Annotated in this window: 89 protein-coding genes, 1 pseudogene and 2 riboswitches (2 of these 92 cut by a window edge); of the genes and pseudogenes, 53 read left to right on the top strand and 37 right to left on the bottom strand. The window is 68.3% G+C overall.

The window, feature by feature from the left end:
- Positions 1-146, bottom strand: partial view of a DUF3455 domain-containing protein gene (locus tag QM470_RS01875; RefSeq protein WP_272972108.1) — the 5' end (the start) only. The gene continues 409 nt to the left of window position 1, outside the view; 146 of the gene's 555 nt are visible here — the first part of the coding sequence; its start codon is at positions 144-146; its stop codon lies beyond the left edge, outside the window.
- A gap of 641 nt (positions 147-787) precedes the next feature.
- On the opposite strand from QM470_RS01875, the gene QM470_RS01870 reads away from it, so the two are divergent.
- From QM470_RS01870 to QM470_RS01860, 3 genes are all read left to right on the top strand, one after another.
- Entirely contained in the window at positions 788-1,372 is a 585-nt protein-coding gene (locus QM470_RS01870; protein WP_283337938.1) for a sigma-70 family RNA polymerase sigma factor, read from the top strand.
- Positions 1,373-1,390: 18 nt separating this feature from the next.
- Positions 1,391-2,206 carry an anti-sigma factor gene (locus QM470_RS01865; RefSeq protein WP_283337937.1) on the top strand — a complete coding sequence of 272 codons (816 nt, stop codon included), beginning with the start codon at positions 1,391-1,393 and terminating at the stop codon, positions 2,204-2,206.
- A 372-nt stretch (positions 2,207-2,578) separates the two neighbouring features.
- Complete coding sequence (locus tag QM470_RS01860) at positions 2,579-3,988, top strand: GGDEF domain-containing protein (RefSeq protein ID WP_283337936.1); 1,410 nt, start codon at positions 2,579-2,581, stop codon at positions 3,986-3,988.
- Positions 3,989-4,085: 97 nt separating this feature from the next.
- Here QM470_RS01860 and QM470_RS01855 read toward each other — a convergent pair whose 3' ends face one another.
- On the bottom strand, positions 4,086-4,949 hold the full coding sequence (locus tag QM470_RS01855; RefSeq protein ID WP_283337935.1) for a LysR family transcriptional regulator: 864 nt from the start codon (positions 4,947-4,949) through the stop codon (positions 4,086-4,088).
- Between the two features lie 108 nt (positions 4,950-5,057).
- Between QM470_RS01855 and bla the strand changes: the two genes are divergently transcribed.
- Positions 5,058-5,957, top strand: a complete 900-nt coding sequence (gene bla, locus QM470_RS01850; protein WP_283337934.1) for a class A beta-lactamase — start codon at positions 5,058-5,060, stop codon at positions 5,955-5,957.
- Between the two features lie 176 nt (positions 5,958-6,133).
- Here the strand turns inward: bla and argA are convergent, their stop codons facing one another.
- Positions 6,134-7,480, bottom strand: coding sequence for an amino-acid N-acetyltransferase (gene argA, locus QM470_RS01845; RefSeq protein WP_066532843.1), 1,347 nt, complete (start codon positions 7,478-7,480; stop codon positions 6,134-6,136).
- 260 nt (positions 7,481-7,740) lie between these two features.
- Positions 7,741-9,411 (bottom strand): nitric oxide reductase transcriptional regulator NorR, encoded by a 1,671-nt coding sequence (gene norR / locus QM470_RS01840; protein WP_283337933.1) that lies wholly within the window; start codon positions 9,409-9,411, stop codon positions 7,741-7,743.
- Positions 9,412-9,584: 173 nt separating this feature from the next.
- Between norR and hmpA the strand changes: the two genes are divergently transcribed.
- Positions 9,585-10,775: an NO-inducible flavohemoprotein gene (gene hmpA, locus QM470_RS01835; RefSeq protein WP_283337932.1), complete on the top strand. Its 1,191-nt coding sequence runs from the start codon at positions 9,585-9,587 to the stop codon at positions 10,773-10,775.
- A 119-nt stretch (positions 10,776-10,894) separates the two neighbouring features.
- The gene (locus tag QM470_RS01830) at positions 10,895-12,037 is read left to right on the top strand and encodes an HPP family protein (protein WP_283337931.1); all 1,143 of its coding nucleotides are present in this window, start codon (positions 10,895-10,897) and stop codon (positions 12,035-12,037) included.
- Between the two features lie 37 nt (positions 12,038-12,074).
- Here QM470_RS01830 and QM470_RS01825 read toward each other — a convergent pair whose 3' ends face one another.
- Positions 12,075-13,334 carry an MFS transporter gene (locus tag QM470_RS01825; RefSeq protein ID WP_283337930.1) on the bottom strand — a complete coding sequence of 420 codons (1,260 nt, stop codon included), beginning with the start codon at positions 13,332-13,334 and terminating at the stop codon, positions 12,075-12,077.
- Positions 13,335-13,750: 416 nt separating this feature from the next.
- Here QM470_RS01825 and QM470_RS01820 point away from each other — a divergent pair, with 416 nt between their 5' ends.
- Entirely contained in the window at positions 13,751-14,002 is a 252-nt protein-coding gene (locus QM470_RS01820; protein WP_280014385.1) for a hypothetical protein, read from the top strand.
- Positions 14,003-14,075: 73 nt separating this feature from the next.
- On the opposite strand, the gene QM470_RS01815 is transcribed toward QM470_RS01820, so the two are convergent.
- The 3 genes from QM470_RS01815 to QM470_RS01805 form a co-directional block, all read right to left on the bottom strand.
- Positions 14,076-14,756: a hypothetical protein gene (locus QM470_RS01815; protein ID WP_283337929.1), complete on the bottom strand. Its 681-nt coding sequence runs from the start codon at positions 14,754-14,756 to the stop codon at positions 14,076-14,078.
- A 49-nt stretch (positions 14,757-14,805) separates the two neighbouring features.
- Positions 14,806-15,429 (bottom strand): hypothetical protein, encoded by a 624-nt coding sequence (locus QM470_RS01810; protein ID WP_283337928.1) that lies wholly within the window; start codon positions 15,427-15,429, stop codon positions 14,806-14,808.
- 351 nt (positions 15,430-15,780) lie between these two features.
- Positions 15,781-16,959 (bottom strand): metallophosphoesterase, encoded by a 1,179-nt coding sequence (locus QM470_RS01805; protein ID WP_272970947.1) that lies wholly within the window; start codon positions 16,957-16,959, stop codon positions 15,781-15,783.
- A 266-nt stretch (positions 16,960-17,225) separates the two neighbouring features.
- Between QM470_RS01805 and hrpA the strand changes: the two genes are divergently transcribed.
- From hrpA to QM470_RS01790, 3 genes are all read left to right on the top strand, one after another.
- Positions 17,226-21,293 (top strand): ATP-dependent RNA helicase HrpA, encoded by a 4,068-nt coding sequence (gene hrpA / locus QM470_RS01800; protein ID WP_283337927.1) that lies wholly within the window; start codon positions 17,226-17,228, stop codon positions 21,291-21,293.
- Between the two features lie 46 nt (positions 21,294-21,339).
- Positions 21,340-21,867 (top strand): hypothetical protein, encoded by a 528-nt coding sequence (locus QM470_RS01795; RefSeq protein ID WP_283337926.1) that lies wholly within the window; start codon positions 21,340-21,342, stop codon positions 21,865-21,867.
- 172 nt (positions 21,868-22,039) lie between these two features.
- A complete protein-coding gene (locus QM470_RS01790) occupies positions 22,040-23,473 on the top strand; it encodes an MBL fold metallo-hydrolase RNA specificity domain-containing protein (protein ID WP_283337925.1) in 1,434 nt (477 codons plus the stop codon).
- A gap of 47 nt (positions 23,474-23,520) precedes the next feature.
- On the opposite strand, the gene QM470_RS01785 is transcribed toward QM470_RS01790, so the two are convergent.
- Complete coding sequence (locus QM470_RS01785; protein WP_283337924.1) at positions 23,521-24,021, bottom strand: hypothetical protein; 501 nt, start codon at positions 24,019-24,021, stop codon at positions 23,521-23,523.
- A gap of 339 nt (positions 24,022-24,360) precedes the next feature.
- On the opposite strand from QM470_RS01785, the gene QM470_RS01780 reads away from it, so the two are divergent.
- On the top strand, positions 24,361-26,070 hold the full coding sequence (locus tag QM470_RS01780; RefSeq protein ID WP_283337923.1) for a long-chain fatty acid--CoA ligase: 1,710 nt from the start codon (positions 24,361-24,363) through the stop codon (positions 26,068-26,070).
- 145 nt (positions 26,071-26,215) lie between these two features.
- On the opposite strand, the gene QM470_RS01775 is transcribed toward QM470_RS01780, so the two are convergent.
- Entirely contained in the window at positions 26,216-26,731 is a 516-nt protein-coding gene (locus QM470_RS01775) for a HugZ family pyridoxamine 5'-phosphate oxidase (protein WP_283337922.1), read from the bottom strand.
- 379 nt (positions 26,732-27,110) lie between these two features.
- Here QM470_RS01775 and QM470_RS01770 point away from each other — a divergent pair, with 379 nt between their 5' ends.
- Both QM470_RS01770 and QM470_RS01765 read left to right on the top strand, forming a co-directional pair.
- Complete coding sequence (locus QM470_RS01770) at positions 27,111-27,884, top strand: 2OG-Fe dioxygenase family protein (protein WP_283337921.1); 774 nt, start codon at positions 27,111-27,113, stop codon at positions 27,882-27,884.
- Positions 27,885-27,987: 103 nt separating this feature from the next.
- Positions 27,988-28,425 carry a universal stress protein gene (locus tag QM470_RS01765; RefSeq protein ID WP_280013188.1) on the top strand — a complete coding sequence of 146 codons (438 nt, stop codon included), beginning with the start codon at positions 27,988-27,990 and terminating at the stop codon, positions 28,423-28,425.
- 378 nt (positions 28,426-28,803) lie between these two features.
- Here QM470_RS01765 and QM470_RS01760 read toward each other — a convergent pair whose 3' ends face one another.
- The 12 genes from QM470_RS01760 to gcvT all read right to left on the bottom strand — a co-directional run bounded on the left by QM470_RS01760 (position 28,804) and on the right by gcvT (position 44,367).
- Positions 28,804-29,790, bottom strand: coding sequence for a Bug family tripartite tricarboxylate transporter substrate binding protein (locus QM470_RS01760; protein ID WP_283337920.1), 987 nt, complete (start codon positions 29,788-29,790; stop codon positions 28,804-28,806).
- A gap of 613 nt (positions 29,791-30,403) precedes the next feature.
- The gene (locus tag QM470_RS01755; RefSeq protein ID WP_283337919.1) at positions 30,404-31,165 is read right to left on the bottom strand and encodes an SDR family NAD(P)-dependent oxidoreductase; all 762 of its coding nucleotides are present in this window, start codon (positions 31,163-31,165) and stop codon (positions 30,404-30,406) included.
- Positions 31,166-31,340: 175 nt separating this feature from the next.
- On the bottom strand, positions 31,341-32,054 hold the full coding sequence (locus tag QM470_RS01750) for an ABC transporter ATP-binding protein (RefSeq protein ID WP_283337918.1): 714 nt from the start codon (positions 32,052-32,054) through the stop codon (positions 31,341-31,343).
- On the bottom strand, positions 32,054-32,818 hold the full coding sequence (livG, locus tag QM470_RS01745) for a high-affinity branched-chain amino acid ABC transporter ATP-binding protein LivG (protein WP_280013181.1): 765 nt from the start codon (positions 32,816-32,818) through the stop codon (positions 32,054-32,056). Before livG ends, QM470_RS01750 begins: the two co-directional genes overlap by 1 nt.
- Positions 32,815-34,077 (bottom strand): high-affinity branched-chain amino acid ABC transporter permease LivM, encoded by a 1,263-nt coding sequence (locus tag QM470_RS01740; protein ID WP_218332016.1) that lies wholly within the window; start codon positions 34,075-34,077, stop codon positions 32,815-32,817. Before QM470_RS01740 ends, livG begins: the two co-directional genes overlap by 4 nt.
- Positions 34,077-35,003: a high-affinity branched-chain amino acid ABC transporter permease LivH gene (gene livH / locus QM470_RS01735; protein ID WP_066532790.1), complete on the bottom strand. Its 927-nt coding sequence runs from the start codon at positions 35,001-35,003 to the stop codon at positions 34,077-34,079. Before livH ends, QM470_RS01740 begins: the two co-directional genes overlap by 1 nt.
- A gap of 121 nt (positions 35,004-35,124) precedes the next feature.
- Positions 35,125-36,246: a branched-chain amino acid ABC transporter substrate-binding protein gene (locus QM470_RS01730; protein WP_192333920.1), complete on the bottom strand. Its 1,122-nt coding sequence runs from the start codon at positions 36,244-36,246 to the stop codon at positions 35,125-35,127.
- A gap of 481 nt (positions 36,247-36,727) precedes the next feature.
- Positions 36,728-37,411 (bottom strand): RluA family pseudouridine synthase, encoded by a 684-nt coding sequence (locus QM470_RS01725; RefSeq protein WP_283337917.1) that lies wholly within the window; start codon positions 37,409-37,411, stop codon positions 36,728-36,730.
- A 16-nt stretch (positions 37,412-37,427) separates the two neighbouring features.
- Positions 37,428-39,629, bottom strand: a complete 2,202-nt coding sequence (locus tag QM470_RS01720; RefSeq protein ID WP_283337916.1) for a PAS domain-containing hybrid sensor histidine kinase/response regulator — start codon at positions 39,627-39,629, stop codon at positions 37,428-37,430.
- Positions 39,630-39,743: 114 nt separating this feature from the next.
- Positions 39,744-42,647: an aminomethyl-transferring glycine dehydrogenase gene (gcvP, locus tag QM470_RS01715; RefSeq protein WP_283337915.1), complete on the bottom strand. Its 2,904-nt coding sequence runs from the start codon at positions 42,645-42,647 to the stop codon at positions 39,744-39,746.
- Between the two features lie 49 nt (positions 42,648-42,696).
- Entirely contained in the window at positions 42,697-43,071 is a 375-nt protein-coding gene (gcvH, locus tag QM470_RS01710; RefSeq protein ID WP_066532777.1) for a glycine cleavage system protein GcvH, read from the bottom strand.
- A 165-nt stretch (positions 43,072-43,236) separates the two neighbouring features.
- Complete coding sequence (gene gcvT / locus QM470_RS01705) at positions 43,237-44,367, bottom strand: glycine cleavage system aminomethyltransferase GcvT (RefSeq protein ID WP_283337914.1); 1,131 nt, start codon at positions 44,365-44,367, stop codon at positions 43,237-43,239.
- 50 nt (positions 44,368-44,417) lie between these two features.
- Positions 44,418-44,531, bottom strand: a riboswitch (glycine riboswitch).
- 25 nt (positions 44,532-44,556) lie between these two features.
- A riboswitch (glycine riboswitch) is annotated at positions 44,557-44,645 on the bottom strand.
- Positions 44,646-44,824: 179 nt separating this feature from the next.
- On the opposite strand from gcvT, the gene QM470_RS01700 reads away from it, so the two are divergent.
- Positions 44,825-46,396, top strand: a complete 1,572-nt coding sequence (locus QM470_RS01700) for a fatty acid--CoA ligase (protein WP_283338199.1) — start codon at positions 44,825-44,827, stop codon at positions 46,394-46,396.
- A 231-nt stretch (positions 46,397-46,627) separates the two neighbouring features.
- On the opposite strand, the gene QM470_RS01695 is transcribed toward QM470_RS01700, so the two are convergent.
- Complete coding sequence (locus QM470_RS01695; RefSeq protein WP_283337913.1) at positions 46,628-47,245, bottom strand: TetR/AcrR family transcriptional regulator; 618 nt, start codon at positions 47,243-47,245, stop codon at positions 46,628-46,630.
- A 228-nt stretch (positions 47,246-47,473) separates the two neighbouring features.
- Between QM470_RS01695 and QM470_RS01690 the strand changes: the two genes are divergently transcribed.
- Positions 47,474-48,628: an NADH:flavin oxidoreductase/NADH oxidase gene (locus QM470_RS01690; RefSeq protein WP_283337912.1), complete on the top strand. Its 1,155-nt coding sequence runs from the start codon at positions 47,474-47,476 to the stop codon at positions 48,626-48,628.
- A gap of 298 nt (positions 48,629-48,926) precedes the next feature.
- Here QM470_RS01690 and QM470_RS01685 read toward each other — a convergent pair whose 3' ends face one another.
- The 5 genes and pseudogenes from QM470_RS01685 to QM470_RS01665 all read right to left on the bottom strand — a co-directional run bounded on the left by QM470_RS01685 (position 48,927) and on the right by QM470_RS01665 (position 53,015).
- Positions 48,927-49,712, bottom strand: a complete 786-nt coding sequence (locus tag QM470_RS01685) for a peptidylprolyl isomerase (protein ID WP_283337911.1) — start codon at positions 49,710-49,712, stop codon at positions 48,927-48,929.
- Between the two features lie 76 nt (positions 49,713-49,788).
- Positions 49,789-50,058, bottom strand: a complete 270-nt coding sequence (locus QM470_RS01680) for a BolA family protein (protein WP_066532773.1) — start codon at positions 50,056-50,058, stop codon at positions 49,789-49,791.
- On the bottom strand, positions 50,055-50,645 hold the full coding sequence (locus tag QM470_RS01675; RefSeq protein WP_283337910.1) for a septation protein A: 591 nt from the start codon (positions 50,643-50,645) through the stop codon (positions 50,055-50,057). The genes QM470_RS01680 and QM470_RS01675 overlap by 4 nt, the downstream gene beginning before the upstream one ends.
- A gap of 346 nt (positions 50,646-50,991) precedes the next feature.
- Positions 50,992-51,396: pseudogene (gene msrB, locus QM470_RS01670) on the bottom strand (peptide-methionine (R)-S-oxide reductase MsrB); the annotation flags it as partial.
- Positions 51,393-53,015 (bottom strand): protein adenylyltransferase SelO, encoded by a 1,623-nt coding sequence (locus QM470_RS01665; protein WP_283337909.1) that lies wholly within the window; start codon positions 53,013-53,015, stop codon positions 51,393-51,395. The pseudogene msrB and the gene QM470_RS01665, both read right to left, overlap by 4 nt.
- Before the next feature lie 214 nt (positions 53,016-53,229).
- Between QM470_RS01665 and QM470_RS01660 the strand changes: the two genes are divergently transcribed.
- The 8 genes from QM470_RS01660 (at position 53,230) to QM470_RS01625 (ending at position 62,674) form a co-directional block, all read left to right on the top strand.
- Positions 53,230-54,867: a 3-(methylthio)propionyl-CoA ligase gene (locus QM470_RS01660; RefSeq protein ID WP_283337908.1), complete on the top strand. Its 1,638-nt coding sequence runs from the start codon at positions 53,230-53,232 to the stop codon at positions 54,865-54,867.
- Positions 54,868-55,163: 296 nt separating this feature from the next.
- The gene (locus QM470_RS01655; RefSeq protein ID WP_283337907.1) at positions 55,164-56,414 is read left to right on the top strand and encodes a branched-chain amino acid ABC transporter substrate-binding protein; all 1,251 of its coding nucleotides are present in this window, start codon (positions 55,164-55,166) and stop codon (positions 56,412-56,414) included.
- A gap of 197 nt (positions 56,415-56,611) precedes the next feature.
- On the top strand, positions 56,612-57,565 hold the full coding sequence (locus QM470_RS01650) for a branched-chain amino acid ABC transporter permease (protein WP_280013158.1): 954 nt from the start codon (positions 56,612-56,614) through the stop codon (positions 57,563-57,565).
- Between the two features lie 4 nt (positions 57,566-57,569).
- A complete protein-coding gene (locus QM470_RS01645) occupies positions 57,570-58,979 on the top strand; it encodes a branched-chain amino acid ABC transporter permease (protein ID WP_283337906.1) in 1,410 nt (469 codons plus the stop codon).
- Positions 58,976-59,761 carry an ABC transporter ATP-binding protein gene (locus QM470_RS01640; RefSeq protein ID WP_280013156.1) on the top strand — a complete coding sequence of 262 codons (786 nt, stop codon included), beginning with the start codon at positions 58,976-58,978 and terminating at the stop codon, positions 59,759-59,761. The genes QM470_RS01645 and QM470_RS01640 overlap by 4 nt, the downstream gene beginning before the upstream one ends.
- An 11-nt stretch (positions 59,762-59,772) precedes the next feature.
- On the top strand, positions 59,773-60,468 hold the full coding sequence (locus QM470_RS01635) for an ABC transporter ATP-binding protein (protein ID WP_280013154.1): 696 nt from the start codon (positions 59,773-59,775) through the stop codon (positions 60,466-60,468).
- 179 nt (positions 60,469-60,647) lie between these two features.
- Positions 60,648-61,214, top strand: coding sequence for a MarR family winged helix-turn-helix transcriptional regulator (locus QM470_RS01630; protein ID WP_283337905.1), 567 nt, complete (start codon positions 60,648-60,650; stop codon positions 61,212-61,214).
- Positions 61,211-62,674 (top strand): MATE family efflux transporter, encoded by a 1,464-nt coding sequence (locus tag QM470_RS01625; RefSeq protein WP_283337904.1) that lies wholly within the window; start codon positions 61,211-61,213, stop codon positions 62,672-62,674. The genes QM470_RS01630 and QM470_RS01625 overlap by 4 nt, the downstream gene beginning before the upstream one ends.
- Before the next feature lie 58 nt (positions 62,675-62,732).
- On the opposite strand, the gene QM470_RS01620 is transcribed toward QM470_RS01625, so the two are convergent.
- Positions 62,733-63,368, bottom strand: a complete 636-nt coding sequence (locus QM470_RS01620) for a LysE family translocator (protein ID WP_280013994.1) — start codon at positions 63,366-63,368, stop codon at positions 62,733-62,735.
- Between the two features lie 109 nt (positions 63,369-63,477).
- On the opposite strand from QM470_RS01620, the gene QM470_RS01615 reads away from it, so the two are divergent.
- The 16 genes from QM470_RS01615 (at position 63,478) to QM470_RS01540 (ending at position 83,206) form a co-directional block, all read left to right on the top strand.
- On the top strand, positions 63,478-64,983 hold the full coding sequence (locus QM470_RS01615; protein ID WP_283337903.1) for an aminotransferase-like domain-containing protein: 1,506 nt from the start codon (positions 63,478-63,480) through the stop codon (positions 64,981-64,983).
- A gap of 212 nt (positions 64,984-65,195) precedes the next feature.
- Positions 65,196-67,310 (top strand): 3-hydroxyacyl-CoA dehydrogenase NAD-binding domain-containing protein, encoded by a 2,115-nt coding sequence (locus tag QM470_RS01610; protein ID WP_283337902.1) that lies wholly within the window; start codon positions 65,196-65,198, stop codon positions 67,308-67,310.
- A 102-nt stretch (positions 67,311-67,412) separates the two neighbouring features.
- A complete protein-coding gene (locus QM470_RS01605) occupies positions 67,413-68,588 on the top strand; it encodes an acetyl-CoA C-acyltransferase (protein ID WP_192333942.1) in 1,176 nt (391 codons plus the stop codon).
- Positions 68,589-68,985: 397 nt separating this feature from the next.
- Positions 68,986-70,848, top strand: coding sequence for an acyl-CoA dehydrogenase family protein (locus QM470_RS01600; protein WP_192333944.1), 1,863 nt, complete (start codon positions 68,986-68,988; stop codon positions 70,846-70,848).
- 170 nt (positions 70,849-71,018) lie between these two features.
- Entirely contained in the window at positions 71,019-71,795 is a 777-nt protein-coding gene (locus QM470_RS01595; protein WP_283337901.1) for a sterol desaturase family protein, read from the top strand.
- Positions 71,796-72,731 carry a fatty acid desaturase family protein gene (locus QM470_RS01590; RefSeq protein WP_283337900.1) on the top strand — a complete coding sequence of 312 codons (936 nt, stop codon included), beginning with the start codon at positions 71,796-71,798 and terminating at the stop codon, positions 72,729-72,731. It abuts the gene before it with no gap.
- 18 nt (positions 72,732-72,749) lie between these two features.
- Positions 72,750-74,687, top strand: coding sequence for an iron-containing redox enzyme family protein (locus QM470_RS01585; RefSeq protein ID WP_283337899.1), 1,938 nt, complete (start codon positions 72,750-72,752; stop codon positions 74,685-74,687).
- Positions 74,688-74,704: 17 nt separating this feature from the next.
- Positions 74,705-75,640, top strand: coding sequence for a DUF6999 family protein (locus QM470_RS01580; protein ID WP_192333952.1), 936 nt, complete (start codon positions 74,705-74,707; stop codon positions 75,638-75,640).
- Between the two features lie 100 nt (positions 75,641-75,740).
- A complete protein-coding gene (locus QM470_RS01575) occupies positions 75,741-76,325 on the top strand; it encodes a peroxidase-related enzyme (RefSeq protein WP_218332049.1) in 585 nt (194 codons plus the stop codon).
- Between the two features lie 242 nt (positions 76,326-76,567).
- Positions 76,568-77,044 (top strand): nucleoside deaminase, encoded by a 477-nt coding sequence (locus QM470_RS01570; RefSeq protein ID WP_283337898.1) that lies wholly within the window; start codon positions 76,568-76,570, stop codon positions 77,042-77,044.
- A 213-nt stretch (positions 77,045-77,257) separates the two neighbouring features.
- Positions 77,258-78,199, top strand: a complete 942-nt coding sequence (locus tag QM470_RS01565; RefSeq protein ID WP_283337897.1) for a LysR family transcriptional regulator — start codon at positions 77,258-77,260, stop codon at positions 78,197-78,199.
- A gap of 328 nt (positions 78,200-78,527) precedes the next feature.
- Complete coding sequence (locus QM470_RS01560) at positions 78,528-79,550, top strand: ABC transporter substrate-binding protein (protein WP_283337896.1); 1,023 nt, start codon at positions 78,528-78,530, stop codon at positions 79,548-79,550.
- Between the two features lie 104 nt (positions 79,551-79,654).
- Complete coding sequence (locus QM470_RS01555; protein WP_283337895.1) at positions 79,655-80,662, top strand: isopenicillin N synthase family dioxygenase; 1,008 nt, start codon at positions 79,655-79,657, stop codon at positions 80,660-80,662.
- Positions 80,659-81,078 carry a VOC family protein gene (locus QM470_RS01550; protein ID WP_283337893.1) on the top strand — a complete coding sequence of 140 codons (420 nt, stop codon included), beginning with the start codon at positions 80,659-80,661 and terminating at the stop codon, positions 81,076-81,078. Before QM470_RS01555 ends, QM470_RS01550 begins: the two co-directional genes overlap by 4 nt.
- Positions 81,079-81,153: 75 nt before the next feature.
- Positions 81,154-81,681, top strand: coding sequence for a MarR family winged helix-turn-helix transcriptional regulator (locus QM470_RS01545; protein ID WP_283337892.1), 528 nt, complete (start codon positions 81,154-81,156; stop codon positions 81,679-81,681).
- Between the two features lie 334 nt (positions 81,682-82,015).
- Positions 82,016-83,206 (top strand): multidrug effflux MFS transporter, encoded by a 1,191-nt coding sequence (locus QM470_RS01540; RefSeq protein WP_283337891.1) that lies wholly within the window; start codon positions 82,016-82,018, stop codon positions 83,204-83,206.
- 621 nt (positions 83,207-83,827) lie between these two features.
- On the opposite strand, the gene QM470_RS01535 is transcribed toward QM470_RS01540, so the two are convergent.
- From QM470_RS01535 to QM470_RS01525, 3 genes are all read right to left on the bottom strand, one after another.
- Positions 83,828-85,102 (bottom strand): MFS transporter, encoded by a 1,275-nt coding sequence (locus QM470_RS01535; RefSeq protein ID WP_283337890.1) that lies wholly within the window; start codon positions 85,100-85,102, stop codon positions 83,828-83,830.
- A gap of 230 nt (positions 85,103-85,332) precedes the next feature.
- Positions 85,333-86,367: a patatin-like phospholipase family protein gene (locus tag QM470_RS01530; RefSeq protein WP_283338198.1), complete on the bottom strand. Its 1,035-nt coding sequence runs from the start codon at positions 86,365-86,367 to the stop codon at positions 85,333-85,335.
- Between the two features lie 87 nt (positions 86,368-86,454).
- On the bottom strand, positions 86,455-87,708 hold the full coding sequence (locus tag QM470_RS01525; RefSeq protein WP_283337889.1) for a cyanate transporter: 1,254 nt from the start codon (positions 87,706-87,708) through the stop codon (positions 86,455-86,457).
- Positions 87,709-88,113: 405 nt separating this feature from the next.
- Between QM470_RS01525 and QM470_RS01520 the strand changes: the two genes are divergently transcribed.
- From QM470_RS01520 to QM470_RS01505, 4 genes are all read left to right on the top strand, one after another.
- A complete protein-coding gene (locus QM470_RS01520; protein WP_283337888.1) occupies positions 88,114-89,109 on the top strand; it encodes a tripartite tricarboxylate transporter substrate binding protein in 996 nt (331 codons plus the stop codon).
- A gap of 59 nt (positions 89,110-89,168) precedes the next feature.
- On the top strand, positions 89,169-92,486 hold the full coding sequence (locus QM470_RS01515) for a carboxyl transferase domain-containing protein (protein WP_283337887.1): 3,318 nt from the start codon (positions 89,169-89,171) through the stop codon (positions 92,484-92,486).
- Positions 92,487-92,562: 76 nt separating this feature from the next.
- Positions 92,563-95,082, top strand: a complete 2,520-nt coding sequence (locus QM470_RS01510) for a CaiB/BaiF CoA-transferase family protein (protein WP_283337886.1) — start codon at positions 92,563-92,565, stop codon at positions 95,080-95,082.
- Between the two features lie 197 nt (positions 95,083-95,279).
- Complete coding sequence (locus QM470_RS01505) at positions 95,280-96,284, top strand: Bug family tripartite tricarboxylate transporter substrate binding protein (protein ID WP_283337884.1); 1,005 nt, start codon at positions 95,280-95,282, stop codon at positions 96,282-96,284.
- A gap of 138 nt (positions 96,285-96,422) precedes the next feature.
- Here QM470_RS01505 and QM470_RS01500 read toward each other — a convergent pair whose 3' ends face one another.
- Entirely contained in the window at positions 96,423-97,343 is a 921-nt protein-coding gene (locus QM470_RS01500; RefSeq protein ID WP_283337883.1) for a transporter substrate-binding domain-containing protein, read from the bottom strand.
- Positions 97,344-97,754: 411 nt separating this feature from the next.
- On the opposite strand from QM470_RS01500, the gene QM470_RS01495 reads away from it, so the two are divergent.
- Positions 97,755-99,365, top strand: coding sequence for a methyl-accepting chemotaxis protein (locus QM470_RS01495; RefSeq protein WP_283337882.1), 1,611 nt, complete (start codon positions 97,755-97,757; stop codon positions 99,363-99,365).
- A gap of 119 nt (positions 99,366-99,484) precedes the next feature.
- Here QM470_RS01495 and QM470_RS01490 read toward each other — a convergent pair whose 3' ends face one another.
- The 3 genes from QM470_RS01490 to QM470_RS01480 all read right to left on the bottom strand — a co-directional run bounded on the left by QM470_RS01490 (position 99,485) and on the right by QM470_RS01480 (position 101,994).
- Positions 99,485-100,504, bottom strand: a complete 1,020-nt coding sequence (locus QM470_RS01490; RefSeq protein ID WP_283337881.1) for an alpha/beta hydrolase — start codon at positions 100,502-100,504, stop codon at positions 99,485-99,487.
- A 53-nt stretch (positions 100,505-100,557) separates the two neighbouring features.
- A complete protein-coding gene (locus QM470_RS01485) occupies positions 100,558-101,580 on the bottom strand; it encodes a class I SAM-dependent methyltransferase (protein ID WP_283337880.1) in 1,023 nt (340 codons plus the stop codon).
- A gap of 108 nt (positions 101,581-101,688) precedes the next feature.
- Complete coding sequence (locus QM470_RS01480) at positions 101,689-101,994, bottom strand: hypothetical protein (protein WP_066532642.1); 306 nt, start codon at positions 101,992-101,994, stop codon at positions 101,689-101,691.
- A 129-nt stretch (positions 101,995-102,123) separates the two neighbouring features.
- Here QM470_RS01480 and QM470_RS01475 point away from each other — a divergent pair, with 129 nt between their 5' ends.
- The 8 genes from QM470_RS01475 to QM470_RS01440 all read left to right on the top strand — a co-directional run bounded on the left by QM470_RS01475 (position 102,124) and on the right by QM470_RS01440 (position 112,865).
- Positions 102,124-102,912 carry a methylated-DNA--[protein]-cysteine S-methyltransferase gene (locus QM470_RS01475; protein WP_283337879.1) on the top strand — a complete coding sequence of 263 codons (789 nt, stop codon included), beginning with the start codon at positions 102,124-102,126 and terminating at the stop codon, positions 102,910-102,912.
- Positions 102,913-103,188: 276 nt separating this feature from the next.
- Complete coding sequence (locus QM470_RS01470; protein ID WP_283337878.1) at positions 103,189-103,980, top strand: SDR family oxidoreductase; 792 nt, start codon at positions 103,189-103,191, stop codon at positions 103,978-103,980.
- Between the two features lie 117 nt (positions 103,981-104,097).
- Positions 104,098-104,535 (top strand): PaaI family thioesterase, encoded by a 438-nt coding sequence (locus QM470_RS01465; protein WP_283337877.1) that lies wholly within the window; start codon positions 104,098-104,100, stop codon positions 104,533-104,535.
- Between the two features lie 124 nt (positions 104,536-104,659).
- Positions 104,660-105,676, top strand: coding sequence for an NADP-dependent oxidoreductase (locus tag QM470_RS01460; RefSeq protein WP_283337876.1), 1,017 nt, complete (start codon positions 104,660-104,662; stop codon positions 105,674-105,676).
- Positions 105,677-105,770: 94 nt separating this feature from the next.
- Positions 105,771-106,691 (top strand): SDR family oxidoreductase, encoded by a 921-nt coding sequence (locus QM470_RS01455; protein WP_283337875.1) that lies wholly within the window; start codon positions 105,771-105,773, stop codon positions 106,689-106,691.
- Positions 106,692-106,884: 193 nt separating this feature from the next.
- Positions 106,885-108,210: an efflux RND transporter periplasmic adaptor subunit gene (locus QM470_RS01450; RefSeq protein ID WP_502846790.1), complete on the top strand. Its 1,326-nt coding sequence runs from the start codon at positions 106,885-106,887 to the stop codon at positions 108,208-108,210.
- Positions 108,211-108,228: 18 nt separating this feature from the next.
- Positions 108,229-111,396: an efflux RND transporter permease subunit gene (locus QM470_RS01445; protein ID WP_283337874.1), complete on the top strand. Its 3,168-nt coding sequence runs from the start codon at positions 108,229-108,231 to the stop codon at positions 111,394-111,396.
- Positions 111,393-112,865 carry an efflux transporter outer membrane subunit gene (locus QM470_RS01440; RefSeq protein ID WP_283337873.1) on the top strand — a complete coding sequence of 491 codons (1,473 nt, stop codon included), beginning with the start codon at positions 111,393-111,395 and terminating at the stop codon, positions 112,863-112,865. Before QM470_RS01445 ends, QM470_RS01440 begins: the two co-directional genes overlap by 4 nt.
- Before the next feature lie 167 nt (positions 112,866-113,032).
- Here the strand turns inward: QM470_RS01440 and QM470_RS01435 are convergent, their stop codons facing one another.
- A complete protein-coding gene (locus QM470_RS01435; RefSeq protein ID WP_283337872.1) occupies positions 113,033-113,764 on the bottom strand; it encodes a TetR/AcrR family transcriptional regulator in 732 nt (243 codons plus the stop codon).
- Between the two features lie 245 nt (positions 113,765-114,009).
- Between QM470_RS01435 and QM470_RS01430 the strand changes: the two genes are divergently transcribed.
- Positions 114,010-115,343, top strand: the 5' portion of a protein-coding gene (locus QM470_RS01430) for a membrane-bound PQQ-dependent dehydrogenase, glucose/quinate/shikimate family (RefSeq protein WP_283337871.1). 1,108 nt of this gene lie beyond the right edge of the window; only the first 1,334 of its 2,442 coding nucleotides appear in the window; the start codon lies at positions 114,010-114,012; the stop codon falls past the right edge of the window.

Genomic DNA, 115,343 nt, shown 5'->3' with positions numbered 1-115,343 from the left:
GCCACTTTGTGGCCCGCCGGAACCTGCACGGGGGCAGGCAGTGCGGCCTGTGAATACATGGGATGGGGACCCATGGACGAACAGGCGGTCAGGCCCAGCACCGAGGCACACACGGCGGCCAGTGGGAATGCATGTAGCGGTTTCATGAGAGTTTCCTCGAACAAGGGGGACAAGAAACGCACCGGGCAAATGGGCTGGCTGCCCCGGTACTGCTGCGCGCCAGCCCCCGAACGGCGGTGCGTTCACGGGCACGGTGCGTTCCAACGTTGAAACCCGTGCGCCTGGAGGGCAGGGTGTCAGCGGCGGCCGGATGGCGCGCGACCGGGGCGAGGTCGCGGCGCTCATAAGCGGGAAGGAGGTCCCGGCAGGCAGGGGGGCGGCAGGTGCCGGCTCCCGGGACTGTTGGCGGAAAGAGGTGTCCAGGGCCTGGGCCGCAGCACTGCCCTTTGCCGGCCGCAGGACGGGCGCCGTGGCGGGCCGCACGCTGCAGCGTGGGACCGGGGGGGAAGGACAGCCTGCAAGCCAGTGGAGGGGCACGGTGACTCCTTGTGGACGGTGGGCGGTGCCGCACGGTAGCGCGTGGTGGCAGTGCCCGACACTGGCTATACGCAGCTGGGGAGGCCGTGGATTCAGGTTTTTGAAAAAATATTTTGTGTGCGCATTCCCCTTGGGGCCGCATCCAGTGGTCGCGATGCTGCGTACAGGAGGTGAGGCAAGGCCGGTAATCCGCCTTGGCGGCAATCCAACAGCGCCGCATGCCGCCAGTGCTTGTGCGCACAATGGCTGCATGAGCGCATCTACACCGGACCAGGAACTGATGGACTTACTCGACCGCATCGCCCGCCGGGAGGAACCGGCGCTCAAGCTGCTGTACGACCAGACGGCTGCGCGGCTGTATGGGCTGGCGCTGCGCATCGTGGGCAACCGGGAGTGGGCCGAGGATGTGCTGCAGGAGAGTTTTCTGGGCATCTGGCGCAACGCCGGGGCCTACCGCGCCTCGCTGAGCCCGCCGCTGGCCTGGATGGGCCTGCTGGTGCGCAGCCGGGCCCTGGATTTTCTGCGCCGGCGCCGGGCCGAGCGCCTGCATCTGCAGGTGGCGATCGAGGATCTGGCCGAGATCGATGCGCTCACCCAGGAGCAGATGGCCCCGGGCCCGCAGCAAGGGGCCGAGGCCAGCGAGCAGGCGGCCGCACTTTACCAGTGCCTGCAGCGGCTGGAGCAGGGCCAGCGCCAGGTGGTGAGCCTGGCCTATCTGCGGGATCTGAGCCACAGCGAGCTGGCCAGCACCTTGAAGCTGCCGCTGGGCACCGTGAAGACCTGGATGCGGCGCAGCCTGGAGCAATTGCGCAAGTGCATGGCCCGCCATGTCTGAGTGTGAGGAGTGTTCACCATGCATCTGACCCGCAACCCTGAACTGCTGGACCGCCTGGCGGCGGACTATGCGCTGGGCACGCTGCGCGGCGGCGCGCGCCGGCGCTTTGAGCAGCTGGCGCGCGACCATGCCCAGGTGCGGGCGGCCGCGCTGCTGTGGCAGGGCCGCTGGTCCGCGTTTTCCGAGGTGCAGAGGCCGGTGCAGCCGGACGCGGCGGTCTGGACCCGCATTGCCAACCTGCTGCAGGCCGACAGGCAGCAGAGCCAGTGGGGTGCGCAGCGCCAGGCCGGTGCCGCCGCGCCCCGGGCGGGGCGGCAGGTGCAGGCGCTGTCCTGGTGGCGGGGGCTGGCGCTGGCGGGCAGCCTGGCCACGGTGGTGGCGGTGTCGGTGGGGCTGTGGGCGCACCAGGGGCTCCAGCAGAGCACGCAGCAGCAGCTGTCGGCGCTGCGCACCGAGCTGCAGACCGCGCAGGCCGCCTTGCAGGCAGCCCCCCAGATCCAGTATGTGGCCGTGCTGGCGGACGGCAAGGCCGATGCCTCCATGCTGGTGACCTTCGACCCCCGGCACAACCAGCTGGTGCTGCAGCGGGTGAGCGGCTTCCGGGAGGCGGAGAGCAAGTCGCTGCAGCTGTGGGCCCTGCCGCCGCAGGGGGCGCCGCGCTCCCTGGGCGTGGTGGGCGAGGGCCGGGTGGCGCAGCTGGCGGTGCAGGAGACCGATGTCAGGGCGGTTCCGGCCCTGGCGATCAGCCTGGAGCCCAAGGGCGGCGTGCCCAGCGCCACCGGGCCGACGGGGCCGGTGCTGTTCACGGGGGCGCTGATTCGCCGGGACCTGTGAGGCCGGGGGCTGCGAGGCATGCGTCAGCCGTGACCCCGGCCGGTGCAGGCCGGTTAGGGCAGGTAATCAGCAGGTAATCAGCAGGAATAGGCCGTCGCGCCGTCCATCGGCAGGGCGCACAGCGACGCAGGCCCTGTGCGACATTGGCTGCACTTTGCCGCCATGCACCAGGTGGGTGCAGGGTCCCTGCGGGCGATATTTTTGGGAGAAACAGGCGATTTGTCGGTTTTATCTGATTACACGTAGATACAGATTGTGGTTCTATCGGGGTGGGTGACAGCCGGTTCTCAGTGCTACGTGTGGCTTGTGTATCGATGCGGGACACCACGACATGGAATGGCGGCCGGTGCAGTTGCCGGCGAGGGGGTGTTGATGCCTGCATTCGAGATTCGTGCCAATCGGGTGGCGGCCGGCTTCAGGCTGGAGCATGCCGTCCTGGGGGCCACGGTGCTGGTGGCGTGTGCGGTGGCCACCACCAGCAAGTCGCCCAGTCTGCTGTCTTTTTTCTGGCTGTCCAATGCGCTGATGCTGGGACTGATCGTGCGCTTCCCGGTCATGGCGCAGCCCCAGGGCTGGGTGCTGGCCACGCTGGGCTTTCTGCTGGGCAGCTATGCCGGCGAAGGCTGGTTTCTGAAAGTGCTGCTGCTGACGCTGGCCAACCTGGGCGGGATCGCCTGCGGCTGGCTGTACCTGCGCCAGCATGCTGCGAGCGTGGTCCAGATGCGCTCGCCGGTGGGAGTGTTCCATGTGGTGGTGGGGGTGTGCATCGCCAGTGCCGTGGGCGCGCTGCTGGGGGGCGCGGCCATCCAGTACCTGCTGCAGCGCAGCTGGCAGCGCACGGCCATGATGTGGTTTGGTGCGGAGATGATGCACATGTGCCTGATCATCCCGCTGCTGCTGAATGTGCCGGCGCTGGGTGCGGCCCGGCGCCTGTGGCGCAGCGGCGAGCGGGCATGGGGGCGGTCCATGGCGCCGCTGGCCGTGCTGGTGGTGCTGATGGGCGTGGGCCTGTTCATCGGCGGGCCCGGGGTGCCGCTGCTGCTGCTGCCCGGCCTGGTGCTGTGCGCACTGAGCTATCGGGTGTTTGCGGTGTCGCTGCTGTGCTTTCTGGCCGGCAGCTGGCATGTGTTCCTGCTGGTGCTCAATGACTTCGATTTCAGCTCCCAGAATGCCGAAGCCGCCATGTCCATGCGCCTGGGCCTGTCCATGCTGAGCGTGACCTTGCTGACCGTGGCCTGTGCGCGTAACCACTGGGGGGATGCCATGGCGCGGCTGGAGCATTCGTCCACCCACGACCACCTGACCGGCATGCTGACCCGGGCGGCGTTCAGCGAGCAGGCCCACCGCATCCTGGCGCGGCTGGCCCATGACCGCCAGCCGGTGGCGCTGCTGATGCTGGATCTGGACTGGTTCAAGCGCGTCAACGACACCTATGGGCATGCGGCCGGGGATGTGGTGCTGCAGGCGGTGAGCCGCACGGTGGTGCAGTCGCTGCGGCCGCACGAGCTGCTGGGGCGCATGGGCGGGGAGGAGTTTGCGCTGCTGCTGCCCGGTGCCGACGGCCAGGAAGCCAGCGCCACGGCCGAGCGGCTGTGCGCCGCCATTCGGGCGCTGAGCATCGAGGTGGAGGAGGGCAAGACGCTGCGCCCCACGATCAGCATCGGCGTGGTGGCGCTGGATGCCACGGACGCGCTGACGCTGAGCATGCTGCTGAAGAAGGCCGATCTGGCGCTGTACAGCGCCAAGGAAAATGGCCGGGATGGCTTCTGCCTGAGCGCCTGAGTACCTGACCGACTGCCCGAACGCCTGAGTGCTGGTGCTATTTCGCGCTGGAGCGTTGAAGTGCCTGAAGAGGCGGTGTTGCGCCGGGCGGCGGGGTTTACGCCGTCTGGGCCTGGGTCAGCAGCCACTGGCGCACGTCCTCCAGCGCCGGCGACGCCGCGCGCGTGCGCGGTTGGGTGAACCAGTAGGCGCCGGCAGGCACCGTGAGCGCAAACGGCTGCACCAGCCGGCCGGCACGCAGCAGGTGGGTGAACATGGCCGGGGGCAGCAGGGCCACGCCGGCGCCCTGGGCGGCGGCTTCGGCCAAGGCGATGGAGCTGTCGAACTGCGGGCCGGCGGCGCGCAGGGTGGCCACCTCGGCGGCCTGGCACCACTGCTCCCATTCCGCGGTGCGAAAAGAGCGCAGCAAGGTCTGGCCGCGCAGATCGCCCGGCTGGCGCAGGTGCTCGGCAATGGCCGGGGCGCACAGCGGGGTCAGCGGCGCGTGCACCAGCAGATCGGCCTGCAGGCCGTGCCAGGCACCGTCGCCAAAGCGGATGGCCGCGTCCAGCCCTTCGGCATTCAGGTCCACGCGGTTGTTGTGGGTCTGCATGCGCAGGTCGATATGGGGGTGGCGGGCCTCGAAGTCGGCCAGCCGGGGCAGCAGCCAGCCCACGGCGAACGTGCCCACCACGCCCAGGGTCAGCACCTCGCGCGGGCGGTCGTTGCGCAACTGGCCCAGGGCACGTTCCAGCCGGCCAAAGCAGTCGGCCACCACGGGCCACAGGGCCTGGCCTTCGTCGGTCAGGGCCAGACCGCGCGGCAGGCGCCGGAACAGCGGCGTGCCCAGCTGTTCTTCGAGCTTGCGGATATGCTGGCTGACAGCGGTCTGGGTGACGTGCAGCTCGTGGGCGGCGCGCGTCAGATTCAGGTGGCGGGCCGCACTGTCGAACGCGCGCAGGGCATTCAATGGCAGGTGCATGGGGGTAGAGATATAAGTTTTTCTAGGGTTTGCTCTGCCATCTTAACGTTGGTCAGCGTTGGCGCACTCCGGTAAGGTAGCAGGTGTTATCAAGAAGAGGAGCACGCTATGCACAGAAGAATTTGGCTGCAAAGCAGTCTGGCCCTGAGCGCCACCTGGTTGGCCGGGTGTGCAGGTATGCAGAAAAACTCGGGTCTGGAGGCGGACGATGCCTCCCACCCGCTGGCGCAGATCGAGGCCCGCACCGGCGGGCGCCTGGGCGTGGCGGTGATCGACACCGCCAACGGCCGCCAGTGGCAGTACCGGGGCGGCGAGCGTTTTCCCATGTGCAGCACCTTCAAGCTGCTGCTGGCTGCCCAGATGCTGCAGCGCGACCAGCAGGGCCTGGACAGCCTGCAGCAGCGCGTGACCTACCCGCGCAGCGCGCTGGTGCCGTATTCGCCCACCACCGAGGCCCAGGCCGGTGGCGCCGGGCTGACGGTGGCCGAGCTGTGCGAAGCCACCGTGGTGCTGAGCGACAACACCGCCGCCAACCTGCTGCTGGCCCGCCAGGGCGGCCCGCAGGGCCTGACCCAGTGGCTGCGCGACATGGGCACCATGCACACCCGCCTGGACCGGCTGGAGCCGGCGCTCAACAGCGCTACCCCGGGCGACGAGCGCGACACGACCACGCCGCTGTCCATGGCGCGTGCCGTGGTGGCGCTGGCCAAGGGCCCGCACCTGGATGCCGGCCACCAGGCGCAGCTGCTGCAGTGGCTCAAGGCCAGCCCCACGGGCGCCAAGCGCCTGCGCGCCGGCATGCCGCCGGGCTGGCTGGTGGGCGGCAAGACGGGAACGGGCGACAACGGCACGGCCAATGATGTGGTGCTGGTCTGGCCTCACCACCGTCCGCAGCCGCTGGTGGTCAGCGCCTACCTGACGCAGACACCGCAGCTGGCCCCGGCCGCACGCGATGCGGCGCTGGCCGAAGTGGGCCAGGCGGTGGCGCACTGGTTCCGGCGTTTCTGAGCCTTCAAGGTTGGGGGGGCGCGGCGGCTGCCGGCTGCGTGCAGGGGCCGCCCCCCAAAGACAGCAGGGCGGCAGCGGAGTAGATCCACTGCCGCCCTGGTGTTTGGAGGCGGGTAAGGCGCCCTGGGGGGCGGGTGGCCGGGGGCCGGGGGGGGGGGGCAGTTGAGCGCGGCGCTTTAGAGCTGCTTGACCAGCACCTGGCTCTTGCGGCTCCAGTTGTACTTGGCCTTGCGGGCCTCGGGCAGCCATTCCGGGTCCACCGGCTGGAAGCCGCGCTTGATGAACCAGTGCATGGTGCGGGTGGTCAGCACGAACATGCTGGTGCAGCCCAGGGCGCGGGCGCGCTGCTCGATGCGCTTGAGCAGCTTCTCGCCGTCGCCCGTGCCCTGGCTCTGGGGCGAGACGGTGACGGCAGCCATTTCCGCGGTCTTGGCTTCCAGATAGGGGTGCAGGGCGGCGCAGCCGAAGATCACGCCATCGTGCTCGATCACGGTGTAGCTGGTGATGTCGCGCTCGATCTCGGTGCGGTCGCGCTTGACCAGGGTGCCGTCTTTCTCGAACGGCTCGATCAGCTGGATGATGCCGCCCACATCGTCGATGGTGGCTTCGCGCAGCTCTTCGAGCTTTTCGTCGATCACCATGGTGCCGATGCCGTCGTGCACATAGATTTCCAGCAGCAGCGCGCCGTCCACCGCAAACGGCAGGATGTGGCTGCGTTCCACGCCATGTTCGCAGGCGCGCACGCAATGCTGCAGGTAAAAGCCGGTGTCGGTGGGCACCTGCGGCGGCGGCAGCTGGGCCAGCAGCTGGCGGGCGGCGGCCAGCGGCAGCTCGGTGTCGATGGGGTTGTCTTCGCTGTCGGGCTCGGACGGGTTCATGCGGATGCCGGGCACCTCGCTCAGGAAGATCAGCTTGTCGGCCTTCATTTCGCAGGCCACGCGGGTGGCGACCTCTTCCATGCTCAGGTTGAAGGCCTCGCCGGTGGGCGAGAAGCCAAACGGCGACATCAGCACCATGGCTTCGGATTCCAGCGCGCGGCGGATGCCTTCCACATCGACCTTGCGCACCAGGCCGGAGTGCATGAAGTCCACGCCGTCGACGATACCCACCGGGCGGGCGGTCAGGAAGTTGCCCGACATCACGCGCACGCGGGCGCCGGCCATGGGGGTGTTGGGCAGGCCCTGGCTGAAGGCGGCTTCGATCTCGTAGCGCAGCTGGCCGGCGGCCTCTTGCGCGCAGTCCAGCGCGATGGAGTCGGTGACGCGCACGCCGTTGTAGTAGCGCGGCTCCTGGCCCTTGAGGCGCAGCTGTTCATTCACCTGCGGGCGAAAGCCGTGCACCAGCACGATCTTCACGCCCATGGCCTGGATCAGCGCCAGATCCTGCACGATGCCCTGCAGCTTGCCAGCGGCGATGGCTTCACCCGTGATGCCCACCACGAAAGTCTGGTGGCGGAATTTGTGGATGTACGGGGCCACAGACCGGAACCAGGGAACGAAGGTGAAATTGAAAACCGTGGACATGGTGGGTGCAGACAGAGGGAGCGAGAGAGAGTACTGTCCGCCGGCAATGCGCAGCGCGCTGCCGGCCTCAGAGGGTCAAAAGGCCCGCATCCCGGGGAGTGCGAGCCAATCCAGCCGCGAGTGTAGCGGCGCTGCGCCGCGGTCGCGGCAAATTTTCACGGCAGGGCCGCAGTCTGTTGCGGCGATGGCGCAGCGGGGCGGCCTTGGGGGCTATGGCTCGGGTCGGTAAGCGGGCCGTGGAGGGGCGGCATCGGCGGCGGCTAGCGCAGCGGGGGCGGGCTGCCGGGGGCGTGCAGGCCCAGGCGCTTGGCCAGGCGCTGCAGATTGGCACGGTCCAGCTGCAGGGCGCGGGCGGCGGGTGCCCAGCGGTAGCCATGGGCTTCCAGCGCCTGCTGCACCAGCTGCCGTTCGTAGCGGGCCACGGCCTGGCGCAGACCGGTGTCCGTGGGGTCGGCTGCGGCGCTGATGGAAAGGTCGGCAGGCGGCAGGCTGCCCGGGTCCTCGGCGGGATCGCCGGGGGGCAGGGGCGTCATGGACGCCATGGAACCGGGTACCAGCGCCAGATCCTGCGCGTGGATGCCGAGCGGGGCGGCAGGCGCCTGCGGTGCGGCGGGCGGGCGCGGGTGGCGCAGGGCGTGCAGCACGGCGCGGCGGATGCAGTGCTCCAGCTCGCGCACATTGCCCGGCCAGCGGTGGGCCAGCAGCGCAGCCTGGGCGGGGGCTTCCAGCCGAACCCCGTCCAGCCCGAATTGCGAGCGCGTGCGCTCCAGAAAGTAGCCGGCCAGCACCAGCACATCGCCTTCGCGGGCGCGCAGCGGCGGCACCTGCAGCGGGTAGACGCTGAGGCGGTGGTAGAAGTCGGCGCGCATGCGGCCGTCGCGCACGGCGGCGGCCAGGTCCTGGTTGGTGGCGGCAATGATGCGCACGTCCACCGTGCGTTCCCGGTCCAGCCCCAGGCGCTGGATCTGGCCGCTTTGCAGCACGCGCAGCAGCTTGGCCTGGGTGGCCAGCGGCAGCTCGCCCACCTCGTCCAGAAACAGGGTGCCCTGGTGGGCCTGTTCGAACTTGCCCTGCCGGTCGCTCACCGCGCCGGTGAAGGCGCCGCGCACATGGCCGAACAGCTCGCTCTCCACCAGCTGGTCGGGAAGGGCGGCGCAGTTGATGCTGACAAAGGCCTGGTCGGCCCGGGTGGACTGGGCGTGCAGGGCCTGGGCCACCAGCTCCTTGCCCACGCCGGTTTCGCCGGTGATGAGTACCGCCAGATCGCTGGCGGCCACGGTGGCAATGTCGCGCTGCAGCGCCCGCATGGCGCTGCTGTGGCCCAGCAGCCGGGGTGCGGCCAGCGGGGCGTGGCGGCGGAAATGCTCGGCCCGCTGGCGTTCGTTGTGCACGGACTGCTCCAGCTGGCGCAGGCGGGCGGCGGTGGCCACGGTGGCGGCGGCCAGGTTGCTGAAGGCCTGGAGCGCGGCCAGCGGCGCGTCGCCGGCAAAGCTGCCGGGTTGCAGCGCATCCAGGGTCAGCAGCCCCCAGGGCTGGCCGTCCACCTGCAGCACGCAGCCCATGCAGTCGTGCACCGGCAGCGGCGCGCCGGAGTGGTGGGCCACCAGGCCGTCGTAGGGGTCGGGCAGGGGGCTGTCGCTGGGAAAGCGCAGGGCCTGGCCGGCGGCCAGCAGCGCGGCAAAGCGCGGGTGTTCGCGCAGGCGAAAGCGCCGGCCCAGGGTGTCGGGGCTGAGGCCGTCGATGGCCAGCGGGCGCAGCCAGTCGCTGCCGTCGGCGCCGCGCTCGCAGCGCAACAGGGCGGCGGCATCGGCCGGCAGCACGGTGCGCAGCGCGGCCAGCAGGCGGCGGTAGCGTTCGGTTTCGGGCAGCTGGCTGGACAGTTCGGCCACCAGGGGCAGCAAGGCGTTCAGCAGCAAGGCATTGGCAGTCATGCCGACATCGTATGCGGTCAAACTGACTGCAATTGACGCGTGTCAAAAAGACATGGTCGGCGGTAAGTGCTTGACGCAGCAGGGCCTGCGTGCTGGCATGCCGTTTGCCCTTATCGATGCAGGGCGGCCCGCCGAGGGTGCTGCCCATGGATCCCTTTGGAGAGTGATTTTTCATGCTGACCGACCGCCAACGCGCCATTGTCAAATCCACCGTGCCCCTGCTGGAAACCGGGGGCGAAGCCCTGACCACCCATTTCTACCGGCTGATGCTGGCCGAAAGTGCCGAGGTGCAGCCGCTGTTCAACAGCGTGCACCAGCAGACGGGGGCCCAGCCGCGTGCGCTGGCGCGCAGCGTGCTGATGTATGCCAAACACATCGACGATCTGTCCGGCCTGGGCGATCTGCCGGCGCAGATCATCCACAAGCATGTGTCGCTGCAGGTGCAGCCAGAGCACTACCCCATTGTGGGCGGCTTTCTGCTGCGCGCCATCCGCGAAGTGCTGGGGGCGGAGATTGCCACCGACGAGGTGATCGACGCCTGGGCCGCCGCCTACGGGCAGCTGGCGGACATTTTGATCGGTGCCGAAAAGGCCAGCTATGACGCCAATGCCCAGGCGCCGGGCGGCTGGAAGGGCGTGCGCCGCTTTGTGGTGGCGGCCAAGCAGGCCGAGACCCCGGAGATCACCAGCTTCACCTTGCAGCCCGAGGACGGCGCTGCCGTGCTGGCCTACCAGCCGGGCCAGTTCATCGGCCTGCGCGTGGTGGTGGAGGGCAAGGAGCAGCGCCGCAACTATTCGCTGTCCCAGGCAGCGGACGGGCGCAGCCTGCGCATCAGCGTCAAGCGCGAGGCGCAGGGCGTGGTCTCCGGCCACCTGCACGATCAGGTGCAGACCGGCGATGTGCTGGAGGTCTTCCCGCCGGCCGGCCACTTCACCCTGGACGACAGCACCAAGCCGCTGGTGCTGATGGCCGCCGGCGTGGGCATCACGCCGCTGATGGCCATGCTGCAGCAGGCCCTGCCCACGGGCCGGCCCATCACCTTCATCCACTGCGCCCGCAGCCCGCAGCAGCAGGCCTTCCGCAGCGAGCTGCTGGCCCTGGCGGCACAGCACCCCCAGCTGTGGCTGCGCTTTGGCTACGAGCAGGATGCCGGTCCGTCGCCGGCGGCCGACGTGGAAGTGGCCCAGGGCCTGCCGGATGCCGCGCTGCTGACCCGCTGGCTGCCCGCGGTGCGCGATGTGCAGGCTTACTACCTGGGTCCCGTGGGCTTTATGCGCCTGGCCAAGCAGGTGCTGCAGCGCGCCGGCGTGCCGGATGCGCAGGCGCGCTGCGAGTTCTTCGGCCCGGCCGAGTCCTTGGCCTGAACGTCGGCCAGAACACCGGCGCAGACCCCGGCCGGCCACGCGGCTACCCGCTGCGTGGCATGCTGGGGCCTTGGTGAAATGCACCCGCTCTTGCAGCGGGTTTCTTCGTCTGGAACACGATGCAATTGGGAAATGGATGGAAGCCTGCCGTGGCCCCGGCCGCGCGGCTGGATGTGCTGCGGGTGGGACTGGGGGCGGGACTGGGCCTGGTGCTGGCGGCGGCCCTGGTGCAGCTGGCACTGTGGGCGGGCTGGCAGGGTAGCTGGGCACTGTTTGCGCCGCTGGGCGCGACGGCGGTGCTGGTGTTTGCGGTGCACACCGGCCCGCTGTCCCAGCCCTGGTCCTGCGTGGTGGGCAACACGGTGGCGGCGCTGTGGGCCTTGCTGGTGGTGCGCTGGTGGCCGCAGCAGGCCCTGGGCTGGCTGCTGCCGGCAGTCGCCGTGGGCGGGGCCATTGCCTGGATGCAGATCACGCGTGCGCTGCACCCGCCGGGCGGCGCCGTGGCCCTGCTGCTGGCCCTGGGAGCCCAGCACGGCGTGCACCACGGCTGGAGCTATGCCTTCGCCCCCATCGGCCTGCTGACCCTGGTGCTGGTGCTGCTGGGCGTGGCCTACCACCGCGCCTGGGGCAAGCACTATCCGCTGCAAGTGGCGGCACCCACGCCGACGGCCAAGGCCCAGCACCTGCCGTCGGACGATCTGTCCAACGCCGACCTGCAGGCGCTGCTGGCGCGCTTTGACCAGGACTACAACCTGACCGCCCAGGAACTGGGCCAGCTGGTGCGCGCGGCCGAAGAGCAGGCCATTGCCCGGCGCTTTGGCAGCGTGCGCTGCGGCCAGGTGATGAGCGCCAGGCTGTGGACCTGCGGCCCGCAGGACGGCCTGGGGCAGCTGGCGGCGCAGTTCCAGCAGCACCCCATCAAGAGCCTGCCGGTGGTGGACGCACAAGGCCGCTTGCTGGGCGTGGTGGCGCGCGGGGCCTTGTTCGACTGGCTGTGGCAGCAGCAGCGCCAGCCCGATGCCGAGGCCCGGCGCCAGCGCCGCACCTGGCGGCTGTGGGGCAAGAAGCCCCCGGCCGCGGCACCGGCCTGCGCGGCCGATCTGATGCAGGCCGCACCGCTGACGGTGCAGGACGACACGCCGGTGGCCGAGCTGCTGGAGACCCTGGCCGTGCACACCGTGCCGTTTGTGGCCGTGCTGCGCCAGGGCCAGTTGGCGGGGCTGATCACCCGCACCGACATCATGCGCATTCTGCTGCGCTGAAGCGGCGGTGTCCGAGGGGTGGTGTCCGAAGGGCGGTTTAAGCCGACGCGGACCCGCCGCTGCGGGCGGCACGCCCCGACGCGACCAGCAGCACCAGCACCAGCGCGATCAGCGGCAGCATGCCGGCGTTGATGGCGCCCCAGCCCGCGCTGTGCAGCAGCTGGCCGGAACCGAACGAGGCCACCGCCACCGTGCCGAACACCAGAAAATCGTTCAGCGCCTGGACCTTGGCGCGTTCGCTGGGGCGGTAGCACTCGGTCAGCAAGGCGGTGGCGCCGATGAAGCCCAGGTTCCAGCCCAGGCCCAGCAGCACCAGCGAGCCCCAGAAATGGGTCAGCTCCAGGCCCGCCAGGGCCATCAGGCCCGAAGCCCCGATCAGCACCAGGCCCAGGGCCGTGATGCGGCGCTTGCCGTAGCGGGCAATCAGCTTGCCGGTGACAAAGCTGGGGGCGAACATGGCCAGCACATGCCACTGGATGCCCAGCGCCGCCTCGCCCACGCTGTGGCCGCAGCCGACCATGGCCATGGGGGCGGCCGTCATCAGAAAGGCCATCAGGCCATAGCTCACCACGCCGGCTGCGGCGGCCACCACAAACTGCGGCGTGCGGGCGATCTGGGCCAGCGGCCGGGCGCCGGTGGCCACGGCCTTGGGCGGCGGGGGCGGCAGGCGCAGACCCAGCAGCAGCGGCAGGGCCAGCAGTGCCAGCAGGGCCTGGCTGTAGAAACTGCCGGCAAACGGGGTCATCGGCAGGGCGTCGCGCGTCCAGATCACCACTTGCGGGCCGATGATGGCGGCGATCAGTCCGCCCACCATCACCCGCGAAATGGCCTGTGCCTGGCGGCTGGGTTCGCTCACCGAGTCGGTGGCGGCAAAGCGGTAGCTCTGCACGCAGGCGCCGTAAAAGCCGGCCAGCGCCGTGCCCAGGCAGAACATCAGGAAGTTGGAATGGACGATGCCCTGGGCTGCGACCAGGCCGGACAGCACGCCCATCACGGCGCCCAGCAGATAGGCCGTGCGCCGCCCGCAGCGGTGCATCAGCCACGCGGCCGGCAAGGTGGACAGGGCCAGGCCCAGTTGATAGAGGCTGACCGGCAGCGTGGCGGCGGCCGGGTCGCTGGACAGCTGCTGGCCCACCAGCCCTCCCAGCGAAATGATGATGGGCGGTGAGGCGCCTCCCAGCGACTGGGCGGCGACCAGCAGGCCCAGGTTGCGGGAGGGCGCGGCAGGTGCCGCAGGTGGTGTGGGTGTGGCAGCAGGTGCGGCAGGAGGCGAGACAGCGGGCGGCAGGGCAGACATGGCAAAAACAGCAAAGGGAGCAGACCGGCGCGCAGCACGGCCCCGACAGTGCGGGGGGGCTGCGACGGCGGCTGCGGGGCACGGCACTGCCCAAGGCAATGGGCACGGCGTGCGGCGGCTTTCATCATGGGCCACGGTCCGGCGCGGGCAGCGCAGGCGGCCGGCCCGGCAGGAGGGCGGTGCGAAATACCGTCTGTCGCCCTGCGTGGGCCTCCATCCTAGGGTTTGTATCAGGGTGTGTCCAGAGCGTGTACCGGGTTTGCGCCAGATCAGAGCGGCGCGCAGCGGACTTCCTAGGATGGCGCCGGTAGTGATTGTGGGAGATCACATCTTCAACCCTGCCTCCGCCTGCGGCGGGCGGCAGCATGCAGGGCCGCACACCGAGGTGCCAGGGCCCTTGTCGGGAGGCCAGGCCCATGGACGGAGCCATCATTTATCTGTTTGTCGCCGTGCTGGCGGCGTTTTCACTGTCGTTCCTGTTCGTGTTCCACATGCCCGAGGGGCGGTGGATGGACAGCATCGGCCTGGTGTTCGGCGGCCTGGGCAGCATGGGCCTGTTCTACCTGTTCGTGCTGATCAACGAAGGCCCGCGCACCCAGGATGTGGAGCGGGCGGCCCGGCCACCGCAGATCAGCCTGGGGGTGGAGAGCAGCCAGGTGCTGCGCTAGGCCTGGGCCGTATGCGTTGCACGCGCTGCGCCGCCTGTACGGGCGGTACTGGCTGTGCGGGCGCCAGTGCGGCTCACAGCCCGCCGCGGATCGGCCCGGCCTGGATGGTGTAGCGCTCGGTGCCGGCGGCCAGCGCGGTATCCTCGATCTTTTCCACCTTCACCGGGCTGCCCTTGGCCGTCTTGCTGACGCCGGTGGCGGTGTTCACGCGTTGGGCCTGCACATCGGCCGCGGCCTGGTGCACGACGATGGAGGCCTGGCCCCGGTTGTCGGCCAGGCGGTTGGCCAGGTTCTTCAGCGCGGCCATGGACTGGGTGTATTCCGGGCGGCCCTTGGCCGCCAGCGGCATCTGCACCGTCATGGACTCCAGGGTGCGCATGCTGCGTGCCTGGCCCGACTGGCTGTCGGTGATGGGCGTGTCCAGCAGCTTGACCGGCCCGGCGCTGGAGCGCAGCTTGATCGGCAGGTGCTGCATGGACGACACCACATCCGTCTGGACCGAGCGGGCCAGCTCGATTTCCTGGTCCAGCACGGACTGCAGCTTGGTGAAGCGCTCGCCGGCCTGCGCCGCCGTCGCGCCGGAAGCGCCTGTGCCCGGCGCCGTGGCGGTGGCGGGTGCGCCGCAACCGGCAGGCGGGTTCTGGGTGAGGCGGCCGAACATGCAGCCCAGGGAGGTGGTGGAGGATTCCACCGCCGCGCAGCCCGCCAGCACCAGGGCGGCGGCGGTGACAAGACTCAGTTTCAGATACGGCATGGCAGGGCTCCTGTGTCCAAGATCGGCTGTGTGACGGGAAAGCGCCAGCTCAGTCCAGCAGGTCATTCAGTGTGGGCGTGTCTTTGGGCGCCGGGCGTGGCGCGGCCGGAGAAGGGGGTGGTGAGGGGGATGGAGGCAGTGCCACCGGGCCCGACACGGCGGGGGCCGGCACGGCCTTGACCGCGGCAGCGGGCGCCGGGGTGGCTGCGACCACGGGGGCTGTGGGGGGCGTGGTGGCTGGGCGGGCGGCGGGCGGCGGGTTGGCGGCCACGGCCGGTGCCGGGGTGGCGGGGGCCACGCTGGCGGGCGCGGTCGGCACTGCCGCGCCTGGCGCTGCCGTGGGGGTGGCGGCCACCGGCTGGTCGGGGGTGGTCACCGTCCCGGCCGTGCCTGCAGCACCCGCCGCGCCTTGTGGGCCGACCAGGGTGGCGGCCTTGCTGGCATCCGTGGGCGCGTCGGCCGCCGGGCTGTCCGCGTTGCCGCCGGTGGGCAGCATGCCGGGCTTGAAGGCCAGCCAGCCCGCAGCGGCCACCACCAGGGCGGCGCCGACCAGCAGCCAGCGGGTGGCGGCATTGGGTGCATGCGGCGAGCGGGGTGGGCGCAACGGCACCGAGCCCAGCGGCGCTGCGCGCGGCGAGCCGCATTGGCTGCAGAACTTGGCTTGGGCAGGCATGGAGGTGCCGCAGACAGGGCAATTCATAGGATCAGCGAGCGATGGGGCCATTGCACGAAATCTTACCCTTGGCTTTTCGGCATGGAGGCGGCCATTCGTGTCAGAAAATGGCGCCATCGCATGCCTAACTGCAACCAAATGCGACAAACACAGGGTTTCCGTGGAGTTGGGGCGCGTGCGGCGCGTGGGGCTTGGCAGTGCCCGCAGCGCGTGCAGCTTGCGCTGGCGTCCACGGCGCGGCGGGGCCGGGGCCGCCACCATGGCTGTCGTGCCCGCCCGGTGGCGGGGCGGGCCGCACCGGCCCGGGCGTGGAGGGCCGCTGCCCTGGCAGCCGCCGCCCCCGGTCGGGGCTCAGGGCTTGGCGGTGGCGGCCGGGCTGCGCAGCACCAGCAGGTCGATGCTGGAGGGCACGCCCAGGCGCACGGCAAAACCGGCCCACAGCCCGGCGCCGCTGCTGACAAACAGTTGCATCGGGCCGACCTGGTACAGGCCGCGCACATAGCCGTTGTTGGCCGGTGCAATCAGCAGCTGGTCCAGCCCCCGGATGTGGCCGCCATGGGTGTGGCCGGCGATCTGCAGGTCCACGCCGTGCTGGGCATAGTCACGGGCGGGCTTGGGCTGGTGGGCCAGCAGCAGGTGGACGTCGGCGCCCTGGGCCTGCTGCTGCACGGCGGCGATATCGGGGGGCAGGCCTTCGGCCACGGCGGGGTTGTCGTTCTGGTTGGACAGGCGGCCATAGGCCGGGTCGCCCAGGCCGGAGATGGCCAGCGTGCGGCCGCGGATCTGCAGGCGTTCGGTCTGGTTTTCCAGATAGTGCAGTCCCAGACGGCGGAATTCCTTGGCCCAGGCGTTGTAGCCGCTGTAGTACTCGTGATTGCCGGGCGCAAACCAGACGCCGTACGGGGCCTGCAGCTGGGCCAGCGGGGCGATGTTGGCGGCCTGGGTGGCGACGTCGCCGTCCACCATGTCACCGGGCAGCACGATCAGGTCGGGCCGTGCCGCCTGGGTGCGGTCCACCAGGGCCTGCACATAGCGGGCGTTGTTGACCGGGCTGGCGTGGATGTCGGCAATCACGGCCATGCGCAGGCCGTCCAGTTCGGCGGGCAGGCGCGGCAGCGTGATCTCCTGGGTGCGCACCTCGGGCACCTTCAGCGCCTGCAGCACGCCGTAGGCGGACACCAGCAGGGCCAGGGCCGCACCGGCCACGGTCCACAGCGGCTGGCGCAGGCCCTGGGCCAGGCGGCGCCAGCCGGCTTTCCAGGACAGCAGCCAGGCCAGATCGCGCAGGAGGGCCAGCAGGATGGACAGCACGATGGCGGAGAGCACCAGGCCGCTGCCCACCTGCAGATGGGCGATCACCTGGTAGCTGAGCGTGGTCTGGCGCATGGCCAGGATCAGCAGCGCGGGCAGGGCGCCCAGCACCATGGTGGCTGTCAGCGCCCACCAGAAGGCGCGGCGGGCCGGCCGGTGCAGCGGCCACCACAGCCACAGCGCGATGATGGGCACCAGAATCAGGGAGTAGAAAATCATGGAATGCGGGAGGGGCTGTTGCCCGCCGCCGGGGCAGCGGGGCAGTCATGGCAGCCCGCCGCAGGGTGCTGCAGCGGGACGGAAAGCGCCAGGCCGCGAGGGTGTGCGGCGGCTGCGCGCATGGTAGCGACTGTGTGTGAGGACGGCGTGACGCATTTAGTTCCGGCGCGCAGGGCCTTGGCTGCGGGGCGGGTGCAGAGCCTGCTGTGGGTCCATCTGCAGCGGCAGCGCCGGCGGGCCGCGCGCGCGGGGATAATCACGCCCCTATGTCTTTGAAGATCACCTTCCCCGAGCAACTCCCCGTATCCAGCCGCCGTGACGAGATCATGGAGGCCATGGACCGCCACCAGGTCATCATCGTCTGTGGCGAGACGGGCTCGGGCAAGACCACGCAGCTGCCCAAGATCGCGCTGGCGCTGGGCCGCGGCAAGATCAATGCGGTGCCGGACGACAAGGGCGTGGTGCGCGGCCACCTGATCGGCCACACCCAGCCGCGCCGGATTGCGGCCAGCTCGGTTGCCAAGCGCATTGCAGAGGAGCTGAACACGCCGCTGGGCGAGGTGGTGGGCTACAAGGTGCGTTTCCAGGACACGCTGCAGAAGAACGCGTCGGTCAAGCTGATGACGGACGGCATTCTGCTGGCCGAAACGCAGACCGATCCGCTGCTCAAGGCCTATGACACGCTGATCATCGACGAGGCGCACGAGCGCAGCCTGAACATCGACTTTCTGCTGGGCTATCTGCGGCAGATCCTGCCGCAGCGCCCCGACCTGAAGGTGGTGGTGACCTCGGCCACCATCGATGCCGACCGCTTTGCCAAGCACTTTGAAGGCAAGGACGGGCCTGCGCCGGTGATCATGGTCTCGGGCCGGACCTACCCGGTGGAGATGCGCTACCGCCCGTTCGAGGGCGAGAAGGACAAGGACCTGAACGACGCCATTGCCGAGGGCGTTGACGAGCTGTGGGCCGGCGGCAAGGGCGGTGACATCCTGATCTTTTTGCCCGGCGAGCGTGAGATCCGCGAAGCGGCGGACCATGTGCGCAAGCACCTGCAGCATTCGCCCACCTTGCGCAGCGCCGAGGTGCTGCCGCTGTTCTCGCGCCTGTCGCAGGCCGAGCAGGACCGGATCTTCGACGGCCACACCGGCCGGCGCATTGTGCTGGCCACGAACGTGGCGGAAACCTCGCTGACGGTGCCGGGCATACGCTACGTCATCGACGCGGGCACGGCGCGCGTGAAGCGCTATTCCTTCCGCAGCAAGGTGGAGCAGCTGCTGGTGGAGCCGATTTCGCAGGCCGCCGCCAACCAGCGCGCCGGCCGCTGCGGCCGGGTGGCCAACGGCATCTGCATCCGCCTGTATGACGAGGTGGACTTCAACGGCCGCGACAAATTCACCGATCCGGAAATCCTGCGCAGCTCGCTGGCCGGGGTGATTCTGCGCATGAAGGCGCTGGGCCTGGGCGATGTGGTGCATTTCCCATTCCTGGAAGCGCCTTCGGGCCGCGCCATTGCCGACGGCTACCAGCTGCTGGCCGAACTGGGCGCGGTGGACGAGCGCGGCAATCTGCTGGCCATGGGCAAGGAGCTGTCGCGCCTGCCGCTGGACCCGCGCGTGGGCCGCATGATTCTGGAGGCGCGTGCGCGCGGAGCGCTGTCGGAGGTGCTGGTCATTGCCTCGGCGCTGTCGGTGCAGGACGTGCGCGACCGGCCCATGGAAGCGCAGCAGCAGGCCGACCAGGCGCATGCCAAGTTCGACGACGAAAAAAGCGAATTCACCGGCTATCTGCGGCTGTGGAAATGGCTGCAGGATGCGCGCGGCGGCAAGGTGGTGGCCAAGACCCGCGCCGAAATGGCGGCGCAGCACCAGCCCGCTGCCAAGCCCAGCGCCCGCAGCCAGGCCTTTTTGCCGGTGAGCCAGCGCGGCAGCGGCGCCCAGGTGGAAGGCACGGTGGAGGAGCGGCTGGCGCTGTTCAACCCGGCCGAGCCGGCGCAGGAGGCCACGCACAAGATCAGCAACCGCCAGTGGGAGCAGTTGCTGCGCCAGAACTTCGTCAACATCCGCCGCGTGCGCGAGTGGCGCGACATCCATTCGCAGCTGCTCACCGTGGTCAAAGAGCAGAAATGGCTGCTCAACAACGAGGCCGCCGGCTATGAGGCCGTGCACCTGTCGATGCTCTCCGGCCTGCTGGGCAACATCGGCTACAAGGGCGAGGAAAACGAAAGCTATCTGGGCGCGCACGGCATCAAGTTCCACCCCCACCCCGGCGCCCACCTGTCCAAGAAACCGGGCCGCTGGATTGTGGCGGCCGAGCAGGTGGAGACCTCGCGCCTGTACGGCCGGGGCATTGCCGCGATCGAGCCGCAGTGGCTGGAGGAAGTGGGCGGGCACCTGCTGCGCAAGCAGCTGCTGGACCCGCACTGGAGCAAGAAGCAGGCGGATGTGGTGGCGCTGGAGCGTGCCACGCTTTACGGCCTGGTGGTCTACAACGGCCGGCGCGTGAGCTACGGCCGCATCGACCCGCACGAGGCGCGCAATCTGTTCATCCGCCAGGCACTGGTGGCCGGGGAGTGGGAAACCAAATGGCATTTCCTGCCCGCCAACCTGAAGCTGATGCGCAAGGTGGAGGAGCTGGAGCACAAGAGCCGCCGCCAGGACGTGCTGGTGGACGACGAGCTGATCTTTGCCTTCTACGACCAGCAGCTGCCGCGCGATGTGTACAGCGGCGCCACCTTCGACCACTGGTTCCGCCTGCAGAGCAAGGGCAACCCCGAGCTGCTGCGCCTGTCCAAGGACGAGTTGATGCGCCACGAGGCGGCGGGCATCACCACCGACAACTTCCCCAAGCTGGTCAAGCTGGGTGGAGTGGACTGCGCGGCGGCCTATCTGCACAGCCCGGGCGATGCGCGCGACGGCGTGACGGTGACCGTGCCGCTGTTCGTGCTGAACCAGGTCTCGGAAGAGCGTGCCGAGTGGCTGGTGCCCGGCATGCTGAAGGACAAGATCCAGGCCCTGCTCAAGAGCCTGCCGCAGCGCCCGCGCAGCCGCTTTGTGCCGCTGCCCGAGAACGCGGCGCGGCTGGCCGCGCTGTTCACCAGCGTGGAGCGCTGGGCGCAGGGCGGGCTGATCGATGTGCTGCTCAAGCAGGTGCGCGACGAGACCTCGCTGGATGTGAAGCGCGCCGACTTCAAGCTGGACATGCTGAGCCCGCATTTGTTCATGAACTTCCGCATCACGGACGAACATGGCCGCCAGCTGGGCCAGGGGCGCAATCTGGGCGCGCTCAAGGCCGAGTGGGGCGTGAAGGCACGCGGGGCGTTCCAGGCGCTGGCCTCCCTGAAGGTGGCTGCCGTGGTGCAGGGCCAGCCGGAGTCCGCGCAGAAAGCCGCGCACCCGGCCCAGGCCGGTGGGCCCGCTGCGCCTGCTGCGGCCAAGGCGGGCGGCGCCGCCGGCAAGGCCGAGAAGAGCGTGCCCGCGCAGGCCCATGACACCCGCTACAAGGAATGGGGTTTTGGCGAACTGCCCGAGCTGATGGAAATCAAGAAGGGCGGCACCACGCTGATCGGTTTCCCGGCGCTGATTGACCACGGCGATGCCGTCGGCATTGAGGTGTTCGACGAGCCCGAGGTGGCCGCCGCCAAGCACCGCGTGGGCCTGCGCCGCCTGTTTGCGCTGCAGATCCGCGACGCGCTGAAGTACCTGGAAAAGAACATTCCCGATCTGCAGAAGATGGCCGTGGCTTATATGCCGCTGGGCACGCAGGAAGAGCTGCGCGGCCAGATCATCGACGTGGCCATCGACCGGGCATTCCTGCAGGACCCGCTGCCGGCCAACGAGGCTGACTTCAAGCAGCGCGTGCAGGACGGCCGGGGGCGCCTGACCCTGATCGCCAACGAAGTGGCGCGCATGAGTGCCACCATCCTGACCGAGTACGCGGCCGCCGCGCGCAAGATCAAGGACACCAAGAATGCGCCCGAGGCCACCAAGGATGCGGGCGAGCAGCTGCACAAGCTGGTGCCCAAGAACTTCATCGCCGTGGCGCCGTGGAGCCAGCTGGGCCACTACGCACGCTATCTGAAGGCCATCACCACGCGGCTGGACAAGTACCGTGCCGACCCGGCCCGCGATGCCGCCAAGCTCAAGGAGCTGCAGCCCATGGAGCAGCGCTACTGGCGCCTGGTGGCTGAGCGCAAGGGCCAGGTCGACGCCCGCATGCAGGAATACCGCTGGATGCTGGAAGAGCTGCGCGTGAGCTTTTTCGCGCAGGAGCTGCGCACGCCGTACCCGGTCAGCACCAAGCGGCTGGACAAGGTCTGGCAGCAGCTGCAGCACTGATCCGCCGAGCGCGGCACGACCACGCAGAAGCTCCATGAGAAGCCCCATGCTCTGGCGCCGCCTGCTGCCCGCTGAACAGGTCTTTGTGCTGCAGCACTTCGGTGCGCAGCAGGGGGCCTGGCTGGCGCAGCAGGTGCGCTTGGGCCTGCGCCGGGTGGGGGATACGCGGCGGGCGCTGTGCCTGAACGGCGGCTGGCTGTCGTTTCCGCGTGCCTGCTATGGCGGCGCAAGCCTGCAGGCGCCGCTGCGCTTGGACCATCCAGCGGTGGCGGGCCTGTTCGCCCATGAGCTGCTGCACCAGCTGCAGCGCAGCCAGGGGCTGCCGGTGACGCGGCAGGCCGTGGCCTTGCACGCGCGCCAGCTGCTGCCCGGGTGGCTGGGCGGGCGGGACCCCTATGCCTACCGCGCCGGCCATTCCGCCAGGGCGCGGCTGCGGCAGTTCTGGCAGGCCCAGGTGGAGCAGCAGGCGCAGATGTGGCAGGACCATGTGCAGGCCCTGGTGGCGGGGCGGCCGGACCCGGCCTGGGCGGGCGTGGCCCGCGCGGTGCAGGCCGGGCGCTTGCGCCGGCGCTGAAGCGCGGGGCGGTCACGGGGTGGGCGCGGATTTGAGGAAGGGTTGAGCTAACCCTGTGGCGGGTGCGCAACCGTTCGTCTGCGTGGCTGTTACAGTTTGTCCAGGTATGGCCCGGGCAGTGCCCTGGGTCCAGAGCGCCCGCATAGGCGCGTGCACAGGGAGGGGTGTTGCGATGCAGATCACGTTTTACGGGGCCGCGCAGACGGTCACCGGTTCCTGCTTTCTGGTGGAGTTAGGGGATTGCCGCTTTCTGATCGACTGCGGCATGGCCCAGGGCGGTCACGGTGCCCAGGAGCACAACCAGCAGGCCTTCGGCTTTGACCCGCGCCGCATCGACTTTGTGCTGCTGACCCATGCCCACATCGACCACAGTGGGCTGCTGCCCAAGCTGGCGGCACGGGGCTTTCGCGGGCCCATCTATGCCACGGCGGCCACGGCCGACCTGCTGGATGTGCTGCTCAAGGACAGCGCACACATCCAGATGATGGATGCCGAGCGGCAGCAGCGCCGTGCCCAGAAATCAGCCGGCAAGCACGCTGCCCGCGAGCCGCGCCACGGCCGGGAGCCGGCGCTGGAGCCGCCGCTCTACACCGTGCAGGATGCCGAGCTGGCGGTGTCGCTGGTGCAGGCCAAGCCCTACAACCAGACTTTTTCTCCCCACCCGGCGGTGAAGGTGCGCATGCGGGATGCGGGGCATATCCTGGGATCGGCCATCCTGGAGATCTGGCTCAGCGATGCACTGGGCGGCACGCGCAAGCTGGTGGCCAGCGGCGACCTGGGCCAGCCCGGGCGGCCCATCCTGCGCGACCCCACGCCGATTGCCGACGCCGATGTGCTGCTGATCGAATCCACCTACGGCGACCGCCTGCACAAGGACAGCAGCTCCACGCTGGAGGAGCTGGTGGAGGTGGTCAACCGCACAGTGCCGCGCGGCAATGTGGTGATTCCGGCCTTTGCCGTGGGGCGCACGCAGGAGCTGCTCTACCACTTTGCCCAGCTGGCGACGCAGCAGCGGCTGGCAGCTATGGAGATCTTTGTCGATTCGCCCATGGCGGTAACGGCCACGGCCATCACGCTCAAGCACTTTGCCGCTTTCGATGCCGAGACCCGGCAGCTGCTGGGCAGTCCGGAGCGGCTGGCGCAGTGGCGGCAGCTGCACTTCATCAGCGATGTGGAGGATTCCATCAAGCTCAACCGCATCAAGAGCGGTGCGGTGATTCTGTCGGCCAGCGGCATGTGCGACGCGGGGCGGGTGCTGCACCACCTGCACAACAACCTGGGGCGGGCGGAATGCGCGGTGCTGATCTGCGGCTTCCAGGCCGCCGGCTCGCTGGGCCGCCGCCTGGTGGATGGGGAAAAGCGGGTGCGGCTGATGGGCGACGACATTGCGGTGCGCGCCTCGGTGCACACCCTGGGCGGGTTCTCCGCCCATGCCGACCAGAAGGCGTTGCTGGACTGGGCGGGTGCGTTCACCCAGGCGCCGAAGCAGACGTTTGTGGTGCACGGGGAAGCCAAGTCGGCCACCGCGCTGTCCGAGCGGCTGCAGGCGCTGCCAGGCTGGGGCCAGGTGACGATTCCGGCGCTGGGCAACAGCTACCGCCTGTAAGCGGCTGCGCTGCAGCCGGCCCGTGGGCGGGTCACGTGGTCAGGCGCTCAGGCCGACAGGCGGGACCAGAGCCTGACCAGCCGGGTGGCAGGCGAGACGGGCAGGGTGGGGGATGCTGCCGAGACAGACGATACGGGCGACGCGGACGATGCAGGCGCGGCAGTGACCGACGGAAGGGCGCTGGCCGCTGCGGCGTCCGGGGTGGCGGCGGGAGCGGCTTCGCGCACGGCCTGCGGGCGGCTGGCGCTGCAGGACCCGGTGGCGCTGCGGCCCATGTGGATGCAGCCGGATTGCAGCAAGGCGCGCAGGGCGGCCTGCACATCGTCCTTGGGGGCCTGCACCTGCAGGTGGATCAGGTGGGACGCACGGGGCTTGCTGGACAGCAGGGTGCAAATGCGGTGGACCAGCTGGCCGCGTTCGGTCAGCTGTGTCAGCTGCTCGGGCCAGTGGCTGAGGTAGAGCAGGCCTGTGGTGGCTTCGCGGTGCAGCGGCTCGGTGGCACGTGTCGACTTGGGGCGGCGGCTGTCGGCGAAGGCTGCGGGGTGCATGGGGAATCCTGGTTCGAGGGCGGGAGGCGGTAGGCCGGAGGCGGCAGGCAGTAGCGAAGGGGTTGCGGCGCCTGTGTTTTTTTGTAAGTTTCTTTTCACGGCGAGACATTTTTTGTCAGGCGCTGCTGACACGCCGGGCAGGAAAGATGCCCGGCCGGCAGTGGGGTGCACCGGTAGGGGAAGGTCAGGCGGACAGCGGTGCAGGCGTCGGGCCGTGGTTGACGTGCAGGTCAGATCGGGTCGCACAAGCGACGCGGGCTAGGGTGCCGTCCTAATGTCGAGGGGGCTGGCGCGGCCTAGTCTCCTGGGGTGTCCAACCCGTAGAAGAATCTCTCCGCCATGCGTCCCCATCACGCCTTCTGGCCTCGCCGCCTTCCCCACGCGCTGACTGTGCCTGCCACCTCCCTGTGGGACAACCTGGAAATCAGCGCGCGCCGCTATCCGGACAAGGCAGGCCTGGTGTTCTTCGGGCGCCGCATCAGCTACCGCGAGATGGCCGATACCGCCGAGCGCCTGGCCGCCCACATGCATGCCCAGGGCGTGCGCAAGGGCGACCGTGTGATCCTGCTGATGCAGAACATGGCCCAGCTGGTGATCGGGCACTTCGCCATCCAGCGCGCCAATGCCGTGGTGGTGCCGGTCAATCCCATGAACCTGGCCGAGGAGCTCAAGCACTACATCACCGATGGCAGCGTGAAGCTGGCCATCACCACCGCCGATCTGGCGCCCGAGCTGGCCAAGGCCAGCAATGCGCTGGCGGCCGGCGACCGCCTGTCGCACATGGTGGTCACCCAGCTCAACGACTACCTGCCCGAAGGCGCCGCCTGCGAGCCCATGCCCGAAGCCTGGGAAGCCTGGCTCAAGCCCACGCGTGCCCTGCCGGCGCTGGACGGCGGCAGCGTCAGCAGCTGGAAGGACGCGGTTGCCACCACGGCCCCGGTGCCGGCGCTGGAAGTGGGGCCGGACGACCTGAGCGTGCTGCCCTACACCAGCGGCACCACCGGCCTGCCCAAGGGCTGCATGCACACGCACCGCTCCATCATGCACAACGCCATGGCCAGCTCGGTCTGGGGCGGCAGCACCAGCGAGAACGTGACCCTGGCCGTGGTGCCCATGTTCCACATCACCGGCATGGTGTCGATGATGCATTGCAACATCGTGCTGGGCGCCACCATGGTGCTGCTGCCGCGCTGGGACCGCGAGGTGGCGGGCCGCCTGATTTCGCAGTACCGCGTCACGCACTGGACCAACATCCCCACCATGGTCATCGACCTGATGGGCAGCCCCAACTACCGCAGTTTCGACCTGAGCAGTCTGGTCTATATCGGCGGTGGCGGCGCGGCCATGCCCCAGGCCGTGGCCCAGCGGCTCAAGGACGAGTTCGACCTGTCCTACCAGGAAGGCTATGGCCTGACGGAGACGGCCGCACCTTCGCACAACAACCCGTATGACCACCCCAAGCAGCAGTGCCTGGGCATTCCCTTCATGGGCACGGAATCGTTTGTGGCCAACCCCGACACGCTGGAGGAAATGCCCCAGGGCGAGACCGGCGAAATCCTGGTGCACGGCCCGCAGGTGTTCCAGGGCTACTGGAACAACCCCGAGGCCACGCGCGCGGCGTTCGTGGACATCGGCGGCAAGAAGTTCTTCCGCACCGGCGACCTGGGGCGCATGGACGAGGAAGGCTATTTCTTCCTGACCGACCGCCTCAAGCGCATGATCAATGCCAGCGGCTTCAAGGTCTGGCCGGCCGAGGTGGAGGCGCTGATGTTCAGCCACCCCGCCATCCAGGAAGCCTGCGTGATCGCCGCCAAGGATGCCTACCGCGGCGAGACCGTGAAGGCGGTGGTGGTGCTGCGCCAGGCCTTCAAGGGCCAGGTCAGCGAGGAGGACATCGTCCAGTGGTGCCGCGAACACATGGCGGTCTACAAGGTGCCGCGCATTGTGCAGTTTGCCGATGCCCTGCCCAAGAGCGGCAGCGGCAAGGTGATGTGGCGCCAGTTGCAGGAGCTGGAGGCCAGCGCGGCCCCGGCAGCGGCCAACGCCTGATGCGGCGCGGTGGCGCTGCCACCGCTGCCTGTCACCGAGAACACCGAAAAGCAAAAAGCCCGAAACCGGTTTCGGGCTTTTTGCATGGTGGGCACGGTCGGCAGGTGGTGCAGCCAGCCGGGCGTGGCCGGACCGTCGGCCGATGTCAGTCCCCGGACTGCGGCGGGGCCTGCAGCACCTGCAGCAATTCCTCGTGCGCGACATCGCGCGCCGCGCCAAAGCCGGCGATGTGGCGGGCGGCCAGCGGCGCCAGGCACACCAGGCGGAAGTCGCCCAGCTCCATCATGAAGCCCACATCGGGAAAGCGCGCCAGGTAGGCGCTGCGGGCGGCGTCCCAGGCGGGGCTGCCGCGCTCGGGGGTGCTGGCGCGCACCTGCAGCGTGGCGCGTTCCAGTGCATGGACCGGGGCGTCGGCCGGCTCCGGCTGGACCACCATCAGGCTGGCCAGCGGCTGGGCCTGCAGCTGCTGCGTGTGGGCCGCCAGGCCCGACAGGTGCAGCACCAGCTGGCTGTGGGCGGTGTCGATGGCATAGGGCACGAACGATACGAAAGGCGTGGCCGGCGTGCCGTCGCCGGCCGGCTGGAGGGTGGCCAGGGCCGCCGTGCGGTGGTGGTGCAGCAGGGCGCGCAAGCTGCGCATCAAACGGGGTTCGTGGGCCATGGTCAGCAGGAGAGGAATGCGATGGCGCATTCTAGGCAGGGCGGCGCAGGCGGCTGCGGGGCCATGTCAATGTGCGTGCGCAGACACCGCGGGATGCGCGGGCCGCAGCCGGGGGAGAAGCGGACACGCGCGGGATTCAACGCCCGGGACAGGGTGTGGCGTCTCTGGCACGGACGGCCTGCACATGGCCTGCACACCGTCTGCGCACGGCCGTGTTCCGCTGCGCGCAGCCCGGGCTTCGGTGCCGGTGGCAAGGCGTTGGGGCAGTGCTGCATGGCTGACGGCATCCCATGCCGGGCGTCCACGTGACGGCAAAAGACGAGCAGATTGACGCAACTGCTCCAAGCCGGCCTGCAGCCGGAGTAAGCTGTAGGCCACCATGTCCCAATTGAGCTTTGCCCCCCCTTACCACTCGCCTGCCCATGTGGAGGCGCAGATCCGTGACCACGGCTTTGCCGTGCTCCAGCCTTCCGATGTGGCGCTGTGGCTGGGAACCACGCTGGGCGAGCTGCACCAGATGGACCCCGACTGGTCCGATCTGCCGCCCGATGCCTTTTTGCGCGATGGCGGCCGCTACCGCTTCCGCCGCCACTCCTGCTTTGTGGTGGAGCAGGGCGTGCTGCGCCAGGTGCCGCACCGTGCGCACTGGCAGCCGGTGGAATACAACGCCCTGCACGGCGGCATGCAGCGCATGTTTGCCCCCATGTCCGATGCCACGGTGGCGCTGCCCGCCTGGCACCAGCTGATAGAGCAGCTGGCCGCGCTGTCCAGCGCGCTGTTCGACCGTGCGCCCGTGCCCGGCCCCTGCTATGTGGAGGCGCACCAGTTCCGTATCGACACCGCCCAGGGCATTGGCCGCCCCACGCCCGAAGGGGCGCACCGCGACGGTGTGGACCTGGTGGCGGTGTTCCTGGTGAACCGCGCCCACATCAAGGGCGGCGAGACCCGCGTGTTCGAGGCCAACGGCCCGGCCGGCCAGCGCTTCACGCTGACCGAGCCCTGGTCGCTGATGCTGATGGACGACGCGCGCATGATCCACGAATCCACCCCCATCCAGCCCTTGCAGGACGGCGGGGTGCGCGACACCCTGGTGGTGACCTGCCGCCGTGGTGAATTTCAGGGTGACAAGGAATTGCAATCCGTTCAAGATTGACGGAAGTCAAGACGCCCGCAGCTCCCAGGCTGCAGACTGTGTTTCAAGGGCGCGCACTGCGCGCCGGAACGTTTCCATTGGAATAAAACAGGAGTTCTCTGCCATGTTCAAGCACATTCTCGTTCCCGTTGATGGTTCTGAAACCTCGCTGCACGCCGTGGCCAAGGCCGCCGGTCTGGCCAAGGCCTTTGGCAGCGAAGTGACGGCCGTCTACGTGCTGGACCCCTATCCCTTCACCGGCGTGGGCGCCGATTTCGCCTATGGCCAGGCCCAGTACCTGAGCGCTGCCACCGCCGAAGCCAACACCGCCCTGGAAGCCGTCAAGAAGCAGATGGACGAGGCTGGCGTGGCCGTGAAGACCATGGTGGGCGAAGGCCACGCGGTGCACGAAGGCATTGTGCGCGTGGGTGATTCCGTGGGTGCCGACCTGATCGTCATGGGTTCGCACGGCCGCCGTGGTCTGGAAAAGCTGGTGCTGGGCAGCGTGGCCCAGCGCGTGCTGAGCGCAGCCCGCATCCCCGTGCTGGTGGTGCGCCAGTAAACGGCAGGTGCATCCGCGCTGCATGGCCTGGGCCATGCAGCAGCAAACAAAAAGGCAGCTTCGGCTGCCTTTTTGCATGGGTGCAGGTGTGCATGAGCGCATGGGTTGGTGGGGGTGTTGCTGGCGCGGCAGCACAGCAGCACAGCAGCACAGGAGCAAAACAGCACGGTAGCCGTGTGCGGGGCTGCTGTGCAGGTGGCGGCGTGCCGCTGGCGCCAGGGAGGGCCCATGCCGTGGGGCGCCACCGTGTCTGGTGGCCCCGCAGCTCATCCCATCAGGACTTTGCCGCTGTGTTGTGGCTGTCTGCCGCCGGGGCCGCCCATGAAAAAAGCCCTTGCCGCAAGGCAAGGGCTTTGTGCGCCAGCGCGGGGGACGCGCTTACTGGATCTTGGCGCCAGAGGCTTCGACCACGGCCTTGGAGTGGCTGAAGTCGGCCTTGTACATGGCGTCGAAGTCCTTGATGGACAGGGCCTGCGGCTCGGCGCCCTGGGCCAGGATGGCTTCGCGCACTTCGGGCAGGGCCAGCAGCTTGTTCACTTCGGCGTTCATCTTCTGGGTGATGGCGGCCGGGGTGTTGGCGGGCATGAACAGGCCGTACCAGGTGCTGACGTCAAAGTTCTTCATGCCCGCATCCTGCATGGTGGGCACGTCGGGCAGCGAGGACGAGCGCTTGGCAGATGTCACGGCCAGGGGGCGCAGCTTGCCGGCCTTGATCTGGCTGATGGCCGAGGGGATGGACGAGACCAGCAGGTCCACGTTGCCGGCGATGGCGTCCATCAGCGCGGGGTTGGAGCCCTTGTAGGGCACGTGGGTCAGCTGGATGCCGGCGGCCTTCTCGAAGATGTGGCCGGCGATGTGGATGCTGGTGCCGTTGCCGGGCGAGCCGTAGGTGATCTTGCCGGGCGTGGCCTTGGCAGCCTTGATCACGTCACCGATGGTCTTGTAGGGCGAGTTGGCGCTGGTGGCGATGATCACCGGGGTGTAGGCGATGTGCGCGACGGGCGTCAGGTCCTTGGTGGGGTTCCAGGGCAGGTTCTTGTACAGATAGGGACCCAGGATCAGGTTGTCCTTCTGGCCCATGACCATGTCATAGCCGGTGGGCTGGGACTTCACGGCTTCGGTGATGCCGATGGTGCCGCCGGCGCCGGCCTTGTTCTCGGGCACCACGGTCCAGCCGGTGGCTTCGGTCAGCTTGTTGGCGATGACGCGCGACAGGATGTCGGTACCACCACCCGGCGGGAAGGGGATCACCAGGCGGATGGGCTTGTTGGGGTAGTCCTGGGTGCCGCCTTGTGCGAATGCGTGGGTGGCAGTGGCGCCCAGGGCCAAGGCCATGGAGGTGCAGGTGATCAGTTGGCGAAACATGGAAAAAAGGCTCCGGTGACAAGGGTCAGACTGAGACTGCGCAGGCCGGACAGGGCCAGGTGCAGATCCATCACAGAGTGGGCTGTTTCGATGATCGGGGAGGGTGGGTCCGCCATCAAGAGGGTTTGCTCCGGGTTTCGGAGCTTCAGGTCCCGGCGGTCATGCCGGGACGGCCCCGCGGACATGCATGCTGTGCCTGCCGGGGTTGCCGGCGTGGCGATGGTTGGTGGCATCTGTCCGATCGGGAGCAGCCGCCACAAGGCCCACAAAGCACGCTGTTGCGTGGGGAAGGCAGGCATATTAGCTGGCATTCCCCGTTGTGGTGAGCACCGTGGCACCAAAATGCGCACCGCCCCGTGTGGGTGCGGTGCACGCCGGGCAGAGGACGTGGGCGGCGCTGGCCTGCAGCGCGCCGGGCGGGGTGTGGGATTCGCTAGAAAAGCGCAGTCTGGCTGAATAACTGGCTAGCCAGTGCGCGCTGCGTGGTGGCTCTGGCCGCTGGCGCAGTGCCGGGCATGGCCCGAGCCGGGTGAGGGCCGGGGCCTGGCATGAAGGTGTCGTTATTTGCGATGGCCTGGGTCGTGGGGCGCGAACCGGGCCATCGCCACCGCCCTCAGGGCTGGCGCACGTCGGCCACGACCTGCTGGCCGAAGTCGGCCCGCTCCAGCCAGGCCAGGTTGCGGGCGGCCGCGTCCTGGGGCGAGGTCAGGCTGCCGCTGGCGTGCAGCTGGGCAAAGCGTTCCACATCCGGGAAGTCGGTGGCGGCGCTGGTGCGCAGCTGCACCTGCATGTCGGTGTCGATCACGCCGGGCGCCAGCGAGCAGATGCGTGCGCCGTGGGGCTTGGCGGCTTCGTCCAGCGCCACCGAGGCGGAGAAGATGTCCATGCCGGCCTTGGCGGCGCAGTAGGTGGCTTGCGAGGCAATGGCGCGGCGGCCCAGGCCGGACGAGATGTTCAGCACCTTGCGCGGCGACGTCCAGTGCTCGGTGGCCTGCAGGAAGGCGCTGGTCAGCAGCATGGGCGCTTCCAGGCCGACGCGCAGGCCGTTGCTGACGGCCGACCAGTCGCTGTGCGACAGCGGGGCAATCGGCGGGATCACGCCGGCGTTGTTGATCAGGGTGGCGCTGGCGAACTGTGTGGCGTCCTGTGTCTGCAGCCAGTCGCGCAGGGCGGCGGCGGCTTGTTCGGGGGCGGCCAGGTCATGCTGCCACTGCTGCAGCGGCACGCCCAGGCGGGCGGCCAGATCGTCCAGGGCAGCGTTGCGCTGGCGGGCGATGGTAATCAGCTGGTGCCCTTGCTGCAGCAGCTGCTCGGCCATGGCCAGGCCCATGCCGCGCGAAGCGCCGGTGAGGATGGTGAGGGGGCGGTTTTGCATGCTGCCGATGGTAGCGGCTGTGGCGGCAGCTCCGCGTCACATGGGGGGCCGAAAACGGGGTGGGGGACGCCAGAGTTGGGGCCGCCTGGCGTGCAGGCGCAAAAAAGGGCAGTGCATGGTGGCACTGCCCTGGTTGCCCGGACTGACCGGGCCTGCGGCGCGGGGCCGGGGGGGTTCAGCCGCCCAGGTAGGCCTTGCGCACCTGGTCGTTCTTCAGCAGGTTCTCGCCCGTGTCTTCCAACACCACCTTGCCGGTTTCCAGCACATAGCCGCGGTCGGCGATCTGCAGCGCGCGGTTGGCGTTCTGCTCCACCAGGAACACGGTCACGCCCTCTGCGCGGATGGTCTGGATGATCTCGAAGATCTGCGCAATGATCAGCGGAGCCAGGCCCAGCGTGGGTTCGTCGAGCAGCAGCAGCCGGGGCTTGCTCATCAGTGCGCGGCCGATGGCCAGCATCTGCTGCTCGCCGCCGGACATCGTGCCCGAGCGCTGGCTGGCGCGTTCCTTCAGGCGCGGGAAGAGCTTGAAGACATGCTCCTTGCCGTCCTCGATCTCGGCCTTGTTCAGAAAGAAGCCGCCCATCTGCAGGTTCTCGGTGACGGTGAGGTCGGAGAACACGCGGCGCCCCTCGGGCGAGATGGCAATGCCGCGGCGCATGATGTGGTGGGTGGACAGGGAGGTGATGTCCTCGCCCTCGAAGTGGATGGTGCCGCTGCTGGCGCGCGGGCCGCCGCAGACGGTCATCAGCAGCGAGGTCTTGCCTGCACCGTTGCTGCCGATCAGGGTGACGATCTCGCCCTGGTTCACCTTCAGGCTGACCTGGTTCACCGCGCAGATGGCGCCGTAATGCGTGGAGACGTGCTCCAGCTCCAACATGGTCTTGGACATCATGCCTCTCCCAGATAGGCCTTGATGACCCGTTCGTTGTTGCGCACCTCCTCGGGCGTGCCTTCGGCAATCGGCTTGCCGTGTTCCATCACCATGATGCGTTCGGACACGCCCATGACCAGGCCCATGTCGTGCTCGATCAGCAGCACGGCCACGCCGTATTCGTTGCGCAGGCGGTCGATCAGGCCCTGCAGGTCTTTCTTTTCCTGCGGGTTCAGGCCGGCGGCGGGTTCGTCCAGCATCAGCACCTTGGGCTCGGTGATCATGCAGCGGGCGATTTCCAGGCGGCGCTGGTGGCCGTAGGCCAGATTGCCGGCCTCGCGGTTGGCGAACTCGCGCAGGCCCATGAAGTCCAGCCAGTGCAGGGCGCGGTCCATGGCGTCGCGTTCGCTCTGGCGGTAGGAGCGGGTGTTGAACAGCCCGCCCAGCACCGAGGCGCTGGTGCGGCGGTGCTGGGCCACCAGCAGGTTTTCCAGCGCCGTCATGCGCTTGAACAGGCGCACGTTCTGGAAGGTGCGCACCACGCCGCGCTGGGCCACGCTGTGGCTGCCCAGGCCGGCGATCGACTGGTTCTCCAGTGCGATGTGGCCGGTGGTGGGCTTGTAGAAGCCGCTGATGCAGTTGAACACCGTGGTCTTGCCGGCGCCGTTGGGGCCGATGATGGCGAAGATTTCCTTGGGCTTGAGCGCCAGCTGCACGCCGTCGACTGCCAGCAGGCCGCCGAAGCGCATGCTCAGTTCCTTGACTTCGAGGATGTGGCTCATGCGGCGTCTCCCTTGGCGGAAGGTGCTTGGGGCACTTGCACGTGGTGGCGCTTCATGGGCAGCAGGCCCTGCGGACGCCAGACCATCATCAAAATCATGACCAGACCAAAGATCAGCATGCGGTATTCGGAGAATTCACGGGCCAGCTCGGGCAGCACGGTCAGCAGGATGGCTGCCACGATCACGCCGATCTGCGAACCCATGCCGCCCAGCACCACAATGGCCAGGATCAGCGCGGATTCGATGAAGGTAAAGGATTCGGGGTTGACGATGCCCTGGCGCGCCGCGAAGAAGGCGCCGCCAAAGCCGGCGAACATGGCGCCCAGCGTGAAGGCCGAGAGCTTGATCTTCATGGGGTTCAGACCCAGCGAGCGGCAGGCGATCTCGTCTTCGCGCAGCGCTTCCCAGGCCCGGCCGATGGGCATGCGGATCAGGCGGTTGCTGATGAGCAGCGTCACCACCGCCAGCAGCAGGGCCATCAGGTACAGGAAGATCACCATGTGCATGGAGTTGAACTCCAGGCCGAAGAACTGGTGGAAGGTGGTGCCGTCCTCGGTCAGTGGCGAGCGGGTCATCGGCAGGCCCATCACCGTGGGCTTGGGGATGCTGGAGATGCCGTCCGGGCCGCCGGTCCAGTCGGTCAGGTTGACCAGCAGCAGACGGATGATTTCACCGAAGCCCAGCGTCACGATGGCCAGGTAGTCGCCGCGCAGGCGCAGCACCGGAAAGCCCAGGGCAAAGCCGAACAGGGCCGACATGGCGCCCGACAGCGGCAGCGCTTCCCAGAAGCTCCAGCCCGCCCAGTGGTAGAGCAGGGCATAGGTGTAGGCGCCCACGGCGTAGAAGCCCACGAAGCCCAGGTCCAGCAGGCCGGCAAAGCCCACGACGATGTTCAGGCCCAGGCCCAGCATCACGTAGATCATGGCCAGGGTGGCGATGTCCACCGCATTGCGGCCGGCAAAGAACGGCCATGACACGGCGAACAGCAGCATGGCCAGGATCAGGCCGTTGCGGTGGCGCTCCGGTATGGCCGGCAGCGAGGGCAGGCTCCAGGTGCGGGTGACGCCGCGCACGGCGGGGCGCACCAGCTGCCAGACGAACACGATGGCGCAGGCCCAGAGCACGTAGTCCCACTGCGGGACCAGGGTGGTGCGCATGCCGGCGCGCTCCAGGTGCAGACCGAAGATGGGGGTGACCACCAGCGCGGTCACCAGGGCAGCCAGCAGCGCCGGCCCGAGTTGAAGGCGTAGGCGGTGCATCAGACTTTCTCCACTTCAGGTTTGCCCAGCAGGCCGGTGGGGCGGAACAGCAGGATCAGCACCAGCAGGCCGAAGGCCACGATGTCCTTGTATTCCGACGAGATGTAGGCCGCGGCAAAGGTTTCCGCCACGCCCAGGATCACGCCGCCGAGCATGGCGCCCGGGATGGAGCCGATGCCGCCCAGCACGGCGGCTGTGAAGGCCTTGATGCCGGCGATGAAGCCGATGAAGGGGTTGAGCTTGCCCACGGCCAGCGCGATCAGCACGCCGCCCACGGCGGCCAGAATGGCGCCCAGCACAAAGGTGAACGAGATCACGCGGTTGGTGTTGATGCCCAGCATGCTGGCCATGTGCATGTCCTGTGCGCAGGCACGCGAGGCGCGGCCCATGCGGGAATGCTTGATGTACAGCGTCAGCAGCACCATCAGCACCACGGCGACCACGATGATCAGCATGCGGGCGTAAGGGATGAAGACTTCGAAGTTGTCACCCATGTGGAAGTTGATGGCGCCGGGCAGCAGCGAGGGCACGGCCATGTCGCGCGCGCCCTGGCCCAGGGCCACCCAGTTCTGCAGGAAGATGGACATGCCGATGGCGGAGATCAGCGCCACCAGGCGGGGGCTGTTGCGCAAGGGCTTGTAGGCCACCTGTTCGACGGCCAGGCCGTACACGCCGGTGATGATGACGGCGACCACCAGCATCAGGCCGATCACGGCCCAGATGGGCAGGCTGCCCTGCGTGCCCACGGCCGACAGCGTGACCAGGCCGACATAGGCCCCGATCATGTAGATGTCGCCATGGGCGAAATTGATCATGCCAATGATGCCGTAGACCATGGTGTAGCCGATGGCAATCAGGGCATAGATGGCTCCGAGAGAGAGCCCGTTGAAAAGCTGCTGTATCAGCTGGGGCAATAAGTCAGACATGGTGTCTCTTCCGCCGTTGAGGGCCACAGGCAAGGATGGCGGGAGGCCCGGGTTAAAGAAACGGGGCAGGAACGCCGATGGGTGCGGCTGTCCTGCCCCGTGGTGCTAGCTGGCTAGCGGCTTACTTGGCCAGCGTCTTGCTGCCGTCCTTGTGCCACTGGAAGACCTGGAAGTCGAAGGCCTTCAGGTCACCCTGCTTGGACCAGGACACGGGGCCGATCACGGTGTCGATCGTGGCCTTGTGCAGGTGGTCGGCCACCTTGGCGGGGTTGTCACCCACGGCCTTGATGCTGTCCAGCAGCGACTGGGCGGCGGCGAACGAGGTCAGCTGGAAGGCGCCCGACGCATTGCGCTTGGCATCCTTGAAGGCCTTGACCACGGCGGCGTTCTTGGGGTTGGCAGAGAAGTCGGCCGGCAGGGTCACCAGCATGCCTTCGACGGCGGCGCCGGCGATGGCGTTGACTTCGGGGTTGCCCACACCTTCGGGGCCCATCATCTTGACCTTCAGGCCTTGCTCGGCCGCCTGGCGCAGCAGCAGACCCATTTCAGGGTGGTAGCCGCCGAAGTAGACGAAGTCCACGCCTGCGCCCTTGAGCTTGGTGATGACGGCGGAGTAGTCGCTGTCGCCGGCATTGATGCCTTCGAACAGGGCCACGGGCACGTTGGCCTTCTTCAGGTCGTCGCGCACGGAAGCGGCGATGCCCTGGCCATACGACTGCTTGTCGTGCAGGATGGCGACCTTCTTGGGCTTGGCCTGGGTGATGATGAACTTGGCAGCGGCAGGACCCTGCTGGTCGTCACGGCCGATGGTGCGGAAGATGAAGTGGTAGTTCTTGCCATCGGTCAGCGCGGGCGACGTGGCGGAAGGGGTGACCACGACCACGCCTTCGTTGTTGTAGATGGGGGCTGCAGCGATGGAGGCGCCCGAGCAGACGGGACCGATCACATAGCCGATCTTGCTGTTGACCACGCGGTTGGCGGCCACGGGACCTTGCTTGGGTTCGCAGGCGTCGTCCACCGGCACCAGCTCGATCTTCTTGCCGTTGATGCCGCCAGCGGCGTTGGCCATTTCCACGGCTGTGGTTGCGCCTTCCTTGACCATGTCACCGTATTGCGTCAGAGGGCCGGTCGTGGGGATCACCATGGCGATCTTGATGGCCTGTGCGTGGGCCGTGCCCAGGAACGCGGCGCCAGCAAGACCCAGTGCCGCAACCACGGCATGCATACGGAACGGAGTGCGCATAAAAATCCTCTCTGTTGTGGTGAAGTGTCGATATATCCGGAGGGTTTGCAATGTCCATGCCAAATGCAAGGCGGGGAAATTGGCAAGGAGCACAGCTTATCGGCCGGGATAGGTGCAACAACAGGGTTTTTGCCTATAGAGCAAGCGCCTGCAAATTTGATACCCCCACCGCAGGGGCGCTGTGTATGCGGAAGATTGCAGGAATATTGCAAATCTGTAAAAGCTTTTGCGCCGAAGTGCAGGTTTCGAGCGCCGCAGTGAAAACCCTGCGTCAGACGGATGTCAGCCCTCACTGTCTATGAAATGAATAGCAGGCTATTTAATTCCAGAGCGCCGTACAGGCGTATTTTTCTTATGGTTTTTTGCGCAGGGGCAAACCGGGCTTGAACCGTGTCGGCCCGGTCTCGGGGTTCACCCCGGGTTCCCCGGGGCAGGGCTGGCGCAGGACGGCTGCGGGGTGGGTGAGCGAAGGGTGCGCGGCTCAGAACGGCACTGCACTGTGCCAGTGCATGTCCTGCCCTGTGATGGGGTGCTGCAGTGACAGCATGCAGGCGTGCAGCAGCAGGCGCGGGGCGGCGGCCGCAATGGCGGGCGGGGCGTACAGGGCGTCGCCCAGCATGGGGTGGCCCAGGTGCTGCATGTGCAGGCGCAGCTGGTGGGTGCGGCCGGTCACCGGCTCCAGCCGCAGGCGGCTGACGGGCAGACCTTCCTGCCCCTGCACCGGTTGCAGCCAGGATTCCAGCCGCTGCCAGCGCGTATGGCTGGGCTTGCCTTCCGGGGCCACCACGCGCAGCGGGCGGCGTTCCCAGTCGGCGGCAATCGGGGCGTGCAGGTCCTGCCACTGCTGCAGTGCTGCTGGAGGGGTTCCGCTGACCACGGCCTCGTAGTTCTTGTGCACCCGGCGCTGCTCGAAGGCCAGGCTGAGGCGGCGCTGCACGTCCAGGCTGCGCGCCATCAGCACGATGCCGGAGGTGGCCATGTCCAGCCGGTGCACGATGAGCGCCTCGGGCCAGCGGGCCTGGGCGCGGGCGCTCAGGCAGTCCTGCTTGTCCGGGCCGCGCCCGGGCACGCACAGCAGGCCGGCGGGCTTGTCCAGCACCAGCAGGTGCGGGTCTTCAAACAGGCAATGCAGCGGCGCGGTGGCCTGGGCACGCATCTCGGTCATCGGCAGGTGGCAGTGCTCAGCAGGCGGGAGGCTCGGCGCTGGCGCCATGCAGCAGGCGGTCCACGGTGGCGCACAGCTCTTCCACATCGTTGGGCTTGTGGATCAGCGCCTGGGCACCGGCCGACAGGGCCTGCTGCTCGATTTCGGCGGTGATGTAGCCCGAAGCCAGGGCCACGGGCAGGTCGGGACGGATCTGCAGCGCAGCGCGCACCAGATCGACGCCGCAGTAGCCGGGCATGTTGTAGTCGGTCACCAGCAGGTGGTATTCCTGGGGGGCGGCGTGCAGGGCCTGCGTGGCTTCGTGCGGGTCGCTGAAGCCGGTGACGCGGTAGCCCCGGCGCTTGAGCAGGCGCTTGACCAGGAAGACCAGGGCTTCGTCGTCGTCCACGTACATCACATGGCAGTCGGCCAGCATGGCGCCGGCGGCCGGCTTGTTGACCACCGAAGCGCGCGGCGGCTCGGCCACGACGGGGGGCAGCTCCACCCCTTCGGTGACCGGGAAGTACAGCGCAAAGCGGCTGCCCAGGCCGGGCTGGCTGTGCACATCCACGGCGCCGCCGTGGGTGCGCATCACGCCGTGCACCACGGCCAGGCCCAGGCCGGTGCCCTGGCCCACGGGCTTGGTGGTGAAGAAGGGCTCGAAGATGCGCTGCAGCGTCTGCGGCGTCATGCCCGGGCCGTTGTCCTGCACGGTGTAGACGATGTAGGGGCTGTTGGCCAGGCCCAGGCGCTCGCGCAGGCGCGGCTCGGGGTCCTGCAGCTCCACCTCCATGCGCACCATGCCCCGGACTTCGCCGATGGCATGCATGGCATTGGTGGCCAGGTTGAACAGGGCCTGCTCCACCTGGGTGGGGTCGGCCAGCAGCGCGGGCAGCTGGGCGGGGACGTGGGTCTGCAGCTCGATGGCCGGGGGCAGGGACACGCGCAGCAGGCGTTCGGTGTCGCGCAGCACTTCGCCGGCATGCACCGGGCGGCGCTGGGGCGGCTGGTTGCGGCTGAAGGTCAGGATCTGGCGCACCAGGTCGCGGGCGCGCTTGCCGGCTTTTTCGATCTCGCGCAGGCTTTCCTGCAGCGGGCTGTTCTGGGCGCAGTCGGCCATGGCCAGTTCCACATTGCCCAGGATGGCGCCGACGATGTTGTTGAAGTCGTGCGCAATGCCGCCGGCCAAGGTGCCCAGGGCCTGCATCTTGTGCGATTCGCGCAGCTGCACTTCCAGCTCGCCGCGCTGGGCTTCGGCGCGCTTGCGGCTGGTGAGGTCGCGGGCGAAGACGGTGGTGGTCTCGCCTTCGCCATAGCGTTCGAACGAGATGCCGACTTCCACCGGGATGTCGCGGCCGCTGGCGGTGCGGCCGGTCATCTCGCCCAGCACCGCCTGGGTGGTCAGCGGGGCCAGTTCCAGCGCATAGGCCGCATCGGGCAGAAAGCGCTCCAGGCGGCTGCCCAGCGCTTCCTGCACCGGGCACAGGAACAGCGTGGCGGCCGTGGGGTTGAAGACGGTGATGCGCCGCTGGCTGTCCACGCAGATGATGGCGTCCATGGAGGTGTTGATCACCGCCTCCAGGCGCCGCTCGCTGGCGTGCAGCTGGGTGTTGCGCTCCTGCAGCGTCTGGCGCTCGGCCAGCAGCGGGCCCTGGTCGACCACGGCGCACATGAACTGGGCCGAAGCCGGGCCGGTGCGCTGGGGGATTTCGATGCAGGCGATGTGCAGATCGCCCTGCATGGCATGGCCCTGGGACACCGAGAACTGCACCTCGTGCACTTCGCTGCGGCCTTGCTGGCGGGCTTCCAGAAACGCCTGGGCCACGCGGTCGGCGTCTTCGGGCACCACAAAGGGCATGAAGGAGGCCAGCAGCCGGTCCTGGCTGGGCGACTGGAAGGCGCTGTGCGCCATGGCGTTGGCCTGGATGACGATGTCGTGCTCGTCGATCACCAGCAGCGGCAGCGGCACGCTGGAGAACAGCGCCTCAAAGCGCTCGGACGCGCTTTCGGCCACCGCCTGGCTGTAATCCAGCACCTTGTTCTGGATTTCCAGCTCGGCCTGGTAGTTGCGCAGCTCGGCAATCAGGGCGGCCAGCGGGTCGTCGGCGCTGTGCTCGGTGGCCTCCCAGGCGTCCAGATTGGGATAGACCGGCGCCAGCGATGGCGCAGGGGGCAGCAGATCCTGCGTGGCGTCAGGATCTTCGTGTTGCAGCAGAAAGGAGAGGTCCGGGCGGCTCATAGGAAGTGGTGCCGCAGCGCGGGTGTGTCACGCCACAGGGAGGGGCAGTGTAAGCCGCCCGCAGGGGCGGCTACAAGGGCTATCCCTAGGTGGTGTGGAATTTCCGCTGAAAAGTCACTCCGAAAAGGCGTCCAGCGGCACGCAGCTGCAGAACAGGTTGCGGTCGCCATAGACATTGTCCACGCGGCCCACCGGGCTCCAGTACTTGCTGCGGCGCAGCGCGGGCAGCGGGTAGGCCGCTGTTTCGCGCCCGTAGGCGTGCTGCCAGTTGTCCCCCACGACCTGCTCGGCGGTGTGGGGTGCGTGCTTGAGCGGGTTGTCCTCGCGGTCCCAGCGGCCGGCTTCGACCTGGCGGATTTCCTCGCGGATGGCGATCATCGCGGCGATGAAACGGTCGATCTCGGCCAGCGGCTCGCTCTCGGTGGGCTCCACCATCAGCGTGTTGGCCACCGGGAAGGACAGTGTGGGGGCGTGGAAGCCGTAGTCGATCAGGCGCTTGGCCACGTCTTCGGCCATCACGCCGCTGGTGTCCTTCAGGCCGCGCAGGTCCAGGATGCACTCGTGCGCCACATGGCCGTTGGCCGAGGCGTACAGCGTGGGGAAATGGTCCTTGAGGCGGGCGCTGATGTAGTTGGCGCTGAGGATGGCGGTTTCCGTGGCCGCCTGCAGGCCTGCGGCGCCCATCATGCGGATGTACATCCAGCTGATGGGCAGCACGGCCGCGTTGCCCAGGGGGGCGGCACTGACCGCGCCGACCTGGCCGGCAACGCCGCCTGCGGCGTGACCGGGCAGGAAAGGCACCAGGTCTTCCACCACACAGACCGGGCCCACGCCGGGGCCGCCACCGCCGTGGGGGATGCAGAAGGTCTTGTGCAGGTTCAGGTGGCTCACGTCGCCGCCGAATTCGCCGGGGGCGGCCACGCCGACCAGGGCGTTCATGTTGGCGCCGTCCACGTAGACGCGGCCGCCGTGGCGGTGCACCAGGGCGCAGAGTTCCTTCACCTGGGTCTCAAACACGCCGTGCGTGCTGGGGTAGGTGATCATCACGCAGGCCAGGTTGGCGCTGTGCTGCTCGCACTTGGCCTGCAGGTCGGCCAGATCGACGTTGCCGTTGTCATCGCACTTGGTGACCACCACCTGCATGCCCACCATCTGGGCGCTGGCGGGGTTGGTGCCATGGGCGCTGCTGGGGATCAGGCAGATGTTGCGATGGGCTTCGCCGCGTGCGGCGTGGAAGCCCTTGATGGCCAGCAGGCCGGCGTATTCGCCCTGGCTGCCGGCATTGGGCTGCAGGCTGACGCCGGCGTAGCCCGTGGCTTCGCACAGCCACTGGCGCAGCTGGGCATCCAGCTGGGCGTAGCCCTGCAGCTGGTCGGCCGGGGCAAAGGGGTGGATGTGGGCGAACTCCGGCCAGGTGATGGGGATCATCTCGCTGGTGGCGTTGAGCTTCATGGTGCACGAGCCCAGCGGGATCATGCTGCGGTCCAGCGCCAGGTCCTTGTCGCTGAGGCTGCGGATGTAGCGCAGCATGGCGGTTTCGGAGTGGTGGGTGTTGAACACCGGGTGGGTCAGGTAGCTGCTGCGGCGCTGCAGGCCCTCGGGGATCAGCGAGGGCGCGCCTTCGTCCATGGCTTCGACCGTGGGCAGGGCCTGGCCGTCCTGGGCGAAGATGCTCCACAGCAGTTCCACATCGGCGCGGGTGCTGGTTTCATCCAGGCTGATGCACAGGTATTCGTTCCAGGCCTTGCGCAGGTTGGCGCCACGGGCCACGGCGCGGGCGGCGATGGCATCGGTGGCGCCCTGGGTGTGCAGCGCGATGGTGTCGAAGGCCGTGCCGTGGTGGTGACTGGCATAGCCCATCTGGGTCAGACCGCGGCTGAGGATGGCCGTGAGGCGGGCCACGCGGCGGGCGATGCGCGCCAGGCCTTGCGGGCCGTGGTAGACGGCGTACATGCTGGCGATGACCGCCGGCAGCACCTGGGCCGTACAGATGTTGGAGGTGGCTTTCTCGCGGCGGATGTGCTGTTCGCGGGTCTGCAGCGCCAGGCGGTAGGCGGGCTTGCCGTGCACGTCCACGCTCACGCCGACCAGGCGGCCGGGCAGGGAGCGCTTGAATTCGTCGCGGCAGGCCATGAAGGCAGCGTGCGGGCCGCCCGCGCCCATGGGCATGCCAAAGCGCTGGGTGCTGCCGACCACGATGTCGGCGCCCATTTCGCCGGGCGACGTCAGCAGGGTCAGGGCCAGCAGGTCGGTGGCGAAGATGGCCGCAGCCTGCTGGGCGTGGATAGCCTGGACATCGGCCTTCCAGTCCGCGATCCAGCCGCTGCTGGCGGGGTACTGGATCAGCGCGGCGAAGAAGCCATCCGCCAGTGCAGCGTCCCACTCCTCCTTGGAGTTGGCCACCACCACGGCGATGCCCAGCGGCGCAGCGCGGGTCTGCACCACCTCGATGGTCTGCGGGTGGGTGTCGCCCGCCACCACGAAGCGGTTGCTCTTCGATTTGACGGAACGCTTGGCCAGCGTCATGGCTTCGGCGGCGGCCGTGGCCTCGTCCAGCATGGACGCGTTGGCGATGGGCATGCCGGTCAGGTCGGTGACCATGGTCTGGAAGTTGACCAGCGCCTCCATGCGGCCTTGGGAGATTTCGGCCTGGTAGGGCGTGTAGGCCGTGTACCAGGCAGGGTTCTCCAGGATGTTGCGCAGGATCACGCCCGGCGTGTGGGTGCCGTAGTAGCCCTGGCCGATGAAGCTTTTGAGCACGCGGTTCTGGCCCGCCAGTGCCTTCAGCTCTGCCAGCGCCTCGGCCTCGGTCACCGCGGCCGGCAGCTGCATGGCGCGGCTGCGGCGGATGGCCTTGGGCACGATGGAGTCGATCAGCGCGGCGCGCGAGGCTTCGCCGATCACGCTGAGCATGTGCGCTTCATCCTGCGCGTCGATGCCGATATGGCGGGGCAGGAATTCGCTGTGGTTTTCCAGGGCGTGGAGCGATTCCACAGGGGCGGGGGCAGACATCAGCATGGAGGGGACCTATCTCAAAAGCTGGGGCGGTACGGCTGCGGGCTGGGCGTCAGGCGCCGGCCGCGAAGCTGTCGTAGGCGGTCTTGTCCATCAGGGCATCGAGTTGCGATGCATCGGACAGCTTGACCTTGAAGAACCAGCCGGCACCCAGCGGGTCGCTGTTGGCCAGGGAGGGGTCGTCGCGCAGGGCTTCGTTGACTTCGACGATCTCGCCGCTCACGGGCATGTAGACGTCGGCCGCGGCCTTGACGGATTCGACCACGCCGGCCACTTCGCCTTCATTGAAGGTGGTGCCCACGGCGGGCAGGTCGACGAACACCACATCGCCCAGCGCGTCCTGCGCGTGGACGGTGATGCCGACCACGGCGGCGTTGGTGTCGGCGGTGTTGATCCACTCGTGCTCTTTGGAAAACTTGATGCTCATGGGAAGCTCCGTTGGGTAAGTTTCTGAAAAAAAGGCTGGTGCAGGCGGTGCACACAGTGTTTGGGACAGGTCTGGCAGCACTGTAGCGGCCTTGGCGCCTGCACCTGGGCTTGGCGGTGCTTTTTTATGGTGCGGGGCCTGGCAGGCGCGCAGGCGGCAGAGCGTTCAGCCGCGGTGGTAGCGCGCGGGCACAAACGGGGTGGCCGCGACCTTCATGGGCACCGGCTTGCCGCGCACCATGGCGAACAGTTCCGTGCCTTCTGCGGTGTAGTCGGGCTGCACATAGCCCAGGGCCACGGGCTGGTTCAGGCTGGGGCTGAGCAGGCCACTGGTGATGTAGCCGACCTGCTGGCCGTCCATGTTCTCGAGCACGGCGGGCTCGCGCACCGGCACGCGCTCGGTGGCGATCAGGCCCACGCGCTTGCGTTGCAGCAGCGCCGGGTTGTCCAGCTGGGCCAGCACGGTGTCGGCGCCCAGGAAGCCGCCTGCGCGGGCCCCGCCGGTGCGGCGCACCTTCTGGATGGCCCAGGTGAGGGCGGCTTCCACCGGGGTGGTCTTGTCGTCCATGTCGTTGCCGTACAGGCACAGGCCGGCTTCCAGGCGCAGCGAATTGCGTGCGCCCAGGCCGACGGGTTCCACCTCGGGCTGGGCCAGCAGCTTGCGGGCCAGGGCTTCGGCCTGGGTGCCGGGCACGGAGATTTCAAAGCCGTCTTCGCCGGTGTAGCCGCTGCGCGTGACGTAGCAGGCAATGCCGTCGATCTGCACCGCCATGCCGGTCATGAACACCAGGCCCAGCACCTCGGGGGCCAGGCGGCCCAGGGCTGCGGCGGCCTGCGGGCCTTGCAGGGCCAGCAGGGCCTGTTCGGGCATGGGAATCACCTGGCAGCGGCTGCCGATGTGCTGCTGGATGTGGGCGATGTCCGCCACCTTGCAGGCGCCGTTGACGATGAGGAACAGGTCGTCGCCACGGTTGACGAACATCAGGTCGTCGAGGATGCCGCCCTGGGCGTTCAGCAGCAGGCCGTAGCGTTGCTTGTGCAGGCCCAGGCCTTGTACGTCGATGGGCAGCAGGGTTTCCAGTGCGGCGGCGGCGTCGGGGCCCACCAGGCGCAGCTGGCCCATGTGGGAGACGTCGAACAGGCCGGCGGCGTCGCGGGTGTGGCGGTGTTCGGCCATCAGGCCGCTGGGGTATTGCACCGGCATGGCGTAGCCGGCAAAGGGAACCATGCGTGCGCCGAGTTCCAGGTGCAGGGCGTACAGCGGGGTGGTCAGCAGGTCGGTGGTGGCAGCGGTCATGGTGTCGCAGAGCAAAGCAAAAGAAATGCCGGCGGCCTGCGCCGCCTGCGCTTTGCCCTGTTGTCCGCTTTACCTGAGAGATTCACCCGCACCTTCCAGGCGTGGGGCTTGCTCCTTCGGTGGACGGGGTGGTGTCACCCGCGCCTCTCTCCAACAAGGTACGCCCGCGGTCGATGCGGCGGGCGGCTGCCAGTCCTTTTGCCTGAGCGTTCGGGGTTGCCCCTGCGCCTTCGGCGGCGCCGCTGGGCCTGCTGGCCGGGCGCGCTCTCCTGACGAATCCGCGCAGTATATCCGGCCCGATGGGCGGTGCCTACCGAGATGCATATGCATAGATGCAAACGATCTGAGGCGCTGCCTATACTCGTCTACCAATTTCGATGGTTTCAAGGAGACGAAGTTGGTCGACACACAGTTTTCCCCTGCGGGCGCAGCCCCTGTCCCGGCACCGCGTGCGGCGCTGACCCTGGGCGACACGCTGGCCTGGCCGGCGCGCTATCTGCCGCGCAAGGAGGCGCTGGTGGTGTCGGACGCGCAGGGCCGCCGCGCCTGGACCTATGCCGAGCTGGATGCCGAGGTGAACCGCCACGCCCACGGCCTGCAGCAGCTGGGCATTGGCCAGGGCGATGTGGTGGCGGCCTTTCTGTACAACACGCCGGCCTTTGTGTTCACCTTGCTGGCGACGGCGCGCCTGGGCGCCATCTTCAACCCCATCAACTACCGGCTGGCCGCGCAGGAGCTGGCGTTCATCCTGCAGGACGGCAGTGCCAAGGCCCTGGTGTTCGAGGATGAGGGCGCTGCCGTGGTCGAAAAGGCCAGGCTGCTGGTGCCCCAGGTGCAGCACTGGATCCACGCCGACCCGGGCGCTGCACCGGCCTTTGCCACGGCGCAGCTGGCCGCGCTGGCGGACGGCCAGCCCGCCACGCCGGTGGGCGTGCAGGTGGACGAGGATGCACCCTGCATTCTGATGTACACCAGCGGCACCACCGGCCGCCCCAAGGGCGTGCTGCACACCCACCGCAGCAAGCTGGCGCACAACGCCATGATGCACCAGGTGATGCAGTTCCGCCGCGAGGATGTGGGCCTGTCGGTGGCCCCGCTGAACCACACGGCCGAGCTGCACACCAGCTTTCTGCCGCGCCTGCAGGTGGGCGCCACCCAGGTGCTGCAGCGCCGCTTCGATGCGGCCGATGCGCTGCGCCTGGTGGAGGCGGAAAAAGTCACCTTCTTCTTTGCCGCGCCGACCATGGTCACCATGCTATTGAACGACGCGAGCCTGGGGCAGCGCGATCTGTCGTCGCTGCGCCTGGTGGAGTACGGCGGGGCTTCGATGGCGCCGCACTTGATCCGCGAATGGACGCGCCAGGTGGGCTCGGGCCTGGTGCAGGTCTTCGGCACCACCGAAATGGGTCCGTGCATGTCGGTGCTGTATCCGCATGAGCAGCTCAGCCATGCCGGCTCGGCCGGCCTGCCGTCGCTGAACCACGATCTGGTGGTGGCGCGGGTGCGCGAGGACGGCGCTGCCACCGACCCGGCCGATGCCTGCGCGGTGGGCGAAGTGGGCGAGATCCTGGTGCGCGGCCCCTGCATGATGGCCGGCTACCTGAACCGCCCGGAGGCCAATGCCAAGGCGCTGGCCCATGGCTGGTACCACACCGGCGATCTGGGGCACCTGGACGCCGACGGCTATCTGTGGATCCGCGACCGCATCGACTACATGATCAATTCGGGGGCGGAGAACGTCTACCCGCGCGAGGTGGAAGATGCCCTGGTGGAGCATGCCGAGGTGCTGGAAGCGGCCGTGGTGGGCGAGAAGGACGCACGCTGGGGCCAGGTGGTGGCCGCCTATGTGGTGGCCAAGCCAGGCGCGGCGGTGACGGCGGCGGTGCTGGACGCCTTTCTGATGCAGGGCGATCGCCTGGCCAGCTACAAGCGCCCGCGCAGCTACCACTTTGTCGACAGCCTGCCCAAGACCACCAGCGGCAAGATCCAGAAGCATCTGCTGCGCCAGCCGGACCTGTGCGCAGCCTGAGGGCCTCACTGCGTTGAGGGGCTGAGGCCGCAGGGCCAGGCCCCGGTCGCATTCCCAGGCAAGCCCCAAGGCAAGCCCCTGTCTGCCGCCGAGGACGGCGCGGACAGGGGCTTGCCTGTTTCTGGCCGGGGCACATGCCCGGGCGGCGGGCAGGTCCGCCGGGAAGGCTTGGCGTCGCTCAGCGGTCGGGCCGCCCGGATGGCGTTTTCCGGGCGTGCGTGCCGGGCCTGGCTAGGCCGACTTGACGATAGGCCAGGCCATGGCGGCAATCTGCAGCAGGCCGCGCGCAGAGGTGCCATCTCTGGCCTGTATGGACATGCCTTGGAGCAGGGCGTTCAGGGCCAGGCCAAGGCCCTCCACATCCGCGGTGGGTGGCAGCTCACCTTCTGCCACCGCTTTTTGCAGGCGGGCCTGAAAACGGGCCTGTGCCCGCAGGCGCAACTGCTTGAGTGTGTCATCGACGTCCTTGCTGCCCGCAGACACATTGGTCGTCCCCAGGACCACCATGCAGCCACAGGGGGCGTCTTGCGAGGAGAGGATGCCTGCCGCCTGCGCAAAGAATTGGGTCACCGCAGGTTCGATGCCGGCTTGTGCGTCGAACGCATCCCAGGCGGCATCCCAGTAGACCGCTTCGTAGTGGTCGACTGCTTCCAGAAACAGCTTGGCCTTGTTGCCGAAAGCCGCGTACATGCTTGGCGCGCTGATGGACATGGCGGCACACAGGTCCGCGATGCTCGCGGGCTCGTAGCCCTGCCGCCAGAACACGCCCAGCGCGCTGTGCAAGGCCTGCGCACGATCAAACCCACGGGGGCGGCCCCGCGCGGTGGAACTGGCTGCAACTTCTTCCATGGCTGAATTTTCGCACCTTGAAACACCCATTGGGTGATAGGGGTATGCAATTCAATAATGGTCACTATAGAATAAAAATCAATCTGTAGTGATCGTTATACAAATAGTCTTTCGCTCGCCAGATCGCTGCCCGAAAGAGGGCAGTGCGCCTGCATCAGGCTCCTCCATTCCACCTCGGCAATGACCGGCCTCCGCAGAGAGGCTGTGTCTGCCCACCCAAAGCTCTACATGTCCGCACTATTTACCCCTCTGCAGCTGCGCGAGATCACCATCAAGAACCGGCTCACCATTTCGCCCATGTGCCAGTACGCGGCCACCGATGGTTTTGCCAACAGCTACCACACCGTCCAGTACGGCCGTTTTGCGCTGGGCGGCTTCGGGCTCGTCATGGTGGAGGCCACGGCGGTCAGCGCCGAAGGCCGCATCACGCATGGCGACCTGGGACTGTGGTCTGACGCGCACATCCCGGGCCTGTCCGCCATCGCCAGCTTTCTGAAGCAGTACGGGGCCACGCCGGCGATCCAGCTCGGGCATGCCGGCCCCAAGGCCAGCATGCAGCGTCCCTACTACGGCGATGGCCCGCTCAATGCATCGGACTTCGAACGGGGCGACCTGCCTTGGCCTGTGGTCTCTGCGAGCGCACAGCCGGTCGACGAGGGCTGGCTGGTGCCTGAGGCGCTGGATGCCCATGGACTTGCGCGCATCAGGCAAGCCTTTGTGGATGCGGCCAAGCGCACGCATGCCGCAGGCTTTGACGTCATCGAGCTGCACTGCGCACATGGCTACCTGCTGAATTCATTCCTGTCTCCGCTGACGAACCAGCGCACGGACGCCTATGGCGGCACGCTGGAGAACCGCATGCGTCTGCCGCTGGAAATTGCCCAGGCGCTGCGCGACTTCTGGCCGCAGGAAAAGCCCATGTTTGTGCGCATCTCGGCAGTGGACAGCAGCAAGCAAGGGGTGTCGGTGGAGGACAGCGTGCAATTCGCCAAGGCGCTGGCCGGGATGGGTGTGGACGTGGTGGACTGTTCGACCGGAGGGATTGGCCGCACCTATGACTACGAAAGCGGGTACGGCTACCAGGTGCAGTATGCCAAGCGCATCAAGGCGGAGACCGCCATCAAGACCATGGCGGTGGGCATGATCGTGGCCCCGCAGCAAGCCGAGGCCATTGTGGCCGGCGGCGAGGCCGACCTGGTCGCCATCGGCCGGCAGGCGCTGCAGAACCCGAACTTCGCACACGAAGCGGAGCAGGCCCTCGGCGCTGTGGATGCGAGCGCGCCATTCAACAGCTGGCCCCGGCAGGTGGGGTGGTGGCTCAACGGCCGTCAGCGCAAGATTGCGCAGATTGGCGAATGGCAGCCTGCCGCCGAGACGGTTTAAGCACGGCGAACTCCACCGCTGCGGGTGATGCCTGCGCGGTGGGAGAGATGCTGGTGCGGGGCCGTGCAGGATGGCCGGCAAGCTGCACCGCACAGCATCCTGTGTCCCTCCCCAAGGGCTGCCGCATGGCAGCCCTTTTTGCAGCCGGGTTGGCGCGTGCTGCATGCCGGTGCACTGGCGAGCAGGCATGTGCAGCCCGGTGGTGGGCAGGCCAGCCATTCCCGGGCATAAAAAAACGCGGCCGAAGCCGCGTTTTTTTCGGGGCGCAGGTGCCGGCCAGCGGCACCGTGCAGGGTGCTTACTGCACCTTGGCCTTGGCGCGCAGACCGTCCTGGAACTGCATCAGCTTTTGCTGTTCCAGTTGCTGGGCGATCTGGGGCTTGACGTCGTCCAGCGCAGGCAGTTGGGCCTGGCGGGTTTCGATCACGCGGATCACGTGCCAGCCGAACTGGGTCTTGACCGGGGCGCTGGTCATTTCGCCCTTGTTCAGCTTGAGCATGGCTTCGCTGAATTCGGGCACGTAGTTGCCGGGGTTGGACCAGCCCAGGTCGCCGCCTTGGGCGCCGGATCCGGGGTCCTTCGATTCCTTCTTGGCGATGTCTTCGAACTTCTTGCCGCCGTTCACTTCGGCAATGATGGCCTTGGCGCGGTCTTCGGAGTCCACCAGGATGTGGGCGGCGTGGTATTCCTTGCCTTCGTTGGCAGCGGCGAACTTGTCGTATTCGGCCTTGATTTCGGCGTCGGTGACGGGGTTCTTCTTCTGGAAGTCGGCGAACAGTTCGCGGATCAGAATGGTCTCGCGGGCCAGTTCCATCTGCTGGCGGTATTCGGGCGAAGCAGCCAGGCCGCGGCGGCCGGCTTCCTGCAGGAAGATTTCGCGGGCGATCACTTCTTCCTTGATCTGCTCATCCATTTCTGCCGGCACGGGGCGGCCGGAGCGCTCCAGCTGTTGCTTCAGAACGTCTGCGCGCGCCTTGGGCACAGGCTTGCCGTTGACGATGGCCAGGTTCTGGGCGGTTGCCGAGAAGGCCATCGTGCCCAACAGGGCGGCTGCCACAAGGCTGGACAAGAGCTGTTTTTTCATGCGGGATCCAAAAAGGAAAATAGGTGAGCCCACCGGCCAGCAGGGCAGCGGGACTTGAACAGAGGGTTGCTGGCGCTTACAACACTTCGATCGCCAGGGCATGCAGGCCCTGGTCGATGAAATCTTGCAAGGAATCATACACAAGCCTATGGCGTGCAACGCGCGGTTTGCCGTCAAACAGCGGGCTGGCCACGCGCACCCGGAAATGGGTGCCAAAGCCGGTGCCGTTGGCGCCGGCGTGACCGGCGTGCTGGTGGCTTTCGTCGATCACTTCGAGCTGCGTCGGGGACAGCACTTCGCGCAGCCGCGCTTCCAGGGCGGCTGCCGTGATGGGCAGGGCGCTCATGGCTGGCGGTCCTGGGTCTGTTGGGCGTCGGCGCCGGGCAGGGCCGCGTCGTCGCCGCCGGCTTCCTTCATGTGGCGGCTCAGGTACACGGCCTGGGCCAGCACGAACACCATCATCAGCCCCATGCCGCCAAACAGCTTGAAGTTGACCCAGGTGTCGGTGTCGAAGTTGTAGGCCACCCAGAGGTTGAGTACGCCCATGACGGCGAAGAAGCCGGTCCAGCTCCAGTTCATGGTGCGCCAGGCCGCTTCAGGCAGCTGCATCTGGGCGCCCATCAGGCTTTTGAGCAGGTTCTTCTTGAAGAACAGCTGGCCGACCAGCAGGGCACCGCCCATCAGCCAGTACAGCACCGTGGGCTTCCATTTGATGAAATTCTCGTCGTGCGCCAGCAGCGTGGCGCCGCCGAACAGCACGATCACGCCCAGGCTGACCCATTGCATGGGTTCCACCCTGCCGGTCTTGTAGCGCAGATAGCCGATCTGCAGCACGGTGGCGATGATGGCCACCGCGGTGGCGGTGTAGATGCCCCAGACCTTGTAGGCCACAAAGAACAGGATGATGGGGAAGAAATCGAGCAGAAATTTCATGTAACGGTGCGGACAGCCACTGCGGGCCGGGTGCGAAAGAACGCAGCATGCCATATCCGAAAAACCCCGCAGACAAGGGTTGCTGACGGGGTGGCGGGTTCCGGACGGGCGGCAGGGGGCGCGGGCGGACCGCCACCGGGGTTGGGGGGCGGCCTGCTGGTGCTGGCTGCCTCCCGTTGACACCGGCATGCGGGCGCGCGTGGGTGGCTTAGCTGTGGCCGCCCTGGGCCTGGCGGTGGCCGCCGTCGGTGCGACTGGGTGTGTCGTCGGGCGAGGTGGGCGCGGCCACCGGGGCCGGCTCCTGGCTGCCGTTGTCGACCACGCCGGTGGGGCTGGGGGGCGGGGCGTCGCCCAGGAAGTCCAGCGAGGCGGAATTCATGCAGTAGCGCAGGCCGGTGGGCAGCGGGCCGTCTTCAAACACATGGCCCAGGTGGGCGCCGCAGCGGCTGCACACGGTTTCGGTGCGCACCATGCCGTGGCTGCGGTCCACGATCTCGGTGATGGCGCCGGGCACGGCCTTCCAGAAGCTGGGCCAGCCGCAGCCGGCGTCGAACTTGGTGTCGGAGTCGAACAGCTTGGCGCCGCAGCAGACGCAGTGGTAGCTGCCATCGGCCCAGTACTGCTCGTATTTGCCGGTAAAGGCGCGTTCGGTGGCCGCGTGGCGGGTGACTTCAAAGGCCACCGGTTCGGCGTGCTTGGACTGCAGTAGGGCCTGCCACTCGGCGCTGGTCTTCTGGATGGGGTAGGTCATGAGGAGCAACTGATGGAGATGGAGGAAGCCCAGTCGGGCGGGAAGCCGGCCCAGTCATTGTGCGCCGGGTGGGCGTCGTACGGTGCGGCCAGCACGGCCTGCAATTGTTGCAGCACGCCGGTGTCGCTGGCCTGGGCGGCACGGATGGCGGTTTCGCCCAGGTGGTTGCGCAGCACAAAACGGGGGTTGGCCCGCTGCATGGCCGCTGCATCCGGCGTGCCGCCGGAAGCCGCCAGCAGTGCCAGGTAGGAGGGCAGCCAGCGCTGCCAGGCCGCGCCGTCCACCAACAGATCCTGCACCGCATCGTACTGCCCTTTGGCGGCGGCATCGGTCAAACGGCGCCAGAAGATGGGGTAGTCCACTTTTTCCGCGGCCAGCAGCTGCAGCAGCTGGCCCACCACGGGCGTGGCGGGGTCGGCCTCTTCGGGTGTGGTGGCGGCGGTGCCGGTCTGCGCCAGGGCCGGCAGGCCCAGCTTGCGGCGCATCAGCGCGGCAAAGGCGGCGGAGAAGTGCGGGCGGTAGGCCTCGATGGCGGCGACGGTGGTGTCTTCTTCACCGATCAGCGGGTGCAGCGCCTGGCCCAGGCAGAACAGGTTCCAGTACGCCACCTGCGGCTGCTGGCGGAATGCGTAGCGGCCCTGGGTGTCGCTGTGGTTGCAGATGTGGTCGGGATCGAACCCGTCCAGAAACTGGAACGGACCGTAGTCGATGGTCAGGCCCAGGATGGACATGTTGTCGGTGTTCATCACGCCGTGGCAAAAGCCCACGGCCTGCCAGTGGGCCAGCAGCTCGGCCGTGCGCTCGGCCACGGTGCGCAGCAGGGCGGCGTAGGGGTTGCCGGGCGCGGTGCGGCAGGCGGGGTAGTAGCGGTCGATCACATAGTCGGCCAGCTGGCGCAGCTCGGCCTCCTGGCCGCGTGCGGCAAAGTGTTCGAAGTGACCGAAGCGGATGAAGCTGGGCGCGACGCGGCAGACCACGGCGGCGGTTTCCACCTCTTCGCGGTAGATGGAGGCCGGGCTGCCAGTCAGGCTGAGTGCGCGCGTGGTGGGGATGCCCAGGGCGTGCATGGCTTCGCTGCACAGAAACTCGCGGATGGACGAGCGCAGCACGGCCCGCCCGTCGCCCCGGCGCGAATACGGCGTGCGGCCCGCGCCCTTGAGCTGCAGCTCCCAGCCGGGGACGGCGGGGGCGGCTGCGCCCGCGGCGTCCATGACGGTGCCTGCGGTGGCTTCGGTCGTGTCGGCGGTTGCGTTCGGCGCCTCACCCAACACTTCACCCAGAACGATCGCACGGCCGTCGCCCAGCTGGCCGGCCCACACGCCGAACTGGTGGCCGCTGTAGACGGTGGCATAGGGCTGGCTGCCGGGCAGCAGGCGGTTGCCGGTCAGCACCTGGGCGGCCTGCTCGGTCTGCCACCAGCCGGCCGGAATGCCCAGCTGGGCGGCCAGGTCGGGGCTGTGGGCCAGCAGCTGGGGCGTGGGCAGGGGCGTGGGCTCCAGCCGGGTCAGAAAAGCGGGGCCCAGGCGGGCAAAGCCCTGGGGGTTCCAGGTGGGTTGCCAGCGGGCGGTGGCGGCAGGGGCCGGGGATGCGTCGGAAGGCGCGGAAGCAGGTGCATGCATGCGGCTTATTGTTGGCCCAGGCGCTTGCCCTTGCAGCCGGCGGGGCAAGCGCCGCACGCCCTGGCGCACAGCCGCGCGGCGCCGTGCGTCACCCAGGTGTCAGGCTGGCATGCTGGAAAGCACGGAAAGTCGCCCAAACGGCCCTGGGCTACGATGTGCAGCGAGTCCAGAACAAAACCACCGGCACCGACCGGATCCAAGGAGTAGACCCCGTATGCAAGGTTTGATGCAGGATCAGCAGCTGCTGATTTCGTCGCTGATTGAATTTGCCAACCGCTTCCACGGCGACGCCGAAATCGTCTCGCGCCGCGTGGAGGGCGACATCCACCGCTACACCTACCGCGACCTGACGGCCCGCGCCAAGCAGCTGGCCAATACGCTGGACGGCCTGAAGCTGGCCCACGGCGACCGCGTGGCATCGCTGGCCTGGAACGGCTACCGCCACATGGAGATGTACTACGGCGTCAGCGGCTCGGGCCGGGTGCTGCACACCATCAACCCGCGCCTGCACCCCGAGCAGATTGCCTGGATCGTCAACCACGCCGAAGACCAGGTGCTGTGCTTTGACACCAGCTTTCTGCCGCTGATCCAGGCGGTGCACGCCAAGTGCCCCACGGTGCGCCAGTGGGTGGCGCTGTGCGATGCCGACAAGCTGCCGGTCGACAGCGGCATTCCCGGCCTGGTCAGCTACGAGGCCTGGATTGCCGGTCAGTCCAAGAACTACCGCTGGCCACAGCTGGACGAGAACACCGCCTCCAGCATGTGCTACACCAGCGGCACCACCGGCAACCCCAAGGCGGTGCTGTACAGCCACCGCTCCAGCGTGCTGCACGCCTACGGCGCGGCACTGCCCGATGTGATGAGCCTGTCGGCGCGCGATGCCGTGCTGCCCGTGGTGCCCATGTTCCACGTCAACGCCTGGGGCCTGCCGTATTCGGCGGCGCTGACCGGCGCCAAGGTGGTCTTCCCCGGCCCGGCGCTGGACGGCAAGTCGCTGTACGAGCTGATCGAGGCCGAAGGCGTGACCTTTGCCGCCGGCGTGCCCACCGTCTGGCAGATGCTGCTGACCCATATGCAGCAGGGCGGCCTGAAGTTCAGCCACCTCAACCGCACGGTGATCGGCGGCTCGGCCTGCCCGCCGGCCATGATCGACACCTTCGAGGACACCTATGGCGTGCGCGTGCTGCACGCCTGGGGCATGACCGAGATGAGCCCGCTGGGCACGCTGGGCACGCTCAAGAACAAGCACCTGGCGCTGCCCAAGGAGCAGCAGCGCAAGATCCTGCAGAAGCAGGGCCGTCCCATCTACGGTGTGGACATGCGCATCGTGGACAGCGACGGCCGGGACCAGCCCTGGGACGGCAAGGCCTGCGGCGACCTGCTGGTGCGCGGGCCGTGGATTCTGGACACCTACTACAAGGGCGCCAGCCCCCTGGTCAAGGACGAGGAAGGGCGCGGCTGGTTCCCCACCGGCGACGTGGCCACCATCGACCTCGATGGCTATATGCAGATCACCGACCGCACCAAGGATGTGATCAAGTCCGGCGGCGAATGGATCAGCTCCATCGACATCGAGAACATCGCCATGGGCCATCCGGCCGTGGCCATGGCGGCCTGCATCGGCATGCCGCACCCCAAGTGGGATGAGCGCCCCATCGTGGCGGTGGCGAAGAAGGCCGGTGCCGAGGTCTCGCGCGAGGAGCTGCTGGCCTTCTTCGACGGCAAGACGGCCAAGTGGCAGATTCCGGACGATGTGGTGTTTGTGGACGCCATTCCGCTGGGCGCGACCGGCAAGATGCTCAAGACCAAGCTGCGCGAACAGCTGGCCGGCTACAAGCTGCCGGGGCTGTAAGCCTCCGCACTGGCCGCGCACTGGCTGCGCACCGTCCGGGGCAGACCGGCGGCGCGGCTGCAGCGGCACCAAACAGAGCGCCTGGTGCGCATGGACCATGGGTTTCGGGGGCATCCCCGCAGACCCGGGGGGCATGCGCGCCGGGCGTTTGGCTGCGTGGCGGGCCGGGCCTGCGGCCCCCGGGGCAATCCCTGCCGTACAAGTCCCAGGGCGAACGACCGTGCGGCCCGGCTACGCTTGCGCAAGCCATCGGCTGACATACCAGCCGATCCACGTAGCCCTCACAGGAGTCCTGCATGCAGTTCGCGCTGAAGACCACGTTTGCCACCCTGACCCTGGCCACCCTCACGGCCAGTCTGAGTCTGCCCGCCCACGCCCAGAAGGGCGAGACGGTGAAGATCGCCTGGCTGGACCCGCTGTCCGGTCTGATGGCGGCGCTGGGCACCAACCAGATGAAGAGCTGGCAGTTCATGGCCGAGGAATTCAGCAAGAACAACCCGGCCGGGGTGAAGTTCGAGATCGTCCCCATCGACAACAAGCTCAGCCCGCAGGAAACCACCAGCGCGCTGCGCTCGGCCATGGACCAGGGCGTGCGCTATGTGGTGCAGGGCAACGGCTCCGGCCCGGCGCTGGCCATCATGGATGCGCTGGACAAGCACAACGCCCGCAACAAGGGCAAGGAAGTGGTCTACCTGAACTACGCGGCCGTGGACCCGGACCTGACCAACAGCAAGTGCAGCTACTGGCACTTCCGCCTGGATGCCGACACCTCCATGAAGATGGAGGCGCTGACCACCTACATGAAGGACCTTCCCGAGGTGAAGAAGGTCTACCTGATCAACCAGAACTACGCCCACGGCCACCAGGTCAGCAAGTACGCCAAGGAGATGCTCAAGCGCAAGCGCCCGGACGTGGAAATCGTCGGCGACGACATGGCACCGCTGGCCCAGGTGCGCGATTTTTCCCCCTACATCGCCAAGATCAAGCAGTCGGGCGCCGACAGCGTGATCACCGGCAACTGGGGCTCGGACCTGGCGCTGCTGGTCAAGGCTGCCAACGATGCCGGCCTGAACAACGTCAAGTTCTACACCTACTACGGCATTGCCACCGGTGCGCCCACGGCCATGGGGGCCGCCGCTGCCGGCAAGGTCTACATGGTGGGCTACAGCCACCTGAACGCCGAAGGCCCGATCAACAAGATCGTCAAGGACTTCAAGGCCAAGTTCAATGACGATATGTACACCGCCTCGGTCTACCACGGCTTTGCCATGCTCAGCGAAGCCATGGCCCGGGCCAAGAGCACCGACCCGGTGAAGGTGGCCGCCGTGATGGAGGGCATGAAGTTCAAGAGCTTCAACGGGGAGGTGGAGATGCGCAAGACCGACCACCAGCTGCAGCAGGGCCTGTACATCAGCCGCTGGGAAAAAGCCGGGGGCAAATACCCGATAGACTCGGAAAACACCGGTTACACCTTTGTGCCGGTGAAATATTTCGAACCCTATGTGGCCAGCACGCCCACGTCCTGCCAGATGAAGCGGCCCAGCTGAGTGGGGCTGCACGGTCCACACGGCCCCTGCGGCGCGCGGTGCGCCGCAGCCCGGCCGCCCCTGGCAAGGGGCGGGCTGGGCGGGCCGTACGGGCGGTATGAGAGGGGCAGGGCTGCGCGCCGCCAGGCGCTGCAGTGCTGCACAGGGGGCCGGCCTGCGGGGCCGGTCAGTGTCAAGCGTGCGCGGGCCGATCGTCCATGAGTCTGGAATTCTTCACAATCTCCCTGCTGAACGGCGTGAGCTACGGCCTGCTGCTGTTCATGCTCAGTTCGGGCCTGACGCTGATCTTCAGCATGATGGGGGTGCTCAACTTCGCGCACACCAGCTTCTACATGCTGGGCGCGTACTTTGCGTACACCCTCTCGGGCGCGATCGGCTTCTGGCCGGCGCTGTTCATTGCACCGCTGCTGGTGGGCGCCCTGGGGGCGCTGTTCGAGCGGCTGTGTCTGCGCCGGGTGCACCAGTTCGGCCATGTGCCCGAGCTGCTGATCACCTTCGGCCTGTCGTATCTGATTCTGGAAGTGGTGCAACTGGTCTGGGGGCGCGGCACCGTGCCTTACGGCCTGCCGCCGCAACTGCAGGGGCCGCTGTTCACGCTGTACGGCACGCAGTTCCCCAAGTCGCGCTCGTTCGTGATGCTGGTGGCGGTGTGCATGCTGGTGGCGGTGTGGCTGCTGCTGACGCGCACCCGCATCGGGCTGGTGATCCAGGCGGCGCTGAAGCAGCCGCATATGGTGGAGGCCCTGGGCCACAACGTGCCGCGCGTGTTCATGCTGGTGTTTGGCGGCGGCTGTGCGCTGGCCGGGCTGGCGGGCGTGATTGGCGGCAACACCTACATCACCGAGCCGGCCATGGCCATGTCGGTGGGCTCCATCATCTTTGTGGTGGTGGTGGTCGGCGGCCTGGGGTCGCTGGCCGGGGCGTTTCTGGCCTCGCTGCTGATCGGCATCGTGCAGACCTTTGCCGTGGCCATCGATTTTTCCTGGGCCGATGTGCTGGCCCAGGTGGGCCTGAAGGCGACGCCCGAGACCTTTGGCTGGCCGGTGCTCAGCCTGACGGTGGCGCAGGTGGCGCCGATACTGCCTTATCTGTTCCTGGTGCTGATGCTGATCTTCCGCCCCAAGGGCCTGCTGGGTACGCGGGAGGATTGAAGCCATGTCCCAACTCTCTTCCCCTGCCGCGAACGAAGTCGTGCCTGTGGCCGACCGGACGCCGGCCCCGAAATCTGCGCCGGCACAGGCGCCGGTCCCTGCGGCGGCGGCCGCAACGGGGCGTGGCGCGGTGTACCGCTTTCGCCCGCTGAACATCGGCCGCGTGGTGGTGTGGTCGGTGTTTGCGCTGCTGCTGATTGTGGCGCCGCATGTGTTCACCAGCAGCCTGGCGCTGACCATGCTCAGCCAGATGGGGTATGCCATCATCATCTGCCTGTCCTACAACATCCTGCTGGGGCAGGGCGGCATGCTGAGCTTCGGCCATGCGGTCTATACCGGGCTGGGTTCGTTCATTGCCATCCACGCCATGAACCTGGCCAGCGGCGGCAGTCTGCCGGTGCCGCTGGTGCTGATTCCGGTGGTGGGTGGTCTGGCCGGCATGTTCTTTGCCGCGCTGCTGGGCTGGGTGACGACCAAGAAGTCCGGCACCACCTTTGCCATGATCACCCTGGGGGTGGGCGAGCTGGTGGCGGCCATGGCGCTGATGTTCCCCGGCTTCTTTGGTGGGGAGGGCGGCATCACCACCGACCGGGTCTACGGCCAGCCGCTGCTGGGCATCACCTTCGGCCCGGCCATCGAGGTGTACTACCTGATTGCGGTCTATTGCTTTGTCTGCACGGCCGCGATGTTCGCCTTCACCGGCACGCCGCTGGGCCGCATGCTCAACGCCGTGCGCGATAACCCGGAGCGCGTGGCTTTTGTGGGCTTCAACACCCAGCGCGTGCGCTACATGGGCTTTGTGATTGCCGGATTCTTTGCCGGTGTGGGCGGCGGGCTGGCGGCAATCAATTTCGAGATCGTGACCGCGGCCGACAGCGTCAGCGTGCTGCGCTCGGGCTCCTACCTGCTGTTCACCTTCCTGGGCGGCGCGACCTTCTTCTTCGGCCCCATCATCGGCGCGGTGCTGATGGTGCTGGCCATGGTGCTGCTGTCCGAGCTGACCAAGGCCTGGATGCTGTACCTGGGCCTGATCTTCCTGTTCATGGTGATGTATGCCCCGGGCGGCATTGCCAGCCTGATTATGATGAATCTGCGGCTGGCCAAGTACGGCAAGCTGGGGCGCATTGCTGCCGCCTACCTGGCGCTGGGCGGCACGGCGCTGGCGGCGCTGCTGGGTGCGGCGGCGATGATCGAGATGATCTACCACCTGCAGCTCAACGCCGCGCTGGGCGACACGCTGCGTTTTCTGGGCATGACGCTGGATGTGCGCAGCGCCTCGAGCTGGCTGGGCGCGGGGGCGGTGCTGCTGACCGGGCTGGCGCTGTTCGAGCTGGTGCGCCGCCAGTTTGTGCAGGACTGGGGGCAGATCCAGGAAGAGATTGAACACCGCATCCAGCGGGGAGAGGGCGCATGAGCGAGCAGGCATCCCAATACGCCCTGGAGCTGCGCGCGGTGCGCAAGAGCTTCGGCAAGGCCGAGATCATCTGCGGCGCCGACCTGGCGGTGCGCCCGGGCGAGCGCGTGGCCGTGATCGGCCCCAACGGTGCCGGCAAGAGCACCTTGTTCAACCTGATCAGCGGGCGCTTTGCGCCCAGCAGCGGCGAGATCTATCTGCACGGCCAGCGCATCGACGGCAAGCAGCCGTTCGAGATCAACCGCGCCGGGCTGTCGCGCAGCTTCCAGATCACCAACATCTTCCCCAAGCTCAGCGTGTTCGAGAACCTGCGCTGCAGCGTGCTGTGGAGCATGGGCTACCGCTACAGCTTTCTGCGCTTTCTGTCGCGCATGGACGATGTGAACGCGCGCGCCGAGCAGCTGCTGGCCCAGATCCGGCTGGAGCGCCGGCGCGACACGCTGGCCGTGAACCTGACCTATGCCGAGCAGCGGGCGCTGGAGATCGGCATCACCATTGCCGGCGGGGCCAGCGTGATCTTGCTGGACGAGCCCACGGCCGGCATGAGCAACAGCGAGACCGGCCGCTTCATCCAGCTGATCCGCGAGGTGACCGAGGGCCGCACCCTGCTGACGGTGGAGCACGACATGGGCGTGGTGTTCGGTCTGGCGGACAAGATTGCCGTGGTGGTCTATGGCGAAGTGATTGCCTTTGACACGCCCGAGCGGGTGCGGGCCGATCCACGGGTGCAGGAAGCCTATCTGGGCTCCAGCGTGGCCGATGCCCAGGCCGGCGTGCATTGAGAGGGGGCGGGATGCTGAAGATTGACCAACTGCACGCCTATTACGGCAAAAGCCATGTGCTGCACGGCGTGAGCCTGCAGGTGGCTCCGGGCGAGATCGTGGCCCTGCTGGGGCGCAACGGATCGGGCCGCAGCACCACGGCCAAGGCCATCATGGGCCTGGTGGACTGGGAGGGCGACATCCGCTGGAAGGACCAGGCGCTGACCGGGCGCAAGACCTACGAGATTGCCCACCTGGGCCTGGGCTATGTGCCGGAAAGCCGCGATGTGTTTCCCAATCTGACGGTGCACCAGAACCTGCTGCTGGGCCAGAAAGGCAAGGGCAAAGGCAGCCGCTGGAGCTTTGACGACATGTACGCCATGTTCCCGCGCCTGAAGGAGCGCCAGCACACCGAGGCCGGCGTGATGTCCGGCGGTGAGCAGCAGATGCTGACCCTGTGCCGCACGCTGATGGGCGACCCGGACCTGATCATCATCGACGAGCCCACCGAGGGCCTGGCCCCCAAGATCGTGGAGCTGGTGGGCGAATACCTGGGCCGGCTGCGCGAGCGCGGCGTGTCGGTGCTGCTGATCGAGCAGAAGCTGACCATCGCCATGAAGATTTCCGACCGGGCGCTGGTGATGGGCCATGGCGCCATCGTCTACGACGGCACGCCGGCCGATCTGCTGCGCAACGAACGCGTGCGCAAGGAGTGGCTGGAGGTCTGAGGCCGGGGTCTGCGGGCACGGCCGGCGCGCACGCTCTGCGTGGCCGCGGTTGCTGTGCCGCTGTCCGGGGCGTCCCGCACCGGACAGCGCGCTGCAATACGTGCATCTACACTGATTGAATACGTGTAGCTGCACGCATAGACCGGCCCGGGCCGGTGGCGCTGCAGCCGGAGAACCCCATGCCGCCCCCGTCGTCCGCTTCCACCCCCGCTTCCACACCGGCTGCCACGCCAGCCCCCACGGCCGCCCCGGCGCCCCGCGCCCGCTGCACCAGCTTCATGGCGCGCAGCCTGTCGCGCAAGATCTCGCAGTTCTATGACGACATGCTGGCCCCCAGCGGCCTGCGCGGCACCCAGTTCAATCTGCTGGGGCAGGCGCGCCGTGCCAAGGACGGCCCGCTGACCGTCTCCCGCCTGGCAGAGCTGCTGAACACCGACCGCACCACGCTGACCCGCAATCTGCAGACGCTGCAGGCGCAGGGGCTGATTGAGGTGGTGGCCGGCGCCGATGCCCGCAGCCGCTGCGTGCGGGTGACGGAGGCCGGCGAACAGGCCCACCGCCTTGGCGCACAGTACTGGCGCCAGGCCCAGCAGCAGGTGCGGGCGCTGTGCGGCGAAGACACCATTGCCCAGCTGGAGCAGGTGGTGGACCACATGCTGGGCCAGCTGCAGGCGGCCACGTCCGCAGCCGGTACGCCAGCAGCCGGTGCGCCGGCCGCCGCTGACGCCGCGCAGGAGGCTCCATGAACCCGCCGGTGGCCCGTGCCGCGATGCCGGTGGCGGCAACGACCGCGACAGCGACAACGAAAGAGGCTGCGACCGGGGCCGCCGCACAGCCGGCTCCTGCCGCACAGCCGGCTCCTGCCGCAATGGCGGGCGGCTCGCCGCTGCTCACCGGCCCCATCCTGCCCACCTTGCTGCGGCTGTCGGTGCCGAATGTGCTGGCGCTGGTGATGTCGGTGCTGGTGGGGGTGGCCGAAACCTATTACGTGGGCCAGCTGGGCACGGTGCCGCTGGCGGCCATGGCCCTGGTGTTCCCCTTCGCCATGCTCACGCAGATGATGAGCAACGGCGCCATGGGCGGAGGCGTGTCCTCGGCCATCAGCCGGGCGCTGGGGGCGGGCGACCGCAACAAGGCGGGCACCCTGGCCCTGCATGCGATTGCCATCGGCGCCGGGGTGGGCCTGGCCTATGCGCTGCTGTTCGTGCTGTGCGGCCCGGTGTTCTTTGGCTGGCTGGGCGGGCAGGGCGAGGTGCTGCACACCGCCAGCGGCTACGGCCAGGTGCTGTTCAGCGGCGCCATGCTGGTGTGGCTGTGCAACACGCTGGCTTCGGTGGTGCGCGGCACCGGCAATATGCGCGTGCCGTCCTCGGTGGTGTTTGCCGTGGCGGTGCTGCAGATTGCCGTGGGCGGTGCGCTGGGCCTGGGCCTGGGGCCGTTTCCGCGCTGGGGCATGACCGGCGTGGCCGTGGGCAATATCGTGGCCATGGCCTGCGGGGTGCTGGTGCTGCTGGCCTATCTGCAATGGGGGCAGAGCCGGGTGCGCATCCCCTGGCGCGGGGTGCAGCTGTCCTGGCCGATGTTCAGGGACATTCTGCGGGTGGGGGCACTGGCCTGCCTGTCACCGGTGCAGTCGGTGCTGACCGCGCTGATCATGACCGGCCTGGTGGCGCGGCTGGGGCCGCAGGCGCTGGCGGGCTACGGCATCGGCCAGCGGCTGGAGTTTTTGCTGATCCCGATTGCCTTTGGCGTGGGTGTGGCGTCGGTGCCCATGGTGGGCATGGCCATGGGGGCGGGCCAGGTGCAGCGCGCACGGCGTGTGGCCTGGGCCGCAGGCTGGGTGGCGGCGGTGGCGCTGACCGGCATTGGCGCCCTGGTGGTGCTGTGGCCGCAGCTGTGGTCGCGCATCTTCACCACCGACGCCCAGGTGCTGCACCACGCCGACCTGTACCTGCGCATGGCCGGGCCGGGCTTTGCCTTCTTTGGCATGGGGCTGGCGCTGTATTTCGCGGCACTGGGTTCGGGCCGCATCTGGGGGCCGGTGCTGGCGGGCACGGCACGGCTGGTGGTGGTGGCGGGGCTGGGCCTGTGGCTGAGCCAGCAGGCCGGCGTGACGGCCCAGTCGCTGTTCCTGGTGGTCACCGCCGGCATGGTGGTCTATGGCCTGGGCACGGCCTGGGCCGTGTGGCGCACGCGCTGGGACTGAGGTGCAGGAACTGAGCGAGGGGCGCGCGGCGCCCCCCCCCTCCCGATTCCGGTCCCGCTCAGGCGCCGTGGGCCAACAGTTCCCGGGCAATGGGGTAGAGCGACAGCAGCAGCAAAAAGGCCATGCTGCGGTTGAACCAGCGCAGCGCCTGCGGCGTGCGCAGTGCCCGGCCCACGGCGCTGCCGAACAGGGTCCAGACGCTGATGCAGGGGAAGTTCACCATCGCCAGCACCAGGGTGGCCAGCAGCAGGTTGGCGACAAAGCTCTCGCGCGGGGTGTAGGCCGCGACGATGCCCACGGTCATGATCCAGGCCTTGGGATTGACCCACTGGAAGGCGGCAGCCTGCCAGAACGAGAAGGGCTTGCCGTGGGTCTGGCCTTCCTGCACGCTGCCCGCACGGCTGATCTTCCAGGCCAGCCACAGCAGGTAGATGCCGCCAACGATCTGCAGCAGCACATAGAGCTGCGGCCAGGTGCTGAAGGCCGTGCCCAGGCCGGCCCCCACCAGCAGCAGCATCAGGGCGCCGCCGGTGCTGATGCCCAGCATGTGGGGCAGGGTGCGGCGGTAGCCGAAGGTGGCGCCCGATGCGGTCAGCATCACATTGTTGGGGCCGGGGGTGATGGAGTTGACGATGGCGAACATCGCCAGCGGCAGCAGGGTGGTCAGGGTCAGCGTCGGGGTCAGGGTGTCCATGGTGTGTCCGCAGTAAGGCAGTGGCCTGGGGACATTGTCCGGCCTGCTGGCGGTACAGTAGCAGTACACTTTGCCGGTTCACTTCACACACTGGCCTGCTGCTTTTGCCATGACACTTCTGCCCGCACCCGATTCCAGCCTCCCCGCCGACGCGGAGCTGCCGCCGCGCCGCCTGGCCGGCAGCGCCTGGCACTGGCAGCCCTTGCGCGGCAGCGGTGTGCCGCTGGTGGAGCAACTGGTGAACCATGTGGAGGGGATGGTGCGCAGCCACGGCCTGCGCGCCGGCATGCGCCTGCCGTCGGTGCGCCAGCTGGCGCAGGACAGCGGCGTGAGCCGGGACACCGTGGTCCAGGCCTATGACCGGCTGACGGCGCTGGGCCTGGTGCATTCCCGGCGCGGTGCCGGCTTCTTTGTGAGTGCGCTGCGCAATCTGGGTGCGCCGCAGCAGCCGCTGGAGGCGGCCATGCGCGTGGCGGCGGACCAGCCCATCGACACGCCCTACCTGCTGCGCAATATGTTCCAGCAGGGTGCCGTGCCCGAGGCCACGGGCAGCGTGGGCCTGCTGCCGCCGCAGTGGCTGGAGCCGGAGATGCTGACCGCCGCCATCCGCAGCGTGGGGCGCTCGGCCGGCATCAGCCTGTCGGGCTACGGCCTGCCGCAGGGCTACGGGCCGCTGCGCCAGCAGATTGCGGCCTATCTGCAGGCCCAGGATGTGCCGGTGCACCCGGAGCACAACCTGGTGATGGTGGCCGGCGTGACCCAGGGGCTGGACCTGATCGTGCGCCTGATGGTGCGGCCCGGCGATGTGGTGCTGGTGGAGGACCCGGCCTGGTTCCACATCTTCGGCCGCCTGCAGGCCGTGGGCGCCCAGGTGGTGGGCGTGCCGCGCGGCCCGGGCGGGCCGGACATTGCGGCGCTGCAGGCGCTGGCCGCCCAGCACAAGCCGCGCCTGTTCATTCTGAATACGGCGGTGCACAACCCCACGGGGCAGACGCTGTCCGCCGGCGTGGCCCATGCGCTGCTGAAGGTGGCGGAGGAGCACGACTTTCAGCTGGTGGAGGACGACACCTATGCCGACTTCCACCCCGGCCAGCCGGTGCGCCTGGCCGCGCTGGACCGGCTGCAGCGCGTGCTGCTGGTGGGCGGCTATGCCAAGACGCTGGCGGGCAGCCTGCGCGTGGGCTATATCGCCGCCCATGCGGACCGGTTGCAGCAGCTGGTAGACCTGAAGCTGCTGGCGGGACTGACCACCCCGCAGCTGGGCGAGATGGTGGTGCACCGCATCCTCAGCGAAGGCCAGTACCGCCGCCATGTGGAGCGCCTGCGCGCCCGGGTGGACAAGGCGCGCGCCCAGTGCCTGCGCCGGGTGGAGGCGCTGGGCTGGCAGGTGCCGCAGGAGCCGCAGGCGGGCATGTTCGTCTGGGCCGACTGCGGCATGGATTCCGAGCTGCTGGCCCGCCGCGCGGCCGAGCAGGGGCTGCTGATGGCGCCGGGCGTGCTGTTTTCACCGCGCCAGGTGCCCGGCAGCATGCTGCGCCTGTCGGTGCCGCTGGCCCAGCATGCGCCCGCCTGGGAGCTGATGGCGCGGCTGGTGGCGCAGGAACGCCGCCGCTGATCCGCCCCGCCAGGATCAGGGTTTACACGGGGGTGGAGCCCGTGACAGCGCGTGCGTGCTGCATGGCAGCATGACGCGCGTCAAGCCGGGGCCGGCATGCTGTCCCATGTGCGTCAAACCTGGGGCAGACCGCCATGGTTTTGTCGCCTGCATCTTCCTAGAATGGAAAACGAACGACCGTTTTATTTCATTCCAAAACAGGAGACACAGGCATGACGGCTGAATACAAGGTCCACGGTGCAGTGGCCGTGATCACGCTCAACAACCCGCCCGTCAACGGCTTGGGTCTGGCCACCCGCCGTGCGGTGGTGGAGGGCGTCAAGCAGGCCCAGGGCGACGCCGCGGTGCAGGCCATCATCATCACCGGTGCGGGCGCGGCCTTCTCCGGCGGTGCGGACATCAAGGAGTTCGGCAAGGAAAGCGCAATGCAGGAGCCCAATCTGCACAGCGTGATCGCCGCGGTGGAGCAGTCCACCAAGCCCGTGGTGGCCGCCATCCACACCGTCTGTATGGGCGGTGGTCTGGAGCTGGCCCTGGGCTGCCACTACCGCATCGTGGCCCCCGGCACCAGCATTGCGCTGCCCGAAGTCAAGCTGGGCCTGCTGCCCGGTGCCGGCGGCACGCAGCGCCTGCCCCGCGCCCTGGGCGTGGAGGCGGCGCTGAACATGATCGTCAGCGGGGAGACCGTCAAGAGCGAAATGCTGGCCATGGCCCCCGGCCAGAAGCTGTTCGACAAGCTGTCCGCGTCGGCCGAAAGCCTGGCGGCCGAGGCCCTGGCCCTGGCCCAGGAAGTGGGCGAGCGCCATGCTGCCAGCAGCGAGCCGCTGCCCCTGGTGCGCAATCTGCCCTGCAAGCACCCGCTGGGCGATGCCTATTTCGGCTTTGCCCGCAACATGGTGGGCGGCATGTCCAAGAACTATCCGGCGCCGCTCAAGTGCGTGGACGCGGTGGAAGCGGCCACCAAACGCAAGATTGCCGACGGCCTGCTGTTCGAGCGCGAGCTGTTCGTGAACCTGATGTGGACGCCCGAGTCCCGTGCGCTGCGCCACCTGTTCATGGCCGAGCGCGCGGCCTCCAAGATCGCCGATGTGCCTTCCGACACGCCGGTGCGCAACGTGCAGAAGGTGGGCGTGATCGGCGCCGGCACCATGGGCGGCGGCATCAGCATGAACTTCCTGAATGCCGGCATTCCGGTGACCATTCTGGAAACCAAGCAGGAAGCGCTGGACCGTGGCGTGGCCACGATCAAGAAGAACTACGAGGCCCAGGTCAAAAAGGGCAAGCTCAAGGAAGACAAGTACGCGCAGCGCATGGCGCTGCTGACCACCACGCTGGCCTATGACGACCTGAAGGACTGCGACCTGATCATCGAGGCGGTGTTCGAGGAACTGGGCGTCAAGGAAGCGGTGTTCACCCAGCTGGACGCGGTTGCCAAGCCCGGCGCCATCCTGGCGTCCAACACCTCCACGCTGGACGTGGACAAGATCGCCAGCTTCACCAAGCGTCCGCAGGACGTGGTGGGCATGCACTTCTTCAGCCCCGCCAATGTGATGAAGCTGCTGGAAGTGGTGCGCGGCAAGGCCACGGCCAAGGACGTGCTGGCCACGGTGATGAAGCTGGCCAAGAAGATCAAGAAGACGGCGGTGGTCTCCGGGGTGTGCGATGGCTTCATCGGCAACCGCATGATTGAGCAGTACAGCCGCCAGGCCGGTTTCCTGCTGGACGAAGGCGCCACGCCCCAGCAGGTGGACAAGGCCGTCGAGAAGTTCGGTTTTGCCATGGGCCCGTTCCGCATGGGCGATCTGGCCGGCAACGACATCGGCTGGGCTATCCGCAAGCGCCGCGCCACCGAGCGTGCCGACATGAAGTACAGCCGCACCGCCGACAAGCTGTGCGAGCTGGGCCGCTTCGGCCAGAAGACCGGCGCGGGCTGGTACGACTACCAGGCCGGCAAGCGCGATGCGATTCCCTCGGCCCTGGTGGAAAAGCTGATCGAGGACCACCGCAAGGAACTGGGCATCACGCCGCGCAAGATTTCCGACGAGGAAATCGTGCAGCGCCTGGTCTACGCCCTGGTCAACGAAGGCGCCCACATCCTGGAAGACGGCATTGCCGGCAAGTCGGGTGACATCGACATGGTCTACCTGACCGGCTATGGCTTCCCCATCTACCGCGGTGGCCCCATGCACTACGCCAACGAGATCGGCCTGGGCAATGTGGCCCGCGCCATGGAGCGCTTTGCCCAGAACCCGCTGGACGACGGCAAGTTCTGGCAGCCTGCGCCGCTGCTGGCCCGCCTGGCCGCCGAAGGCAAGTCCTTCTCCTGAAGACTGCCACTACCCACCGAATGACCGGGCTGCCTTGCCACCTGCCGCCGCACCTGCGCTGCGGCACGCTTGGCGGCAGCCCCCGCTGAAAAGGATGAATCCATGACTTCTGCAGTGATCGTCTCCACCGCCCGTACCCCGCTGTGCAAAAGCTGGAAGGGCGCTTTGAACATGACCTACGGCCCCACGATGGGCGGCCATGCCGTGCAGCACGCCGTGCAGCGCGCCGGCATCGACGGTGCCGAGGTGGAAGATGTGATCATGGGCAGCTCCCTGCCCGAAGGCACGACCGGCGGCAACGTCGCGCGCCTGATCGCCATGCGTGCCGGCCTGCCGGTCACCACCTCCGGTCTGACCATCAACCGCTTCTGCTCCTCGGGCCTGCAGTCCATTGCCCTGGCGGCCCAGCGCATCATCGCCGGCGAAAACGACGTGCTGGTGGCCGGCGGCCTGGAGTCCATCTCCTGCGTGCAGCTGGAAGCCAACCGCCACATGAGCCAGGATCCGGCGCTGCTCAAGCTCAAGCCCGAGATCTACTGGAACATGCTGCAGACGGCCGAGCAGGTGGCCCAGCGCTACCAGATCAGCCGCGACGCCATGGACGAGTACGGCGCCGCCAGCCAGCAAAAGGCTGTGGCCGCACAGGCTGCCGGCCTGTTCGACGCCGAAATCGCCCCCATCACCACGGTGATGGGCGTGGCCGACAAGACCCTGGGCCTGATCACCAAGCAGGTGACGGTGAGCAAGGACGAAGGCATTCGCGAAGGCACGACCAAGGAAGGCATCAGCGGCCTGCGCAGCGCGCTGCCCGGCGGCCTGATCACGGCCGGCAATGCCAGCCAGTTCTCCGACGGTGCCGGCGCCTGCGTGCTGACCAGCGAAGACTATGCGTCCCGCAAGGGCCTGCAGCCACTGGGCCGCTTCCTCGGTTTTGCCGTGGCCGGCTGCGAGCCCGATGAAATGGGCATCGGCCCGGTGTTTGCCATTCCCAAGGTGCTCAAGAAGCTGGGCCTGAAGATGGACGACATCGACCTGTGGGAGCTGAACGAGGCGTTTGCCGTGCAGGTGATCTACTGCCGCGACAAGCTGGGCATTCCGGCCGACCGCCTGAATGTGAACGGCGGCGCCATCGCCGTGGGCCACCCCTACGGTCTGTCGGGCCAGCGCCTGACCGGCCACGCGCTGATCGAAGGCAAGCGCCGTGGCGCCAAGCGGGTGTGCGTGACCATGTGCATCGGCGGCGGCATGGGCGCGGCCGGTATCTTCGAAGTGCTGTAAGCACGGGCCGCTGCGGCCCTCGCGGCCCATGCGGCTTCCGTGGCTTTCCCCGCAGCCTGTGGCAGCCCGCCACGGGCTGCGGCCCCCCGGGGCGTGCAAGGCGGCCCGGGGCCGGTGCGCCCTCTGCGGGAAATCCCGCTGACCCCTGGGTGACTGGCAGGCGGTTTGGCGCCGCGCAGGTGACATGCAGACCGCGCCGCTGCCGCTACTGTGAACCCTGTGCCGACCCCTGTGGTGCGGGCGCTGTATCCCCCTTAACTTCCATCACCGCTGCTTGCGTTCAGTGCGTTCAGTGCATTCGGTGCGTCCATTGCGCCGATGGCCAGGGCCATGGCTGTTGCCATGGCATGGCGGGCGCGCACGCGCAGGCGCAAGCGGCCTCTTTGGTCTCCACAACATGTCCCAGCTGCGATCCACGCTTGAGTTCCTTGTCTACGACTGGCTGCAGGGCGAGGGCCTGACGGCCCGCACCCGCTACGCCGACCACAGCCGCGAAACCTTTGACGCCGTGCTGGACACCTGCGAGCGTATTGCGCGCGAGAAGTACGCGCCTTTCAACCGCACGGTCGATACCGAAGAGCCGCGCTTCGACGGCGAGAAGGTGATCCTGCCCCAGTGCACCTACGACGCACGCCGCGCCTATGCCGAGGCCGGCATGCTGGCCGCAGGCAAGGACGCCGAGTGGGGCGGCATGCAACTGCCCTATCTGGTGGAGGCGGCGGCCAACAGTTTCTTTGCCTGCGCGTCCGTCAGCATGGGCTCCAACCTGCTGACCAGCGCCAATGCCAACCTGCTGCTGGTGCACGGTACGCCGCTGCAAAAGCAGGTGTTCGCCGTCAACGAGCTGGAGGGCAACTGGGCCGGCACCATGGCCCTGTCGGAGCCGCAGGCCGGCTCCAGCCTGAGCGACATCAGCACCCGCGCGCTGCCGGATGGGGATGGCTTCGAGAGCGATCCGCTGGGCGCGCGCTACCGCCTCAAGGGCAACAAGATGTGGATCAGCGCCGGCGACCACGAGCTGACCGAGAACATCGTCCACCTGGTGCTGGCCAAGATTCCGGGGCCGGACGGCAAGCTGATTCCCGGGGTGAAGGGCATCTCGCTGTTCATCGTGCCCAAGAAGCTGGTGGATGCCCAGGGGCAGCTGACCGGCGAGCGCAACGATGTGGCCCTGGCCGGCCTGAACCACAAGCTGGGCTGGCGCGGCACCACCAACACGCTGCTGAATTTTGGCGAAGGCAAGTACCCGGTGCGCGGGGACGGCGGCGGCGGGCTGGACGGGCAGGGTGCGGGCGCCATCGGCTACCTGGTGGGCCAGCCGCACGAAGGCCTGAAGTGCATGTTCCACATGATGAACGAGGCACGCATCGGCATCGGCATGGCGGCCACCATGCTGGGCCTGGCGGGCTACTACGCCAGCCTGGACTATGCCCGCAACCGCCCGCAGGGCCGCCCGGTTGGCGAAGCCGGCAAGGACGCGACCCGGCCGCAGGTGCGCATCATCGAGCACACCGACGTCAAGCGCATGCTGCTGGCCCAGAAGGCCTATGGCGAAGGCGCGCTGGCGCTGAACCTGTACTGCGCCCGCCTGGTGGACGACGGCCGCACCGGCACGCCCGAGGTGGCGGCCCGCGCCAAGCTGCTGCTGGAAGTGCTGACGCCGATCTGCAAGAGCTGGCCCAGCGAGTTCTGCCTGGAGGCCAACAGCCTGGCCATCCAGATCCACGGCGGCTACGGCTATACGCGCGACTTCCCGGTGGAGCAGTACTGGCGCGACAACCGCCTGAACATGATCCACGAGGGCACGCACGGCATCCAGGCGGCGGACCTGCTGGGCCGCAAGGTGCGCATGCAGGACGGCGCCGGCCTGCAGCTGCTGGCGGCCACCATCAACGCCACCATCGAGCGTGCGCTGCAGGTGCCGCAGCTGGCGGGCTACGCCAACCAGCTGGCCCAGGCCCTGCAGGATGTGGGTGCGGCCACCAAGGCCGCCTGGGCCACGGCCAACCCGCAGGAGGCGCTGGCCAATGCCGTGCCCTATATGCAGGCCTTTGGCCACACCGTGCTGGCCTGGATGTGGCTGGACGTGGCCCTGGCCGTGCTGGCGCGGGATGCGGCGCTGTCCGCTCCGGCCCATGCAGGGCAGATGGGCGCGGCCCGCTATTTCTTCCATTACGAGCTGCCCCGGATCGGTGCCTGGCTGCAGGTGGTGCGCCAGCGCGACATGACCTGCGCCGAGCTGCCCGAAGACGCGTTCTGAGGGCCGCCCCGCCGGGAGAACCGGGGGCGCCGCGCACGATGCAGGTCGTAACACTCTGTTCGCCTGGTGGGCCGGCGCAGTCCCTCCGTTATCATGCGCCGCATGCTGCCGAGGGACGAACGCCTGGATACACCTGAAACCGCCACCTGCCACGGCAGCGGGGAGGGCGCATGAACGCCGGTCTGTGGTTCACCCAGCTCACGGCCTGGCAGGTCATGGCCGTGGGCCTGGCCTTCTTTGGCGCGCTGTACCTGCTGGGCGGCTGGGGCATGACGGCCCTGACCCGCATGCTGGCACGCCGCCAGGTGGGCAAGGTGCTGGACACGCGGGCCCTGCAGCCCGACCAGCTGCAGCGCGAATGGCGCCAGTCGGCGATGTCGGTGCTGCTCTTCGGGACCGGCACGGTCGTGCCCTGGGGCCTGTTGCAGCTGGGCTGGGCCCAGCTGGCCCCCACGGCCAGCGCCGCCCGCGTGGCGGCCGAGATCGTGGTGCTGATGGTCTGGAACGATGTGCACTTCTGGCTGAACCACCGGCTGCTGCATGCCAAGGCCCTGGTCCGCTTCCACGGTGACCACCACCGTTCCTATGTGACCACGCCCTGGTCCACCTACAGCTTCCACCCGCTGGAGGCGCTGATGCTGGGCAACATCATCCTGCTGCCCATGCTGGTGCACGACTTCTATTTCTGGTCGCTGGCGGCGGTGCCGGTGCTCAGCCTGGTGCTGAACGTGATCGGGCATTCCAATTACGACTTCTTCCCGCGCGTGTCCGACACCCACCCGCTGGCGGCCAGCCGGCGCCACCACCTGCACCATGCGCGTTCGCGCGGCAACTATGGTTTTGCGCTGGCCTTCATGGACCAGCTGATGCGCACCCAGCTGCAGGCGCCCGCCCCCAAGTCACCCAAATCCCCCGGCTCCCCGACATCCCCCGAGGGCCGGCACTGAATGCCGCCAGCGGCAGCCCCGGTCCACCTTCTGCCGCGCCTGCGCCACTGGCGCGACTGGCAGTCCGTGGCCTATCTGCTGGCGCTGCCGGCCCTGGTGGCCTGGCAGTGGACGCATGGCTTTGTCTGGTGGCTGTATGCCATCACGCTGTTTCTGACGCTGGGTGTGGGCGTCATCCACCACAACCACACGCACCTGCGCATGTGGCGCGGGCGCTGGGCCAACCGGCTGACGGACTATGTGCTGACCCTGCTGCAAGGCCATCCCACCTTTGTGTTCTGGCCCGCCCATGTGGGCAACCACCACCGCTTCCGCCACGGCCCGCGCGATGTGGCGCGCACCTACCGGCCGGAGTTCGGCGGCGACACCAACCACCTCTGGGGCTATCTGGTCCACCCGCTGCAGGCGGCGTGCGTGCTGTACCCGCTGTTCATTCGCTGGCTGGCGAATCTGCGCCGGCACTGGCCCGGGGCGTTTCGCTACTGCATGGGCCAGTACCTGCTGTGGCTGGGCAGCTGGACCTTCCTGCTGCTGCTGGACTGGCGCAAGGCCTTGCTGTTCGTCATCGTGCCGCAGCTGCATGGCCTGCACTGGCTGCTGGCCACCAACTACCTGCAGCATGCCCATGCCGACGGCCGCCCGCTGTCCAGGGCGCAGCGCAAGACCGACGGTATCGCCCTGAACTACGCGCGCAATTTCGAGGGGCTGGTGAACCCCTTGCTGTTCAATATCGGCCTGCATACGGCCCACCACGAACACCCGCAGGCCCATTGGTCGGCGCTGACGGGGCTGCACCGGCGGCTGTACCGCCACCGCGTGCACCCGGCGCTGAACGAGGGCGGGCTGCTGCCCTATATGGGGCGGGTGTTCGTGCTGGGGCTGTTTGCACGCCGTGCGCGCACGCAGCCGCTGATGCCGCCCGAATCCATTCGATGAACCCGAACTGAACTTTCCATGCCTGTTGCCTATTCCAACGTCTACCTGCAATCTGCCGGCATGTTCCTGCCCGGCGCCCCGGTGGACAACGCCGGGATGGACGCCTATGTGGCGCCGCTGAACCGCATTTCCGACCGCCTCAAGCGCCGCATCCTGGGGGAGAACGGCATCCAGACCCGGCACTACGCCATCGACGGGGCCGGGCAGACCGTGTTCAGCAACGCGCAGATGGCGCAGGCCGCCATCGAGGCCACGCTGGCGCAGGCGGGCCGCAAGCTGGGCGAGGTGGGCTTTCTGTCCAGCGGCTCGTCCGGGGGCGATGCGCTGATGCCGGGCTTTGCCAACATGATCCAAGGCGAGATGGCTGCGCCGCCGATGGAGACCCTGTCCGTGCACGGCGTGTGCGCCGCCAGCGTGGGCGCGCTGCAGGCTGCGGCCCAGGCGGTGGAAGGCGGTGCCCACCCGCTGGCGCTGGCCGTGGCCAGCGAGATGCCGTCGCGCCTGTTCAAGCGTTCGCGCTTTGCGGCCCAGGGCTATGACACCGATTTCGACGCCCACTTTCTGCGCTGGATGCTGTCCGACGGCGCGGGGGCCGTGCTGCTGGGCGGGCCGCAGGCGCTGCCCCAGACCCCGGGCCTGCGCTTGAAGCTGCGCTGGACCCACCAGCGCAGCTTTGCCGGCGACTACCCGGTCTGTATGCAGCTGGGGCTGACGCCGGACCGCAGCACCAGCCACCTGGACTTTCCCGCCTGGGGCGATGCCGAGGCCGCGGGTGCGCTGGCGCTGCGCCAGGACATCCGCCTGCTGCCGCACCTGTTCGATGTCTGCATCCACGAATACGCCGATCTGGCCCACCAGGGCTGGGTGCCCGAGCGCGGGATCGACCATTTTCTGTGCCATTACTCGTCCGAGCGTTTCATCCCCGTGGTGGACGAACTGCTGGAGAAGGCGCAGCTGGGCATTCCGCGCGAGCGCTGGTGGAGCAATCTGGCCTGGCGCGGCAACACCGGTGCGGCGTCCATCTTCATCATGCTGTCGGAGTTTCTGCAGCAGCAGGGCGCGCGCCTGAAGGCCGGGGACACGGTGCTGTGCTTCATTCCCGAATCCGGGCGCTTCACGGCCGGTTTCATGCTGTGGGAGGTGGAGGCGGATACGCCGGTGCAGGCCGCACCCGAGACCGCCCTGCCACGCAAGACCGCCACGGCAGAGCCGGCCGACCAGGGCGCGCTGCCCGATGTGGCCACCATTGCCGCGCCGCACGATCCGGCCACGGCGCCCCAGGCGCTGGCGCCGCTGCTGACCGAGCTGGCCAGCATCTGGCAGGATTACCGCTCGCGCGTCTGGCGCACGCCGCTGCTGCAGCGCATGCGCACGCGCCAGCTGGACACGGCCGACTATGTGCGCTGGATGGGGCACTGGATTCCCCAGGTGCGCGAAGGCAGCCTGTGGATGCGCGAAGGGGCGGCCTCGCTGACCGGCGAGTACGCGGCGCTGGCCGGGCTGATCGATCTGCATGCCGACGACGAGCAGCACGACTTCAAGGTGCTGCACAGCGACTACCTGAAGGCCGGCGGCACGGCCACCGACATCGGCCAGTTGCGCCGCAACCCGGGCGGCGAGGCGCTGAATGCCTACCTGCACGGTTTGGCGGCCACGCCCAACCCCATCGGCCTGCTGGGGGCGATCTACATCATTGAAGGCACAGGTCAGCGCATTGTGCCCAGCCTGTTGCCGCTGCTGCGCCAGGCGTTGCCGCTGCCGCCCGATGCCTTCCGCTTTCTGGAATACCACGGCGCCAATGACGAGCACCATCTGGAGCGCTGGCTGATGGCGGTGCAGATGGCGCTGGCGCTGGATGCCGACGGCACGGCGGCCCAGGCCATTGTGCAGACGGCGCAGCACACGGCCCAGCTGTACCTGATGCAGTTCCAGCATGTGCTGCCGCAGGCACGGTGAAAGAGCAGGAGCCCGATATGGACAAGCACAAGGATTTTCTGGACCAGCCCTGGGACGAGCGCGACCCCGACCCCTGGCTGGCGTTGTACCTGGACCAGAGCACGCCGCTGCCCGACGCCGTGAAGGCCGCGTGGCTGCGGGACTGCAGCAGCAGCTCGCGCCAGTACCTGCTGCCGTTTCTGCGCCCGCTGGCGCGGCTGAGCATCATCGCCATCCAGATCCTGAAGGTGGTGCTGCCCAAGCGCTGGGCGCATTCCCGGCTGCTGCACAAGGTGCTGGCCTTCAGCATGAACACCTTTGTCTCGCCCGAGGCGAACTGGCTGATCATGCGGCACTTCCACCTGGGCTCCCACATCCTGGCCTTTGTGGCGGCCAATGCGCCCACGCCGGTGAAGACTGCGCCCATCGAGCCGGCCTGCATCGACGACATCAAGGACGAGCTGTTCCTCAAGCACGATCTGAACCTGTTCAACTTCGTGATCCGCCTGAACCAGGCGCTGCGCGCCGAAGGCAAGGAACTGGGGCCGGTGGCCGAGCCGGATTTCACCATGGTGACCGAGCCCACGCTGCGCCTGGAAGACATGCCGCGCGGGCCGTTCAACAAGCTGGACCTGCAAAGTGCCATCGAGGTCTACACCCCGGTCTACCAGCTGCTGCTGACCGACCACGACTTCTGGCGCGCCAGCAATTCCCTGCAGCTGGACGAGACCCTGGCCATCTACTGCGCCAAGATCCTGGCCACGCCCGAGCACCTGGTGATGCTGAACAACAAGCACCCGCTGGTGCCGCTGTCCACGCTGCGTGCCGGCCACCGCCTGGTGCTGCACGGCCTGTCCACCGAGATGCTGCACTGCCTGCTGATGCGCATGGCGTCGGGCGAGCAGCCTGTGCCGGCGCGCGAAATCGCCCGCATGCAGCGCGTGGTGGAGACGGTCTCCGGCCCGGTGCCCTGAACCGACGCCGCGCGGGCGCCGGCAGGGCAGGGTAGTTCTGGGCTGGTCTGCGCCGGCGGGGCCGGCTACCCTTGGGGCAAAGAACCAGGAGACCTGCCCAGTGACCACCCCGACCGCTTCCGCCCCTGCCATCAGCCGCTTTCCAGTGCCCCAGCTCGACGACCTGCCCGACGATATCCGCCAGCGCATTCTGGCGGTGCAGGAAAAATCCGGTTTCATCCCGAATGTGTTTCTGGTGCTGGCACACCGCCCGGACGAGTTCCGCGCCTTCTTTGCCTACCACGACGCGCTGATGGACAAGCCCGGCAACCTGACCAAGGCCGAACGCGAGATGATTGTGGTGGCGACCAGCAACGCCAACCAGTGCCAGTACTGCGTGGTGGCGCACGGGGCCATTCTGCGCATCCGCGCCAAGAACCCGCTGATTGCCGACCAGGTGGCCATCAACTACCGCAAGGCCGACCTCAGCGCGCGCCAGAAAGCCATGCTGGACTTTGGCATGAAGGTCTCGCAGGCGGCCCATGGCGTGGGCGATGAGGACTTTGCCCTGCTGCAGACGCATGGCTTCACCCAGGACGATATCTGGGACATTGCCGCCATTGCCAGCTTCTTCGGCCTGTCCAACCGCATGGCGAATGTCACCAGCATGCGGCCCAACGACGAGTTCTTCAGTCTGGGGCGCTGAGTACTGCGCGTGCCGGACCAAGGGGGCCTCGTCGTGCGGCGTACGCCCCTGCGCGGCTCCGGCGCTACAGCGGCCCGGTATTGCTCGTTTGTCGCCCTTGTGTTGCCATCTTGTTGCCCTTTGGTGGGCTGTTGGTGGGCCGTTGATTGGCTTTTTGTTGGCCTTTTGTAGGTCCGGTATCGGCGCCGGGACGCTCGCAAAGGTGGTAGCTTCCATAGCTTGTGATGTGGAGTGTTTGTTCTATGACCACCGATTTTTCCGCCGCCGACCACCACGCCATGGCGCTGGCCATCGATGCCTCGCGCCAGGCGCTGGAGGCCGGCGACATGCCGTTTGGCGCCACCCTGACCGATGCGCAAGGCCGGGTGCTGTGGGTGGCGCGCAATAACCAGGTCAGTGCCCAGGACTGCATGGGCCATGCCGAGACCGTGCTGGTGCAGGAAGTGCAGAAAGCCCTGGGCCCGCAGGTGCTGCGGGGCGGCACGGTCTACGCCAGCGGCGAGCCCTGCGCCATGTGCAGCGGTGCGCTGTTCTGGGCCGGCGTGCGCCGCGTGGTCTATGCGGCCACCACCCAGGACATTGCCCAGGCCCTGGGCGGTCCGGTACTGCCCGCCACGGCGGAGCAGGTGCTGGGCCTGGCGGCGCCGGCGGTCACGGTGCAGGGCGGCCTGCAGCGCGATGCGGCCGTGCAGGTGCTGCAGGCCAAGGCGCAGGCCTGAACCGCGCCGCCCGGTGGTCCGAGTGCTGAGCGCTGCGTCCTGACCCTGGTGCGTCTCGCACGCGGGAGGGCGGGGCAGGGAGGTCCGGCCAGGACGGTAGATTGCCGGTGGGCCATGGTCCGGGCTGGCGCCGATCTTGCATCGGCAACCTGGCCCTTGTCACCCTGGCGCCCATCCCCGGAACCCTTCTCGGGCGGTGCGCTCATTGCCCCCATGACCCTGCGACTGCACGCCCGCGCACTGCTGTACTTCGATGCCATCCGCAAGGCCGGCTCCATCCGCGAGGCGGCGCGGCGCCTGCATGTGGCCTCGTCGGCGGTGAACCGCCAGCTGCTGGAGCTGGAAGACCAGATCGGCGCGCCGCTGTTCGAGCGCCTGCCTGCGGGCCTGCAGCTGACGGCGGCCGGCGAGGTGGTGGCGCGCCATGTGATCGTGGTGCTGCAGGACGCCCACAGGGTGGACAGCGAACTGGATGCGCTGCGCGGCATCCGCCGGGGCGAGGTCAGCCTGCAGGCGGTGGAGGGGCTGAATGCGGACTTTCTTCCCCAGGTGCTGGCCCAGATGGCGCAGCACTACCCGGGCGTGCGGGTGACCACGCGCTCCAGCGGTTCGGCCAGCATGGCCGCGGCGGTGGCCATGGGCGAGGCCGATGTGGCCGTGGGCTTTGCCCTGCCGCGCCATGCGGAGCTGACCCAGCTGGCCATGGGCCGGTTCGACCTGGGGGCGGTGGTGACGCCGACGCACCCGCTGGCCGGGCGGGCCGCGGTGAGCCTGTCCGACTGCGCGGCCTATCCCTTGCTGCTGCCGGGGGCCGAGCTGTCGGTGCGCTGGCTGCTGCAGCCCTGGCTGGACCGGCTGGCCGGGCAGCTGCATGTGCCGCTGGAGTCGGCCTCCATCGACCTGATGCGCACCCTGGCGCGCGACGGGGTGGGTGTGGCCTTCCAGACCCGGCTGGGGCTGGAGCGGGAGCTGGCCGCTGGGCAGCTGGTGTTTGTGCCGCTGCGCACCCCGGGGGCGCTGGTCAGCGAGCTGGGGGTGTATGTGCGGGCCGGGCGTGCCCTGGCGCCGGCGCTGGATGCCTTTGTGCGGCTGCTGACCGAAGCCGTGGCGCGGGCCCAGGCAGTGGAGACTGCCCAGGGCGCGCACCTGCGCTAGCGGCGGCGACCGGAGCTGTGGCAGCAGCGGGCAGAGGTTGCGCAGGGTGGGCGCAGGGGCCGTGCCAAGGGAAAAAAACGGCAAAAAGACGGTGAAAAAAGCGGCAGGCCACGGGCCATGCTGCCCTGTGCTGGTGCGCCGCTGCACCAGGGTGGCGTGGGGCGTGCATCAGGCTTGTGCTGTGCGCTTTTTGAGAGCGGCTTGCTGCAAATTCTGTGCTTTCTGAACCGGGGTGGGCGCTCTACAGTGAATCCCATGCCGGTGTTTTGATCTCGCTCAGGACCGGATGTTGCGATTGTTGTTCCCCCACACCTCGGAGAGTATTGCCATGAAACGCCGTTCACTGTTGCAAGCCAGCTTGGGCTGTTCCGCACTGGGTGCCCTGGGCCTGGCCCGCGCGGCCAGCCCCACCCGCTTCAAGTTCAACCTGGGCTGGAAGGTGGAAGCCTCCGGTGCCGGTTTTCTGCTGGCCCAGCAACGCGGCTACTACCGCGATGCCGGTCTGGATGTGGTGATCGACACCGGCAACGGTTCCACCGGCGCCATCAGCCTGGTGGCCAGCGGTGCCTACGATGCGGCCTCGGCCGATCTGGCATCGATGATCGAGTTCATGGTGCGCAACCCCGGCGCGGGCCTGCAGGCGGTGGCCATCCAGTACGACCAGAACCCGAATGCCGTGATCACCCGCAAGGGCGGCCCGGTGCGCAAGGCGTCCGATCTGGCCGGCAAGACCATTCTGGGCCAGCCCTTCAATGCCTCGCGCAAGCTGTTTCCCGCCTTTGCCAAGGCCCAGGGCTTTGACGCCAGCGGCGTGCGCTGGGAGAACCTGGAGCCGGGCGTGGGCGACACGCGCTTTGCCAAGGGGGACTTCGATGCCGCCGCCTATTTCTATTTCACCGGGCTGCTGAACCTGAAGGCGCGCGGTGTGGATCTGGCCACGCTGGATGTCTACCGCTATGCGGACTTCGGCATCCAGTCGTACGGCAACGGCCTGGTGGCCAGCATGCGTTCCATGGCCAATGCCGGGGCCATGAAGGCCTTTGTGGCGGCGTCCACCCGGGGCTGGCTGGATGCCATTGCCGATCCCCGCGCCGGCGCGGCCGCGGTGAAGGCGCGCGAGCCCCTGGTGAACGAGGCCATCGAGCTGGAGCGGCTGCGCCTGATCATCGACGGCAGCATGAAGTCGGCGGGCACGGCGGCCCACGGCTGGGGGGCGGCCACGCCCGAGCGCCTGCAGGCCACGCTGAGCGAAACCCTGGAGGCCTTCAATCTGCAGTCTTCGCTGACCACGGCGCAGATCTGGACCGATGCCTTTTTGCCGCCCGCAGCGGCACGCCGCCTGCCGGCGTGAGGGCAGGGGTCTGTCGGCGGGGCGGCGCACTGCATGCGTGGCATGCGCGGTAGGTGCTTGCCGGTGTTGTCTGCTGGTGTTTTCTCTTTGATACGGGTTTTGTGATGGGTATTCCAATTCTGGATCTGACGGATGCACTGCATCCCGGTGCGCCCCGCAGCGCGGAGGTGGCGGCGCAGCTGCGCCAGGCGGCCATGGGCTCGGGCTTTTTCTATGTGCGCCACCACGGCATTGCCGCCGAGGTGGTGCAGCAGCAGTTTGCGCTGGCGCGCCAGCTGTTCGAGGCGGTGCCCGAGGCGACGCGCGAGCGCCTGTCTATCCACCACTCGCCCACGCAGCGCGGCTACGAGCAGCTGGGGGCGCAGACGCTGGACCTGTCGGCCCGCCCGGATGTGAAGGAAAGCTTTTACTGCGGCATGGCCTACCCGGACGACCACCCCTATGTGCAGGCCGGCTACCAGACCTATGGCGGCAACCAGTGGCCGCCGGAGCTGCCGCAGGCGCCCGCGCAGTGCGAGGCCTATATCCAGGCCTTGCTGGCCCTGTCGCGCCGGCTGATGCAGCTGCTGGCGCTGTCGCTGGCACTGCCGGAGGACTACTTCGATGCGACCAGTGCCAGCCCGATGCTGTCGCTGCGCATGCTGCGCTACCCCGCGCATCCGGCCGACGCCGATGCACAGACCTTTGGCGCCGGCGCGCACACCGACTGGGGCGCGCTGACCATCCTGGCCCAGGACATGCACGGCGGGCTGGAGGTGTGCATGCCCGACGGCAGCTGGGTGCCGGCCACCCCGGTGGCGGACTGCTTTGTGGTGAACCTGGGGGACATGATTCCGCGCTGGACCAACGGGCTCTACCACTCCAATCCGCACCGGGTGCGCAACACCCAGTCTGGCGGGCAGCCGCGTTTTTCCATTCCGTTCTTCTACGAGCCGGACTTCATGGCCCGCATCGAAGCGGTGCCCGGCACGGTGCCAGCGGGTGAGACCCCGCGCTTTGCCCCGTGCACGGCCGGAGAGCACCTGAGCGAGATGTACCGCCGGACCTACCAGCTGAAAACCAAAGCGCCTGCGGGCACGGGTGCGAACACGGGGGCGGAGGTGGTGGCATGAAGGTCTTCGTCAACCAGTTCTGCCGTGACACCGAAGGGCAGATGCAGTTCTATGCCACCTTGCTGGGCCTGCCGGAGCTGGCGCAGCGCCGCTCGCCCATCTACCGTGCGCTGGATGCGGGGGAGGCGGAGCTGGGCTTCAACAGCGAGGCCGCCTATGCCCTGCTGTCCCTGGACGACCGCATGCCGGCCAAAGCGGCGCCGGCGCCGGTCACCGCCTATGCCACCTTCATGCTGGACAGCCCGCAGGCGGTGGACGCCGCCGCCGCGCAGGTGCAGGCCCTGGGCGGCGGCGTCATCAAGGCACCGTATGCCACCTACTACCAGGAATGGCAGGCCGTGCTGCACGACCCGGAGCAGCGCGTGTTCCGCGTGAGCGCCGCCGTGGCGGCCGCACCGGCCATGGCCGGGGGCTGAGCGCATTGCCCTGCTGCGAGCAGGGTGTCGCGCCCGGACCTGCGGGCGCAGACTGTTTTCTTGCAAAATATTGGCATGCAAACTAATTCGCATGCCATGGTGGATGCCGTCACCGCGCCGGCGTCCGACTCCCCCCCTTCCTGGCTGGACGAGGGCCCCGATGTGCCCGAACCGCCGCAGGCACGGGCCCGGCTGGGGCGCTTGATCGGCGGGGTGTACCGCCAGTGGCGCCGCCAGGTGGACCAGAGCGTCAAGGACCTGGGCCTGACCGATGCCACCCGCGCACCGTTGCTGGCGCTGCACGCGGCCGATGGCCCGTTGCGGCAGAAAGAGCTGGCGCACGCGCTGCTGCTGGAAACCTCGTCCCTGGTCCGCGTGCTGGACCAGCTGCGCGGCATGGGCCTGGTGGACTGGGACAGCGATCCCAACGACCGCCGCACCAAGTGCATCGTGCTGACGCCACGCGGGCGCAAGACGGTGGCCCGCATCCTGACCCGCAGCCTGGAGATCGAGCGCAGCATCCTGGTGGATGTGACGCCCGAAGAACTGGTGGTGCTGCGCAGCGCCCTGGAAAAAATCTCCCGCCGTTTTGACACCCTATGACGCCGTGCAGCCACTGCGGTGGCCAGCATGGCATGGAAAGCAGGGCGCAAGCCGCTGCTGAGAAGCTATGAATTCCCGGGACGTTCACCACTCCCCACTGGACACGGCAGCGCCTGAAGCGGCCGATCTGTCCTCCTTGCCTGTTTCCTTGCCCGGTGCCGCAGAGGCACGGTCGGGCCAGGAGGGCGCTACAGCACCGTCATCGCCGCCATCGCTACCGGCATCGCCGCCCGTGAGCCCGGTGGTACCGGTTGCTCCAGCTGCACCTGCGACCCCAGCGGCATCTGCTGCGCCTGCGGCCCCTGCAGCATCCCGCCCCGCGGGCGCGCTGCCGGTGCTGACGGCGCCGCTGTGGCTGCTGGTGCTGGTCACGCTCAGTGGCACCATGGCCATGCACATCTTTGTGCCGGCGCTGCCGGTGGCGGGCAGTGCCTTGCATGCACCGGCGGCCAGCATGCAGCAGACCATCACCCTGTATGTGATCGGGCTGGCGCTGGGCCAGCTGGTCTACGGCCCGGTGTCGGACACCTGGGGCCGCCGCCCGGCCTTGCTGGTGGGACTGGGGCTGTACCTGTCGGCCAGTGTGGTGGCGCTGTGCGCACCCACGCTGGAGTGGCTGCTGGCCGCGCGGCTGGTGCAGGCCCTGGGGGGCGCGGCCGGGATCACGCTGGGCCGGGCCATTGTGCGCGACATCGCGCCGCCCGAGCGGGTGACCAAGGACCTGGCGCTGCTGAATCTGCTGACCCTGGTGGGGCCGGGGCTGGCGCCGATTGTGGGCTCCTACCTGGCCGAGCATTTCGGCTGGCGCGCCATCTACCTGTTCCTGGTGAGCATGGGCGTGGCCATGGTGCTGTGCACCTGGCGCATGCTGCCGGAAACCAACCGCCAGCGCCGGCCGCTGGCCATCGGCGGCATCGCCCGGGACTACCGCACCCTGCTGTGCACGCCGCGCTTTGCCGGCTTCATGCTGGGCGGCGCGTGCTCCACCACCGCGCTGTACCCCTATCTGGCAACGGCGCCCTACATCGTGCACGGGCAGCTGGGCTACCCGATTGCCATGGTGGGCTGGTTTGCGGCCGCCACCATTGTGGGTGCCAGCCTGGGCACCCTGGTGACCCGGCGGCTGGCAGGGCGCTACCCGGCCGAGCGCTTTCTGTATGTGGGCGGCGGCATCGGCCTGAGCATGGCATTCGCCTTGCTGGTGGTGCAGCTGGCGGGCTGGCTCAACGGCCCCATCCTGGTGGCCGTGACGCTGGTGATGACCCTGGGCGCCGGCATGTCCAGCCCGGCCGCGCTGTCGCGCGGGCTGTCGGCTGTGCCGTGGCTCACGGGGTCGGCCGCCGGCCTCTACGGTTTCGGGCAGATGGCCATGGGCGCGCTGGGCACCAAGCTGGTGGGCTATGGCGACAATCCGGCCGTGGCCTGCGCGGTCACGCAGATCTGCATCATCGGGCTGGCGCTGGCCAGCTACCGGTTTGCCGCTTCCCAGCCGGTGGCCGTGCAAGGCGAGTTGCCGGGGCGCTGAGGGAAAGCCGCTTGTGGCTCCCTGCTGATGCTCGCTGTTCACACCCCGCCAAGGTGGCGGGAGTGTGACAAAACACTGCAGGGCGCAGGCCCGGGATAGGGCAGCAAAGCCCCAGGCAAGGCGCCTGGCAGGCCATGCCCGGCGGCCGGCTGCTTCGGGAAACGGAGCGGTGCACCCAGTGTGCATGGCCGCTACGGGAGCAGGACTGCCCGGGCAGGGCCGAGGACAGGGCTAAGGGGGGCCGGTATCCACCCCGGCGCATGGGCTCCACCGCCGACACACAAACGCGAACGATGCTTACTTGCATCCGTCTGTCGGAATGCGGGTGCGTGGTTACACTTTGTGCTGCAGAGAGGGGTGGTGTGCCAGAACCCGCACCGGGTGGTCTGTCAGAGGGCCGCGCGGTGGTCTGCCGGTGTGCCGCCCCCTGGGTCTGCAGCAGGAGGTGCCATGAGCTACTATCCCATGACGGAGTCCGGTCGCTTCGACCCCGTCTTCTTTGCGCTGTTCACCCTGTTCCTGTGGTGGAGCATCCTCGCCGCAACGGGAAGCTGAGCAGCGGAACCACGTCACGGCGGCAGCGCGCAGCGCGGGCCTGCAGGGCCCAGGCGGCTGGCCGCGTCAGGCGGCAGCCGCAGGCAGCCCTGTGCGGCGCGCCGGCAGCACCAGGGCCACGGCAGCGGCCAGCAGCAACAGCACGCCGGACATGCCGAAGGCCAGCCAGTGCGTGCCGAAGTGCTCATACCCCCAGCCGCCCAGCCAGGAGCTGACCATGGCGCCCAGCTGGTGCCCCAGGTAGGCCCAGCCATAGAGCACGCCCACTTTTCGCACCCCGTACACATCGGCCAGGATGGCCGAGGACAGCGCAATGCTGCCGGCCCAGACAATGCCGCCGATGACGGAGGTGCCGAACAGCTCCAGCCGGTTGCCCGCCAGCAGCAGCGCGAAAAAGCCCAGGCCCCGCACCAGATAGATCACGGCCAGCAGCTTTTTGCGTTCCACCCGGTCGGCCAGGCGGCCCAGCACCATGGTGCTGGGAATGGCGACCAGTCCGATCAGCCCGATGCCCAGTGAGCTGGTGGTGGCGTCAAAGCCATGGTCCATCAGCATGGGCATGCCGTGCGTGCCCAGCAGGTTCATGCTGAAGCCGCAGGCGAACAGGCCCAGCGTGATTTTCAGGAACGTGGCCGTGCGCATGGCCTGGCCCAGACTCAACTCCGCCATGGCGTTGGCATTTGCATTTGCATTTGCATTAGCGGGCGCGCTGCGGGCGGCGGCCGGCTGCAGGGGCGCGTCCCCGTCGGCCGGTGCGTCGTCCCGGACGATGTACAGCGCCATGGGCACGGTGATGGCGGTGAACAGGGCGGCAAAGCCCAGCAGGGTGGCCTGCCAGCTGACGTGCTGCAGCGCCGTGCCCAGGGCGGGCGTCATGAAGGCGATGCCGGCCATGGAACCGGTGGACAGGAAGAACAGCGCCATGCCCCGCCGGCGGTTGAACCAGCGGCTGATGACGGGGGTCAGCGCCACCGGGCTGGTGAAGCCGGCGCCGATGGACATCAGCACCCCGAAGCTCAGCAGCAGGCCGCTGGGGCTGCGGGTGTTCACCGTCCACAGCGTGGCCGTGACCAGGATGGCGGTGCCCACCAGCAGGACAAAACGGGTGCCGTGGCGCGCCACCAGCCAGCCGGCCAGCGGCATGGCCAGGCCATAGCACAGCATGCCCACGGCCACGATGGAGGCCAGCAGGCTGCGGCTGAATCCCAGGTCCTGCGCCATGGGCAGAAACAGCGGGCCTATGCCCAGCCGCATGCCCACGGTGAGCAGGGTCAGCACGGTGGCGGCCGCTACGATGTTCCAGCCAAAGTACCAGCGGGGTGGGGGAGCAGAGGAGGTCATGGCGCAGCAGAGGTCGAAAGCCCCGCGCAGGGGCGTGCGCAGTGGGGGCAGACGGGCATGGTACGCGGCCCGCTGGCGGCGCGCTGTCGCCCAGGCTGCAAGGCGCAGCGGGGGCTGCACGCGGGCGGGCACGGTGCGGTCGGCCAGGTGCGGCCATGCGGCTACACGCCCGCCGGGTGTCCCCCGGCAGGGAAGTCCGGCCTGCTATGGCGCAGGCCGGAGCCTGTGCCTCAGGGGCGGGGGCAGGAGTTGTCCAGCCCCGCCATGCCGGCCAGCTTCTGCATTTGCGAGCGCTGTTCCAGGCAGTTCAGGTGCTGGGCTTCGGCCGCTTTCTGCTGGGCCAGCTGGGTGGCCTTGGTGCGTTCGGCCTGGAGCTTGGCCACGCGTTCGCGCAGCTGCGGCATCACGGCCAGGGCGGCTTTCTCGCCTTCGACAATGGCGTTGGCGCGCTGGCTGAAATCGGCGGCGCCGATGTCCAGCACCTTGGGGCGGATGATGATGTCGGCACGCGAGAGTTCGGCCTGGCCCAGCTTCTGGCCCATGATGGCGATGGACTGGTTCAGCGCGCCCAGCATGTTGTCGGGGGTCTTGCCGCGGGCCTTGTTGGAAATGTCCACGGCCACCACGATGTCCGCGCCCAGCTGGCGTGCGGCATCCACCGGGACCGGGCTGACGATGCCGCCGTCCACATAGTGGTACTTGCCGATGCTGACGGGCTGGAACACGCCCGGGATGCTGCTGGACGCACGCACAGCCTGGCCGGTGTTGCCACGGGCAAACACGGTGCGCTCACCGTCTTCCAGGCGTGTGGAGACGGCCACGAACGGCTTGGCGAGCTGGTCCAGCGGCTTGCGCGCCACCTGTTCGTTGACATAGTCCTCGAGCTTCTGGCCCAGCACCAGGCCGCCGGAGGACAGCTGCAGATCGCGGATCTTGGTTTCGTCCAGGGCGACGGCCTTTTCCTGCAGCTCGAAGGCATTCATGCCGCTGGCGTAGAGGGCGCCCACCACGCTGCCGGCGCTGGTGCCGCTGACCACCACGGGGGTGAAGCCATTGGCTTCCAGCATCTTGATGACGCCGATGTGGGCAAAGCCCTTGGCCGCTCCGCCGCCCAGGGCAATGCCGATGCGCACCGGCGGGGCCGCCGGGGCAGAGGCCAGCGGTGCTGGCGCCGGGGTGCTGGGTTGGGGCGGGTTGCTGGTGCAGGCGGCCAGGCCGAGTGTGCCCACGCAGGCCGCCAGGCGCAAAGATGCATTCAAACGCATACCGGGAAAACGTGCAGTCATGGGCGGCAAAGTATAGACCCCGGTGCCGGGCGGCCGGGCAGCGCACCCTGCCGACCCCGCCGGGGATCAGGTTGCCGGGGCCCGCAGCCGCTGCGCGTAGTGGCGGGGGTTGAAGCGGGCCGACAGCAGGCCGACCAGGGCGGCCACGCCGGCCTGGTACAGCCAGCCCGGGGTCCAGCTGCCGCTGGACTGGTGCAGCTGGGCCACGATCCAGGGCGCCAGGGCCGCCAGGATGAAGCCGCCGCCCTGCATCAGCGCGTTCAGCGCGCCGGCCTGGGTGGGGGAGGGCAGGTGGTCCAGCGCCACCACCATGAACAGGGCAAAGCAGCCGCCCAGGCCCACGCCCAGCACCAGGGCGTTCAGGGTGGGGGCCGCATCCGGCCAGCAGGCCAGGCCGGAGAAGCCCAGCACCTGCAGGGCCAGCATGGCCATGATCCAGAGGCGGCGGTCGGTGCTGCGCGCGGCCAGCGCGGGCACGGCCAGGGCCGCCAGCGCCTGGGCCACCGACAGCAGGGCCAGCAGGCTGCCGCTTTCGGTGCCGGACCAGCCGTGGGTCTGGTAGAACGGGGCCAGCCAGGCCACGGTGCTGGCGTAGCCGCCATTCATCAGGCCGAAGCTCAGCAGCAGCAGCCAGGTGCGCGGCCGGCGCACCAGCCAGCCGGTGTCACTGGCCGGCGTGCTGGCGGGCGTGTTGGCCGAGGCACGGGTAGCCGGCTGCGCCGGTGCCGGCAGGCCGGGCAGGCGCCCCAGCACCCACCAGGCCAGGGGCAGCGTGACCAGAACGGGCACGGCCCACATGGCCAGGGCGGCCTGCCAGCCCAGGCCCCATTGCATGGCCCAGGGCGAGAGCTGGGCGCTGAGGGCGCCGCCGCCCATCAGGGCGGCGGAATACAGGCCCATCATCACCGCCATGCGTTGGGGGGACTGGCGCTTGATCAGCCCCGGCAGAATGCCCTGGACCAGGGCCACGCCGGCCCCGCACAGTCCGGCCGTGGCCACCAGCACCCAGGCGTTGGCGCCGGCCAGCCGCAGCGCGCAGCCCAGGCCGATGGCCAGCAGTGCCCAGACAATGGCCGGGCGCAGGCCCAGGCGCCGCAGCGCGGTAGGGGCCAGCCAGGTGCCCACGCCCATCAGCACCATGGGCAGCAGGGTCAGCCAGGAGAACATGTGCAGCCCCATGCCGGTGGCCGTCTGGATGGCATGGCCCAGCGGGCCGGGGGCGGTCAGAAAGGGGCGCAGGTTCAGCGTGATCAGCACCACCGCCAGCAGCCAGAGCCAGGTGGGCAGGCGCGCAGCGGTGGGAGGGGAGGAATCGGTCATGGAGCAGGCAAGGCCGGGCAGGCGCGTGGCACCGTGTACTGCAGCGGGGCGGTGACAGCGGTAAACGCGGCAGGGGCGAAAATGTGGAAAGTGCGTAGAAGCTGTAAGCCCGATGAAGGCTTGGCGGGGCATATTGTCCTGCACCCTGGCACGCCGTGCAGCGTGCCGCCGCCTGGGCCGGCCGGGCGCCCTGTGCAGGGCGTCTGCGCTGCCGCCCTATACGCCGCTGCACCCCATCCGTAAAGACTGCCGCGCGCTGGCCTGTCACCTAGGCTACGGGGTGGCTGACGCTTGCGGGACATGGCTGCTGCCTGTGTGACGGCGGCGCGGGGTTTGCCCTGATCTGCTGCATTTCTGCGCGTGATGTCATGGCGTCTCTTCAACGAGACGGCTATGGAGACGGTGATGAGCAAGGGTGTAGATCTCAAGCGCAGAGCAGTGGTGGGTGGCCTGTGCATGGCGTGGGTGCCGCTGATGGCGCAAACCAAGGGTGCGGTCACGGCGCCGCCGGAGTTGGCAGGCAAGACGATCAAGCTGATCGTGGGCTATCCCCCCGGGGGCGGCACCGACCTGACCGCCCGCACTCTGGCCGTCTACGTGGGGGAATACACCGGCCTGACGGTGATCGTGGAAAACCGCCCCGGCGCCGGCGGCAACATCGCCACCGACAACGTGGTGCGCGGCCAGGCCGATCCCAGCAACTGGCTGTTCGTGACACAAAGCCAGGTCATCACCAATCCGCTGCTGATGAAGATGAGCTTTGAGCCCATGCAGGAGCTGGCGCTGCTGGCGCGGGCCAGTGCCAGCCCGCTGGTGCTGATCGTGAAGGCGGATTCGCCCTTCAAGTCCTTCGACGACATCATGGCGGCGCACAAGAAGAACCCCGGTTCGCTGAACTATGGCTCGGCCGGCATCGGCACGCCCCAGCACATCGGTGTCGAATGGCTCAAGAGCCTGTCCGGCCTGCAGGCCGTGCACACCCCCTACAAGGGCAGCGGCCCCTGCATCATGGGCCTGATGTCGGGCGAGATCGACTTTGTGCTGGAGTCGGGCGCCGCCGCATCACCCCATGTGCGTGGCGGCAAGGTGCGCGCCATCGGCATTGCCGGCAGCGCCAAGCCGGACGACTTCAAGGAGGTGCGCCAGATCGAAGCCAGCGTGCCCGGTTTCAACATGGACGCCTGGAGCGGCGTGGCCGTCTCCAAGAAGGTTCCCGCCACCACCCGGCAGTACGCCGAGCAGGTGCTGCAGGCCTGCCTGAACAACCCCGATTTCATTGCCAAGCTCAAGGCCCAGGGTGGCAACCCCGGCTGGCTGAGCGCCGTGCACTTCACCCAGTCCGTGACCGAGGAAGCCAGGGTCACCAAGGACATCGTGGTCAAGAACAACATCCGCCTGTGACATGGGCGGCATCCCTCGGTATCTCCAGTCAGTGTAGTCAGCGAAGTTAGGAAGACATTTTGAAAAAGGTATTGATCGCCAACCGGGGCGAAATTGCGGTGCGGGTGATCCGCGCGGTCGCGGATCTGGGTCTGCATTCGGTGGCCGTGTATGCACAGGACGACGCCAACAGCAGCCATGTGCATCTGGCCGATGAAGCCGTGGCGCTGCAGGCCAGCGGGCCGGCGGCCTATCTGGATGTGCAGGCCATCATCGGTGCCGCGCAGGCCACCGGGGCCGACGCCATCCACCCGGGCTATGGCTTTCTGAGCGAGCGGGCGGACTTTGCCCAGGCCTGCGCCGATGCCGGCGTGACCTTTGTCGGCCCCGCGCCGCAGCAGCTGGCGCAGTTTGGCGACAAGGCCCAGGCCATTGCCCTGGCAGTGGCCTGCGGCGTGCCCATCATGCCGTCCACGCGCGGCGATGCCACGCTGGAGGAAATCACCGCGTTCTTCGATGCCCAGGGCGGCAACGGCATTGTCATCAAGGCCGTGGGCGGCGGCGGCGGCCGGGGCATGCGCGTGGTGACCGAGCGCGCGGAGCTGGCCGAGGCCTATACGCGCTGCAAGGCCGAGGCCCGCTCGGCCTTCGGCATGGAGGCGGTCTATGGCGAGCGCCTGGTGGTGCGCGCCCGCCATATCGAGGTGCAGATCGTGGGCGACGGCCAGCAGGCGATTGCCCTGGGCGAGCGCGATTGCACGCTGCAGCGCCGTTTTCAGAAGCTGGTGGAAATTGCCCCCAGCCCGGTGCTGCTGCCCGCGCTGCGCGAGCAGGTCACCCAGGCGGCGTTGACCATGGCCCGGCGCGTGGGCTACCGCAGCCTGGGCACGTTCGAGTTTCTGGTGGAGGAGGACCCCCAGGGCCACCAGGTGGCGGCGGTGTTCATCGAGGCCAACCCGCGCCTGCAGGTGGAGCACACGGTGACCGAGCAGGTGACCGGGGTGGACCTGGTGGCCACGCAACTGGGCATTGCCCAGGGCCGCAGCCTGCAGGAGCTGGGGCTGGATCCGCAGCGCCCGCCGGTGGTGCAGGGCTTTGCCATCCAGGCCCGCATCAACGGCGAGAGCACCGACGCCAAGGGCATGTCCCACCCCTCCCAGGGCTGCCTGCAGCAGTTCGACGCCCCCAGCGGCCTGGGTGTGCGCGTGGACACCCATGGCTACGGCGGCTACACGCCGTCGCCGCATTACGACACCTTGCTGGCCAAGCTGATCGTCACCAGCCACAGCGCCAGCTTTGCCGATGCCGCCCGCCGCCTGGAGCGGGCGCTGGCCGAATTCCACATCGACGGCGTGCAGACCAATCTGCCGCTGCTGCGGGCCGTGGTGGGCAGCGAGGATTTCGCACGCCAGAACATCCACACCCGCTACTGGGCCGAGCACCTGGACAGCCTGCTGGCCCGCATGCAGGCCATCGAGGCCGAAGACCGTGCCAAGGCCCGTCCGCGCCCGGCTGCGGCCAGCACGGCCGCCCCGGCCGCAGCCGTGGAAGACGAGGCGCTGGAGAATGACAGCTGGTCGGCCGTGCGCGCCATCACCCATGGGGTGCTGATCGAGCTGCTGGTGGAGCCGGGCAGCACGGTGCAGGCAGGCCAGACCGTGGCGGTGATCGAGTCCATGAAGATGCAGCACGTGGTGGCCGCGGAGCAGGCCGGCCAGGTGCTGGAGGTGCGCGGCACCGTGGGCGAGATCGTGCCCCAGGGCCGCATTCTGGCCGTGCTGCAGCCCCAGGGGGGCGTGGCCGAGGACGCCACCGCCCAGGTGCAGGCGCAGGATCCGCTGGCCGTGCGCCCGGACCTGCAGCGCCTGATCGACCGCCAGGCCTTTCTGTGGGACGCCAACCGCCCCGAGGCCGTGGCCCGCCGCCGCTCGCGCGGCCAGCGCACGGCCCGCGAGAATGTGGCCGATCTGCTGGACGACGACGGCAGCTTTGTGGAGTACGGCGCGCTGGCGATCGCCGCCCAGACCAAGCGCCGCAGCGTGGAAGACCTGGTGGCCAACACCCCGGCCGACGGCCTGATCACCGGTGTGGGCAACATCAACGGCGCGCTGATCGATGCCGAGCGGGCCCGCGCCGCCGTGATGGCCTATGACGCCACGGTGCTGGCCGGCACCCAGGGCAAGCGCAACCACGTCAAGACCGACCGCATCGTGGAAGTGGCGCTGCGCGACAAGCTGCCGTTCGTGCTGTTCGGCGAAGGCGGCGGTGGCCGCCCCGGCGATGTGGACTATCCCTCGATTTCGGGCTTCCAGACCTCGTCCTTTGCCGCGTTCGCGCAGCTCAGCGGCGAGGTGCCCGTGGTGGGCATCGTCTCGGGCCGCTGCTTTGCGGGCAATGCCGCCTTCGTGGGCTGCTGCGACGTGATCATTGCCGACAAGTCGTCCAACATCGGCCTGGCGGGTCCGGCCATGATCGAAGGCGGCGGTCTGGGCATCTTCAAGCCCGAGGAAGTGGGGCCGGCCCCGGTGCAGTACGCCAATGGCGTGATCGACGTGCTGGTCGACAACGAGGCCGAAGGCGTGGCCGTGGCCAAGCAGTACCTGTCCTTCTTCCAGGGCCGGGCGCGCGAATGGACGGCGCCCAACCCGCTGGCGCTGCGCAGCGTGGTGCCGGAAAACCGCCTGCGTGCCTACGACACGCGCGCCGCCATCCACGGCGTGGCGGACGTGGGCAGCGTGCTGATGCTGCGCGAAGGCTTTGGCGTAGGTATCCACACTGCGCTGGCGCGCATCGAAGGCAAGCCCGTGGGCATCATGGCCAACAACCCGCGCCACCTGGGCGGTGCGATCGACGCCGATGCAGGCGACAAGGCCGCGCGCTTCATGCAGCTGTGCGATGCCCACGGCCTGCCCATCATCTCGCTGATCGATTCGCCCGGCTTCATGGTCGGCCCGGACATCGAAGCCAAGGCCCAGGTGCGCCATGTCTCGCGCATGTTCGTTGCGGCGGCCAAGCTGCGCATGCCCATCCTGGCGGTCACCCTGCGCAAGTGCTATGGCCTGGGCGCCATGGCCATGGCCGGCGGCGGCTGGCATGCCAGCCACTTCACCGTGGCCTGGCCCACCGGGGAGTACGGGCCCATGGGCCTGGAAGGTGCGATCCAGCTGGGCTTCAAGAAAGAGCTGCAGGCGGTGCCCGATGGTCCCGAGCGCAAGGCGCTGTACGACCAGCTGGTGGCCCAGATGTACGCCCGGGGTCACGCCATGAACGTGGCCGGCAATGTGGAGATCGACGCGGTCATCGACCCGGCCGAGACGCGCAAGTGGCTGGTGTCCGGCATCCACGCCGCGGCCATGCACGCGGCCAAGCCCCGCGGCCGCTTTGTGGACACCTGGTAAGGCAAGCCCCCGGGCGGACGGCCGTCCGCCCGGGGATGAAAGGTGCAGCCACCTTTCCCAAGGAGACAAGAACGTGATGCAAGAACCCGACATGGCGCAGCTGGCCCTCAAAGGGCTGCGCGTGCTCGAAGTGGGCGGCGGCGCGGCCGTGGCCTATGCCGGCAAGCTGTTTGCCGATTTCGGTGCCGAGGTGATCAAGGTGGAGCCGCCCCAGGGCGATGCCTGGCGCCAGATGCCGCCGCTGGTGGCCCCGCAGGACGGCATGGTGCCCGAAAGCGCGCTGTTTGCCTGGCTGAACACGAACAAGCGCAGCGTGGCGGCCGATGCGGCGCAGCCGGCCGACCGGGCCTGGCTGGGCACGCTGGCACGCAGCTGCGATCTGGTGCTGGACGCCCGGGCGCTGGAGCAGGGCCTGGCGGCGCTGCAGCAGCCGCTGTGGACCTGGGGCCAGGCGGCTGGTGCAGCCACGCCGCCCCCCATGGGGGTGGATTTCACCTGGTTTGGTGACAGCGGTCCGTACAAGGACTTTGTGGCCACCGACGCCACCTGCCGCGCGCTGGCCGGTGCGGTGCACGGCAGCGGCCCGGTGGAGGGCGCGCCCCACATGCCCCACGATGTGCACACCGGCATCGTGGCGGGGCTGGGCGCGTTCACGGTGGCCGTGGCCGCCTGGATGGGCCGTGCCCAGGGCAGCCGTCGCTATGTGCTGAGCGTGCAGGAAGCCGCCTTCAGCGTGGTGGAGATGGAAGCCGGCCTGGTGCAGGACAAGACCCATGCGCCGCGCCTGGGGGTGAACCGCTTCTGCACCACCCACCCGGCCAGCATTTTGCAGACCCGCGATGGCTGGATCGGCATCTTCACCAACACGCTGGCGCAGTGGGCCGGCCTGTGCGACGCCATCGGCCGGCCGGAGCTGGGCAGCGACCCGCGCTTTTTCAGCGGGCCGGACCGCATGGCGCATGCCGATCTGATCGACGCGCTGCTGAAAGACGTGTTCCCGTCGCGCAGCACGCAGGAATGGTTTGCGCTGCTGACCGCGAACAAGCACCCGGCGGTGATCGTGCCCACGATGGCGCAGCTGCTGGAGCAGGCGGTGCACCGCGAGCGCAAGGCCTTTGTGCCGGTGCAGCTGGGGGCGGCGCAGTTCGAGGGGCCGGTGCTGCCGCAGCGGCTGGATGCGGCCGGGCCGCTGCTGGGCGGCCGGGCGCCGCTGCTGGGGGCAGACAGTGCCCACTACCGCGCAGCGGGCCTGCAGCGTGCCGTGCCGGAGCGGGCAGCGGTGGCGCCGGGCCAGCTGCCGCTGGCCGGGCTGCGCGTGGTGGACCTGACCATGGGCTGGGCCGGGCCGTTTGCCTCGCGCATGCTGGCCGACCTGGGGGCCGAAGTCATCAAGGTGGAAAGCGCCAGCTACCCGGACTGGTGGCGCGGCACCAATTACACCGAGGAGTTCTACCGCGACCGGCTGTATGAGAAGAAGTCGAACTTCAACCTGATGAACCGGGGCAAGTTCGGCATCACCCTGGACCTGACCCAGGCCGAAGGCAAGCGCCTGCTCAAGGAGCTGGTGCGCGGCGCCGACGCGGTGGTGGAGAACTATTCGGCCGAAGTGCTGCCCAAGCTGGGCCTGGACTATGCGGCGCTGCGCCAGGTGAACCCGCGCGTGGTGATGCTGTCCATGCCGGCCTTCGGCCTGGACAACGCCTGGAGCAATACCCGCGCCTACGGCGGCACGCTGGAACAGGCCAGCGGCCTGCCGCTGTACACCGGCCATGCCGACGGCCCGCCGGCCATGACGTCCTATGCCTATGGCGACCCCATGGGCGGCTTCAACGCTTCGGCGGCGCTGCTGCTGGGCCTGCTGGTGCAGCAGGCGACGGGCCAGGGGCGGCACATCAATATGTCCCAGGTCGAAGGCATGCTGCCGCTGACCGCGCCGTTCCTGATCGAGCAGTCGCTGACCGGCCGCGTGCCGGAGCGCCAGGGCAACCGCCACGCGGTGCACGCTCCGCATGGCTGCTACCGCTGTGCCGGGGACGATGCCTGGCTGGTGCTGAGCGTGGCGGACGATGTGCAGTGGCAGGCCCTGTGCCGTCTGCTGGGGCGGGCCGACTGGGCCGCCGATGCGGCGCTGGCCCATGCCCCAGGCCGGCGCGCCCGCCAGGCAGAGCTGGATGCCGGCATCACGCAGTGGACCCTGGGACGCAGCGACGACGCCGCCATGCAGGCGCTGCAGCAGGCCGCCGTGCCCGCCGGCGCGGTGCGCACCCTGGGCCAGCTGCTGCAGGACCCGCACCTGCAGGAGCGGGCGTTCTGGCGCACGGTGGAGCGGCCCTATGTGGGCAGCTACATCTCCAGCACCACCATCTTCCGCCAGGACGGCAGCCCCATGCCCATGCCGCGCGTGGCGCCGACGCTGGGCGAGCACACGCACGCCGTGCTGCAGCGTCTGCTGCAGCTGACACCGGAGCAGCTGCAGGCCCTGGAGGTCAGCGGCGTGATTGGCACCGAAGCCCGGGCCAAGGCACCGGGCAAGGCCGGAGCAACAACTGCCCCGAGCGGGCAGGCCCGCCCGGCCACACCCGCAGTGTGCGGTTGAAACGGGGCGCTGCACCCCGCCGGCCGCACCGGCCGGTGTTGTGCAGCGCATCCGGGAGCCAGGGCGGTCCAAGGCCCTGGCCTCAGGGCTGCCTGGACACGATAGACGCACCAGTTGCACCGGTTGCATCCGTTGCACCTGTTGCATCGGTCGTGCCCGGGCGGCAAGCACATACCTATAGAGAAGGAGACAACGCCATGCCAACCATTTCCACCCGCCGCCGCAGCCTGCAGCTGGGCGCCGCTGCCGCCGCCGTCCTGGCCCTGGGACTGCCGCTGACCGCCGCCCAGGCCCAGAGCGACTGGCCCACCAAGCCCATCCGCATGGTGGTGGGCTTTCCCGCAGGCTCCATCACCGACACGGTGGCCCGCATCATGTCCGACCACCTGAGCAAGAGCCTGGGCCAGCCCGTGGTGGTGGAGAACAAGCCCGGCGCCAATGGTTCGCTGGGAGTGGGCGAGGTGGCGCGCGCCACGGCGGACGGCTACACCCTGCTGTTCACCAATTCCAGCAGCATCACCATCAACCCCCAGCTCTACAAGAAGAGCCCGTACAAGGCCAAGGATTTCACGCCCATCACGGTGGCGGTGGATGCGCCCTTCATCCTGATCGCCAACCCGGCCTGGACGCAGAAGAACAGCATCCAGAACCCCAAGGACATGATCGGCTATGCCCAGCGCAACCCGGACCGCATCAGCTATGGCTCGGCCGGCCCGGGCAATATCGCCCACCTGAGCTTCACCTCCTGGGGCAACCGCACCAGCACGCGCATGACCCATGTGCCGTACAAGGGATCGGCCCAGGCGCAGATGGCGGTGATGAGCGGCGAGCTGGACACCATGTTCGAGACCTGGGCGGCGCTGCCGCAGATCCAGGCCGGCAAGCTCAAGGCCCTGGCGGTGACGGCGCCGCAGCGCATGAAGCAGCTGCCCAATGTGCCCACCATGGCCGAAGCCGGCTATGACAATTTCAACGTGATCTTCTGGCTGGGCCTGCTGGGGCCGGCCAATCTGCCCCAGCCCATCGTGCAGAAGCTGTACGACGCTTCCAAGAGCCTGGCCCAGGACGCGCGTGCCACGGCCGCCCTGGCATCGCTGGGCGAGGTGGTGATGCTGGAGCCTGGCAAGTTCAGCCAGCGCATCAACAAGGAAGTGCAGGAATGGGGTGGCGCCATCCAGCGGGAAGGCCTGTCACTGGACTGAACTCCGCTCGCAGGGGTACCGGGGAAAGTTTGGGTCCGCCACTGGCGGACCTTTTTTTATGCCGGGGCAGGCAGTGCGTCTAGGCAGTGTGTCCAGACAGCGTGGTGTGCACCACGCTGCCTGGGGGCGCAGCGTAGCTCAGGCGCCGCTGCCGTCCTTGTCCTGGTAGGCCTCCAGGGGCTTGTCGTTGGGCTGCTGGAACAGGCCCTTGAGCATGGGGCTCAGCGGCAGGTTCAGCGATGCGTTCTTGGGCGGGATGGGCTGCATAAACCATTTGTCATAGAGCCTGGCCATTTCGCCGCTTTGCATCAGCTCGCCGATGGCGCCATCCACGGCCTTCTTGAACGGGGCATCGCCGTGGCGGAACAGCAGCGCAATGGGCTCGGCACCCAGCACTTCGCCGACGATCTTGTAGCCCGTGGGGTTCTTGGAGTTGGCGATCACGCCGGCCAGCAGGTTGGCGTCCAGCACAAAGGCCTGGGCGCGGCCGGACTCCAGCATCAGAAAGCTCTCGAAATGGTCCTTGCCCAGCTGCACGTCGAACTTGGTGCTGTGGTCGCGGCTGTATTTGCGCAGCAACTGCACGGCCGTGGTGCCGGCAGAGGCGGCCAGGGTCTGGTTGTCCAGTTCCTTGAAGGATTTGACGGGGGAGTCGGCGCGCACGGCGGCGCGCACCTCGCTGACATAGGTGGTCACGGCAAACGCCACCTGCTTTTGCCGCGCCAGGTTGTTGGTGGTGGGGCCGCAGCCGATGTCCACCGTGCCGTTCTGCACCAGCGGCAGGGTGTTCTGCGCGGTCAGCGCCATGTATTCGCGCTGGGCCTTGGGGGCGATCTTGTCCAGCACCTTCTCGCACAGCTCCACGTGGTAGCCCACGTACTTCTGCATGGAGCCCAGGGCATAGGCCATGGGGGCCGAGCTTTCGCGCACGCCCAGCACCACTTTGCCGGAGCTCTTGATCTTGTCGAAGGTGGGGGAGGCTTCGGCCTCCTGGGCAAAAGCGTTGCCGCCCAGGGCCAGCAGGCAGGCGGTGGCCATGGCAGAAAACATGTGACGCATGAAACAGTGCTCCTCGTGCAGTGAATGTCGACAAGGGCACAAGCATTTCATGTGCCTGCGGCGGCGGCCATCGGGCTTAACGCGCAGACGGGGTGGCGAAACCAGGCGGCCGGGGGGAGCCGAAAGGCAGGCGAAAGACAGGCGAAAGCTAAGGGTTTGCGCGAGGCCTTAGCCTTGCCGCCGGCCGGGGAGTGTGCGGCTACTGATGTGCGCCAGCCGGCAGAGTCTGGGCGGCGCAGCGGCGTGCACTCCGCCCGAGCCATATCTGAAAAAACAGCAGGGCCCGCGCAACCCCTCCTTTCGATGGGACTGTGCGTGGCCGGCACCGCGGTACCAAGAGAAGAGGTGAGTGATGGACACGTTGAGCAACCCAGGCGGCAGTCATGCTGCGCATTGTCTGGAGGTCGCACGATGAAGCTGGCCACCAAGCTCCCCCTGGCATTTGCCGCCGCCCTGCTGGTGCTGCTGGGCGCCGCACTGTTTGGCATTGCCCAGCTGCGCCAGGCGCTGACCACCTACCAGACCACGGTGGCGGTGCATGCCGACCAGGAGCGTGCCGTCAACCACATGCTCGACAGCTTCAAGCTCCAGACCCAGGAGTGGAAGAACGTGCTGCTGCGCGGCAAGGACGAGGCGCTGCGCACGCGCTACTGGAGCGCCTTTGAAAAGCAGGAAGCCGTGGTGCAGGAGGCTGCCCGCACCTTGCTGGCGGGCCTGCCCGCTGGCGACAGCCGCAGCCGCGTGGAAGGCTTTGCCCAGGCCCACCAGCGCATGGGCCAGGCCTACCGCAGCGGCTACCAGGCCTTCCAGGCCGCCGGCATGGATGCGGTGGCGGGGGACCAGGCGGTGCAGGGCATCGACCGGGAACCGACCCGGCTGCTGGATGAGGCCGGTGCGCTGATCCAGCGCAGCGCCGCCGCCGTGGCCGCGCAGGCCGGCACGGACGCCACGCGCGCCATCTGGATCAGCCTGGTGGTGATGCTGACGGTCTGCGTGCTGGGCATTGGCACGGCCCTGCTGTTCAGCCGTGCGGTGGTGCGCCCGCTGGACGCCGCCGTGCAGGTGGCGCGGGCGGTGGCGGACGGCAACCTGACCGCGGCCCAGCCCAGCGCAGGGCGGGACGAGATTGCGCTGCTGCTCAATGCCTTGCACGGCATGCAGACCGCGCTGTCCCGGGTGGTGCAGGGCGTGCGCCAGAACGCACACAGCGTGGCATCGGCAAGCACCCAGATTTCCCATGGCAACCACGATCTGTCGGCCCGTACCGAACAGCAGGCCAGTGCGCTGGAGGAAACCGCAGCGTCCATGGAGGAGCTGACGTCGTCGGTGCAGCAGAACGCGGCCCATGCACGCCAGGCCAGCGAACTGGCCGCCAGTGCCTCGCGCGTGGCGGCGCAGGGCGGCGAGGTGGTGGGCCAGGTGGTGGCCACCATGCGCGACATCCAGGGTGCCAGCCAGCGCATTGCCGACATCATTGGCGTGATCGACTCCATCGCCTTCCAGACCAATATCCTGGCGCTGAATGCCGCGGTGGAAGCCGCCCGTGCCGGCGAGCAGGGGCGCGGCTTTGCCGTGGTGGCCAGCGAGGTGCGTTCGCTGGCGCAGCGTTCGGCCACGGCCGCCAAGGAAATCAAGACCCTGATCACGGCCAGTGTGGACCGCGTGCAGCAAGGCAGCGACCAGGTGGACCGCGCCGGCGCCACCATGGACGAGGTGGTGGCCGCCATCCACCGCGTGGCCGATATCGTCAACGAGATCAGCGCCGCCAGCCAGGAACAGGCCAGCGGCGTGGCCCAGGTGGGTGACGCCGTCACCCAGATGGACCAGGTCACCCAGCAGAACGCGGCCCTGGTGGAAGAAAGTGCCGCCGCCGCCGACAGCCTGCGCAACCAGGCCCAGCAGCTGGTGCAGGCCGTGGCCGTGTTCCAGCTGCACAGCGACGAAGGCGCGCTGGCCCAGGCCGCCGTGCCGGCACCGCGTGCACCGGCCGCCCTGGCGCACACCGCGCGCTGGGAGCGCTAGGCCCCCGGGTGGTCCGCTGCCTGTGATGGCGGCAGGTCCTGCAACAACAACGCCCCTGTTCAGGGGCGTTTTCGTTGGTGGCTGGGCAGCGATGCCCCGGCAGGTCTGTGCCTGTGGCGTCAGGCGGCGGCGCTGTCGGCCGTGGCGCCCTGCAGCAGCGCGGCCAGGGCATGGCAGGCCTGTTCCACCTGCTGGCGGGCCTGGGGGCTGGCGGTCAGCATGCGGGCAAAGCCGTGCACCATGCCGGGTGCGCGCAGCAGCCGGGTGGGCACGCCGGCCGCCTGCAGCTGGCGGGCAAAGGCTTCGCCTTCATCGCGCAGGATGTCGTGGCTGGCGGTGCAGACCACGGCGGGCGGCAGCCGGGGCAGGGTGTCGGTGCAGCTGGCCGGCAGGCGGCAGCGTGCATCCGCGCCTTCGGTGCCGCCCAGTTCCTGCCAGTAGCGCGCCATGGCGCTGCGGGTCAGACCAAAGCCTTCGCTGAAGGCCTGCATGCTGGGGTGGTCCTGCTCCGGCGCAATCGGCGGGTAGAACAGCAGCAGGCCGTGCAGGCGTGCTGGCTGGCCCGCGTCTGCGGGCTGCGGCGCAGCCGCATGGCGCAGCGCACAGGCCAGGGCCAGGTGGGCGCCGGCGCTGTCGCCGCCCAGCAGCACGCTGTCCCGGGCAAAGGGCAGCACGCCCTGCATGCCGTGCAGCCACTGCAGCACCGCGCTCACATCGTCCAGTGGCGCCGGGAACGGGTTTTCCGGCGTGCGGCGGTAGTGCACGCTGAGCACGGTGTGGCCGGTGAACTGCGCCAGGTGTTCGCACAGGTCGTCGTGGGTGTTCAGGTCGCCCACCATCCAGCCGCCGCCGTGCAGCCAGACCAGGGTCTGCGGGCTGGGGGCGCCACCTTTCTGGTAGCTGCGCACGGTGATTTCACGGCCCTGTGCGGGTACGAAATGGTCGGTGCGCACCATGCCGGGCAGCGGGCTGCGCAGCAGCTGGGCCTGCAGGGTGCTCAGCAGCCGGCGGCGCCCGGCGTAGTCCAGCTGCGGGGTGGGCGTGTCGGCGTCCAGCCGGGCAAAGCGCTGCAGGGTGCGGGCCAGGGCCGGGTCGAGCGCGGAAAGGTCGGAAAGGTCTGGAGAGGCGGAAGCGGTCATGGCACTTGGTGGGAGAGGGCGTGCGGGGCGGGACAGAGGGCTGTCTGCAAGATTCAGGCCGCAGTGCCGGCGGCACCGACAGCACCGACCGCAGCGGCCGGGGCCGCCGAAGCCACCGTGGCCTCCGAACTCGCGCCCGGCAGGCCGGGTGCACGGTAGACCAGCACCTTCAGGCTGCGCTCCTCGTCCACATCGACAAACACCGGGGGATTGGGAATGCGCTGCGTGAAGTGCAGCTCGGGGGCGATCTCGCTCATCTGCTCGCGCAGAAAGGCGGTGCCCAGCTCGGGCGCGTTCAGGCACAGCAGCACCTGGCCGTCCGGGGCCAGCAGATCGGGCAGGCGGCGCATCAGGCGGGCGTAGTCCTTGGTCGCGATGAAGCTGCCCTTCTGGTAGCTGGGCGGGTCCACGATGATCAGGTCGTAGGGCCCGCTGCGGTTGATCTTGCCCCAGCTGCTGAAGATGTCGTGCGCGGCAAAGCTGGCACCGGCCTTGACGCCGTTGAGCTGGTGGTTGTGCTGGCCCGTGGCCAGCGCGCCCTTGCTCATGTCCATGTTCAGCACCTGGCCGGCGCCGGCCAGCTTGGCCACCACCGAGAACGCGCAGGTGTAGGCGAACAGGTTGAGCACCTTCATGCGTGCGGGCCGGGGGTGGGCCAGCACCTGCTGGCGCACCCAGTCGCGGCCGGCGGCCATGTCCAGGAACAGGCCGTGGTTCTGGCCGCGCCCGATGTGCAGCAGGTACTGGGCGCCGTTTTCGGTCACCACATGGGGCTCGGGCAGGGCGCCGGCCATGGTGCGGGTCTCGACCTTGCCGCCGGCTTCCCGGGTCTGGAAGACCCAGGTCAGCGGCTGGCCGGCCGGGGCGATCTGCTGCCAGCGCTGTTCCAGCGCAGCGCCCACGGCGGCCAGGGCCTCGTCGGCCAGCGGCGCAAAACTGGTCAGCACCAGGGCGGGCGGAAAGGCGTCCAGCGACAGCTGTTCACAGCCCGGGTAGCGGCCGCCACGGCCGTGGAAGAGGCGCTGGGCGTCGGTGGGGTAGGCCATCTGGGTGATGGCGTCGAGCAAGGGCTGCATACACAAAACAGGAGCACGGAAAAGTCCGCCAGTGTATGCAGCCCAGGGCAGCAGGGTGGCGCGGGCGGAAATAGCGCAGCGCCAGATACTGCGGTCGCGGCCCGGCGTTCAGGCGCCGCGCACCTCGAAGTAGCAGCCTTCGCCTTCGCCCAGGCCCTGCATGCCGGCTTCGGTGGCGGCGCGCACGGCCTTCATCCAGCGGGCAAAGCCGGTCTTCACCTCTTCGGTGATTTCCTCGGGCGGGTCTTCTTCCAGTTGCTGCACCCAGTGCAGGGTTTCACAGACCTGGTCCGAACCGCCCAGCTGGCGGGTCAGTACCTTGGCGTAGCGTTCTTCGGCTTTGGCGCGAGCGGCCTCCGGCAAACCATCAAAGTCGCACAGGGAGACGGTGAAAAAGGCTTCTGCGGTGTCCATGCTGCAGATAAAAGAGTTGATGACTGTGCAAATATACAGTTAAACACTGTGCGTGTGTACAGTGGTTTGTGTTTTTTATGCCGCATTGCAGCGGCGCACAATGGTGGTTTCCGTGTGGAGGTGCCTGGGATGTCCGCTGCTGCTGCTGCTTTCCGTGTTGATCTGGCCGATGCCTCGCTTGGCTATGGCCATGCGCTGTTTGCCACCCGCATCGGTGTGTGCGCGGTGGCCTGGCAACCCCAGGCCGTGCTGGCGCTGCAGCTGCCCGAAGTGGACGGCCCGGCCACGCGGGCGCGCATGCTGCAGGAGCTGGCCCAGCGCCTGGCCGGTGCCGATACGCCGCCGCAGGCGGATTGGCTGCAGGCGCACAGCGCCGCCCAGATACCGGAGTGCGCGCTGCAGGCCGTGGCCGGGGTGCAGCAGCTGATGGCCGGCTGGCGCGCCGCTGCGGGCGAGGCGGAAGAGGGGCCGGGTGAGGAGAGCGCGCTGCACTGGCCCGGCGCCGACGACGCCCAGGTGCTGGGTGATCTGCGCGCGGACTACCACCCCGCTGCGGCACCGTCCCCCGCCACCGGCAGCGAAGGCGAGGCGCTGCCCCAGCTGCTGGAGATTGCGCTGGACTGGCAGGGCGTGCCGGAGTTTGCCCGCAATGTGTACGCACTGGCACGGGCCATTGCGCCGGGGCAGACGCGCACCTATGGTGACCTGGCGGCCGATCTGGGCGGGCCCGGACTGGCCCGGGCCGTGGGGCAGGCGCTGGGCTCCAACCCGTTTGCGCCCGTGGTGCCCTGCCACCGGGTGCTGGCCGCAGGGCGGGAGCCGGGCGGTTTTTCCGGCGGCCAGGGGGCGCTGACCAAGCTGCGCATGCTGGAGCTGGAGGGCGCGGCCTGGGGCGGCACGCGCTCGCTGTTCGAATAGCCGCACGGCCTGCTGCGGGGCTTCCCGCGACTCTCTCTCGCTCCTTTAGCGGCCCATCCTCGGCCTATTCCTGAACTTCTTTCGGTCTTCTTTTGAGGTCGCCGCCAGCGGGCGCGCGCAGTGGTGCATCCGTGCTCCGTGGGCAGCGCCTGTCGGCTTGCGCACAGGTGACAGGGGGGCTGGCAGCGCACTTGCACAATGCCTGGCAAACAACCACCACCCGCCAACGCATGGCTCGGCCAGCGCGTATGGAGGGGGACAAAAAGGAGACAGACCATGGCACATACCGTGCAGCAATTGTTCGATTTGCAGGGCAAGACCGCCCTGGTGACCGGGGGCTCGCGCGGCCTGGGGCTGCAGATGGCCCAGGCGTTGGGCGAGGCGGGGGCCCGGATTGTGCTGAGCTCGCGCAAGGCGGTGGACCTGGAAGAGGCCGCCGCCACGCTGCAGGCCCAGGGCATTGACGCCAGCTGGATTGCCGCCGACTGCGCCCGCGAGGACGACATCGAGCGCCTGGCAACCGAGACCCTGCAGCGCCTGGATCACGTGGACATTCTGGTCAACAACGCCGGCGCCAGCTGGGGGGCTCCGGCCGAAGAGCACCCGCTGAGCGCCTGGGACAAGGTGATGAACCTGAATGTGCGCGGCTATTTCCTGCTGAGCCAGCAGATTGCCAAGCGCAGCATGATCCCGCGCCGCAGCGGCCGCATCATCAACCTGGCCTCCATCGCGGCGCTGGGCGGCAATCCGGTGGCGATGAAGACCATTGCGTACAACACCTCCAAGGGCGCGGTGCTGAATTTCACCCGTGCGCTGGCCGGGGAGTGGGGGCGCTACGGCATCACGGTGAACGCCATCTGCCCGGGGTTCTTCCGCACCAAGATGGCGGAGGTGCTGATCGACACCCTGGGTGAGGAGCAGATGAGCAGCCATGCGCCGCTGCAGCGCCTGGGCGATGATGAGGATCTGAAAGGCATCACCTTGCTGTATGCCAGCGCGGCGGGCAAGCACATCACCGGCCAGTGGATGGCGGTGGACGGCGGCGTCAGCGCGCTGGTGGGCGGCTGACGGCCGGTGTGGAATGAGACTGTCGTCCAAGCGCGTAGGTGACAGCAATGTGGTCCGCGCGGGCGGCCAGCGCCGCTATGCTCGGGGACTTCCCCCGAATTTTTGGAGACTCTCCCTGTGTTGAGCTTTGGCGCCATCCCCATTCCCTTCGTCGAACATCTGGGTTTCACCCTGCACAAGATGGAAAACGGCGAGTCCGAGCTGCGCTATGAAGCCCAGTCCGACCACCTGAACACCTTTGGCGTGACCCATGGCGGCGCCAGCATGACCCTGCTGGACGTGACCATGGCCGTGGCGGCGCGCAGCCTGGAGAGCGACGACTTCGGCTGCGTCACCATCGAGATGAAGACCAGCTTCATGCAGCCGGCGCGCGGCCTGCTGGTGTCCAAGGGCCTGGTGCTGCACCGCACCAAGACCATGGCCTATTGCGAAGGCAAGGTCTACGACGGTGAAGGCCGCCTGTGCAGCCACGCCACCGGCACGTTCAAGTACATGCCGCGCACCGTGCGCCCGGGCAGCAAGGATACAAAAGACACCGTGATCGCCACGGACTGAGCCCCTGCGCGCGCGGCGCCCGCCCTGGGCGGCGCGGCGGCGGGGTGTTGATTTTGCAAGGTAAGAAAGGCTGCGGCGCGCCAGCAATCGGGCGTACGCGGCGAACACAACCGAAGGAGATGACATGCCCCGTAATCCGCAGATCCTGCTGGACAACCGCCCCCAGGGCGAAGCCACGGTCGACAACTTCCGCCTGACGGAAGCCGACACCCCCGCTCTGGCCCCAGGCCAGGTGCTGGTGCGCCACCACTACCTGAGCCTGGATCCGTACATGCGCGGGCGCATGAACGACTCCAAGAGCTATGCAGCCCCCCAGCCCCTGGGCCAGGTGATGCAGGGCGGCACCGTGGGCGTGGTGGAGGAAAGCCGCCACCCGCGCTTTCAGCCCGGCGACAGCGTGGTCGGTATGGGCGGCTGGCAGACCTACAGCGTGGTGGACGGCGATGCGCCGGGCATGCTGCGCAAGGTGGACACGGCCCATGTGCCGCTGTCCTACTACCTGGGGGCCGTGGGCATGCCCGGGGTGACGGCCTGGTACGGCCTGGACCAGATCATTGCGCCCAAGGAGGGCGAGACCCTGGTGGTCAGCGCGGCCACCGGCGCCGTGGGCAGCGCGTTCGCGGCCCTGGCCCGGGCACGCAAGTGCCGCGTGGTGGGCATTGCCGGCGGGCCGGAAAAATGCGCCTATGCCGTCAAGGAGCTGGGGTTTGACCACTGCATCGACTACCGCGCCCACCCGGATGTGAAGTCCATGGCCGGGGCACTGAAGGCGGCCTGCCCGGACGGCATCGACGGCTACTTTGAAAACGTGGGCGGCTACATCCTGGACGCCGTGCTGCTGCGCATGAACGCCTTTGGCCGCATTGCCCTGTGCGGGATGATTGCCGGCTACGACGGCCAGCCCCTGCCCATGGCCAATCCGGCGCTGATTCTGATCAACCGCCTGAAGGTGCAGGGCTTCATCGTCAGCGAGCACATGGGCATGTGGCCCAAGGCCCTGGCCGAGCTGTCGGATCTGGTGCAGATCGGCAAGCTGCGCCCGCGCGAATCGGTGGCGCAGGGCCTGGCGGCGGCGCCCGAAGCGTTCCTGGGCATGCTCAAGGGCAAGAACTTCGGCAAACAGCTGGTCAAACTGGTCTGAACCAGACCGACCCCAGGCGCCCCCGGCAACGGCAGGCGCCTTTTTTCCGGGCGCATGGCGCCCGTGTGACAACCACAATAAGGAGACAGACAAGATGCTGAAAGACCTGCAAGGCAAGACGGCGGTGCTGACCGGTGCCGGTTCCGGCTTCGGCCTGGAGTGCGTGCGCATCGGCGCGCGCGCCGGCATGAAGCTGGTGCTGGTGGATGTGCAGGCCGATGCGCTGGAGCGCGCGGCGGCCGAGGCGAAGGCGCTGGGGGCGGCCGATGTGCTGGCGCGGCGCGTGGACGTGTCCAGCGGCGAGGCCATGGCGGCGCTGGCCCAGGAGGTGAAGCAGCGTTTTGGCGCGCCGCACTTCGTCTTCAACAACGCGGGCGTGGGCGGCGGCGGCCTGGTGTGGGAGCAGACCGAGGCCGACTGGCAGTGGATTCTGGGCGTCAACCTGTGGGGCGTGATCCACGGGGTGCGCCTGTTCACGCCCATGATGCTGGAGGCCGCACGCCAGAACCCGCAGTGGCGCGGCCACATCGTCAACACCGCCAGCATGGCGGGCATGCTGGCGCCGCCGAACATGGCGGTCTACAACGTCAGCAAGCACGCCGTGGTGGCGCTGACCGAGACCCTGTACCAGGACCTGCGCCTGGTGACCGACCAGGTGCACTGCAGCCTGCTGTGCCCGTATTTCGTGCCGACCGGCATCGCTGACAGCGAACGCAACCGCCCCGCCGAGATGAGCAATGCCACGCTGACCGGCAGCCAGAAGGTGGCGCGGGCCATGTCGCAAAAGGCCGTGGGCTCGGGCAAGGTCACGGCCACCCACATCGCTGAGAAGGTGTTTGCGGCCATGGCCGAGGACCAGTTCTACATCTTCAGCCACCCCCATGCGCTGGGCAATGTGCAGGCGCGGATGGAAGACATCCTGAACCTGCGCAACCCGACCGATGCGTTCGCGGGCCGCCCCGAGGTGGGGCAGCAGCTGCGCGAGGCACTGCGCGGAGCGGCGGCAGCAGCGTAAGCGGCGTAAGCCAGGGCGCAGGCCCGTGGGGAGAATACGGTCTGCACCATGGCAGGGAACTTGCTGGCGACAGATGGCTCCCAATGGCGGCATGGGCGTGCGGCGAGTTTCGCCCCCGCGCATGCAGGAATTGCCCTACATTTGTAGGCTTTACGAAACGTAAACATAAGGGGGCCAGAATGGCCCCTTTCTGATGATCGACCTCTCCCCCATGAAGACTGCCATCACTGCACGCTTGCACCAACCGCAGGCGTCTGCCTCCCGTGTGCCCCATTCTGATTCACACGGTCCGCAACGTGCAGCGTATGGGGGGTGGTGGTGCGCAGTGGGCGCGGCGCTGCTGCTGGCGGCCTGCTCCAAAGGCGGCGAGCCGGCAGCGCCTGCGGGCAAGCAGGCGGTGCAGGTGGGGGTGGTGACACTGCAGCCGCAGAGCCAGCAGCTGGACGCCAGCCTGCCGGGCCGCACCCGGGCCTTTCTGACGGCGGAAGTGCGCCCCCAGGTCTCGGGCATCATCCAGAAGCGCCTGTTCACCGAAGGGGCGGTGGTCAAGCAGGGTCAGCCGCTGTACCAGATCGATGCAGCGTCGCTGCAGGCCACCGAGCGCAGCGCGGCTGCGGCCGTAGCCAAGGCCGAAGCCAGCCAGCGCACGCTGGCCGCCACCGCGCGCCGCAACGCGGAGCTGGTGAAGATCGACGCCATCAGCCAGCAGGCCTACGAGGAAAGCCAGGCCGCTGCGCTCCAGGCCCAGTCCGACGTGGCCGTGGCCAAGGCCAGCCTGGAGACGGCCCGCATCAACCTGAAATACAGCCGCATCGAGGCGCCCATCAGCGGGCGCATTGCGCTGTCTGCCGTGACCCCGGGTGCGCTGGTGACGGCCAACCAGACCACGACGCTGACCACCATCGTGCAGATGGACCCCATGTATGTGGACTTCACCCAGTCCAGCGCGGACGTGGTGCAGCTCAAGCGGGAGCTGGAAGCTGGCCGCTTTGCCAAGGTGGACGGTGACAAGATTGCCGTGCGCATCAAGCTGGACGACGGCAGCGACTACGCCCACCAGGGCAAGCTGGCATTTGCCGGCGTGATCGTCAACGACACCACGGGCACGCTGACCTTGCGCGCCGTGGTGCCCAATCCCGAAGGCCTGCTGATGCCCGGCATGTATGTGCAGGCGCTGCTGCCCACGGCGCTGGCGCCGGATGCGCTGCTGGTGCCCCAGCAGTCGGTGACGCGCGACCTGACCGGCCGCCCCAGCGTGCTGGTGGCCAAGGAAGGCGATGTGCTGGAAAAGCGCGATGTGGAACTGGACCGTGCCGTGGGCAGCCAGTGGCTGCTGCAAAGCGGGCTGAAGGCCGGCGAGCGCGTGGTGGTGGACGGATTCCAGCGTGTCAAGGCCGGCGACAAGGTCAAGCCCGTCGAAGTGGACATGCAGGCCAAGGCGGCCCGCAAGAGCACGCGTGGCGAGCCTCCGGTACAAGCTGCAGCGGACGCCCCGGCGGCCCAGCCTGCCAGCAAGTAAGACGGCGAGGCAGCGCACATGGCTCAGTTCTTCATCAACCGGCCCATCTTTGCATGGGTCATCGCCATCATCATCATGCTGGGCGGGGCCTTGTCGATCAAGACCCTGCCGCTGGAGCAGTACCCCGACATCGCGCCCCCGCGCGTGACCATCGGCGCGCAGTACACCGGCGCCTCGGCCGAGACCGTGGAAAACTCGGTCACGCAGATCATCGAGCAGCAGATCAAGGGCATCGACAACATGCTCTACATGAGCTCGACGAGCAATGCGTCGGGACAGGCCCGCATCACCTTGACCTTTGCGCCCGGCACCAATGTGGACGTGGCCCAGGTGCAGGTGCAGAACAAGATCCAGGGGGCGATCAACCGCCTGCCGGATGCGGTGAAGACCCGCGGGGTGTTCATCAACAAGGGCGGCCAGGACTTTCTGGTGACCTACAGCTTCTACTCGCCGGATGAAGCCATCAGCGCGGTGGATGTGGGCGACTACATCAACAGCAATCTGGTGGACATCATCGGCCGCATCGAAGGGGTGGGTGACATCAGCGTGTTCGGGACCAACTATGCGCTGCGCATCTGGATGGACCCGGCCAAGATGGAAAAGTATGCGCTGATGCCCTCGGACCTGGTCACGGCGCTGAACGCGCAGAACGCCCAGGTTTCGGCCGGCCAGATCGGTGCCTTGCCGGCGGTGCAGAACCAGCAGCTCAATGCCACCATCACGGCGCGCACCAAGCTCAAGACGCCGGAAGAGTTCGAGAACATCGTGATCAAGTCATCCACCGACGGCTCGGTGGTCACGATGAAGGACGTGGCGCGCGTGGAACTGGGGGCGGACAACCTGTCCATCCAGACCAAGCTCAACGGCATGCCCGGCGCCGGCATGGGCATCATCCTGGCCGACGGCGCCAACGCCATGGCGGTGTCGGATGCGGTGGCCGCCAAGCTGGCCGAACTCAAGCCCTTCTTCCCGAACCGGATCGAGTACTTCGTCAGCTCGGACTCCACCCCGTTCGTGCGCGCCTCGATCAACGAAGTGATGCACGCCCTGGGCGAGGCCATGGTGCTGGTGGTGATCGTGATGTTCATCTTCCTGCAGAACTTCCGCGCCACGCTGATCCCCGCGATTGCCGTGCCCGTGGTGCTGCTGGGTACCTTTGGCGTGCTGTCGATTGCGGGCTACTCCATCAACACCCTGACCATGTTCGCCATGGTGCTGGCCATCGGCCTGCTGGTGGACGATGCGATTGTGGTGGTGGAGAACGTGGAGCGGGTGATGCACGAGACCGGGCTTTCACCGAAGGAAGCCACGCGCCTGTCCATGAAGGAAATCACCTCCGCCCTGGTGGGCATCGGGGTGACGCTGTCGGCGGTGTTCGTGCCCATGGCCTTCTTCGGCGGCTCCACCGGCGTGATCTACCGCCAGTTCTCGATCACCATCGTGGCGGCCATGGGCCTGTCGGTGTTCGTGGCGCTGACCCTGACGCCGGCGCTGTGCGCGACCTTGCTGAAGGCGCCGGACCGCTCGCATGGCGACTCCCATGAGCGTCCCATCCGGGCGGGTCTGCTGGGCATCAACGACCGGTTCTTCCGCTGGTTCAACCACCATTTCGATGCCACGGCCAACCGCTACCAGCGCACGGTGGCCTTCAGCCTGGGGCGCTCCAAGCGCATGATGCTGATCTTCCTGGCGGTGCTGCTGGGCGTGTGGCTGCTGATGGCCAAGCTGCCCACCTCGTTCCTGCCCGATGAAGACCAGGGCTTTGTCTACGTCAACGTGAACCTGCCGGCCGGGGCGTCCGACGCCCGCCTGCAGGAGGTGCTGGACGAGGTGCGCAACTACCTGGCCGACCAGCCCGATGTGATCAGTTTCAACCAGGTCTCGGGCCTCAATGGTGACCAGAGCTCGGCGCGCGGCTTCATCCGCCTCAAGCCCTGGAGCGCGCGCCCCTTGCCGTCGCAGTCGGCCGCGGCGATTGCCAACAAGGCCACGCAGGACCTGGCCAGCATCCGCGATGCCCGCGTGCAGGTCATTCTGCCGCCGGCCGTGCGGGGTCTGGGTTCCAGCTCGGGCTACAACTTCATGCTCAAGGACGTGAACGCCGTGGGCCACGCGGCCTTGCTGGCAGCGCGTGACCAGGTGCTCAGCGAGATGCGGGCCAGCCCGCTGCTGACGGCGGTGCGCACCACCAACCTGGAAGACGCCTCCGAGCTGCGCGTGGACGTGGACGACCGCAAGGCGGCGGCCCTGGGCCTGTCGTACAGCGATGTGAACAGCGTGCTGTCCAGCGCCATGGGCGGCACCTATGTGAACGACTTCCTGAACAACGGCCGCGTCAAGCGCGTCTACATCATGGGCGATGCCCCGCACCGCATGCTGCCGCAAGACATTGCCAAATGGACCGTGCGCAACAAGAACGGTGAGATGGTGCCGTTCGGTGCCTTCTCCAGCACCTACTGGGCCTATGGTTCGCCCCAGCTGCTGCGCTACAACGGCAGCCCGGCCTACGAGTTCGAAGGGCGCGCCACGCACGGCATCAGCTCGGGTACGGCCATGGAAACGGTGGAAGCCATTTTGCAGAAGCTGCCTGCCGGCATCACCTACGAGTGGACCGGTGCTTCCCTGCAGGAGCGCCAGTCGGGTGCGCAGGCGCCCATGCTGTATGCGATCTCCATCCTGTTCGTGTTCCTGTGCCTGGCCGCGCTGTATGAGAGCTGGACGGTGCCGCTGTCGGTGATGCTGGCCGTGCCGCTGGGCGTGATCGGCGCGCTGGCCGCCACCTACACCCGGGGCCTGACCAATGACGTGTACTTCCAGGTGGGTCTGCTGACCACGGTGGGCCTGGCGGCGAAGAACGCCATCCTGATCGTGGAGTTTGCGGTGCAGCTGCAGGAGCAGGGCAAGAAGCTGTTCGATGCCACGGTGGAAGCCGTGCGCCTGCGCCTGCGACCCATTCTGATGACGTCGCTGGCCTTCGGTTTCGGTGTGATTCCGCTGGCCATCGGCACCGGTGCTGGTGCGGGCGGCCGCAATGCCATCGGCACGGCCGTGCTGGGTGGCATGGTGGCGTCCACGGTGCTGGGCATCTTCCTGGTGCCGGTGTTCTTCCTGCTGATCCGCAGCTGGTTCAAGAGCCGCTCGCGCCAGGAACCCACACCGGCCGTGAACGAGGAGAGCGCAGCATGAAGCGCCTGATGATGAAGACTTCGACCGTGGCGGCTGCTGCGGCCCTGACCGCGCTGCTGGCCGGCTGCAACCTGGCCCCGCGCCACCAGACGCCGCAGGGCGCCGTGCCCGACACCGTGACGGCCACGGCCGCCCCGGTGGTGGCCAGCGAGGCTGCGCTGCAGCAGGCCCAGGCCCTGCAGTGGCTGCAATCGGCGCCCTTGCGGGATGTGGTGGCGCTGGCGCTGACACACAACCGCGATCTGCGCGTGGCGATCGAGAACATCGAGAAAGCCCGTGCCCAGTACGGCATCACCCGGGCCGATCTGCTGCCCAGCGTGACGGCCCAGGCCCAGGGCAACCGTGCACGCACGGCCGCCGACCTGAGCAGCACCGGCGCGAGCACCACGACCACGCAGTACACCGCCCAGCTGGGTTTTGCCAGCTACGAGGTGGACCTGTGGGGCCGCATCCGCAACCTGAACGACGCAGCCCTGCAGCAGTTCCTGCAGAGCCAGGACAACCAGCGCAATGTGCAGCTGGGCCTGGTGGCCGATGTGGCCACGGCCTGGCTGACCCTGGCGGCCGACCAGGCCCGCCTGCAGCTGGCGCAGGACACGCTGGCCAGCCGCGAGAAAGCCTTTGCGCTGACCGAGCGCATGCACCAGATCGGCTCGACCTCGGGCCTGGTGCTGGCGCAGAACCAGACCACGGTGGACACCGCACGGGGCGATGTGGCCAGCTACACCGCCCAGGTCGACCGCGACCGCAATGCGCTGCAGCTGCTGGTGGGCGGTCCGGTGCCGCAGAACCTGCTGCCCACGGCCCAGACCCTGGCTGGTGGTACGGACAGCGCGGCCTTGCTGCCGGTGCCCACGCCGCTGCCGTCCAGCGTGCTGCTGCAGCGCCCGGACATCCAGGCGGCGGAACACAATCTGCGCGCCATGAACGCCAACATCGGTGCGGCGCGTGCGGCGCTGTTCCCCACCATCAGCCTGACGGCCAGCGTGGGCACGGGCAGCCGCGAGCTGGATGCGCTGTTCGGCAGCGGCAACCGCACCTGGAGCTTTGTGCCGCTGGTGAAGCTGCCGATCTTCGACGGCGGCCGCAACCGCGCCAATATCGAGGTGGCCGAGAGCAACCAGCGCATTGCCGTCAGCCAATACGAGAAGGCCGTGCAGACGGCCTTCAAGGAAACTGCCGATGTGCTGGCCGACCGGGCCCAGTGGGGCAACCGCCTGCAGGCCCAGACCAGCATGGTGGCCAATACGCAAAAGGCGTTCGATCTGTCGGATGCGCGCTTCAAGGCGGGCGTGGACAACTACCTGACGGTGCTGGATGCGCAGCGCAGCCTGTACACCGCGCAGCAGACGCTGATCGGACTGCGCCTGTCCGAGCAGCTCAACCGCGTGACCTTGTGGAAGGTGCTGGGCGGCGAGCAGCAGGGTGCTGCGGCCACGGGCGCGGAGCCCACCGGCGCAGCGTCCTGACGCGCGGCGCCACCCTAGGCCCATTCAAGGCCAGGGAGGGTCTTTGACACCGATGACAGCGCCTGCGGGCGCTGTTTGCTTTGGGGCCGCTGCACAGGCCGGCGCTTGCTGTGCATGCGGCGCATGCCGTGTACGCGCCGTGTACGCCGTACCGGCGGGGCAGGGCTTTAGCCGCCGCTTGCCGCCTTGCGGCGGCCGGAAGGACTGCGCTGCGGGGCGCTGTCAAACAGCAGGCCCACCTGCAGGCGGAACAGCAGGCCGGCGTCCAGCGGCATCTGCGGGTGCAGCACGGTGTTGTTCATCATGGCCAGCCACAGCGGGCCCAGCAGCAGTTCGGGGTAGTCCAGCAGGGCCGGTTCCTTGAGCTCGCCGCGCGACTGGGCCAGCTCGGCCAGGCCGCGGATGCGGGCCACCAGCGGCTCGTGGGCGGTACGCCGGTACATCTGCGCCAGCTGGGGAAATTCCAGCCCTTCGGCAATCACCAGGCGTGCGGTGGCGGAGCGGCCGCTGCTGTCGATCACGTCCATGGCCGGGGCCACGGCGCGCAGCAAGAAGGCGCCCACGCTTTCGTTGTCCTGCATGGGGCTGGACTGCAGCGCCAGCGTGGCCGAAGCGATGTGGCGCTGCATCACGGCTTCGAACAGCGCTTCCTTGGTGTCGAAATAGCGGAACAGCGTGACCTTGGACAGGCCGGCGCGGCGGGCCACCGATGCGGTGGTACCCCGGGCGTAGCCGTGTTCCAGAAATTCGGCAAACGCCGCATCAATGATGGACAGGCGTGTGGCTTCGGTCTTTTGCGGGCTGGGGCCGCGCGGGGTGCGGCGGCGGGGCGCACCGGCATCGCCGGTGGGAGAGGCACAGGTGCGTGGCTGTGCGGCGGCAGGAGGGCGCGCGGTCATCGGAGCGTGGGGGCTTATACCCGTTTTAGACATGCGTGGGTAAAGAGGCAAATGTTCTTGGTCGCGCATGATGGCATAAGTGTCAAAATTTAACCTTGCGGTATCTTTTTAATAAAATCGAGCAAGTCTTGTCTCTTATCGAAGACTGCCCGGCAAAAAACTGGCAGGGCAAGCGCCATCGCCCGCCGGCCTGCAGCCTCTGCAGCGGCGGGCAGGGCAGAACATCCACACTCAAAAGGTCAGCAATGACAAAGCAACAACAAGGCCAGGCGAGGGCAGGCGGGGCCACGGCCCAGCGCCCGGCCCGCATCTATCCGGCCCTTCTTTTTCTTCTGGGGCTGGTCCTCGCCATCGGCGGCGGCCAGCTCGCGGGCCTGGGCGGCTCGTGGTATTACCTGGTCACCGGCGTGGCGCTGCTGGCCAGCAGCGTGCTGGTCTGGCGCGGCAACGCGCTGGGCGGCTGGCTGTATGCGCTGATGCTGGCCTGGACGCTGGTGTGGTCGCTGGCCGAAGTCGGTCTGGACTTCTGGACCCTGTTGCCGCGCCTGGCCCTGCTGTTCGTGCTGGGCCTGTGGCTGCTGACGCCGCTGTACCGCCGCACCGTGGTGCGCGGCCCCATCTCTGCCCAGGGCGGCAAGGCCGCTGCCGGCGCGCTGGCCGTGGCCATGGCCGCCGTGGTGGTGGTGGGCCTGGCCAAGGGTGACAAGCACGAAACCAAGGCCGCACAGGCGCTGCCCGAGATCCAGCAGACCGTGGCAGGCGATGCGCCACAGGACGAGTGGCATTACTACGGCAACAACCAGGGCGGCCAGCGCTTTTCGCCGCTGGAACAACTGACTCCGGACAACGTCCAGGGCCTGGAAGTGGCCTGGACCTACCGCACCGGCGACTATCCGCCCAGCGAAGGCCCGAACCGCCGTTTTGAAGCCACGCCGCTGAAGATCGGCGACAGCCTGTACTTCTGCACGCCGCGCAACGACATCGTGGCGCTGAACGCCGAAACCGGTGAGGAGCGCTGGCGCTTCAACGCCAAGGTCAATCTGCGTGGCGTGACCGGCTCCGCCGCCTGCCGCGGCGTGGCCTATGCCAAGCTGCCCGAACCGCAGCCCGGCGGCATGTGCCAGGAACGCATCTACGGCCCGACCGTGGACGCGCGCCTGCTGGCCGTGGATGCCAAGACCGGCCAGCCTTGCGCCGACTTCGGCGTGAACGGCCAAGTCGATCTGAAGCAGGGCATGGGCGAGATCATTCCCGGCTATTACTACGTCAGCTCCATGCCCCAGGTGGTGCGTGGCAAGGTGGTGATGGGCGGCTGGGTGTCGGACGGCCAGATGACGGGCGAGCCTTCGGGCGTGATCCGCGCGTTCGACGCCACCACCGGCGCCTTCGCCTGGGCCTTCGACATGGGCAAGCCGGATTTCCACGGCGAACCCGCAGCCGGTGAGCACTACACGCGCGGCACCCCCAATTCCTGGGGTCCGATCAGCGCGGACGACAAGCTCGGCATGGTCTACATCCCCACCGGCAACGCCACGCCCGACTACTACGCGGGCCACCGCACCGAGCTGGACAACAAGTT

It is taken from the genome of Comamonas sp. 17RB (genome assembly GCF_030056555.1).
Lineage (GTDB): Bacteria > Pseudomonadota > Gammaproteobacteria > Burkholderiales > Burkholderiaceae_C > Comamonas > Comamonas terrigena.
This window is presented reverse-complemented; position numbering and strand designations above follow the sequence as displayed.

Coding starts and splice junctions, on each gene's coding strand:
- hmpA (WP_283337932.1), top strand. CDS start 9,585: ATGCTGACCGACCGCCAACGCGCCATTGTCAAATCCACCGTGCCCCTG.
- QM470_RS01630 (WP_283337905.1), top strand. CDS start 60,648: ATGCCGCCCCCGTCGTCCGCTTCCACCCCCGCTTCCACACCGGCTGCC.
- QM470_RS01470 (WP_283337878.1), top strand. CDS start 103,189: ATGGCACATACCGTGCAGCAATTGTTCGATTTGCAGGGCAAGACCGCC.
- QM470_RS01495 (WP_283337882.1), top strand. CDS start 97,755: ATGAAGCTGGCCACCAAGCTCCCCCTGGCATTTGCCGCCGCCCTGCTG.
- QM470_RS01600 (WP_192333944.1), top strand. CDS start 68,986: ATGTCCCAGCTGCGATCCACGCTTGAGTTCCTTGTCTACGACTGGCTG.
- gcvT (WP_283337914.1), bottom strand. CDS start 44,367: ATGACCGCTGCCACCACCGACCTGCTGACCACCCCGCTGTACGCCCTG.
- QM470_RS01625 (WP_283337904.1), top strand. CDS start 61,211: ATGAACCCGCCGGTGGCCCGTGCCGCGATGCCGGTGGCGGCAACGACC.
- QM470_RS01615 (WP_283337903.1), top strand. CDS start 63,478: ATGACACTTCTGCCCGCACCCGATTCCAGCCTCCCCGCCGACGCGGAG.
- QM470_RS01785 (WP_283337924.1), bottom strand. CDS start 24,021: ATGCACCCCGCAGCCTTCGCCGACAGCCGCCGCCCCAAGTCGACACGT.
- QM470_RS01545 (WP_283337892.1), top strand. CDS start 81,154: ATGCAAACTAATTCGCATGCCATGGTGGATGCCGTCACCGCGCCGGCG.
- QM470_RS01660 (WP_283337908.1), top strand. CDS start 53,230: ATGCAAGGTTTGATGCAGGATCAGCAGCTGCTGATTTCGTCGCTGATT.
- QM470_RS01825 (WP_283337930.1), bottom strand. CDS start 13,334: ATGTCTGCCCTGCCGCCCGCTGTCTCGCCTCCTGCCGCACCTGCTGCC.
- QM470_RS01760 (WP_283337920.1), bottom strand. CDS start 29,790: ATGTTTCGCCAACTGATCACCTGCACCTCCATGGCCTTGGCCCTGGGC.
- QM470_RS01775 (WP_283337922.1), bottom strand. CDS start 26,731: ATGGCCCACGAACCCCGTTTGATGCGCAGCTTGCGCGCCCTGCTGCAC.
- QM470_RS01510 (WP_283337886.1), top strand. CDS start 92,563: ATGCAAGAACCCGACATGGCGCAGCTGGCCCTCAAAGGGCTGCGCGTG.
- QM470_RS01695 (WP_283337913.1), bottom strand. CDS start 47,245: ATGGAAGAAGTTGCAGCCAGTTCCACCGCGCGGGGCCGCCCCCGTGGG.
- QM470_RS01520 (WP_283337888.1), top strand. CDS start 88,114: ATGAGCAAGGGTGTAGATCTCAAGCGCAGAGCAGTGGTGGGTGGCCTG.
- QM470_RS01490 (WP_283337881.1), bottom strand. CDS start 100,504: ATGACCGCTTCCGCCTCTCCAGACCTTTCCGACCTTTCCGCGCTCGAC.
- QM470_RS01570 (WP_283337898.1), top strand. CDS start 76,568: ATGACCACCGATTTTTCCGCCGCCGACCACCACGCCATGGCGCTGGCC.
- QM470_RS01550 (WP_283337893.1), top strand. CDS start 80,659: ATGAAGGTCTTCGTCAACCAGTTCTGCCGTGACACCGAAGGGCAGATG.
- QM470_RS01635 (WP_280013154.1), top strand. CDS start 59,773: ATGCTGAAGATTGACCAACTGCACGCCTATTACGGCAAAAGCCATGTG.
- QM470_RS01685 (WP_283337911.1), bottom strand. CDS start 49,712: ATGAAAAAACAGCTCTTGTCCAGCCTTGTGGCAGCCGCCCTGTTGGGC.
- QM470_RS01770 (WP_283337921.1), top strand. CDS start 27,111: ATGTCCCAATTGAGCTTTGCCCCCCCTTACCACTCGCCTGCCCATGTG.
- QM470_RS01610 (WP_283337902.1), top strand. CDS start 65,196: ATGACGGCTGAATACAAGGTCCACGGTGCAGTGGCCGTGATCACGCTC.
- QM470_RS01720 (WP_283337916.1), bottom strand. CDS start 39,629: ATGAGCCGCCCGGACCTCTCCTTTCTGCTGCAACACGAAGATCCTGAC.
- QM470_RS01860 (WP_283337936.1), top strand. CDS start 2,579: ATGCCTGCATTCGAGATTCGTGCCAATCGGGTGGCGGCCGGCTTCAGG.
- QM470_RS01750 (WP_283337918.1), bottom strand. CDS start 32,054: ATGTCCAAGACCATGTTGGAGCTGGAGCACGTCTCCACGCATTACGGC.
- QM470_RS01590 (WP_283337900.1), top strand. CDS start 71,796: ATGCCGCCAGCGGCAGCCCCGGTCCACCTTCTGCCGCGCCTGCGCCAC.
- QM470_RS01435 (WP_283337872.1), bottom strand. CDS start 113,764: ATGACCGCGCGCCCTCCTGCCGCCGCACAGCCACGCACCTGTGCCTCT.
- QM470_RS01455 (WP_283337875.1), top strand. CDS start 105,771: ATGCTGAAAGACCTGCAAGGCAAGACGGCGGTGCTGACCGGTGCCGGT.
- argA (WP_066532843.1), bottom strand. CDS start 7,480: ATGTCCACGGTTTTCAATTTCACCTTCGTTCCCTGGTTCCGGTCTGTG.
- QM470_RS01505 (WP_283337884.1), top strand. CDS start 95,280: ATGCCAACCATTTCCACCCGCCGCCGCAGCCTGCAGCTGGGCGCCGCT.
- QM470_RS01675 (WP_283337910.1), bottom strand. CDS start 50,645: ATGAAATTTCTGCTCGATTTCTTCCCCATCATCCTGTTCTTTGTGGCC.
- livH (WP_066532790.1), bottom strand. CDS start 35,003: ATGTCTGACTTATTGCCCCAGCTGATACAGCAGCTTTTCAACGGGCTC.
- QM470_RS01480 (WP_066532642.1), bottom strand. CDS start 101,994: ATGGACACCGCAGAAGCCTTTTTCACCGTCTCCCTGTGCGACTTTGAT.
- QM470_RS01655 (WP_283337907.1), top strand. CDS start 55,164: ATGCAGTTCGCGCTGAAGACCACGTTTGCCACCCTGACCCTGGCCACC.
- QM470_RS01565 (WP_283337897.1), top strand. CDS start 77,258: ATGACCCTGCGACTGCACGCCCGCGCACTGCTGTACTTCGATGCCATC.
- hrpA (WP_283337927.1), top strand. CDS start 17,226: ATGTCTTTGAAGATCACCTTCCCCGAGCAACTCCCCGTATCCAGCCGC.
- gcvP (WP_283337915.1), bottom strand. CDS start 42,647: ATGCTGATGTCTGCCCCCGCCCCTGTGGAATCGCTCCACGCCCTGGAA.
- QM470_RS01475 (WP_283337879.1), top strand. CDS start 102,124: ATGTCCGCTGCTGCTGCTGCTTTCCGTGTTGATCTGGCCGATGCCTCG.
- QM470_RS01605 (WP_192333942.1), top strand. CDS start 67,413: ATGACTTCTGCAGTGATCGTCTCCACCGCCCGTACCCCGCTGTGCAAA.
- QM470_RS01690 (WP_283337912.1), top strand. CDS start 47,474: ATGTCCGCACTATTTACCCCTCTGCAGCTGCGCGAGATCACCATCAAG.
- QM470_RS01780 (WP_283337923.1), top strand. CDS start 24,361: ATGCGTCCCCATCACGCCTTCTGGCCTCGCCGCCTTCCCCACGCGCTG.
- QM470_RS01755 (WP_283337919.1), bottom strand. CDS start 31,165: ATGCAAAACCGCCCCCTCACCATCCTCACCGGCGCTTCGCGCGGCATG.
- QM470_RS01445 (WP_283337874.1), top strand. CDS start 108,229: ATGGCTCAGTTCTTCATCAACCGGCCCATCTTTGCATGGGTCATCGCC.
- QM470_RS01500 (WP_283337883.1), bottom strand. CDS start 97,343: ATGCGTCACATGTTTTCTGCCATGGCCACCGCCTGCCTGCTGGCCCTG.
- QM470_RS01485 (WP_283337880.1), bottom strand. CDS start 101,580: ATGCAGCCCTTGCTCGACGCCATCACCCAGATGGCCTACCCCACCGAC.
- QM470_RS01530 (WP_283338198.1), bottom strand. CDS start 86,367: ATGCGTTTGAATGCATCTTTGCGCCTGGCGGCCTGCGTGGGCACACTC.
- QM470_RS01730 (WP_192333920.1), bottom strand. CDS start 36,246: ATGCGCACTCCGTTCCGTATGCATGCCGTGGTTGCGGCACTGGGTCTT.
- norR (WP_283337933.1), bottom strand. CDS start 9,411: ATGACTGCCAATGCCTTGCTGCTGAACGCCTTGCTGCCCCTGGTGGCC.
- QM470_RS01555 (WP_283337895.1), top strand. CDS start 79,655: ATGGGTATTCCAATTCTGGATCTGACGGATGCACTGCATCCCGGTGCG.
- QM470_RS01460 (WP_283337876.1), top strand. CDS start 104,660: ATGCCCCGTAATCCGCAGATCCTGCTGGACAACCGCCCCCAGGGCGAA.
- QM470_RS01580 (WP_192333952.1), top strand. CDS start 74,705: ATGGACAAGCACAAGGATTTTCTGGACCAGCCCTGGGACGAGCGCGAC.
- QM470_RS01865 (WP_283337937.1), top strand. CDS start 1,391: ATGCATCTGACCCGCAACCCTGAACTGCTGGACCGCCTGGCGGCGGAC.
- QM470_RS01440 (WP_283337873.1), top strand. CDS start 111,393: ATGAAGCGCCTGATGATGAAGACTTCGACCGTGGCGGCTGCTGCGGCC.
- QM470_RS01560 (WP_283337896.1), top strand. CDS start 78,528: ATGAAACGCCGTTCACTGTTGCAAGCCAGCTTGGGCTGTTCCGCACTG.
- QM470_RS01805 (WP_272970947.1), bottom strand. CDS start 16,959: ATGATTTTCTACTCCCTGATTCTGGTGCCCATCATCGCGCTGTGGCTG.
- QM470_RS01650 (WP_280013158.1), top strand. CDS start 56,612: ATGAGTCTGGAATTCTTCACAATCTCCCTGCTGAACGGCGTGAGCTAC.
- QM470_RS01795 (WP_283337926.1), top strand. CDS start 21,340: ATGCTCTGGCGCCGCCTGCTGCCCGCTGAACAGGTCTTTGTGCTGCAG.
- QM470_RS01450 (WP_502846790.1), top strand. CDS start 106,885: ATGATCGACCTCTCCCCCATGAAGACTGCCATCACTGCACGCTTGCAC.
- QM470_RS01680 (WP_066532773.1), bottom strand. CDS start 50,058: ATGAGCGCCCTGCCCATCACGGCAGCCGCCCTGGAAGCGCGGCTGCGC.
- QM470_RS01820 (WP_280014385.1), top strand. CDS start 13,751: ATGGACGGAGCCATCATTTATCTGTTTGTCGCCGTGCTGGCGGCGTTT.
- gcvH (WP_066532777.1), bottom strand. CDS start 43,071: ATGAGCATCAAGTTTTCCAAAGAGCACGAGTGGATCAACACCGCCGAC.
- QM470_RS01640 (WP_280013156.1), top strand. CDS start 58,976: ATGAGCGAGCAGGCATCCCAATACGCCCTGGAGCTGCGCGCGGTGCGC.
- QM470_RS01765 (WP_280013188.1), top strand. CDS start 27,988: ATGTTCAAGCACATTCTCGTTCCCGTTGATGGTTCTGAAACCTCGCTG.
- QM470_RS01740 (WP_218332016.1), bottom strand. CDS start 34,077: ATGCACCGCCTACGCCTTCAACTCGGGCCGGCGCTGCTGGCTGCCCTG.
- QM470_RS01810 (WP_283337928.1), bottom strand. CDS start 15,429: ATGCCTGCCCAAGCCAAGTTCTGCAGCCAATGCGGCTCGCCGCGCGCA.
- QM470_RS01855 (WP_283337935.1), bottom strand. CDS start 4,949: ATGCACCTGCCATTGAATGCCCTGCGCGCGTTCGACAGTGCGGCCCGC.
- livG (WP_280013181.1), bottom strand. CDS start 32,818: ATGAGCCACATCCTCGAAGTCAAGGAACTGAGCATGCGCTTCGGCGGC.
- QM470_RS01870 (WP_283337938.1), top strand. CDS start 788: ATGAGCGCATCTACACCGGACCAGGAACTGATGGACTTACTCGACCGC.
- QM470_RS01665 (WP_283337909.1), bottom strand. CDS start 53,015: ATGCATGCACCTGCTTCCGCGCCTTCCGACGCATCCCCGGCCCCTGCC.
- QM470_RS01815 (WP_283337929.1), bottom strand. CDS start 14,756: ATGCCGTATCTGAAACTGAGTCTTGTCACCGCCGCCGCCCTGGTGCTG.
- QM470_RS01585 (WP_283337899.1), top strand. CDS start 72,750: ATGCCTGTTGCCTATTCCAACGTCTACCTGCAATCTGCCGGCATGTTC.
- QM470_RS01595 (WP_283337901.1), top strand. CDS start 71,019: ATGAACGCCGGTCTGTGGTTCACCCAGCTCACGGCCTGGCAGGTCATG.
- bla (WP_283337934.1), top strand. CDS start 5,058: ATGCACAGAAGAATTTGGCTGCAAAGCAGTCTGGCCCTGAGCGCCACC.
- QM470_RS01525 (WP_283337889.1), bottom strand. CDS start 87,708: ATGACCGATTCCTCCCCTCCCACCGCTGCGCGCCTGCCCACCTGGCTC.
- QM470_RS01725 (WP_283337917.1), bottom strand. CDS start 37,411: ATGACCGAGATGCGTGCCCAGGCCACCGCGCCGCTGCATTGCCTGTTT.
- QM470_RS01535 (WP_283337890.1), bottom strand. CDS start 85,102: ATGACCTCCTCTGCTCCCCCACCCCGCTGGTACTTTGGCTGGAACATC.
- QM470_RS01830 (WP_283337931.1), top strand. CDS start 10,895: ATGCAATTGGGAAATGGATGGAAGCCTGCCGTGGCCCCGGCCGCGCGG.
- QM470_RS01620 (WP_280013994.1), bottom strand. CDS start 63,368: ATGGACACCCTGACCCCGACGCTGACCCTGACCACCCTGCTGCCGCTG.
- QM470_RS01790 (WP_283337925.1), top strand. CDS start 22,040: ATGCAGATCACGTTTTACGGGGCCGCGCAGACGGTCACCGGTTCCTGC.
- QM470_RS01645 (WP_283337906.1), top strand. CDS start 57,570: ATGTCCCAACTCTCTTCCCCTGCCGCGAACGAAGTCGTGCCTGTGGCC.